At 31.5% G+C, this 115,343-nt stretch carries 93 protein-coding genes (1 of these 93 running past the window's edge); 16 read left to right on the forward strand and 77 right to left on the reverse strand.

The genetic code is table 11. The features are described from left to right. The 3 genes from dnaA to L2Z92_RS00015 all read left to right on the forward strand — a co-directional run bounded on the left by dnaA (position 1) and on the right by L2Z92_RS00015 (position 2,751). Positions 1–1,428 (forward strand): chromosomal replication initiator protein DnaA, encoded by a 1,428-nt coding sequence (dnaA, locus tag L2Z92_RS00005; RefSeq protein WP_236456806.1) that lies wholly within the window; start codon positions 1–3, stop codon positions 1,426–1,428. 1 nt (position 1,429) lies between these two features. Beyond that, on the forward strand, positions 1,430–1,888 hold the full coding sequence (locus tag L2Z92_RS00010) for a low molecular weight protein-tyrosine-phosphatase (protein WP_236456807.1): 459 nt from the start codon (positions 1,430–1,432) through the stop codon (positions 1,886–1,888). A 131-nt stretch (positions 1,889–2,019) separates the two neighbouring features. Further along, positions 2,020–2,751 (forward strand): SAM-dependent methyltransferase, encoded by a 732-nt coding sequence (locus L2Z92_RS00015; protein WP_236456808.1) that lies wholly within the window; start codon positions 2,020–2,022, stop codon positions 2,749–2,751. 4 nt (positions 2,752–2,755) lie between these two features. Here the strand turns inward: L2Z92_RS00015 and L2Z92_RS00020 are convergent, their stop codons facing one another. The 5 genes from L2Z92_RS00020 to dapF all read right to left on the reverse strand — a co-directional run bounded on the left by L2Z92_RS00020 (position 2,756) and on the right by dapF (position 6,769). Then, a complete protein-coding gene (locus L2Z92_RS00020) occupies positions 2,756–3,415 on the reverse strand; it encodes a peptidoglycan-binding protein LysM (RefSeq protein ID WP_236456809.1) in 660 nt (219 codons plus the stop codon). 375 nt (positions 3,416–3,790) lie between these two features. Then, positions 3,791–4,834, reverse strand: coding sequence for an endolytic transglycosylase MltG (gene mltG / locus L2Z92_RS00025; RefSeq protein WP_236456810.1), 1,044 nt, complete (start codon positions 4,832–4,834; stop codon positions 3,791–3,793). Positions 4,835–4,838: 4 nt separating this feature from the next. Continuing rightward, the gene (locus tag L2Z92_RS00030) at positions 4,839–5,372 is read right to left on the reverse strand and encodes a GNAT family N-acetyltransferase (protein WP_236456811.1); all 534 of its coding nucleotides are present in this window, start codon (positions 5,370–5,372) and stop codon (positions 4,839–4,841) included. After that, positions 5,369–5,986, reverse strand: coding sequence for a hypothetical protein (locus L2Z92_RS00035; protein WP_236456812.1), 618 nt, complete (start codon positions 5,984–5,986; stop codon positions 5,369–5,371). Before L2Z92_RS00035 ends, L2Z92_RS00030 begins: the two co-directional genes overlap by 4 nt. A 3-nt stretch (positions 5,987–5,989) precedes the next feature. Then, positions 5,990–6,769, reverse strand: coding sequence for a diaminopimelate epimerase (gene dapF / locus L2Z92_RS00040; protein ID WP_236456813.1), 780 nt, complete (start codon positions 6,767–6,769; stop codon positions 5,990–5,992). Between the two features lie 281 nt (positions 6,770–7,050). On the opposite strand from dapF, the gene L2Z92_RS00045 reads away from it, so the two are divergent. Together L2Z92_RS00045 and L2Z92_RS00050 are read left to right on the forward strand one after the other, a co-directional pair. Beyond that, the gene (locus tag L2Z92_RS00045) at positions 7,051–8,439 is read left to right on the forward strand and encodes a S1C family serine protease (protein ID WP_236456814.1); all 1,389 of its coding nucleotides are present in this window, start codon (positions 7,051–7,053) and stop codon (positions 8,437–8,439) included. Positions 8,440–8,579: 140 nt separating this feature from the next. Further along, the gene (locus L2Z92_RS00050) at positions 8,580–10,028 is read left to right on the forward strand and encodes a glyceraldehyde-3-phosphate dehydrogenase (protein ID WP_236456815.1); all 1,449 of its coding nucleotides are present in this window, start codon (positions 8,580–8,582) and stop codon (positions 10,026–10,028) included. Between the two features lie 332 nt (positions 10,029–10,360). On the opposite strand, the gene L2Z92_RS00055 is transcribed toward L2Z92_RS00050, so the two are convergent. From L2Z92_RS00055 to L2Z92_RS00070, 4 genes are all read right to left on the reverse strand, one after another. Next, the gene (locus L2Z92_RS00055) at positions 10,361–11,026 is read right to left on the reverse strand and encodes a Crp/Fnr family transcriptional regulator (protein ID WP_236456816.1); all 666 of its coding nucleotides are present in this window, start codon (positions 11,024–11,026) and stop codon (positions 10,361–10,363) included. A 1,060-nt stretch (positions 11,027–12,086) separates the two neighbouring features. Next, entirely contained in the window at positions 12,087–14,351 is a 2,265-nt protein-coding gene (locus L2Z92_RS00060; RefSeq protein WP_236456817.1) for an aconitate hydratase, read from the reverse strand. A 124-nt stretch (positions 14,352–14,475) separates the two neighbouring features. Next, positions 14,476–17,253, reverse strand: a complete 2,778-nt coding sequence (locus L2Z92_RS00065) for a bifunctional aconitate hydratase 2/2-methylisocitrate dehydratase (RefSeq protein ID WP_236456818.1) — start codon at positions 17,251–17,253, stop codon at positions 14,476–14,478. A gap of 321 nt (positions 17,254–17,574) precedes the next feature. Next, positions 17,575–18,681 (reverse strand): acyltransferase family protein, encoded by a 1,107-nt coding sequence (locus L2Z92_RS00070; protein ID WP_236456819.1) that lies wholly within the window; start codon positions 18,679–18,681, stop codon positions 17,575–17,577. A gap of 39 nt (positions 18,682–18,720) precedes the next feature. Here L2Z92_RS00070 and L2Z92_RS00075 point away from each other — a divergent pair, with 39 nt between their 5' ends. Beyond that, positions 18,721–19,863, forward strand: coding sequence for a hypothetical protein (locus L2Z92_RS00075; protein ID WP_236456820.1), 1,143 nt, complete (start codon positions 18,721–18,723; stop codon positions 19,861–19,863). A gap of 145 nt (positions 19,864–20,008) precedes the next feature. Here the strand turns inward: L2Z92_RS00075 and L2Z92_RS00080 are convergent, their stop codons facing one another. From L2Z92_RS00080 to L2Z92_RS00140, 13 genes are all read right to left on the reverse strand, one after another. Further along, positions 20,009–20,557 (reverse strand): hypothetical protein, encoded by a 549-nt coding sequence (locus tag L2Z92_RS00080; protein ID WP_236456821.1) that lies wholly within the window; start codon positions 20,555–20,557, stop codon positions 20,009–20,011. Positions 20,558–20,565: 8 nt separating this feature from the next. Beyond that, positions 20,566–21,519, reverse strand: a complete 954-nt coding sequence (locus L2Z92_RS00085) for an AAA family ATPase (RefSeq protein ID WP_236456822.1) — start codon at positions 21,517–21,519, stop codon at positions 20,566–20,568. Positions 21,520–21,747: 228 nt separating this feature from the next. Continuing rightward, positions 21,748–23,100, reverse strand: a complete 1,353-nt coding sequence (locus L2Z92_RS00090; RefSeq protein WP_236456823.1) for a peptidylprolyl isomerase — start codon at positions 23,098–23,100, stop codon at positions 21,748–21,750. After that, positions 23,084–23,932 carry a hypothetical protein gene (locus L2Z92_RS00095; RefSeq protein ID WP_236456824.1) on the reverse strand — a complete coding sequence of 283 codons (849 nt, stop codon included), beginning with the start codon at positions 23,930–23,932 and terminating at the stop codon, positions 23,084–23,086. The genes L2Z92_RS00090 and L2Z92_RS00095 overlap by 17 nt, the downstream gene beginning before the upstream one ends. Continuing rightward, positions 23,932–25,887, reverse strand: coding sequence for a peptidylprolyl isomerase (locus L2Z92_RS00100; protein ID WP_236456825.1), 1,956 nt, complete (start codon positions 25,885–25,887; stop codon positions 23,932–23,934). Before L2Z92_RS00100 ends, L2Z92_RS00095 begins: the two co-directional genes overlap by 1 nt. Before the next feature lie 143 nt (positions 25,888–26,030). Further along, complete coding sequence (locus L2Z92_RS00105) at positions 26,031–27,965, reverse strand: OmpA family protein (RefSeq protein ID WP_319800389.1); 1,935 nt, start codon at positions 27,963–27,965, stop codon at positions 26,031–26,033. A 19-nt stretch (positions 27,966–27,984) separates the two neighbouring features. Continuing rightward, positions 27,985–28,914 carry a PorP/SprF family type IX secretion system membrane protein gene (locus L2Z92_RS00110; protein ID WP_236456827.1) on the reverse strand — a complete coding sequence of 310 codons (930 nt, stop codon included), beginning with the start codon at positions 28,912–28,914 and terminating at the stop codon, positions 27,985–27,987. A 55-nt stretch (positions 28,915–28,969) separates the two neighbouring features. Further along, positions 28,970–38,083, reverse strand: a complete 9,114-nt coding sequence (locus L2Z92_RS00115; protein ID WP_236456828.1) for a T9SS type B sorting domain-containing protein — start codon at positions 38,081–38,083, stop codon at positions 28,970–28,972. A 23-nt stretch (positions 38,084–38,106) separates the two neighbouring features. Beyond that, positions 38,107–38,412 carry a hypothetical protein gene (locus L2Z92_RS00120; protein ID WP_236456829.1) on the reverse strand — a complete coding sequence of 102 codons (306 nt, stop codon included), beginning with the start codon at positions 38,410–38,412 and terminating at the stop codon, positions 38,107–38,109. Positions 38,413–38,886: 474 nt separating this feature from the next. Continuing rightward, the gene (locus tag L2Z92_RS00125; protein WP_236456830.1) at positions 38,887–40,386 is read right to left on the reverse strand and encodes a hybrid sensor histidine kinase/response regulator; all 1,500 of its coding nucleotides are present in this window, start codon (positions 40,384–40,386) and stop codon (positions 38,887–38,889) included. Further along, a complete protein-coding gene (locus L2Z92_RS00130; RefSeq protein ID WP_236456831.1) occupies positions 40,376–40,861 on the reverse strand; it encodes a Rab family GTPase in 486 nt (161 codons plus the stop codon). The genes L2Z92_RS00125 and L2Z92_RS00130 overlap by 11 nt, the downstream gene beginning before the upstream one ends. Next, entirely contained in the window at positions 40,854–41,672 is an 819-nt protein-coding gene (locus L2Z92_RS00135) for a cell envelope biogenesis protein OmpA (RefSeq protein WP_236456832.1), read from the reverse strand. The genes L2Z92_RS00130 and L2Z92_RS00135 overlap by 8 nt, the downstream gene beginning before the upstream one ends. 19 nt (positions 41,673–41,691) lie before the next feature. Then, positions 41,692–42,057, reverse strand: a complete 366-nt coding sequence (locus L2Z92_RS00140) for a fructose 1,6-bisphosphatase (protein ID WP_236456833.1) — start codon at positions 42,055–42,057, stop codon at positions 41,692–41,694. Between the two features lie 238 nt (positions 42,058–42,295). Here L2Z92_RS00140 and L2Z92_RS00145 point away from each other — a divergent pair, with 238 nt between their 5' ends. After that, the gene (locus L2Z92_RS00145; protein WP_236456834.1) at positions 42,296–43,891 is read left to right on the forward strand and encodes a peptide chain release factor 3; all 1,596 of its coding nucleotides are present in this window, start codon (positions 42,296–42,298) and stop codon (positions 43,889–43,891) included. A 206-nt stretch (positions 43,892–44,097) separates the two neighbouring features. On the opposite strand, the gene L2Z92_RS00150 is transcribed toward L2Z92_RS00145, so the two are convergent. The 28 genes from L2Z92_RS00150 to L2Z92_RS00285 all read right to left on the reverse strand — a co-directional run bounded on the left by L2Z92_RS00150 (position 44,098) and on the right by L2Z92_RS00285 (position 70,885). Beyond that, positions 44,098–44,979 carry a bifunctional 5,10-methylenetetrahydrofolate dehydrogenase/5,10-methenyltetrahydrofolate cyclohydrolase gene (locus L2Z92_RS00150; protein WP_236456835.1) on the reverse strand — a complete coding sequence of 294 codons (882 nt, stop codon included), beginning with the start codon at positions 44,977–44,979 and terminating at the stop codon, positions 44,098–44,100. An 80-nt stretch (positions 44,980–45,059) separates the two neighbouring features. Then, positions 45,060–46,397, reverse strand: a complete 1,338-nt coding sequence (gene ffh, locus L2Z92_RS00155) for a signal recognition particle protein (RefSeq protein WP_236456836.1) — start codon at positions 46,395–46,397, stop codon at positions 45,060–45,062. Between the two features lie 112 nt (positions 46,398–46,509). Further along, complete coding sequence (locus L2Z92_RS00160; protein WP_236456837.1) at positions 46,510–46,698, reverse strand: YgaP family membrane protein; 189 nt, start codon at positions 46,696–46,698, stop codon at positions 46,510–46,512. 74 nt (positions 46,699–46,772) lie between these two features. After that, a complete protein-coding gene (locus tag L2Z92_RS00165) occupies positions 46,773–49,967 on the reverse strand; it encodes an efflux RND transporter permease subunit (RefSeq protein WP_236456838.1) in 3,195 nt (1,064 codons plus the stop codon). 74 nt (positions 49,968–50,041) lie between these two features. Beyond that, positions 50,042–51,121, reverse strand: a complete 1,080-nt coding sequence (locus L2Z92_RS00170) for an efflux RND transporter periplasmic adaptor subunit (protein ID WP_236456839.1) — start codon at positions 51,119–51,121, stop codon at positions 50,042–50,044. A 159-nt stretch (positions 51,122–51,280) separates the two neighbouring features. Beyond that, a complete protein-coding gene (locus L2Z92_RS00175) occupies positions 51,281–52,594 on the reverse strand; it encodes a TolC family protein (protein ID WP_236456840.1) in 1,314 nt (437 codons plus the stop codon). An 87-nt stretch (positions 52,595–52,681) separates the two neighbouring features. Beyond that, positions 52,682–53,053, reverse strand: a complete 372-nt coding sequence (locus L2Z92_RS00180) for a hypothetical protein (protein WP_236456841.1) — start codon at positions 53,051–53,053, stop codon at positions 52,682–52,684. A 578-nt stretch (positions 53,054–53,631) separates the two neighbouring features. Continuing rightward, positions 53,632–54,060: a hypothetical protein gene (locus tag L2Z92_RS00185; RefSeq protein WP_236456842.1), complete on the reverse strand. Its 429-nt coding sequence runs from the start codon at positions 54,058–54,060 to the stop codon at positions 53,632–53,634. A gap of 135 nt (positions 54,061–54,195) precedes the next feature. Then, positions 54,196–54,918: a hypothetical protein gene (locus tag L2Z92_RS00190; protein ID WP_236456843.1), complete on the reverse strand. Its 723-nt coding sequence runs from the start codon at positions 54,916–54,918 to the stop codon at positions 54,196–54,198. A gap of 273 nt (positions 54,919–55,191) precedes the next feature. Next, the gene (locus L2Z92_RS00195; protein WP_236456844.1) at positions 55,192–55,749 is read right to left on the reverse strand and encodes a hypothetical protein; all 558 of its coding nucleotides are present in this window, start codon (positions 55,747–55,749) and stop codon (positions 55,192–55,194) included. Positions 55,750–55,906: 157 nt separating this feature from the next. Next, positions 55,907–56,362, reverse strand: a complete 456-nt coding sequence (locus tag L2Z92_RS00200; protein WP_236456845.1) for a hypothetical protein — start codon at positions 56,360–56,362, stop codon at positions 55,907–55,909. A gap of 185 nt (positions 56,363–56,547) precedes the next feature. Further along, the gene (locus L2Z92_RS00205) at positions 56,548–58,134 is read right to left on the reverse strand and encodes a hypothetical protein (RefSeq protein ID WP_236456846.1); all 1,587 of its coding nucleotides are present in this window, start codon (positions 58,132–58,134) and stop codon (positions 56,548–56,550) included. 63 nt (positions 58,135–58,197) lie between these two features. Then, complete coding sequence (locus L2Z92_RS00210) at positions 58,198–58,587, reverse strand: hypothetical protein (RefSeq protein ID WP_236456847.1); 390 nt, start codon at positions 58,585–58,587, stop codon at positions 58,198–58,200. Between the two features lie 153 nt (positions 58,588–58,740). Beyond that, positions 58,741–59,196, reverse strand: coding sequence for a DUF2750 domain-containing protein (locus tag L2Z92_RS00215; RefSeq protein WP_236456848.1), 456 nt, complete (start codon positions 59,194–59,196; stop codon positions 58,741–58,743). 2 nt (positions 59,197–59,198) lie between these two features. After that, positions 59,199–59,690, reverse strand: a complete 492-nt coding sequence (locus L2Z92_RS00220; RefSeq protein WP_236456849.1) for a hypothetical protein — start codon at positions 59,688–59,690, stop codon at positions 59,199–59,201. A gap of 42 nt (positions 59,691–59,732) precedes the next feature. Next, positions 59,733–60,536: a hypothetical protein gene (locus tag L2Z92_RS00225; RefSeq protein ID WP_236456850.1), complete on the reverse strand. Its 804-nt coding sequence runs from the start codon at positions 60,534–60,536 to the stop codon at positions 59,733–59,735. Positions 60,537–60,694: 158 nt separating this feature from the next. Further along, positions 60,695–60,994 carry an immunity 53 family protein gene (locus L2Z92_RS00230; protein ID WP_236456851.1) on the reverse strand — a complete coding sequence of 100 codons (300 nt, stop codon included), beginning with the start codon at positions 60,992–60,994 and terminating at the stop codon, positions 60,695–60,697. A gap of 299 nt (positions 60,995–61,293) precedes the next feature. Continuing rightward, positions 61,294–61,950, reverse strand: a complete 657-nt coding sequence (locus tag L2Z92_RS00235) for a hypothetical protein (RefSeq protein ID WP_236456852.1) — start codon at positions 61,948–61,950, stop codon at positions 61,294–61,296. Positions 61,951–62,121: 171 nt separating this feature from the next. Beyond that, positions 62,122–62,649 carry a DUF4833 domain-containing protein gene (locus L2Z92_RS00240; RefSeq protein ID WP_236456853.1) on the reverse strand — a complete coding sequence of 176 codons (528 nt, stop codon included), beginning with the start codon at positions 62,647–62,649 and terminating at the stop codon, positions 62,122–62,124. Between the two features lie 201 nt (positions 62,650–62,850). Then, a complete protein-coding gene (locus L2Z92_RS00245) occupies positions 62,851–63,387 on the reverse strand; it encodes a DUF1877 family protein (RefSeq protein WP_236456854.1) in 537 nt (178 codons plus the stop codon). Positions 63,388–63,638: 251 nt separating this feature from the next. Next, positions 63,639–64,100: a DUF1569 domain-containing protein gene (locus tag L2Z92_RS00250; protein ID WP_236456855.1), complete on the reverse strand. Its 462-nt coding sequence runs from the start codon at positions 64,098–64,100 to the stop codon at positions 63,639–63,641. Positions 64,101–64,247: 147 nt separating this feature from the next. Continuing rightward, the gene (locus tag L2Z92_RS00255; RefSeq protein WP_265210622.1) at positions 64,248–65,504 is read right to left on the reverse strand and encodes a PAS domain-containing sensor histidine kinase; all 1,257 of its coding nucleotides are present in this window, start codon (positions 65,502–65,504) and stop codon (positions 64,248–64,250) included. A gap of 263 nt (positions 65,505–65,767) precedes the next feature. Further along, on the reverse strand, positions 65,768–66,133 hold the full coding sequence (locus L2Z92_RS00260; protein ID WP_236456857.1) for a hypothetical protein: 366 nt from the start codon (positions 66,131–66,133) through the stop codon (positions 65,768–65,770). Then, positions 66,130–66,762 (reverse strand): hypothetical protein, encoded by a 633-nt coding sequence (locus tag L2Z92_RS00265; protein ID WP_236456858.1) that lies wholly within the window; start codon positions 66,760–66,762, stop codon positions 66,130–66,132. The genes L2Z92_RS00260 and L2Z92_RS00265 overlap by 4 nt, the downstream gene beginning before the upstream one ends. A gap of 91 nt (positions 66,763–66,853) precedes the next feature. Beyond that, entirely contained in the window at positions 66,854–68,434 is a 1,581-nt protein-coding gene (locus tag L2Z92_RS00270; RefSeq protein WP_236456859.1) for an NADP-dependent glyceraldehyde-3-phosphate dehydrogenase, read from the reverse strand. A gap of 434 nt (positions 68,435–68,868) precedes the next feature. Then, entirely contained in the window at positions 68,869–69,645 is a 777-nt protein-coding gene (locus L2Z92_RS00275; RefSeq protein WP_236456860.1) for a hypothetical protein, read from the reverse strand. Between the two features lie 192 nt (positions 69,646–69,837). Then, the gene (locus L2Z92_RS00280; protein WP_236456861.1) at positions 69,838–70,260 is read right to left on the reverse strand and encodes a hypothetical protein; all 423 of its coding nucleotides are present in this window, start codon (positions 70,258–70,260) and stop codon (positions 69,838–69,840) included. A 238-nt stretch (positions 70,261–70,498) separates the two neighbouring features. Beyond that, the gene (locus L2Z92_RS00285) at positions 70,499–70,885 is read right to left on the reverse strand and encodes an Imm51 family immunity protein (RefSeq protein ID WP_236456862.1); all 387 of its coding nucleotides are present in this window, start codon (positions 70,883–70,885) and stop codon (positions 70,499–70,501) included. 215 nt (positions 70,886–71,100) lie between these two features. Here L2Z92_RS00285 and L2Z92_RS00290 point away from each other — a divergent pair, with 215 nt between their 5' ends. Then, positions 71,101–71,595, forward strand: a complete 495-nt coding sequence (locus L2Z92_RS00290; protein ID WP_236456863.1) for a hypothetical protein — start codon at positions 71,101–71,103, stop codon at positions 71,593–71,595. 22 nt (positions 71,596–71,617) lie between these two features. Here the strand turns inward: L2Z92_RS00290 and cydB are convergent, their stop codons facing one another. From cydB to L2Z92_RS00340, 10 genes are all read right to left on the reverse strand, one after another. Beyond that, positions 71,618–72,694, reverse strand: coding sequence for a cytochrome d ubiquinol oxidase subunit II (gene cydB, locus L2Z92_RS00295; protein WP_236456864.1), 1,077 nt, complete (start codon positions 72,692–72,694; stop codon positions 71,618–71,620). 3 nt (positions 72,695–72,697) lie between these two features. Beyond that, complete coding sequence (locus L2Z92_RS00300; protein ID WP_236456865.1) at positions 72,698–74,029, reverse strand: cytochrome ubiquinol oxidase subunit I; 1,332 nt, start codon at positions 74,027–74,029, stop codon at positions 72,698–72,700. 119 nt (positions 74,030–74,148) lie between these two features. Continuing rightward, entirely contained in the window at positions 74,149–74,355 is a 207-nt protein-coding gene (locus L2Z92_RS00305) for a hypothetical protein (protein ID WP_236456866.1), read from the reverse strand. A gap of 54 nt (positions 74,356–74,409) precedes the next feature. After that, positions 74,410–74,601, reverse strand: coding sequence for a DUF6132 family protein (locus L2Z92_RS00310; RefSeq protein WP_236456867.1), 192 nt, complete (start codon positions 74,599–74,601; stop codon positions 74,410–74,412). Further along, the gene (locus tag L2Z92_RS00315; RefSeq protein ID WP_236456868.1) at positions 74,601–75,581 is read right to left on the reverse strand and encodes a c-type heme family protein; all 981 of its coding nucleotides are present in this window, start codon (positions 75,579–75,581) and stop codon (positions 74,601–74,603) included. Before L2Z92_RS00315 ends, L2Z92_RS00310 begins: the two co-directional genes overlap by 1 nt. Before the next feature lie 371 nt (positions 75,582–75,952). Continuing rightward, positions 75,953–77,032 (reverse strand): cell division protein ZipA C-terminal FtsZ-binding domain-containing protein, encoded by a 1,080-nt coding sequence (locus L2Z92_RS00320; protein ID WP_236456869.1) that lies wholly within the window; start codon positions 77,030–77,032, stop codon positions 75,953–75,955. A 744-nt stretch (positions 77,033–77,776) separates the two neighbouring features. Then, entirely contained in the window at positions 77,777–78,265 is a 489-nt protein-coding gene (locus L2Z92_RS00325) for a DUF7000 family protein (RefSeq protein WP_236456870.1), read from the reverse strand. Next, a complete protein-coding gene (locus tag L2Z92_RS00330; protein ID WP_236456871.1) occupies positions 78,262–78,660 on the reverse strand; it encodes a VOC family protein in 399 nt (132 codons plus the stop codon). Before L2Z92_RS00330 ends, L2Z92_RS00325 begins: the two co-directional genes overlap by 4 nt. Positions 78,661–78,857: 197 nt before the next feature. Next, complete coding sequence (locus L2Z92_RS00335; RefSeq protein WP_236456872.1) at positions 78,858–79,640, reverse strand: DUF6090 family protein; 783 nt, start codon at positions 79,638–79,640, stop codon at positions 78,858–78,860. A gap of 83 nt (positions 79,641–79,723) precedes the next feature. Then, positions 79,724–81,262, reverse strand: coding sequence for an IS1182 family transposase (locus L2Z92_RS00340; protein WP_236456873.1), 1,539 nt, complete (start codon positions 81,260–81,262; stop codon positions 79,724–79,726). A gap of 297 nt (positions 81,263–81,559) precedes the next feature. Between L2Z92_RS00340 and L2Z92_RS00345 the strand changes: the two genes are divergently transcribed. Beyond that, the gene (locus L2Z92_RS00345; RefSeq protein WP_236454183.1) at positions 81,560–83,140 is read left to right on the forward strand and encodes an IS1182 family transposase; all 1,581 of its coding nucleotides are present in this window, start codon (positions 81,560–81,562) and stop codon (positions 83,138–83,140) included. A gap of 92 nt (positions 83,141–83,232) precedes the next feature. Here the strand turns inward: L2Z92_RS00345 and L2Z92_RS00350 are convergent, their stop codons facing one another. From L2Z92_RS00350 to argS, 7 genes are all read right to left on the reverse strand, one after another. Further along, positions 83,233–83,769 (reverse strand): hypothetical protein, encoded by a 537-nt coding sequence (locus tag L2Z92_RS00350; protein WP_236456874.1) that lies wholly within the window; start codon positions 83,767–83,769, stop codon positions 83,233–83,235. A gap of 113 nt (positions 83,770–83,882) precedes the next feature. Beyond that, on the reverse strand, positions 83,883–84,782 hold the full coding sequence (xerA, locus tag L2Z92_RS00355; RefSeq protein ID WP_236456875.1) for a site-specific tyrosine recombinase/integron integrase: 900 nt from the start codon (positions 84,780–84,782) through the stop codon (positions 83,883–83,885). A 367-nt stretch (positions 84,783–85,149) separates the two neighbouring features. Next, complete coding sequence (locus L2Z92_RS00360; protein ID WP_236456876.1) at positions 85,150–85,884, reverse strand: hypothetical protein; 735 nt, start codon at positions 85,882–85,884, stop codon at positions 85,150–85,152. A 480-nt stretch (positions 85,885–86,364) separates the two neighbouring features. After that, positions 86,365–87,822, reverse strand: a complete 1,458-nt coding sequence (locus L2Z92_RS00365) for an MBOAT family O-acyltransferase (protein WP_236458889.1) — start codon at positions 87,820–87,822, stop codon at positions 86,365–86,367. Positions 87,823–87,879: 57 nt separating this feature from the next. After that, positions 87,880–89,238 (reverse strand): GDSL-type esterase/lipase family protein, encoded by a 1,359-nt coding sequence (locus L2Z92_RS00370; protein ID WP_236456877.1) that lies wholly within the window; start codon positions 89,236–89,238, stop codon positions 87,880–87,882. 34 nt (positions 89,239–89,272) lie between these two features. Further along, positions 89,273–90,718, reverse strand: coding sequence for an SGNH/GDSL hydrolase family protein (locus tag L2Z92_RS00375; RefSeq protein WP_236456878.1), 1,446 nt, complete (start codon positions 90,716–90,718; stop codon positions 89,273–89,275). 17 nt (positions 90,719–90,735) lie between these two features. Beyond that, positions 90,736–92,523 (reverse strand): arginine--tRNA ligase, encoded by a 1,788-nt coding sequence (argS, locus tag L2Z92_RS00380; RefSeq protein WP_236456879.1) that lies wholly within the window; start codon positions 92,521–92,523, stop codon positions 90,736–90,738. A gap of 184 nt (positions 92,524–92,707) precedes the next feature. Here argS and L2Z92_RS00385 point away from each other — a divergent pair, with 184 nt between their 5' ends. Further along, positions 92,708–95,062 (forward strand): TonB-dependent receptor domain-containing protein, encoded by a 2,355-nt coding sequence (locus tag L2Z92_RS00385; RefSeq protein ID WP_236456880.1) that lies wholly within the window; start codon positions 92,708–92,710, stop codon positions 95,060–95,062. Positions 95,063–95,093: 31 nt separating this feature from the next. Here L2Z92_RS00385 and L2Z92_RS00390 read toward each other — a convergent pair whose 3' ends face one another. Both L2Z92_RS00390 and L2Z92_RS00395 read right to left on the reverse strand, forming a co-directional pair. Beyond that, positions 95,094–95,615: a DUF4348 domain-containing protein gene (locus L2Z92_RS00390; protein ID WP_236456881.1), complete on the reverse strand. Its 522-nt coding sequence runs from the start codon at positions 95,613–95,615 to the stop codon at positions 95,094–95,096. A 7-nt stretch (positions 95,616–95,622) separates the two neighbouring features. After that, complete coding sequence (locus L2Z92_RS00395) at positions 95,623–96,630, reverse strand: 3-oxoacyl-ACP synthase III family protein (protein WP_236456882.1); 1,008 nt, start codon at positions 96,628–96,630, stop codon at positions 95,623–95,625. Between the two features lie 186 nt (positions 96,631–96,816). On the opposite strand from L2Z92_RS00395, the gene L2Z92_RS00400 reads away from it, so the two are divergent. After that, the gene (locus L2Z92_RS00400) at positions 96,817–99,228 is read left to right on the forward strand and encodes a S9 family peptidase (protein WP_236456883.1); all 2,412 of its coding nucleotides are present in this window, start codon (positions 96,817–96,819) and stop codon (positions 99,226–99,228) included. Positions 99,229–99,267: 39 nt separating this feature from the next. Here L2Z92_RS00400 and L2Z92_RS00405 read toward each other — a convergent pair whose 3' ends face one another. The 3 genes from L2Z92_RS00405 to L2Z92_RS00415 all read right to left on the reverse strand — a co-directional run bounded on the left by L2Z92_RS00405 (position 99,268) and on the right by L2Z92_RS00415 (position 101,537). Continuing rightward, positions 99,268–100,197, reverse strand: coding sequence for an ABC transporter ATP-binding protein (locus L2Z92_RS00405; protein ID WP_236456884.1), 930 nt, complete (start codon positions 100,195–100,197; stop codon positions 99,268–99,270). Positions 100,198–100,335: 138 nt separating this feature from the next. Next, positions 100,336–101,031, reverse strand: a complete 696-nt coding sequence (locus L2Z92_RS00410; RefSeq protein ID WP_236456885.1) for an OmpA family protein — start codon at positions 101,029–101,031, stop codon at positions 100,336–100,338. 35 nt (positions 101,032–101,066) lie between these two features. Beyond that, complete coding sequence (locus tag L2Z92_RS00415; protein WP_236456886.1) at positions 101,067–101,537, reverse strand: lipocalin family protein; 471 nt, start codon at positions 101,535–101,537, stop codon at positions 101,067–101,069. Positions 101,538–101,717: 180 nt separating this feature from the next. Here L2Z92_RS00415 and htpG point away from each other — a divergent pair, with 180 nt between their 5' ends. The 5 genes from htpG to L2Z92_RS00440 all read left to right on the forward strand — a co-directional run bounded on the left by htpG (position 101,718) and on the right by L2Z92_RS00440 (position 107,556). Continuing rightward, on the forward strand, positions 101,718–103,619 hold the full coding sequence (gene htpG, locus L2Z92_RS00420; RefSeq protein WP_236456887.1) for a molecular chaperone HtpG: 1,902 nt from the start codon (positions 101,718–101,720) through the stop codon (positions 103,617–103,619). Between the two features lie 103 nt (positions 103,620–103,722). Next, positions 103,723–104,172, forward strand: coding sequence for a hypothetical protein (locus L2Z92_RS00425; RefSeq protein WP_236456888.1), 450 nt, complete (start codon positions 103,723–103,725; stop codon positions 104,170–104,172). Positions 104,173–104,330: 158 nt separating this feature from the next. After that, complete coding sequence (locus L2Z92_RS00430) at positions 104,331–105,194, forward strand: M12 family metallopeptidase (protein ID WP_236456889.1); 864 nt, start codon at positions 104,331–104,333, stop codon at positions 105,192–105,194. Positions 105,195–105,382: 188 nt separating this feature from the next. Next, on the forward strand, positions 105,383–106,246 hold the full coding sequence (locus L2Z92_RS00435; protein ID WP_236456890.1) for a M12 family metallopeptidase: 864 nt from the start codon (positions 105,383–105,385) through the stop codon (positions 106,244–106,246). Positions 106,247–106,707: 461 nt separating this feature from the next. Beyond that, entirely contained in the window at positions 106,708–107,556 is an 849-nt protein-coding gene (locus tag L2Z92_RS00440; protein WP_236456891.1) for an MFS transporter, read from the forward strand. A 196-nt stretch (positions 107,557–107,752) separates the two neighbouring features. On the opposite strand, the gene L2Z92_RS00445 is transcribed toward L2Z92_RS00440, so the two are convergent. The 5 genes from L2Z92_RS00445 to L2Z92_RS00465 form a co-directional block, all read right to left on the reverse strand. Continuing rightward, on the reverse strand, positions 107,753–109,516 hold the full coding sequence (locus L2Z92_RS00445; protein WP_236456892.1) for an APC family permease: 1,764 nt from the start codon (positions 109,514–109,516) through the stop codon (positions 107,753–107,755). Between the two features lie 561 nt (positions 109,517–110,077). Beyond that, positions 110,078–110,611, reverse strand: coding sequence for a hypothetical protein (locus tag L2Z92_RS00450; protein ID WP_236456893.1), 534 nt, complete (start codon positions 110,609–110,611; stop codon positions 110,078–110,080). Between the two features lie 145 nt (positions 110,612–110,756). Next, complete coding sequence (locus tag L2Z92_RS00455) at positions 110,757–111,287, reverse strand: hypothetical protein (protein ID WP_236456894.1); 531 nt, start codon at positions 111,285–111,287, stop codon at positions 110,757–110,759. Positions 111,288–111,799: 512 nt separating this feature from the next. Continuing rightward, entirely contained in the window at positions 111,800–113,644 is a 1,845-nt protein-coding gene (locus L2Z92_RS00460) for a PLP-dependent aminotransferase family protein (RefSeq protein ID WP_236456895.1), read from the reverse strand. Between the two features lie 183 nt (positions 113,645–113,827). After that, a protein-coding gene (locus L2Z92_RS00465; protein ID WP_379677309.1) for a TonB-dependent receptor domain-containing protein crosses the window boundary here: on the reverse strand, positions 113,828–115,343 show its 3' portion. The gene runs 602 nt beyond the window's last position; the window shows 1,516 of its 2,118 coding nt (coding positions 603–2,118); the start codon falls outside the window, past its right edge; it ends in the stop codon at positions 113,828–113,830.

Here is a 115,343-nt window from a genome sequence, read left to right on the forward strand (position 1 = left end):
ATGGATAAAACTGCGCAATCGGTATGGAAAAATTGTCTGTTATTTATAAAGGATAACATTCAGGAACAAGCCTACAAAACATGGTTTGAACCGATACAGGCAGTTGACCTAAATGAAAACGCACTTTCTATTCAAGTACCAAGTAAGTTTTTCTACGAATGGCTAGAAGAACATTATGTTAAACTTTTAAAAGTTTCCTTAACAAAAGAACTTGGTCCAAGCGCAAAATTACTTTACAAGATCAGAATGGAAAATGCTTATGGAAATAAACTTCCATTTACTGAGCAAATTCCAAGTAACAATAGACAACCGGTAAAAACGCAAGAAGTTGATGTGCCTATCGTTCAAAAAAATCCAGAATTAAAAAATCCATTCATTATTCCAGGAATAAGAAATATCAATATCGATTCGCAATTAAACTCGAATTATAGTTTTGATAATTTTCTTGAAGGAGATTCTAATCGTTTGGCTAGAAGTGCAGGTTTAGCTGTTGCAAACAAACCCGGTGGAACTTCTTTTAATCCGTTATTAATTTTTGGAGGTGTTGGTCTTGGAAAAACGCATTTAGCACACGCGATTGGAGTAGAAATTAAAGATAAATACCCTGAAAAAACAGTATTGTATATCTCTGCTGAAATTTTTACACAACAATATATTGATTCTGTTAAAAAGAATACAAGAAATGACTTTATTCATTTTTACCAATTAATTGACGTTCTACTTATTGATGACGTTCAATTCTTATCGGGAAAAACTGGAACACAAGATGTATTCTTCCACATATTCAACCATCTACATCAAAATGGAAAACAAGTAATTCTAACTTCCGATAAGGCTCCTGTAGACATGCAAGATATTGAGCAACGCTTACTATCTCGTTTCAAATGGGGATTATCAGCTGAATTACATCAACCGGATTATGAAACACGTATTTCTATCTTAAAAAATATTTTATATAGAGATGGTGTAGAAATACCTGAAGAGATTATTGAATATGTTGCTAAAAACATAAAATCTAATGTTCGTGAACTTGAAGGAGCAATCATTTCATTAATCGCACAATCTTCTTTCAACAAAAGAGAAGTAACAATAGAATTAGCGAAACAGGTAGTAGAAAAATTTGTTAAAAATGTTAAACGCGAAATTTCTATAGACTACATACAAAAAGTGGTTTCAGATTATTTCCAATTAGACCTTGAAACATTACAATCTAAAACTAGAAAAAGACATGTCGTTCAAGCACGTCAATTAGCTATGTTTTTTGCGAAAAAATTCACTAAATCTTCTTTAGCCAATATTGGTAATCAAATTGGAGATAGAGATCATGCTACTGTATTACACGCTTGTAAAACTGTAGATAATTTAGTAACTACAGACAAACAATTTCGTAAGTTTGTAGACGATATCACTAAGAAATTATCATTATAAAATGACAACAAAAATCTTAATGATTTGTTTAGGTAATATTTGTCGTTCTCCTTTAGCCGAGGGCATATTACAAAGCAAACTACCAAAAGATAAATATATTGTAGATTCCGCTGGAACTGGTGGTTGGCATGCTGGAGAGCTACCTGACAAGCGGTCTATTTCTACTGCAAAAAAGCACAATATAGACATTACAAACCAACGTGCAAGACAATTCAAACCTTCCGATTTTGAAAAGTTCGATCATATCTACGCTATGGACATGTCTAATTATAAAAATATTCTGAATTTAGCTCCTAATGAAAGTGTAAAATCTAAAGTAAAAATTATCCTAAACGAACTTTTTCCTGATGAAAACGTAGAAGTTCCAGATCCATATTATGGAGGCCAGGATGGTTTTGAAAATGTTTACGACATGCTAAACAAAGCTTGTGATGTTATTGCAAATAAGTTAACTAATTAATAGTTTCAACAAAGCAACAATTTTAACCGTAACTACAAAAACATCAATTTTATTACTAACAGTAAAAACATTTAGTCCTGCTTCAGTGGGACTTTTTTTTGTACTTTTGCAAAAATCAAAATATCACAACAATGAATACTTCTTTTGGTAAACTCTATTTAATTCCTTGTACATTATCTAATCCTGGAGAAACAACTGTTGCTCCAGAAGATGTTTTACCTCACACAGTGAAAAGAAGTATTGACTTTATTGATCATTTTATTGTTGAAAACGAAAAAACAGCTCGTCGATTCATAAAAAGCATACATCCTGAAAAGAAACAACCCGAATTAATTCTTTCACTTTTAAATAAGCACACAGAAATAGCAGAACATTACGAGTTCATAAAACCCTTATTAGAAGGCAAAAATATTGGATTATTAAGTGAATCTGGTTGTCCTGGAATTGCGGATCCTGGTGCTGTAATTGTAAAAATAGCACATGAAAAAGGAATTCAAGTAGTCCCTTTAGTTGGACCAAGTTCTATTTTATTAGCATTAATGGCTAGTGGAATGAATGGACAGAGCTTTGCTTTCAATGGCTACCTACCTATTGATAATCAGGAGAAAAAGAACGAGCTTAAACATTTTGAACGCTTGTCACTAGAAAGAAATCAATCGCAGTTATTTATAGAAACTCCATATAGAAACAATAAACTTGTTGAAGATTTACTACAAATCCTTCAACCTACTACACTTTTATGTATTGCTTGCGATATTACGCTGCCAACAGAATATATCAAAACAAAAACAATAAAAGAGTGGAAAAAAAACAAGGTCGACTTACATAAGCGACCTTGCATTTTCATTATTCACAAAATGTAAATTTTTAATTCAACTTTACTTTGGCATTTCTATTGGCTGGCACATGAGAAACATCATACCCTCCAAACTTTTTAAGATAACTTTTTAACGAAGTACCAAAACCGTCTTTAAAACCATTTCTCCCATTACTTCTCAAGTATTTCTTAACCGAACCAGCTCCACCAAGATGTGCTGCCGCTAAGATACCTGATTCGGTAATTTTAACCCCATTAATTACTTTACCATTGTATTTTTTGATTTCTTTTCTTAATTCCCACTTGTTTATAGACAACAAAGCTTTGAATGCTTTTTCTTGCCAATCTGCGTTTCTAAGGAATTCTTGAAAATCATACACTCCAACACAACGTAAAGCTGTCTTTCCAAATTGATATTTCCCCATGTATCCATAGGAATTTACCATGTTCAAAATACCTCGTGATTCTTTAAATGCAATAGCTTGTTTAAAGCCTGCAAAAGTTCTTCCTACATAAGGAACAGCATTTCCGATTACTACTGTTTCGTCTTCGATTTCATTTTCATCTTCACTTGGAACATGATAGGAAACTACTTCGTTTTCCGTTAAATAAAACCCTCTTACTTCTTTAGTTTCAATCGAATTGAATCCTGATGAAACCAACACTACTAGGATGGTCAATCCTAAAAAATACGAACCTTTTCTTACCATAAATTACCATTTCTCAGGACCTGTCACTTCTCTGAAATTTGCGAGTGCAAAGATACGTATTTTTTTATAATACTGAAAAACAAGTTGTTAAAGTTTACTTAAAGATAGATTCTTCATTTTTTCACTCCTTGAAACACCTAATATATAGCAAGATAGCAAGACTTAAACAGGAAAAATAAATCGTAAAAAAACAAAACTATAGAGCTGCTTTTTTTCGTTTTTTAGCACAAAAAACATCAAACATAAGACAAAACTGACTAAAACAAAATACTGTTTTTTTAACTAAGATATAACATCAAAAAAAATAAAGCTTCAAAATCATGAGAGTAAACTCACAATTTTGAAGCTTTATTTTTTTTAAATTTTGAAAGAATATCAGCGATTAATTCCTAATTTATTTACCCACTGGCTATATTTTCTTGCATTTGTTTGATGCTGTGCATAATTAGAAGCAAAAGCATGATAACCTGGCTTTTCAGGGTTAGCACAAAAATAGATATAATCGTGCTTCTCTGCATTTAAAACAGCATCTATTGCTGAAATATCTGGCATTGCAATTGGTCCAGGAGGTAATCCTAAATTTATGTATGTATTATAGGGAGAAATAGTTCCTTGTGTATCTTTACTATAAACACGCTTAATTACTTGATCGAAATCACCTGAATTTCGCTTCATTGCATAAATAACTGTTGGATCGGCTTGAAGAGGCATTCCTATTGCCATTCTATTCAAATAAACACCTGCAACTGATGGCCTTTCACTTACTTTTGCTGTTTCTTTATGAACTATAGACGCTAAGACACATACTTCAACGGCTGATAAATTTAAATTAGACGCTTTAGCTTTTCTTTCGTCATTCCAGAATTTTCTATATTCCTTTGCCATTTTATCTGCTACTTTTGTCGCTGAAGTATCCCAATAAAATTCATAAGTATTCGGAATAAACATAGCCAAAACCTCATCTTCAGTAAATTTGTTTTCAGTTAAAAAATCTACATTTGTAAAAGCTTCAATAAAAGCAATACTATCGGGTTCTATTTGAGAAGCTAATCTCTGTGCCAATTTATTAATGGTTTCTTGATTATTAAAGGCTACTTTAATTGGAATATTACTCCTCATTGCTTTAATAATATCATAATTTGACATTCCTTTTTTCAATAGAAATTTCCCTGCTTTTACATTTTGCGCATATTTCCTTTTAACAGCAACAAAATCAAAATCTTCTATACTGTTTAAAAAAGGAGATAGAATTTCTTTCACACCTTCATAGCTGGTATTGGATGGAACAAAAACTAGCACTTCTTTTTCAGAAAACTTAGTATTGGGTAGAAATGCTTTATTATAAACATAATACACAACAATTCCTGCTACTACAATTCCTGCTACTGCTAAAAAAGCAATGATTTTTTTTAGATTCAATGTGTTATTTTTTATTGTTAATTAATTGAAACAAAAACTCATCTTTATAGATTCCATTTACTTTGTTCCATTCTTTCTTTATTCCAATTTCTTTAAAACCAAATTTAGAAAAAAGTTGCATACTATTTTCATTTTCAGCCCCAATATTTGCATATAACTGATGCAATTGTAATTGATGGAAGGCATAATTAATTAACATTCCTAATGCTTCCGTACCAATTCCTTTAGCTCTATTCTCAATTTCCTTAATTAGAATACCCACTCCTGCTCTATTATTTCTTGGATCAAAATCAAATAAATCAATTAAACCAATTGCTTCAGAAGTAGCATTCAAGCAAATTGCTAACCTTAATTGCTTCGCTTCATATATATCTTGATGTGCATTTTCAAGATATTGTCGAATTAGAAATCGACTATATGGTGTTTGCGTATTACTTACTTCCCAAATGGCTTCATCATTTTCGATAGCATGAACAAACTCTAAATCTTCAGGCTCTAATGCTCTTAAATGGATTGTACTCCCTTTTAATGTTATCAATTATATTTCTTTATTTGTTCTTTAATATTAACCATCAAGGTATCATATTTTTTATCCATAAAAACATGATTCTTATCCTTCGGAAATTCATTAGTATTATATTTCATCATCATATTATGAGTAATTTTTAATTTCATAATAGTATGATAATCGTCTAACAATACTGATTTCATATTTAAAAGACTATCCTTGTGTTGTAATGAAGTTATCGATTTTTTAAATTCTTTTTCAAATTTATCAAAATCTTTAGTTACTTCTTTTCTTAAAATAGTATCTTTTATTTGTTTTAAGTAATCATCAACATCATTCCAATACCTAGCATTATTACCCAAATAGTCATTAAAATCTTTTAAACTATCTTTCTTAACTCCACCTATATATAGAAAAACATTTTCTAACTTTTTTAGACTCTCATCTTTTTCTATTGCTTCATTATATAGTTTATCAATAATATTAAAATCATATTTTTTCCCAAAAGATCGTAACGAAATATCCGAATCATTATTTTGTAATACTTGAGGAGTTTCATTTGCTACATTAATCTCTTTTTGTTTTCCTTTAGAGCATGAACAAACAAAAGCGAATAAAAACAGAATACTTATTTTTTTATACATATATTATTTATTGATTCTTCCTTCAAAAACAAATGTTGCTGGTCCTTTTAAAAACACATCTACAAACTGTCCGTTTACTTCTTTAAAACTTACTTCCAAACTCCCACCTTCTACATTTAACTTCACATTATTAGAAGTTGTCTTTCCTGCTTTATACATTGCTATTGCTACAGCAGTTGCTCCTGTACCACAAGAAAAGGTTTCGTCTTCCACTCCTCTCTCATAAGTTCTCAAAGCAAATTCGTCACTCTCAATTTGATTCACAAAATTTATATTGCTTCCAACTTTTCCATACAGATCAGAATAACGAAGTTTTGCACCTTCATTTTTAACATCGAACTGTTTTAAACCTTCTACTAACTGCACATGATGTGGCGATCCTGTATCTAAAAAAGTATACTCATTATGTATTTCTATATCTGACACATTCTTCATTTGTAATGAAACAATACCTTCGTCAATTGTTGCAAAATGATAGCCATCTATGGCTTCAAATTCTGCTCTATTCGTAATTACTCCAAGTTGTTTCGCAAAAGCAACCAAGCACCTTCCACCATTGCCACACATACTGCTCTCATTTCCATCAGCATTATAGTAAACCATTTTAAAATCATATTTTTCATGATTTTCTAATAAAATAAGTCCATCTCCTCCAACACCAAACCTTCTATCGCATAAAAAAGCGACTAATTTGGTATTATTCTTGTCGAAATTGTTTTGACGATTATCAATCATGACAAAATCGTTCCCTGTTCCTTGATATTTATAAAATGTTAGATTCATGTTTTATGCTAAAATTAGAACAAAGGTAAATAAAGATTAGAGTATTTAAAAATATAATAAAGCACACTAATTTTATATCACATTTTTATATTGAATCATCATTTTCTTTTACAGTAAATTGAAGTCATAACTGGTATTATATAAAATTTAGCGTTTCTTCCTACATCTCATTTTATTAATTCCTAACAAGATGTTAAACAATGTTAAGCGAGCGTTAAACTGATTTTTTGTTTCGTTTTTGTATTTAACTTTACATAACAAAAATAAATTATTATATGTCTATGAGAAATTTAGGAAATCTATTTTTAGTATCATTATTAAGCGGTGCCACAACATTAGGTGCATATAAATTTTTTATTGAACCTAAAAATGACACTTCAACAATTGCTGTTGCGCCAAGTTACACAAAGAATGTTAGCCTTAGCGCTGAAAATATCGATTTTACAGCAGCAGCAGAAAGCACAATCCATAGTGTTGTGCATGTAAAAAACATGGCGATGCAACGTGTTTACAGAGATCCGTTTGAGTTCTTCTTTGGAGGTGGTCGTAGCGGAGGTACACAACAACAAATGCAAGTTGGAACTGGTTCGGGTGTAATTATATCGGAAGACGGTTACATTGTTACCAATAATCATGTGATTGATAAAGCAAGTGAACTTGAAGTGACGTTGAACAATAATAAGACTTACAAAGCAAAACTTATAGGTACTGATTCTAAAATGGACATTGCTTTAATTAAAATTGAAAGTGATGAAAAATTACCTTTTATTACATTTGGAGATTCAGAAAATGTAAAAGTGGGCGAATGGGCTTTAGCAGTAGGAAATCCTTATAATCTAACCTCTACTGTAACGGCTGGAATAATTTCGGCAAAAGCAAGAGATTTAAGTAATGAAGGACTACAGTCTTTCATTCAAACTGATGCGGCTGTTAACCCTGGAAATAGTGGTGGTGCATTAGTAAATACGCGTGGTGAATTGATAGGGATAAACACTATGATTTCTTCTCCAACAGGAAGCTATACCGGCTATTCTTTTGCTGTTCCTTCAAACATAACTAGAAAAATAATTGAAGATTTAATGCAATTTGGTAATGTTCAAAGAGGTGTTCTTGGTATTGAAGGTGGTGATTTGAACCCTATGACTTCAAAAGAATACGGAATAGATGCTTCTGAAGGTGTATACATTGGTAAAGTAACTAAGAAATCTGGAGCAGAAAAAGCAGGCATTAAAGAAGGTGATGTTATTATAGCATTAGATAGTAAAAAAATTAAAAGTTTTTCTGAACTTACTTCTTATATTAATACGAAACGCCCAGACGAAGTAGTCAATGTAAAAGTATTACGAGATAATGAAGAAAGAATTTTCCCTGTTAAATTAGTAAAAAAAGAATTATTAATTACCGAATTTAATGGTTTTGAATTTGAAGACATGTCTCCAACAGAGATGAAAAAATTAAATTTAGATTATGGTATAAAAATTAAAACCATTACTAATGAGAATTATCAAGAATATAAAAACGACTTAGAAGGTAGTATTATTTTAAGTGTTGATGGAATAAAAGCAACCGATGCCGAAAAAATATCATCCTATTTAAACAAAAAGAAATCGAGTAAGGCTAGGTATAAAATATTGTTTAAAAACAGACAAGTTCAAGACATTATAATGTAGAAAAAACAAGTAAATTGTTAACCAGTCAACACTGACTGGTTTTTTTATATATAAATGTCACAAAAAATTTCACGAAAACGTTTGAAAACTTTATTTTTGCATAAATATTTTTCAAAACAACACAATTTATATTTTACTTCATGAGTAACAACAACTTATACGAGAAAGAACTTGCTTTTCAAGCAGATAGAAGAAAAGCTTGCGTTGAGCTTATTAAAATTATTAGCGATTTATGGTATGACAAATCGATTGAAATGGTTCTATTTAGAAACCAATTAATCGATAGAAACGTGAGTGACATTATTAATCTACATGAATATGCAGGAGAATTTGTTGCAAAACCAATCAATGTATTCGATTCTGTAGAGATTGCTAACGCTATTAACAGTCTAGATTTACCACCTTCAAAAATTGATATTGGTAAACTTACTTATGAGTATCATTTAGAAGATGACAAATACAACGATGCTAAAGCATTTATAATTGACAAATTAAAAGATGCAAAAGAATATCAAGAGATCAAACCAAAAGATGTAGTATTATATGGTTTTGGGCGTATTGGTCGTTTATTAGCTCGTGAAATGATGAGTAAAATAGGGAAAGGACAACAACTACGTTTGAGAGCTATTGTAACTCGCGATAAAAATGATGCCGTTCTATTAGAAAAAAGAGCTTCTTTATTACGTTATGATTCTGTTCATGGTGATTTTGAAGGTTCTGTTCACGCAGATCCAGAAAACAATGCATTACTTATTAATGGCACAACAGTTCACCTTATTACTGCTAATTCTCCAGAAGAAATAGATTATACAGAATACGGTATTGAAGATGCCTTAATTATTGACAACACTGGTGCTTTCACAACAGAAGAAGCATTAAAACGTCACTTAGTTTCTAAAGGTGCTGCTAAAGTTTTATTAACAGCTCCAGGAAAAGGTGTTCCAAATATTGTTTATGGTGTAAATCATACTGAGTTTAATCCAGATGAAGTAGACATTTATTCTGCTGCTTCATGTACAACTAATGCAATTACACCCATTTTAAATGTAATTGAAGACACTCTTGGCGTAACAAAAGGACATATTGAAACTATTCATGCATACACAAACGATCAAAACTTGGTTGATAATATGCATAAAAAATACAGAAGAGGTCGTTCGGCAGCTTTAAACATGGTAATTACTGAAACTGGTGCTGGAAGTGCAGTTGCTAAAGCATTACCAAGTCTTGCCGGAAAATTAACTTCAAATGCAATTCGTGTTCCTGTTCCGAACGGATCATTAGTGGTTTTAAATTTAGAAATAGACAAAACTACTACCGTTGAAGAATTAAATAATATTGTAAAGAAATATGCTTTAGAAGGTAAACTTGTTGAGCAAATTAAATATTCTTTAAACAATGAGTTAGTATCTTCTGATATTGTTGGAACTCCTGCTCCATCTATCTATGATAGTAATGCTACGATTGTTTCGGCTGACGGAAAAAATATTGTAATGTATGTATGGTATGATAACGAATATGGTTATAGTCACCAAGTTATTCGTTTAGCTAAATACATTTCTAAAGTAAGACGTTTTACTTACTATTAGTCGGTTAGAAAAACATAAAAATCAAAAGCGCACTCTTTTTTAAGAGTGCGCTTTTTGTTTAGCTAATGTTCAGTTAATTTTCCCACAAGAGAAGTTAATCTAAATAATCAAATAGTTTAGTCCAAAACTTTTGCTTAAAATACGATATCAAACGAGCGATAATCATCAAAAAAATATTAATTAACTAAGATTGAAATCCTTTTTACTATTTTTACTTTGCCGTTGTATTATATTAGTGCATAAAAAAATGTCTTAGTAACTGTTTTACAGCTTTTCTAAGACATTTTTTATTTCCTTTTTAATTGTATGTGTTGAAAAAGAAAAGATTCTTTCTATTTATTTTTTAATATAATTTCTTTTCTATCAAATTTTAAATAGCCTTCTTCTTGCAACTCATTTATTAAAATATTTAATGTTGGTCTAGATGTTCCGATTAATGCAGCAATTTCTTTTTGGGTGAAGGGATGACGAATTACAGTGTCTCCAGAAACTGCATTGGTATAACCATAATCTAATGCAAGTTCTTTTAAGTATTCTTTTAAACGTGTTTTTGTATCTTTAAAAAGAAGTAGTTTTAATCTTCTTTCTAATCGTTTCAGTCTAAAACCAATAAACTTATATATTTTTAAACTTAATTCTCTATTTCCTCTAATCAGTTCGAGCATTTCTTCGCTTGCAATGGGGCATATTGAAGTGTTGTTTTCTAAAGCAAGTGCAAATTCGTTTCTTCTTTCTTCTCCTAGTATTGCTTTTTCTCCAAAAATTTCTCCTTTAGATAATATTGCAGATATTACCTCGTCTCCTTCTTCGTTTATATAACCAATCTTGATTTTCCCAGAATTAATTAAGTAAATCTTATCTGCTGCATCTTCTTCTGAATAGATATAATCATTTTTTGAATATTCTTTAAAAGTATGGTTATGTCCTGCGTCTTTAAATTTGTGCGGACACATTATGTTGAAAAGATTTACATCTTCAAAATACCAAATCGAATTCATTTGCAAAATTATTTATTCAAAGTTAATCATATTATAACAATAAAAAAATGTATTAGTTTCCCTAATACATTTTTATCATTTTATTAACTGTTTTGGTTACTTATTCTTTTTATTAGCTTGACGTTTAAAGTTGCTTTGTTGCAGACATTACTACACAACTATTGGTTACATATATCAAGTTTTTTTAACATTATGTTACAATAAGCGACATACAAACCAAGTGTTTTGAATAGGCTAAATTCTTCAATTTACATCAATACATTTAACCAATGGAATTTTAATTATACTAATTTCTACAAAGTTGCTTGAAACTCATTTTGCAACTAAACTTACTATTGCAAAAAGGCAAAAATAACAAAAGAAATTATGAAAAATTTTAAGAATTCAAATGATTTAAATTTTAGTTTTTCTTTTGAAAACCCACTCCCAATTAACCATGTGCATAAAAAAAGAAGAAGAAATATAGATGTTAAAATTCCAATTTCGTAGAGCGAGCCTAATTGTTTACTTGCGCTTATATATTCGCTTCCTGTCCCATAAAGCAAAAGAAATCCGATGATAATTTTAAATGTTCTCAAATTTTTGTTTTAATAAATGTAGACGCTAAATATATGATAAGTAAAACTGAAAACAATTGATTATTTTCAGTTTAGCCGCAAATCTTTTTGTTTTGTTTTAATTTTCACCTCTTATTACTAAATCAAAAAATCTGTAACTTTATAGATAATTATCTTTCGAATTAACACTAATCAACTTATTTGCTGTCATAATTTCAGTAATAGTTTCACCCAAGAAATAGGCATATCTACTTCTTTATTTTATAAAATAAAACTCTGTTGAATTAACTATTTCATAGAAAAACTTAGAAAAAAAAATGTATTAAAACACAAAAAATTTCATTAAAACGGTTTTCAACACGCATCACCTTGAGTGCGAAGCGTATCGGAAAGTTTTATTCCATTTTATTCCGTTTTATAACTTTTTCAAGAGGAATGAAAAATAAAAAACAGCTGTTTTTATTAAAAAAACAGCTGTTTAAAATACTATCCTAATTGATTAATTAAGCTTTTCCAGCTGCAATTAAATTTAATGCAGAACCTGCTTTAAACCATTCAATTTGTCCTTCGTTGTAGGTATGATTTGCCATAATTACATCTTTAGAACCATCTTCATGAACGAATTCTATAGCTAACGGTTTTCCTGGCGCAAATGCTGTTAAATCTAAGAAGTTGATGGTATCATTTTCTTGAATTTTATCATAATCTGCTTCGTTAGCAAACGTTAATCCTAACATTCCTTGTTTTTTAAGGTTTGTTTCATGAATTCGTGCAAAAGATTTTACTAAAACAGCTGTTACACCAAGGAAACGAGGCTCCATTGCAGCATGTTCACGAGAAGATCCTTCTCCGTAATTATGATCTCCAACAACTACAGAAGGAATTCCAGCTGCTTTGTATGCTCTTGCTACAGCAGGAACAGCATCATAACTATTATCTAATTGATTTTTCACTTTGTTTGTTGCTTGGTTGAATGCGTTTACTGCTCCAATCAACATATTATTAGAAATATTATCTAAATGTCCACGGAAACGTAACCATGGTCCTGCCATAGAAATATGATCTGTAGTACATTTACCAAAAGCTTTAATTAATAACTTAGCTCCTGTAATATTTTCACCATTCCAAGGTTTGAAAGGTGCTAATAATTGCAAACGATCTGACGTTTCTGAAACAGATACAATTATTCCTGAACCGTCTTCAGCTGGTGCTTGAAAACCTGCATCTTCTACATCAAAACCTTTGCTTGGTAATTCGTCTCCTTTTGGAGGGTTTAATTTTACTTCTTCACCTTTATCATTTAACAATGTATCTGTTAAAGGATTGAAATCTAATCTTCCTGAAATTGCTAATGCAGCAACCATTTCTGGTGATGTTACGAAAGCATGTGTATTAGGGTTACCATCTGCTCTTTTAGAGAAATTTCTATTGAAAGAGTGAACGATGGTGTTTTTCTCTTCTTTGTCTGCTCCAGCTCTATCCCACTGTCCGATGCATGGTCCACAAGCATTTGTAAACACTTTAGTTCCCATTTTTTCGAAAGTAGCAATGATTCCATCTCTTTCAATAGTGTAACGAATTTGTTCTGAACCAGGATTGATTCCGAATTCTGCTTTTGGAGAAATTCCATGTGCAACTGCTTGTTCAACAATTGAAGCTGCACGAGACATGTCTTCATAAGAAGAGTTAGTACAAGAACCGATTAATCCCCATTCTACTTTTATTGGCCATCCATTTGCAGCTGCTTCTGTTTTCATTTTAGAAACTGGTGTTCCTCTATCTGGTGTAAAAGGTCCGTTGATATGTGGTTCTAATTCTGATAGGTTAATTTCGATTAATTGGTCGAAATATTGTGCTGGATCTGCATATACTGCTTCATCTGCTGTTAAATAATCGGCTACTTTGTCTGCTGCTTTAACTACATCTTGACGATCTGTTGCATTCAAGTAACGACGCATTGAATCATCATATCCAAAAGTTGAAGTTGTTGCTCCAATTTCTGCACCCATGTTACAAATTGTTCCTTTACCCGTACATGACATTGACTCTGCACCTTCTCCGAAGTATTCTACAATTGCTCCTGTTCCACCTTTTACAGTAAGAATATCAGCAACTTTAAGAATAACATCTTTAGGAGCTGTCCATCCGTTTAATTTTCCAGTTAATTTAACACCGATTAGTTTTGGAAACTTCAATTCCCAACCCATTCCAGACATTACATCTACTGCATCTGCACCACCCACACCAATAGCTAGCATACCTAATCCACCTGCGTTTACAGTATGCGAATCGGTACCAATCATCATTCCACCTGGAAATGCATAATTTTCTAAAACAATTTGGTGAATAATTCCAGAACCTGGTTTCCAAAACCCGATTCCGTATTTGTTTGAAACTGATGATAAGAAATCGAAAACTTCACTTGATTGTGATTTTGCACGTGTTAAATCGGCATCAGCACCAACTTTTGCTTGAATTAAGTGATCACAGTGAACTGTTGTTGGAACGGCAACTGTTTTTTTTCCAGCATGCATGAACTGTAATAATGCCATTTGTGCTGTTGCATCTTGACAAGCTACTCTATCTGGTGCAAAATCCACATAATCTTTTCCTCTTGTAAATGCTTGTGAAGGCATTTTCTCCCACAAATGTGAATATAAAATCTTTTCAGACAATGTTAGTGGACGACCAACTAGCTCGCGTGCTTTATCAACACGTTCTGCCATGGTTGCATACACCTTTTCAATCATTTCAATATCAAAAGCCATATTATTTTTGTTTATTATTTTACTATTTATTTTTGAAGATTACAAGGTACGAAAAAATAAGATATCTAAAAAAAGCCTGAGTTAAAATAACTCAGGCTTTTTTTAGATTTAACAGGAAATTAAATTATCCTACTAATTGTTTTTGAGAAGGTTTAAATCTTGTTAAAACAATCCCTTCCACTGCAGCTTCATATTCTTCCATTGTAGGTGTTCTACCTAAAATAGTAGATAAAACCACTACTGGTGTAGATGATAATAAAGATTCTCCTTTTTTCTCGCCAGAATCTTTAACGACTCTTCCCTGAAATAAACGTGTAGAAGTAGCCATTACAGTGTCTCCAGGCGCTGCTTTTTCTTGATTCCCCATACACAAGTTACAGCCAGGACGCTCTAAATACAACATGTTTTCATATTTAGTACGTGCCAAACCTTTTGGTGCATTATCATCAAACTCAAATCCTGAGTATTTTTGTAATACTTCCCAATCGCCTTCTACTTTTAGCTCATCGACAATATTATATGTTGGAGGTGCAACTACTAAAGGAGCTTTAAACTCAACTTTACCATGTTTTGCCTCTATGTTTTTTAACATTTGAGCTAAAATTTTCATATCTCCTTTATGAACCATACATGATCCCACAAATCCTAAGTCTACTTTTTTAGTCCCACCATAGTATGATAAAGGTCTAATAGTATCGTGTGTATAACGTTTAGAAACATCTTCGTTATTTACATCTGGATCTGCAATCATTGGTTCGATTACTTGATCTAAATCAATTAAAACTTCTGCGTAATATTTAGCATTAGCATCTGGTTTTAAAGCTGGTTTTTCTCCCGATTTAATTTCAGCAATACGTTTATTCGCCTTATTTATTAATCCTTGAAGCACTTGATTTGCATTATCCATCCCTTTATTGATCATAATTTGGATTCTAGATTTAGCAATCTCTAATGATTCTATTAAAGTCTCATCTTCTGAAATACAGATAGAAGCTTTTGCTTTCATTTCTGCAGTCCAATCAGTAAATGTAAAGGCTTGATCGGCAGTTAAAGTTCCAATATGTACTTCAATTACTCTACCTTGGAATACGTTTTCACCTCCAAATTGTTTTAACATTTGTTGTTGTGTAGCATGCACTACATCACGGAAATCCATATATCCTTTCATTTCTCCTTTAAAGGTAACTTTTACTGAATCTGGAATTGGCATTGAAGCTTCACCAGTAGCAAGTGCTAAAGCAACTGTTCCTGAATCTGCACCAAAAGCAACCCCTTTGGACATTCTTGTATGTGAATCACCTCCAATAATAATTGCCCAATCATCTATAGTAATATCATTTAATACCTTGTGAATTACATCGGTCATAGCGTGATATTTCCCTTTAGGGTCGCGAGCTGTAATTAAACCAAAGTCGTTCATGAAACTCATTAGTTTAGGAATATTAGCTTTTGACTTATTATCCCAAACTGAAGCGGTATGACATCCTGACTGGTACGCTCCATCAACAATTGGAGAAATAACAGTTGCTGCCATTGATTCTAATTCTTGAGAAGTCATTAAACCTGTAGTATCTTGAGAACCTACAATATTAACTTCAACACGAACATCTGAACCTGTGTGCAATATTTTTCCTGGAGTTGTGCCAACAGCATTTTTATTAAATATTTTTTCAACAGCAGTAAGTCCTTGTCCTTCATGAGAAATCTCTTTCGATGGAGCATATACAAGTGGAGTTTCAATACCTAAAGTCTTAGCTGCAAATGTTTGAATTTTTTTACCAAATACAATAGCGTATGATCCACCTGCTTTTATAAATTCTACTTTTTGCGGAGTCAATGAAGCTGAAATATCCATTAACGCTTCACTTCCTTTGTATAATTTTTTCGATTTTGTATTAATAGTTAAAACGGTACCTGTTTCAACAGAATAGGTTTGCTCTAATACAATTTCACCGTCTTCATTACGAACTACTTTTCCTTCTGCATCTGTTTTCTTAACCCAGTTTTTAAGGTCAACCCCTATTCCTCCTGTTACACCAACAGTTGTTAAGAAAATTGGTGAAATACCATTTGTACCTGCAATAATTGGAGCAATATTAATAAATGGAACATAAGGACTCGCTTGAATACCTGTCCATAATGCCACGTTATTAACACCCGACATTCTTGATGAACCCACTCCCATAGTTCCTTTTTCAGCGATTAACATCACGCGCTTATTAGGATGTTTCTCTTTTAAAGCTAAAAGTTCCTTTTGCATTTCTTTATTATGCTCAAACAAACACTGACCGTGTAATTCACGATCTGATCTTGAATGCGCATCTCCTCCTGGTGACAATAAATCTGTAGAGATATCCCCTATCCCTGCAATATATGTCACTATTTCAATTTCTTCTTCTACATCTGGTAACTTAGTAAAGAATTCAGCTTTAGCATAACTTTCTAAAAGTTCTTTCGCTATTTCATTACCTTTTTTAAATGCCTCTGCTAAACGATTTGTATCGGCATCGTATAAGAAAACTTGTGTTTTAAGAACTTTTGCAGCTTCTTTTGCGATAGCTACATCATTTCCTAAAGCTAAATCTAATAATACTTCAATAGAAGGTCCACCTTTCATATGTGATAATAACTCAAAAGCAAAAGCAGGTGTAATTTCTTCAACAACAGATTCACCTAAAATAATTTCTTTTAAAAATTTAGCTTTAACACCCGCTGCACTTGTTGTACCTGGCACAACATTATAAATAAAGAAATTAAGAGAATCTGCTCTGTTCTCGTTATTTAAATCTTTAATTTGGCTAATTATTTCGCTTAATAATTCAGCTCCATCAATTGGTTTTGGATGAAGTCCTTGACCTTTTCGTTCTTCAATCTCTTGAATGTAATCTTTATAAGTATTCATAATAGAGTTTTTTTTTGACATCAACAAGTGAATTAATAAGACATTTAAAATCTAAAATCTTTCATTTATTCACGGGTTGTTTCTTGATTTTTTTTAAGACGAGCAAATTTACTAAATAGTAACGAGATTTAAAAATTTTTAATAAAAGCATCTATTCTACTCATTATTATTTAAAAAGATTCTATTTTACTGAAAATTATTCATCAAAAACAGCTTTTAACAACTTTTATTAAATTATTCTTAATTTCAGATTTAAATTTTATCAAATTCTCAAATTTGATTACTTTGATTACGATTTTAAAAATATGAATCCTCTAAAACCTACCGATCTCTCCTGTTCATCATTGGTTTTTCGTAGTAGGTATAAAGTAAAAAACTTAAGGTAAAAGTGGTTATTAGATAGGCTACTGTAAAAATATGTAGTTGCATCATCGTATACTTTGTTGTGTCTATCCAAAATTTCATAAGTTGTAAAACAATACAGTAATGAATTAGGTATACAGAATAGGATACTAAGCTGACAAACTCGATTGGTTTTGCGAAAAATTGTTTTGAGGTTTTCCATTGGGATAGTACTGGCAAGAACAAAGCAAATCCTATTGAATTTATTGGCAAATATAGAACGTTCCAAAAAAACGGATTCGAATCGATATAGATTCTAAAATAGCTTACACCTCCAAAAATAAACATTAAAATTAGGGTTCCAAGTAGAAAACAAATACGTTTATTTTTTTTCCAAATGTTTGTATAATTATGATAGATCCAAACCATTGCAACTCCAATTAATACTGCATCTACTCTATAAATGACCACCGATTTTAATGACAAATTCCAATCGGTCATATTGTTGCTTGTAGCTGTGTAACTAAAGTACAACTTAGTAAGAAAGAAAAACAGCATTGATAATCCTATTACAGAAATGAATCGAATGGATTTGTTTTTAACTTTGATGAATAATGACACAAAAAGCAGGAGAGGCAATAACAGATAAGTAAATTCTTCTACAGATAAACTCCATGATTCTGGAAAAAAAGGAAGCATTGTAGTAGAAAAATTTTGAAGAAAGAAAAAATATTTCCATAGTGCTTTCGCTTCGTAACCAATATAATATGCCAACCCAATATTAATTATTAGAACTAAATAATAATTGGGTAGTGTTCTGAACCATCTTCTTTTTAGAAAAACAAAGATTTCTTGTTTTCCAAATGAGGTTGTAAGGTAGCTTCTATATAGAATTCCTCCAATTAAGAAACCACTTAATACAAAAAATATTTCGACACCCCAAAGTCCAAAAACTTCAAAAGCACTTGTAATAATATTCTTTTTATTAGGATAGACCCACAGCACATGCGAAGACAAAACCATCAGTATCGCAACGGCACGCATTAGATCTAATCCAAAAATTCGTTGTTTATTATTAGTATTCATTAGAGAATTGGTTATTTTTGTTTTTTGTATTATTCAACAATGAGAAAATCAAAGATATATAAAATTTTAGGAGTTATTTTTTTAATTGGAGCAATTGGTGGTGGTATTTTCTACTCGCAACTTTCCAAAAGAAAAAAAGCAATTGTAAAAACTACTTTACTACACAAAATTGGCATAGTAGATAGCGAATGGCAAATAGCCAACTCTTCTACCAAGCACAAAATGATGTCGCCTACTTTTTTGGTAGATGGTATTTATAAATCTATGGAAGGCCCTCAATCTTCTCGATACATACAACTGAGTCAAGAAGATAGTTTGTTATGGATTACTGGTTTTGATATTAAAGCAATAGATGCAACGACAAGTGTTCGCTTATCGAATGATTTCATCTGTCACATGAATGTCGATATTAACGATGTTAATTATTACACGCATTGGGATTTAAAGGAGCGAATTGGAAAGCAGTTTCCGCGCTTAACATCACTTTCTAATGGTTTTATTACTTCTAATTTTCCCGATGGCTATGGTGTTCCAATTAAAGGAAATGATTTTTTATATATTACTTCTCAGGTATTAAACCATAATCAAGCTTCAATTTTTAAGAAATTAAAACACGAAGTGACTATTACGCACGAGCCTTATAATGGTAAACAAAGACCATTAATGAGCAAGACTGTTTTTATTCAATTACCCTATAATGCAGAGAACCCGTATAAGAGTCCGCTTTCTCCTGGTAGTAATCAATGCATTCCTGTAGATCCAAAATACCATAGTTATACTGATGCTATGGGACAATCACTTTCTGGACATTGGGTTGTTCCACAAGGCAAAAACACTTACAGGAGTTCTATAAAAAATCAATTGCAGTTAAAAGATAGTTTACGTTTGCATTATTCGGCAATTCATGTGCACCCTTTTGCTACTTCTATTGCTTTGCATGACAAGACTTCTGAAACAACATTATTCAAAAGTGCTATTACGAATTTCAAAAAAAAGATTGGATTACAAAAAGTGACTCCTTTTAGTTCGATTGAAGGTATTTGGTTGTATGCCGATCATGATTATGAATTGGTTTTAGAGGTAGACAATACTTCTGCTACTGACCAAGATATGATGGGAAGTATGTTTTTGTTTTTTTATGATAGTGAGTTGGAAGAGAAAATTAAGCTATCACTTAAATAATAGCTATACTATATTTTTCTATGTTATTTGATTTAAAATTTGAATACCTCACAAATTATCCTCTTTAAATTCCTTTCTCTATAGCTTATTAATAAAAGCCCATCTTCTATTTCTAATAAATAGGAATAAAAATTAGAACTCTAAATCAATTTTCAGGTGTTATATAAGAGATCAACTCTCCTTTGCGTGTAGCACCAATATAACCTAAGCCTTTTTGATAATAAAAATCATACGTAACACCATTACTGTATTCTGCCCTTAATACAAACAAATCTTTATAATTGCAGAATGGTGTTCTTAATTTACCGTTTCTAACAAGCACAATATATCGGACTTTATCTTCAATTCTTTCCCATTTTTCTTTGTTATTCATTTTATCAGAATAACGCAATGATTTCGTTTTACAACAATCTTCATATTGATAAACCTTTCCGTTTTCTTCTCTTAAATAAAGAAGATCAACTTCTCCGTTTTCCCATTCTTGTACAAACTCAACATACTGCTTTTCATTTATTGTTTTTGTTCCGTTAGGAACTTCATAATAAAAGGTATTATACCAATATATTTTCTTTTTAGTGATATCAAGTGGAAAATAACTTCCTTTACTATTTCCTTTACAAAAATCTTGACCTTCTTTTTGTGAAAAAACAAAACCAGAAACTGACAATAAGATCAGTAAAATAATTTTTCTCATATTAAACCCTAAAATAATTTTTTAATTATTTCTTCATCGCTTATACCTTCTGCATCGGCTTTATAGTTTTTCACAATACGATGACGTAAAATCCCTGTTGCAACAGCTTGAACATCTGCTATATCTGGCGAGAATTTACCATTAAGAGCTGCTTGTGTTTTCGCTGCTAAAATCAGGTTTTGCGAGGCTCTAGGTCCTGCTCCCCAATCGATATAGGTTTTAACAAAATCGGTAGCCAATGGATTATCTGGTCTGGTCTTACTTACTAATGTTACTGCATACTCAATTACATTATCGGCTACTGGAATTTTTCGAATTACATTTTGAAAATCGATGATTTCTTGTGCTGTAAATAATGAATTCACAACAGGTTTAAAATCGGAAGTAGTAGCTTTTACAACATCTACTTCTTCTTGAAAACTTGGATATTCTAATTTAATAGCAAACATAAAACGGTCTAACTGTGCTTCTGGTAAAGGATAGGTTCCTTCTTGCTCAATTGGATTTTGTGTTGCTAAAACAAAATAAGGTAGGTCTAATTTATAATTATGTCCAGCAACAGTCACTGTTCTTTCTTGCATTGCTTCTAACAAAGCTGCTTGCGTTTTTGGTGGTGTACGGTTGATTTCATCTGCCAAAATAATGTTTGAAAAAACTGGTCCTTTTATGAATTTAAATTGACGGTTTTCATCTAGAATTTCACTTCCTAATATATCAGATGGCATTAAATCGGGTGTGAACTGAATACGCTTAAAGTTTAAACCTAAAGCTTTTGCTATTGTATTTACCATTAATGTTTTTGCTAATCCCGGAACACCTATTAATAAGGCATGACCACCAGCAAAAACGCTTAATACTATTTGATTTATTACTTCTTCTTGCCCTACAATAACTTTTGCAATTTCTTGTTTTAATGCTTTTTGTTTTTGAACTAGTTGCTGAATTGCTGCTACATCTGACATATATCTCTTTTTATTTTGTTCGGTTTATGTTGTTCTTTGTCTTTTGAAGTTACTAAAGTAAGAAAAAATACTTATAAAAAAGTAATGACAATTACTATTTAGCCCTGACAGAAGTGTTATCCTTTCATTGCTTCATTTTTGCAATGAAAGATAAAAGCGAATGGCAGGAAATACATTAACTGATTTACCTTTACCATTCGCTTCTATAAAATAGTATTAAAAAATAATTTATTTTTTAGTCCAGTTATTTGTGAATTCACAATCTTTATAATCTGTACCTATTTTAATATATGTTTCGTCGATTTTTTCTTCCGTCCATTTAGCGATTGCTTTAATTTGCTTGTCTTTCAAAGCTAATTCTTTAATTTTTAAATAATCTTGTGAAAAATCTGCTTTGTGCTCTTCTGTTCTGTTATTAACAGTCATAATTTTATACACTTTTCCAGTTCTTTCCTCATCTATAAAAGGCACTGTAATTTCTGTATCTTTTAACGTTGAAACTCTTCCGTATAATGAAGGATCCATTTTAGTTAATTCGAAACGTGGCTCTAATGTTCTTGGGTTTAAAAGTACTCCACCATTGTTACGTGTTTCTTTTTCATCTGAAGATGATTTTGCAGCATCTGCAAACGAAATTTCTCCTGTTAGAATTTTTGTTCTAATTCCTTCAATTTTTAGTTTTGCTTCTTTTAATGCTTCTGGTGAAACTTTTGGTGAAATTAAAATGTGTCTTAATTCTACATCTTGACCTTTAATTTTATCTACTTGTATAATATGGTAACCAAATTCTGTTTCAAATGGTTCTGATATTTCTCCTACTGCCAATGAAAAAGCAACTTCCTTAAATTCTTTTACAAATGGTGTTTTTCTATTCATTTTATAGTAACCACCGTTTGAACTTGAACCTGGATCTTCTGAAAACAATACTGCTTTACTAAAGAAACTTGAACCATTAAGTACTTCTTGTTTTAATTCTTTTAACTTCTTAATTACTGCTTGTTTTTCACTTTCAGGAACAACTGGTTTAACAACAATTTGAGCTACTTCTATTTCTGCTCCGAAAGTTGGAATTTCATCTTTAGGAATTGCTTTAAAGAAATTACGCACCTCTTCTGGTGTAATTTGCACATCGTCAACTATCTTTTTTTGCATTTGAGATGTTAACTTGTTGTTTTTAATGATGTCGAAGAAATAAGCACGAAACTCATCTACATTTTTCTTTCTGTAAAAAGTAAGCACTTTATCCATTGAACCAACTTGTTCAACCATGGCATCAATTTGCTCTTCCATGAATCCGTTTACTTCAACATCTGTAACAATAATACTATCTACAACTGCTTGATGAGCATATAATTTATCTTCTAACTGCTTTCCAAATAACTCGCAACGTGAAATTTCTTTAACATCTACTCCTTGTGCTCTTAATTGAATATATTCTAAATCGATATCAGAATCAAGAATAACATAATCTCCTACTACACCAATTACACCGTCTACTTTTTCTTTTGTCGCTTGTGCATTTATTACTGTTGCTGACAATAAAAAGAGTGCTAAAATTGCACTTTTATTTATAAATTTCATATTTTTTATTTTTAATAGCATCATTTGTAATTTCCTTTTCTATTGTATTTATTAATTCTAACTTTCTATTATTAATTATAATTTGCTTAATCGTTGGCTTTAAAAACTGCAATGGTGTTATGCTGTTTCTTGGCAACACTTGCTTTACTTTTACTAACCAAATTGTTGTTGAATCTGAATATTTATAATTTTTCCCATCAGACAAATAATCGTCTTTATTTTCTAAGTTTATAAATGGTAATTTTTCATAAACTTGATTGATATCGACCCAAATGGAATCGTTAAAAGCATAACTTTTAAACTGAATTGCCAGTTGTTCTAATTCTTTTTTATCGTTAGTAGCAAAGGAACTAAACTTTGATTGGATTTTATCGAATTTTGGATTTTCTTTAACTAAATTGATGTATCTTAACTTAACTAATTCAGAAGAATTCTTAAAAAAATCTTTATACTGATCATAATAGTCCTTTATTTGCTCGCTAGAAACAATAGTATCTATTTTACGTATTACTAATTGTTCAATATAGGCTTTAGAGTATAAATCTACTTTGTATTGATTAATTAAGTCATCAAAATCTGCGATTTTATCTTTACTTAAATTTAGTTCGGCTCCTTTAAAAAGTAGCTTTTGTGTCGCCCACCTATCGATATAAGCTTTTACAATTTCTACACTATCTTTTTTAGAGGTTCCTTTTGGTACTAAATTTAAAATATCTTCTTTAAACAAATAATCTCCACCAACTCTCGCAATAGATTCTGGCTCTTTAGGAGTTTTGAAATATTCGCAAGATGTTGTTAAAAGAATTAAAAGGATTATTTGATATAACTTCATTATTTTGATAATTGTCTTTTTACTTTATTAAATACATCTTGGTCTACTTTTACTGAAAATTCTTTTTTCAACTCTGAAACCCAATTATTTTCTAAGTATTGCTGATAATCACTAACCAATTTCCCCTTGCATTCTTCCATCTTTTTTGGTTGCGCTTCTTTAACTTCTTTTACATTAGCTACAAAAAAGTAATTATCTTTTGATACTATATTTGTTACTCCTTTAGATTTTACTTTAAATTCTGGTAACACGTCTGAATCTTCTTCAAAAACTCCTGATTTTTCTATAATGTTAACTTTATCATCGAGGTTTAGTTTTTCTTTAATATATTCTAATGACTTCCCTTTCTTTAAATATTTTCTAGCTTTTTCAATTGTTTTCTCATCTGTTGATGATAATAAATCAACATCCAATCGTTTTTTCCACATGTAATCATTTTTGTGATCATTATAGAATTCCGAAAGTCCAATTGTATCTGTTTTTGCTTTTGTCCAAATTTCTTTATCCATTAAATCAAACAATAATAGACCATCTCTGTATTCGTCCATTACGAATTTAAATTCTGAAAATTCGCTTTCTAAATTATTATCATAATATTCAATTAACTTTTCATCTGACCATTTTTCAAACTGCTCGTCTACTAATTTTGAAATTGGTTCTGTTTTTGCTCCATTTTTTTGTTGAGAAAAAAGAAACTTCATGAAGTCTTCAGCATTGATTATTTGATCATTATTTATTATTGCTATTTGCCCTTTTATCTCATTTCCATCAACAGGAATTGTCCAATTATTTGCATAATACTCTTTCGTTACTGCTTTTTTAATTTTATTCAAAACAGTTTCATCTGCTACAAATGTATACTTTCCTCTAACTTTTTTCGCTAATGAATTAGTAATCAACAAAGATCTTTCGTCTCTTCTTACTTTGTTTTCTAATTCATACTTTACTTCTTCTAAAGTTTGCACTGGGTGTTTTTCAATTAGCTTTACGATATGCCAACCAAATTGAGATTGAAATGGTTCTGAAATTTGATTTTTATCTGTCAAAGAAAAAGAAATGTTTTCAAATTCTGGTGATGTTAATTGACCTGAACCAAAACGTTGCAATAGTCCACCTTTTAATGCGCTTGACTTATCTTCGGAAAACTGATTTGCTAAGCTTTCAAAACTTTCACCTTGCTTAATTTTTTTATAAATATCTTCTATGGTTTGTTTTTCTTTTCCTTCAGCCGCTTCTTTATTTTTTAAAATCATTATATGTGCAACCGTAACTTCTCCTCTATTTTCTCTTTTATCAACAACTTTTAAGATATGATATCCAAATCGTGTTCTGAAAGGTTTAGAAACTTTACCAATTGGAGTATTGAAAGCTGCGTTTTCAAAAGCATAAACCATTCTAAATGCAGAAAAATATCCTAAATCTCCTTTGTTTTCTTTAGCCGAAGGGTCTTCTGAATATTGTGCTGCAATATTGTCGAAGTTTTCTCCTTTATCTACACGTTTTTTTAAATCTAAAATTTTGTTGTAGGCTTTTAATGTGTCTTCAGGTTTTGCCGATTCGTCGACCATGATTAGAATATGTGAAGCTTTTACTTCATTTTTCATTCTATCATAGGCTTCTTCAATCAATGCATTAGTAACCTTAGTATCATTTAAATAATTTTTAGCTAATTGACTTCTATAGGAAGCTAATTCGCTTATATATTTTTGATCATTTTGTAAACCTAACTTATATGCTTTTTCTACCTTTAGTTTATAGCCTAGAAAAAGTTCTAAATATTTGTCTAAATCTTTTTGAGAATCGTCTTTTACTAAGTCTAGATTTTTATTGTAAACTCTTAAAAATTCATCTGTGTAATAAGAATGACTATCAATTGTAAACAACTTCTCCTTGTCTTGTGCAAAGGAAAACAACGAAGCATAAAAACATATTACTACAAATACTAAGTTTTTCATATAATTTTAAATTTTTTATTACCGACCAACAAAAATAACAATTCAAATGTATATTGCAACTATATAGAACGCTATTAACAAAAAATTATTAAGCAAAAAAAAAGCATCAACTGAGTTGATGCTTTTTTTAAATATTAGATCAGTTACATTTCTATAACGATAAATTCACTTCTTCTATTTGCTTGATGCTCTTCTTCGGAACACTCTACTCCATCTGCACATTTGTTAACTAATTTAGATTCTCCATATCCTTTTCCAGTTAATCGTTTTGCTTCAATTCCGTTTTTCACCATCCAAGCTACTGTTGCTTTTGCTCTTCTTTCTGAAAGTTTTTCATTATAATCTGCACTTTGTCTACTGTCTGTATGTGATCGAACATCTACTTTTATAGATGGATTCTCTTTCATCACTTCAACAATTTTTGCTAATTCTAATGCTGCATCTTTACGTATGTTAGATTTATTTAAGTCGAAATAAATAATTTTTATTCCAAATACTTTTGCTAAATCTTTTCCAACGCTTACTTCTTTCATTCGCTTAGTAACTTCTAAAGTCGCTAATGTTTCACCTGAAATTTTATCGGTTGTCACCGATACTTCTGCAGTTTCATACTCTGGAACTTCTGCTCTAACACGATATACTTTATTACAATCTAATCTATCAAAACGATATCTTCCGTCCTTATCTACAAGAATTTGAGAAAGTTGATTCATATCTGCATCGTAAAGACGAATATTTGCTTTTGTTATAATTTCTGAAGTTTCTTCATCGGAAACAAAACCTGTAATAGCTTGCTTACAATCAAATTCTAAAGGAATGTTTTCTTTAAACTTATAAATATCATCAAATCCTAATCCTTCAGGTCTATTTGAAGAAAAGAAACCCATTCTTGATCTTGAATCTATTAAATAAGCAAAATCATCATTTGGTCCATTTACAGGTGAGCCTAGATTTAGCACTCTTGAATAAGTTCCATCTTCATACATTTTTACTGCAAAAATATCTAAACCGCCTAATCCTAATTGACCATCGGATGCGAAATAAAGCACATTATCATTATCTACAAAAGGAAAAGTTTCTCTTGCTTCTGTATTAATCTTTGATCCTAAATTTTCTGGAACACCAAATGACCCGTCTGAATTAATTGCTACCTTATATAAATCTGACTGCCCTTTTGTTCCTGGCATATTAGATGCAAAATATAGAGTTTTATTATCTGGACTTAATGCAGGATGCGCAACACTATACTCGTTACTATTAAAAGGAAGTTCTTCAATATTTTTCCAAGAATCTACTTCTAAAGTTGCTCTATATAGTTTTAATAAAACTGTCTTTTCGCTATCGGTTCTCTTTTTTCCATTATTGAAATTATTCCTTGTAAAATACATCGTTTTTCCATCATTTGAAAAAACAGGTGTAGATTCATTAAACTTAGAGTTTACTTTTCCTGAAAACTCTTCAGGAGCATTTAAATTCCCTTCTGAATCTATTTTTGAAGTGTATAAATTAGTAAAAGATTGATTTGTCCATTTACTTTTAATACTTGAAACACTTCCTGTATCTCTTGCTGATGCGAAAACCAATTGTTCCTTATAGATAGCAGAACCATAATCTGAAAATTCTGAATTAATTTTAGCGTTTTCAATCGTATATCTATTTGATATTTTCTTGATGTCTGCCAAATAATTCTTATTCTCTTTATAAATTGCAGAACGATTATCTGATTTTGTCTTTTCTGAAAACTTTGTCAAATATTCATTTGCTTTCGTGTAATTTTCAACGGTTTTCAAACATTGTGCATAGCGATAATAATACTCTGGTTCTATTTCTTTCCCCAAACTAAATAATTTTTCATACCATTTTCCTGCCTCTTTTAGATTACCATTGAAATAGTAGGAATTTCCTAATTTCTGAAACAAGTCTACAGATTCGTGACCATTTTCTGCTACTTTTTCGTAAATCTTAATTGCGTCTATATATGCTAACGAATTATATTTCTTTTCTGCCGAAGCTAATTTAGCTTTTTGTGCAGATAATGATATAAAACTGAATAAACATATAAATAATAAATATCTCATTTTCATAATACTCGCTTTATTAGAAGAATCTTGGTGATACAACTTTATCATAATTTTTAAATAATTCATATCTCAAAAATATCTCGTGTGATCCTGAATTATAACTTGCTAACTTGGTTGTTTCCATATCATAAGCATACCCTATAAACCAAGAATCTGAGGCTTGAAAACCTACCATTGCACTCATTGCTGCACTCCATCTATACGCTAAACCAACTGTAAACTTCTCATTAAATAATAAATTTGCTGATAAATCTACTTGTAATGGAGAGCCTTGAACTAGTTTTGTTAATACTGCAGGTTTAAACTTAATATTTTCTGAAAAATCAAAAACATGACCTCCAATTAAGTAATAATGCATTCTTTCTACTGCAATAGATTCTGAACTGAATGAAGTGTCATTCTTATCGAAATGTTTAGTTTCTAGAAAGTTTGGCACAGACAACCCTATGTAAGTTTTATCTGAATGAAAATAAATTCCTGCACCAACATTTGGAGAAAATTTATTATCTATATTTTGCCTTCCAAACTCATCGTTTGGATCATAAATATTCAATTTACCAAAATCTACATTTAACAAATTAGCTGTTCCTTTTATCCCGAATGACAATTTAAACGTTTCCGATGTTGGAACCGAATATGAAATATCTACCGAAATTGCGTTCTCATCTGAGGGCCCAATTCTATCATTTATCACTGAAACTCCTAATCCAATTTTTGAATTATTTATTGGAGTATTCAATGACAATGTATTTGTTACTGGAGCTCCATCGAGACCGACCCATTGATTCCTATGTAAACCAAATATACTTAAAACACCACGTGAACCAGCATAAGCAGGATTGATATTAACAGTGTTATACATATATTGAGTGAACTGTGAATCTTGTTGAGAGTACATCGATACTCCCGATAAAATAAAAACTATGATTAATATACCTTTTTTCATTTTTTTTCACTTTTTATAGTTTCTTAAAGGGGACTTTCATCCCCTTTTAAGAATCTTATCTGTTAATATATAAATATCCTGAACGCTCTTTACCTTTTCCTTCATTGTTTGTATACTTAACAACATAGAAGTAAGTTCCTATAGGTAATTCAGATGTTTGACTAACTGTTACTCTTCCTTCTGAAACTCCTTTAAAGTAGTTTCCATTTTGTCCATAACTAGCTGTTTCATATACTAATATTCCCCAACGATTATATATTTCAACTGTATTATTAGGATATAATTCGATATTTCTAATTACAAATACATCATTATCTCCATCACCATTTGGTGTCACTAAGTTGAAAATTTCTAAATCATCATCTGATGGGTTATGATTATTGAATTCTAAGAAATCAGCAATACCATCTCCATCACTATCAAGTGGATCAGTAGGATCATTTCCGTACTCATCACCATTCGTTAATCCATCTCCATCACAATCTGCATCTAAGAATGCTTGAGACTGTAGTAACGTAACATTTGCTGCAATGAAATCACAAAAATCAAGTGGATCTGTTCCATCTATTACTTCTTGACCGTTAGTAACTCCGTCTCCATCACAATCTGCTGCGTTCCAAGCTCCACCTGGGGCAACTGTTTGGCTTGACAATACAAAATCACACGAATCTAATGGATCTGTTCCATCTATCACTTCATCTATATTAACTACTCCGTCTCCATCACAATCCGCTGCATCCCATGCCGTACTTGGTGAAACCGTTACATTTGCTAATACAAAATCACAAAAATCAAGTGGATCTGTTCCGTCTATTACTTCTTGTCCATTAGTAACTCCATCACCATCACAATCTAGTGCATTCCATGCTGCACTTTGTACAACTGTTGCACTTGCTAAGACAAAACTACATGGGTCTTGTCCATCTGTACCGTCTGCTGCTTCATCTGCGTTGGTAACTCCGTCACCATCACAATCTGCCAATGAGGTTACTACTACACTGATACTTGCTGTTATATATGAACAATCGTCTAATGGATCTGTTCCATCTATTACTTCTTGTCCATTAGTAACTCCATCGCCGTCACAGTCAGCTGCGTTCCATGCTCCACTTGGGGCAACGCTTACGCTAGCTAATACAAAACTACATGGGTCTTGTCCATCTGTACCGTCGGTTGCTTCATCTGCGTTGGTAATTCCGTCACCATCACAATCTGCCAATGAGGTTACTACTACACTGATACTTGCTGTTATATATGAACAATCGTCTAATGGATCTGTTACGTCTGTAACTTCTTGTCCGTTAGTAACTCCATCGCCGTCACAGTCGGCTGCGTTCCATGCTCCACTTGGGGCAACACTTGCGCTTGCTAAGACAAAACTACATGGGTCTTGTCCATCTGTACCGTCGGTTGCTTCATCTGCGTTGGTAACTCCATCGCCATCACAATCTGCCAATGAGGTTACTACTACACTGATACTTGCTGTTATATATGAACAATCGTCTAATGGATCTGTTCCATCTATTACTTCTTGTCCGTTAGTAACTCCATCACCGTCACAGTCGGCTGCGTTCCATGCTGCACTTGGGGCAACGCTTGCGCTAGCTAAAACAAAACTACATGGGTCTTGTCCATCTGTACCGTCGGTTGCTTCATCTGCGTTGGTAACTCCATCACCATCACAATCTGCCAATGAGGTTACTACTACACTGATACTTGCTGTTATGTAAGAACAATCGTCTAATGGATCTGTTCCATCTATTACTTCTTGTCCGTTAGTAACTCCATCACCGTCACAGTCGGCTGCGTTCCATGCTCCACTTGGGGCAACACTTGCGCTAGCTAATACAAAACTACATGGGTCTTGTCCATCTGTACCGTCGGTTGCTTCATCTGCGTTGGTAACTCCATCGCCATCACAATCTGCCGTAGAGGTTACTACTACACTGATATTTGCTGTTATGTAAGAACAATCGTCTAATGGATCTGTTCCATCTATTACTTCTTGTCCGTTAGTAACTCCATCGCCGTCACAGTCTGCTGCGTTCCATGCTGCACTTGGGGCAACGCTTGCGCTTGCTAAAACAAAACTACATGGGTCTTGTCCATCTGTACCGTCGGTTGCTTCATCTGCGTTGGTAATTCCGTCACCATCACAATCTGCCAATGAGGTTACTACTACACTGATACTTGCTGTTATATATGAACAATCGTCTAATGGATCTGTTACGTCTGTAACTTCTTGTCCGTTAGTAACTCCATCGCCGTCACAGTCGGCTGCGTTCCATGCTCCACTTGGGGCAACACTTGCGCTTGCTAAGACAAAACTACATGGGTCTTGTCCATCTGTACCGTCGGTTGCTTCATCTGCGTTGGTAACTCCATCGCCATCACAATCTGCCAATGAGGTTACTACTACACTGATACTTGCTGTTATATATGAACAATCGTCTAATGGATCTGTTCCATCTATTACTTCTTGTCCGTTAGTAACTCCATCACCGTCACAGTCGGCTGCGTTCCATGCTGCACTTGGGGCAACGCTTGCGCTTGCTAAAACAAAACTACATGGGTCTTGTCCGTCTGTACCGTCGGTTGCTTCATCTGCGTTGGTAACGCCATCGCCATCACAATCTGCCAATGAGGTTACTACTACACTGATATTTGCTGTTATATAAGAACAATCGTCTAATGGATCTGTTCCATCTGTAACTTCTTGTCCGTTAGTAACTCCATCGCCGTCACAGTCGGCTGCGTTCCATGCTCCACTTGGGGCAACGCTTGCGCTTGCTAAGACAAAACTACATGGGTCTTGTCCATCTGTACCGTCTGTTGCTTCATCTGCGTTGGTAACTCCATCACCATCACAATCTGCCGTAGAGGTTACTACTACACTAATATTTGCTGTTATATAAGAACAATCGTCTAATGGATCTGTTCCATCTGTAACTTCTTGTCCGTTAGTAACTCCATCGCCGTCACAGTCGGCTGCGTTCCATGCTGCACTTGGGGCAACGCTTGCGCTTGCTAAAACAAAACTACATGGGTCTTGTCCGTCTGTACCGTCGGTTGCTTCATCTGCGTTGGTAACGCCATCGCCATCACAATCTGCCGTAGAGGTTACTACTACACTGATATTTGCTGTTATGTAAGAACAATCGTCTAATGGATCTGTTCCATCTGTAACTTCTTGTCCGTTAGTAACTCCATCGCCGTCACAGTCAGCTGCGTTCCATGCTCCACTTGGGGCAACGCTTGCGCTTGCTAAGACAAAACTACATGGGTCTTGTCCGTCTGTACCGTCTGTTGCTTCATCTGCGTTGGTAACGCCATCGCCATCACAATCTGCCGTAGAGGTTACTACTACACTGATATTTGCTGTTATGTAAGAACAATCGTCTAATGGATCTGTTCCATCTGTAACTTCTTGTCCGTTAGTAACTCCATCGCCGTCACAGTCTGCTGCGTTCCATGCTGCACTTGGGGCAACGCTTGCGCTTGCTAAAACAAAACTACATGGGTCTTGTCCATCTGTACCGTCTGTTGCTTCATCTGCGTTGGTAACTCCATCGCCATCACAATCTGCCGTAGAGGTTACTACTACACTGATATTTGCTGTTATGTAAGAACAATCGTCTAATGGATCTGTTCCGTCTGTAACTTCTTGTCCGTTAGTAACTCCATCGCCGTCACAGTCGGCTGCATTCCATGCTGCACTTGGGGCAACGCTTGCGCTTGCTAAGACAAAACTACATGGGTCTTGTCCGTCTGTACCGTCTGTTGCTTCATCTGCGTTGGTAACTCCATCACCATCACAATCTGCCGTAGAGGTTACTACTACACTGATACTTGCTGTTATGTAAGAACAATCGTCTAATGGATCTGTTCCATCTGTAACTTCTTGTCCGTTAGTAACTCCATCGCCGTCACAGTCGGCTGCGTTCCATGCTCCACTTGGGGCAACGCTTGCGCTTGCTAAGACAAAACTACATGGGTCTTGTCCGTCTGTACCGTCGGTTGCTTCATCTGCGTTGGTAACGCCATCGCCATCACAATCTGCCGTAGAGGTTACTACTACACTGATATTTGCTGTTATATATGAACAATCGTCTAATGGATCTGTTCCATCTGTAACTTCTTGTCCGTTAGTAACTCCATCGCCGTCACAGTCTGCTGCGTTCCATGCTGCACTTGGGGCAACGCTTGCGCTTGCTAAGACAAAACTACATGGGTCTTGTCCATCTGTACCGTCTGTTGCTTCATCTGCGTTGGTAACGCCATCACCATCACAATCTGCCGTAGAGGTTACTACTACACTAATATTTGCTGTTATATAAGAACAATCGTCTAATGGATCTGTTCCATCTGTAACTTCTTGTCCGTTAGTAACTCCATCGCCGTCACAGTCGGCTGCGTTCCATGCTGCACTTGGGGCAACGCTTGCGCTTGCTAAAACAAAACTACATGGGTCTTGTCCGTCTGTACCGTCGGTTGCTTCATCTGCGTTGGTAACGCCATCGCCATCACAATCTGCCGTAGAGGTTACTACTACACTGATATTTGCTGTTATGTAAGAACAATCGTCTAATGGATCTGTTCCATCTGTAACTTCTTGTCCGTTAGTAACTCCATCGCCGTCACAGTCAGCTGCGTTCCATGCTCCACTTGGGGCAACGCTTGCGCTTGCTAAGACAAAACTACATGGGTCTTGTCCGTCTGTACCGTCTGTTGCTTCATCTGCGTTGGTAACGCCATCGCCATCACAATCTGCCGTAGAGGTTACTACTACACTGATATTTGCTGTTATATAAGAACAATCGTCTAATGGATCTGTTCCATCTGTAACTTCTTGTCCGTTAGTAACTCCATCGCCGTCACAGTCTGCTGCGTTCCATGCTGCACTTGGGGCAACGCTTGCGCTTGCTAAAACAAAACTACATGGGTCTTGTCCATCTGTACCGTCGGTTGCTTCATCTGCGTTGGTAACTCCATCGCCATCACAATCTGCCGTAGAGGTTACTACTACACTGATATTTGCTGTTATGTAAGAACAATCGTCTAATGGATCTGTGCCGTCTGTAACTTCTTGTCCGTTAGTAACTCCATCGCCGTCACAGTCGGCTGCATTCCATGCTGCACTTGGGGCAACGCTTGCGCTTGCTAAGACAAAACTACATGGGTCTTGTCCGTCTGTACCGTCTGTTGCTTCATCTGCGTTGGTAACGCCATCGCCATCACAATCTGCCGTAGAGGTTACTACTACACTGATACTTGCTGTTATGTAAGAACAATCGTCTAATGGATCTGTTCCATCTGTAACTTCTTGTCCGTTAGTAACTCCATCACCATCACAGTCAGCTGCGTTCCATGCTCCGCTTTGCGCTAATGTTACATTAGCTAAAACATAAGTACATGAATCTAATGGATCGGTTCCGTCTGTAACTTCTTGTCCATTAGTAACTCCATCGCCGTCACAGTCCGCTGCGTTCCATGCTCCACTTGGGGCAACTGTTGCGCTAGCTAATACAAAACTACATGGGTCTTGTCCATCTGTGCCGTCTGTTGCTTCATCTGCGTTGGTAACTCCATCGCCATCACAATCTGCAGTAGAGGTTACTATTACACTGATACTTGCTGTTATATATGAACAATCGTCTAATGAATCTGTTCCGTCTATTACTTCTTGTCCGTTAGTAACTCCATCGCCGTCACAGTCCGCTGCGTTCCATGCTCCGCTTTGCGCTAATGTTACATTAGCTAAAACATAACTACATGAATCTAATGGATCGGTTCCATCTGTAACTTCTTGTCCGTTAGTAACTCCATCTCCATCACAATCTGCTGCGTTCCATGCTGCACTTGGAGCAACGCTTGCGCTAGCTAAAATAAAATTACATGAATTTAATGGATCTGTTCCGTCTGTAACTTCTTGTCCGTTAGTAACTCCATCGCCGTCACAGTCCGCTGCGTTCCATGCTCCACTTGGGGCAACTGTTGCGCTAGCTAATACAAAACTACATGGATCTTGTCCATCTGTGCCGTCTGTTGCTTCATCTGCGTTGGTAACTCCATCGCCATCACAATCTGCAGTAGAGGTTACTACTACACTGATACTTGCTGCTATATAAGAACAATCGTCTAATGGATCTGTTCCATCTGTAACTTCTTGTCCGTTAGTAACTCCATCACCATCACAGTCGGCTGCGTTCCATGCTGCACTTGGTGCTACTGTTGCGCTGGCTAAAACAAAACTACAAGCATTTAATGGATCTGTTCCATCTGTAACTTCATCTGCGTTCGTAACTCCATCACCATCACAATCTCCAGCATTCCAAGCTGCACTTGGCGCTAAAGAGGCACTTGCTAAAACAAAGCTACAATCATCTAATGGATCAGTTCCATCTGTAACTTCATCTCCATCTGTTACTCCATCTCCATCTGAATCAACAGCACGGTTTATAAAAACCTCTACTATTGATGAAACAGCTAAACAAGGTGCTGTTCCGTTTACTGTATATGTATATGTTCCTGATGTATTTGTAGCTGGGTCAAACGTTCCTGCTGAACCACCAGCTAATGCACTTGGTCCTGACCATGTTCCTCCTGTATTAGGAGTTCCGTCTATAATTGAAAATAAATCTGCAGGGCTATCATAAACATAAAAAGAAATAAAATCATCTGTACCAGCTTCTGGTTTAGGTTGTGAAGATATTTGAACTACATCCTCAAACAAACAACCTACTCCATTATCTGCAATAATTCTAAACCAAGTAGTTTGATTGATTGCAAAACTTGGTGATAGGGTTGCATTTTCAAATGAACCCGACCATGGTCCAGTAGCACTATCTGTACTATATGACCATTCATAACCTCCAATTCCACCAACACCAACTCCATTATTCAATGAAATTGAACTATTTGAATTTGAAACAGGGGGATTAAATGGTACTATATATTTAGATGCCGAAAGTGGGTCACATGAATTATCATTTATTGGGACACTAATTGCTCCACTTGTGTAAGTTATATTTTCACCACCTCCATTATCAAAAGTAATAGTTGCACCTGTTAAGCTTCCTACATCTGCTCCAACACAATCATAAATTTGGACTGCCCAACCACCATCTCTTGCATTCATTCCATATAATGGAGACCAATCAATAGTAAAAGTATTAGCTCCATCAAAATATTGATTATAAATACCAGTCAATGGTGCTGGTTGCACACAAAAATTAAATACACCTGCTGCTTGATTTGTAAATCGTAAATTAGTTACATTATCTCCTCCATTACATGTATTTCCTTGATTAGGACCTAACAGAATAGTTGTTAAACCATCTGGAGAAACCATATAAAAACCTAAGTCAGAAACATATGTATGTACCGCATCAAAAGTTACTGTTATCTGAGTTGTAGCACTAATTCTTATTGGTCTAGGAATTGGGTCATAATAGGTGTATGTTGGGTTACTAACTGTACCCGACCCATTCAAAGTAACCGACTCTCCTTCACAAATAGTTTGTGGGGTTCCAGCATCTAAAATTAAATTTGAATTCCAAACCCACGCTCTTCCTTCTTCAACTGTTCCTGCATCATTTCTTACAACCATATATCCACCATCAGTCAAACCTGTTTGAGTTGGAGTTGAATTTAATGCATAATCATCATATGAATTTGTAACGGAATTATATTTATACCAATTATAGGTTGTTCCAACCGCTCCTAATTCAGCAGATAATTCACCCGAACCCGCTGAGAATATAAAAATTGGGTCGTCTGAATTTGCTGAGAAAAAAGGATTTGTATATTGTGTCATTACTTGCCCACAAGAAGTACTTGAAGACATTGGTACTTCTGAACTATTTATTTTGATTACTACAACAGTTGCAAAAGCATTACTACATGGTCCTGTTCCTGTCACATCATATCTAAAAACACTACCACCTAATGGCAAAGCAGCTACATTAACAGTACTCGGAGCTAATAATGCTCCAGTAGCATCAACATCTACCCAAGTACCACCCGCATCTTGAGAACCATCTAATGTTGTAAACAAATTAAAATTTGGATCTCCTGTAAAAACATATCTTGGACTTATAGGCAAACCTGCATTTGCTCCTTTAGTCAGTGTTAAATTTGCGACAGACACCGGAGAAACATTCCCTTCAGTATCTGTAAATGTTATTTCAACTTGTCTTATTACTGCAGTATTCGGTGATACCGCAGTATTTTTGTAGAACAAATCATTTACTGCATTTACAAAAGGTGCATTTAAAGTACCCGAAGTATTTGTAAGTAACAAACTTGTTGTTCCATTGCCTGAAGTTGTTAATCCAGAAAAACCTCCAGACATAGACAAAGATTCTTGTCCAGCATCTTGAGGGTTAATAAGAGTAACTGTCATTGAAGCCATTCCTTTTCCTCCAATATAACTTGCAGAAATACCTGTATTTACAACTTCAAGAAATTCATAACCTGTAGAACAGGCAGGAACATTTATATTTCTTCTTCCTGCACCAGTTGCATTTGTTGGATCCAACAAAATAAACGGCAAAGGGTTTAAATTCATAGAAAAAGGCTCATTGCTCGCAATATCAGCAGCATCAGTAGCATAGTATTCTACACTAAACGTTGTTACCGGAATTGAAGTTGTTGCCTTCCAATATGTTCCTGTTGTTGTGTTTCCAACACCAATAGAACCTATATGTACATTTGCTGACTCATTTCCTTGCAAGAAATGGTTTGCTAAAGGATTGACCAAACTTGCTTTAATAGTTGCACCAGGAGTTGTCGTTCCTAATTTTATGTTTTCCGTTCTCATCAAAGCACTATGTGCTTGTGAACTTAACGTTACATAAACAGGCTCACTAAACGTATAAGTATAAGTGTTCCCCGAAATTCCTGTTGTTGCTCGACCATTATTAAAATTCAAACTGTTTATAACCGAGCCTGGAGCAACGGCATTAACCGCACCTCCTGTAGTTGCTGAACTAGCTTGTGTTATATTAACAGTTACTAACGTTACACCATCGGCAGCTACTGCCGAAAAGCTACTTGTTGTATATCCTACTTCTGGCATAGTACCAGACAAACCTGACCAATCAACTTCTTGCGAAAAGAATTGGAAAGTATAGAAAAACAACAAGAATAATAGTAATTTTTTCTTCATATAAAAAAACTTTTAATTAACTTCTATTTCAAATTTTTCTTTAACCATTTATCATTTAAAGATTTATATTCTTCTTCTGAAAGCTTGGCTTTTAATTTATTGTGAATATTTTCTTTTACTTGATTTTTAGTAGTACTGTCTGAGTTATTATTGTTGTAATAATAAACTAGCAATTGATTTATGTATTCATAAGAAGCTTCATCTAACTTTACTAGATTTTTTATTTCGACTAAATTTTCTTCTACTTTTTTAGTAGAATTAAATTCTTGCGAAACTGCTAGATGCGCAAAAAACATGAATAATAACATTGAGAAAATTTTTTTCTTCATAATTTATTGATTTTTATATTTGATTTTTATATTCTAAACATTATTTCTATTTACCATTACCTTACATATTATTTATTTTAAATATGGAATAAATTCCCTTACAGAGCTTTAATACCAAAACTCTTACATTTAACAAATGTAAACAACTCCAACTAAGTTAGCTTTTTTTTGTGTTAAAAAAAAACAAAATTTAAGTTAATTTAACTTAAATTATAATAAAAACACATGATATGTTAAAACCAACTATTATATTAATAAAAACAGAAACGAAATTACATTTTTGCTATTACTATTTTTATTGAAGCAGTAAAATTAACAAAAACGTAATCAAAAAAAACACGTAAAAATACCTGTTTACTTCAAAGTAAAATACTTCTTACAAAACTACTATTACTACTTTTTTTTGCCCTGTTTTTATTTTACAAAAAACAGAACATCGATTAAAGCAATAAAAAAACCGTTGAAGTGTCGTAATCACATACAATCATACATACTTTGATATAACTCTTCAGAAAGAAAAGGTTTTTTCAAAACAGTTTCAAGATTATATTTTTGAAGCGCAAGTGCATCTTCACTATTTAAACCTGTTGTCATTGGAATAAAACTAATAGCATTCACCAAATCACTGGAATGACTTTTGATTGTTTTTATAATATCAAAAGAAGAAACTTTTGACAAATGTAAGTCTAGCAAAATAAAATCATATTTTTCATTTGCTAACATATTAATAGCTTGATTTCCATCCAAAGCTACATCTATATAAAATCCACCATGATTAATCAACAATTTCATTAATATCAATTTATTAATTTCATTATCATCAACAATCAAAACATTATATATCCGTTTTAAATTTTTCTTTTTAAATTTTGAGACAATACTATTCTTAGTAACCCCTTTCACAAGTTTAAAAGGAAGATACACTTCTACATTTGTTCCTTTATCAATTATAGATTCAAACTTAACATTACCATTCAAACTGTTAACCAAATTTGTAACTATAGAAATCCCAAGACCAACTTCATCATTCGAGTCAAATTTAAGTTGCGCATTTTTTATATTAACAACTTCTTTATCAAATTCAAACCCTTTTCCTGAATCTCTAACAATAAAATTCAATCCAACGTTTAATGACTTCTTGTATACTTGCTGAATCTCTAATTCCACAAAACCTTCATTCGTATATTCAGATGCATTATCTAATAAATTAAATAAAATTTGTAACAATCTATCCGAATCACCAATAACTAAATCTGGCAATTTTGCTGCCTTTATTATTCTAAGTTCAACATTCTTAGACACTAATTTTCTTTGGTAAATCTTCTCAATTCTACTGATTAAATCTTGAAGACTGAATTCTTTTTCCTTTAAATTAAACAAGCCTGTTTCAATTGATGCCAATTCATAAACATCACTTATTAAACGATTTAAGTATTTTGAAGATTCAAAAATAGTTTTACACAATTCTCTTTGTTCATAGGATAAATTGTTTTTATCTAACAAACTCAATAGATTCACTATTGAATGAATTGGCGTTTTTAGATCGTGAGAGATACTAACTAAAAATTCGCTTTGTATATCTATCTTATTAATGAGGTTGAAGTTTTTTAAACTTACTTTATAATTCTCAATCGAAACCTCATTTTTTAACTGCGTTAATGATTGAATATTACAATAATGATCAGTTTTATCAATTAACAGAACAAATGGAAGTTGTTCTTCATTACCAATCGAAAAAACCACATCTACAATTAAATTTCCCTTTTCAATATTTACTGCTTGAAAAAACTCTTCTATACAATTTTCTTCAATCAAACCGCGAAGTGTTTCAAAAAATGGATGAAAATCAAAAATTTCGCTACCAATTTGAATATCTAAAAGAGTGTTTTTAACTTTTTTTACAAGTCCATCTTTTTCAAATTCTATAATTTGAAAATCAACTTCCAGGTATTTATTTAAAATATTATTTATCATTCAAAAATTTTAAACCTAAATCATTAAAAATTAAATCAACATTTTTATTTGTTTTCGCACTTGTAAAATAATCAATTTCAAAATCAATTTTACTTACAAATTCTTCTTCGTCAATCAAGTCTAATTTATTCGCAACTGTAATCAACTTAGCTGTTGGATAATTTGTTTTACAAAATTCTACATCTTGATTTATTGTACTATAAGTATTTTTTCTTGTTGGATCGAAAACATAAATAAATCCTGAAGTCCCAAGTAAATAAGATCTTCTTATTTCCGTTATATCCTCTTTTCCTTCAATATCCCATATTACAAAAGTTAAATTTTTACCTTCAACTTGTATTACTTTTTTAAAAATATGAACACCAATAGTCACTTTATATTCTTCTGAAAATATATTTTCGACAAACCTTCTTATTAAGGAAGACTTTCCTACTCCAAAATGACCAATTAAAACTATTTTTTTTGAACTAATCATTAATTTTAAATACTGTTTCTATTATTTTATTTACTTTTTTTGAATCTTCTAAAAAAAGTTCATTTTTATTTTTTGATAATGCATCAAAAATTAAATCCTCTAATTCGTTTTTAAATTCTCTATTAAAAGCACCTGAAATTACAACTGCAATATAGAATTTAGAAAAATTTTGAAGGTAAATATTATACAATTCATACTGTATAAGCTCTAAGTTTTGTTCTTCTTTTGTAAATGCGTCTTCTACAAAGCTTTTAATTGCAGTTAACATTCCTGCAATCATATCTTTATCTATACTATCTTCTTTCTTAGAAACATTAGATATTAACAAACCCGAACCTTTTTCTATAATAAATACTTGCTCTACTTTAGGTCTTGAAAGCTGGGAAAGTATAATTTTCTCTTCTGGAATTCCTGTGAAAAAAGATTTTATTTTATTTTTCCATCTAGAAAACGAAAATGTTTTTTGCACTTGATTATTAATATTGTCTGAAAGAATCCTTATCTCTTCCTGAATATATTTTTTAATCATTTTACCAATAATAGGAAACAAAGCTTCTACAACTTGATCTTGAGAATCTCTAATCTGAACCTTTAAAGCTTCTGTTATTGCAGGACCTAGTTTACTTGGAATATCGTTAGAAAACGTCGCTATTTTTTTATCAACTATTGGGTTTACCTTCTCCGAAAGTAACTCCTCTTCATTAATAGTTGACTCTAAACCTTCAATTCTTTTGAATATTTGTAACGCAAAATTCTGATCTTCCTTAAGAAGAGCTTCTTTAAGCCTTATTAATTTCTCAGAATCTGTCATGAAAAAATACTTTAATTACTTAACCTTTCATGATTTTTTCTCCCATAGTAACAAGCATGTTTCCTAAAGCTGCTCTGTCCATTTTTCTATGATTCAAATCGTCTACATTTTCATCAACTTTTGCATCTAAATCTGTAATACGAATATTTAAATCGGTTTCTAAATTATCGATTGCAGTATTAAGCTCTTTTTGGGTAATCTCAATTAAACTTTCTAGCTCAAGTTTTCTTTTTTCAATATGTTCTTTGATTAATTGAAATTCTTGATCTATTTCTTGGATATTTTCACCAAAAATAAGGTTTTTTATAGCTTCTAATCGTTGAGAAGACTCATTATTATCTAATGAAGGTTTTAAGCTTTCTTCCGTATCTTCTTTCTTTGACATAATGATTTATAAATAAAAATTTGTTAACAAAAGTATAAAATTAAATTGGCATAGTAAAGCAATGAATAGACTTTAAAATATTTTAATAAAAAAATTCACAATCAATTATACCTCAGAAAAGATACTTATTTTTTATTTTATTTAAAGAATACAGCTACATAAATTTATTAGTATCTTATTTTAGGTTTATCAATATTGAATTCTTTAAAAAACTTATATTTGCAGAAAATATTTTTTGATGGGTTTTAAAGACGAAATAAAAAGAAGAAGGACTTTTGGAATTATATCACATCCTGATGCTGGTAAAACTACTCTAACAGAGAAATTACTTTTATTTGGTGGTGCAATTCAAGAAGCAGGTGCTGTAAAAAGCAATAAAATAAAAAAAGGAGCTACCTCTGATTTTATGGAAATTGAGCGTCAGAGAGGTATTTCTGTAGCTACATCTGTATTGGCCTTTAACTATAGAGATAAAAAAATCAATATATTAGATACTCCTGGTCACAAAGACTTTGCAGAAGATACTTTTAGAACTTTAACGGCTGTTGATAGTGTTATTGTTGTAATTGACGTTGCAAAAGGGGTTGAGGAACAAACTGAGAAATTGGTTGAAGTTTGTAGAATGAGAAACATTCCTATGATTGTTTTCATCAACAAAATGGATAGAGAAGGAAAAGATGCCTTTGATTTATTGGATGAAATTGAACAAAAATTAAAACTTACTGTTTGTCCTTTAAGTTTTCCTATTGGAATGGGCTACGACTTTAAAGGAATTTATAATATTTGGGAGAAAAACATCAACTTATTTAGTGGTGACAGCAGAAAAGACATTGAAGAAACTATTGCTTTTAACGACATTTCAAATCCAGAATTAGATTCAATTATTGGTAATAAACATGCTAATAATTTAAGAGAAGAAATAGAATTAGTTACTGAAATATATCCAGAATTTAATAGAGAAGAGTATTTAAATGGAACTCTTCAACCTGTATTTTTTGGTTCTGCATTGAATAATTTTGGAGTACGAGAATTATTAGATTGCTTTATTGATATTGCTCCAACTCCAAGACCAAAAGAATCTGACACACGTTTGGTAGACCCAAATGAAGATGTGTTTAGTGGGTTTGTGTTTAAAATTCATGCCAATATGGATCCAAAGCACAGAGATAGATTGGCCTTTATTAAGATTGTATCAGGTACTTTTGAAAAAAACAAACCTTATCTACATGTTAGACATGGTAAAAAAGTAAAATTCTCTAGTCCAAATGCCTTTTTCGCTGAAAAAAAAGAAATTGTAGATATTTCTTATGCGGGTGATATTGTTGGGCTTCATGATACTGGAAATTTTAAAATTGGTGATACATTAACCGAAGGTGAAATTATGCAGTTTAAAGGAATTCCTAGTTTCTCTCCAGAGCATTTTAGATACATAAACAATGCAGATCCTTTAAAATCTAAGCAGTTAGAAAAAGGTATTGATCAATTAATGGATGAAGGTGTAGCACAGTTATTTACACTTGAAATGAACGGAAGAAAAGTTATTGGTACAGTTGGCGCACTGCAATATGAAGTAATTCAATATCGTTTAGAGCACGAATATGGCGCTAAATGTATTTATGAAAATTTCCCTGCACACAAAGCATGTTGGGTTAAACCAAAAGATCCAAAGAATGAGGAATTTGCTGAATTTAGAAGAGTAAAACAGAAATTTTTAGGACACGATAAATATGGTCAGTTAATTTTCTTGGCTGATAGTGAATTCTCAATTCAGATGACGCGCCAAAAATACCCAAGTGTCGAATTATTCTTTACATCCGACTACAGAGTAACATAAAAATTAATATAACTGAGCTTCGATACTCTATAAAACGAAAAAACTGCAAAATTTGCAGTTTTTTCGTTTTTAACACATTTTAAACGATTAAAAAACAAAAAACATATTCTTATACCTGTTTTTTATTTTATTTGCTTATCGTTATTTATTTAAAGTCAGTTTTAATCAAGAAAAAATATAATAACACTTTTTTAAATAATTAAAATCTATTTACTCCTTTTTTGCTCTCTTGCCAATAAAGTATTTTTCAATAGCATTGCAATTGTCATTGGTCCTACTCCACCAGGAACAGGAGTTATAAATGATGCTTTTTTAGAAACAAATTCAAAATCTACATCTCCAACTATTTTATATCCTTTTTCAGTAGTTTCATCTGGAACACGTGTAATACCCACATCAATAATTACTGCATCATCTTTAATCATTTCTGCTTTAAGATAATTCGGCACACCCAAAGCTGTAATAATAATATCTGCTTGAGAAGTAATTTGATTGATATTCTTAGTATGACTATGTGTTAAAGTTACCGTTGAGTTACCGGGAAAACCTCTTCTTCCCATCAAAATACTCATTGGTCGACCAACAATATGACTTCTTCCAATAACAACAGTGTGTTTCCCTTTAGTTTCTACATTGTATCTTTCTAACAATTCTAAAATTCCGAAAGGTGTAGCAGGAATAAAAGTTGTCATATCTAATGCCATTTTTCCAAAGTTTTCAGGATGGAAACCATCAACATCTTTACTTGGATCTATTGCCATGATTATTTTTTGAGTATCAATTTGCTCTGGTAAAGGCAATTGAACAATAAACCCATCAATATCATCATTAAGATTTAACTCTTTAATTTTTTTTAGTAATTCTGTTTCAGAAGTAGTACTAGGCATTTTTACTAGAGTCGACTCAAAACCAACTCTTTCACAAGACTTCACTTTACTTCCTACGTAAGTTAAACTTGCTCCGTCATTACCAACAATAATTGCAGCTAAATGAGGTACTTTTTCCCCATTTGCTTTCATTTTTGCAACTTCCGTAGCTATTTCATTCTTAATTTCTTCCGATACTTTTTTACCGTCTAATAAATTCATTTGTGTTGTGTTGTTGTTTAGTATATTTTAACCTTTGAAAATTCGCTATAAAAAAGACGCGATAAATCGCGTCTCTGTTTTTATTTCATTCCCTTCATTCCGCCCATCATCTTCATAAGATTCTTTCCGCCACCACCTTGCATCATTTTCATCATCTTACTCATCTGATCAAATTGCTTCATTAATTGATTGACTTCTTCTACTTTTCTTCCTGCTCCTTTAGCAATTCTAGCTTTACGTTTTACATCTATTAAACTTGGCTTACTTCTTTCTGCAGGTGTCATAGACTGAATGATTGCTTCAATATGTTTGAATGCATCATCTTCAATTTCTACGTCTTTTAATGCTTTTCCAGCACCAGGTATCATTCCGACAAGGTCTTTCATGTTACCCATTTTCTTTATTTGTTGAATTTGCGACAAGAAATCATCGAAACCAAATTCATTTTTAGCAATTTTCTTTTGTAGTTTTCTTGCTTCTTCTTCATCATATTGTTCCTGAGCTCTTTCTACTAAGGAAACAACATCTCCCATTCCCAAGATTCTTTCGGCCATACGTGTAGGATAGAAAACGTCTATTGCGTCCATTTTTTCTCCTGTACCAATAAATTTAATTGGCTTATTTACTACCGATTTAATAGAAATAGCAGCTCCACCACGTGTATCTCCATCTAATTTTGTAAGGATAACTCCGTCAAAATTTAATCTATCATTAAATGCTTTTGCCGTATTTACAGCATCTTGCCCTGTCATTGCATCTACAACAAACAAAGTTTCTTGTGGTTGAATTGCTTTATGAACATTCGCAATTTCGGTCATCATTTCTTCATCAACCGCTAAACGACCCGCTGTATCGACAATTACTACATTGAATCCGTTTGCTTTTGCATGTTTAATTGCATTTTGCGCAATTTCTACAGGATTTTTATTCTCTGGTTCTGAATATACCTCAACACCAATTTGATCTCCTACTACATGCAACTGATTAATAGCCGCTGGACGATAAATATCACAGGCAACTAATAATGGTTTTTTACTTTTCTTTGTTTTAAGATAGTTTGCTAATTTACCAGAGAATGTAGTTTTACCCGATCCTTGAAGACCTGACATTAAAATTACAGAAGGTGTACCTGATAAATTAATTCCTGCTACATCACCACCCATTAATTCGGTTAATTCGTCTTTAACGATTTTAACCATTAATTGTCCTGGCTGTAATGTTGTTAATACGTTTTCCCCTATCGCTTTTTCTTTTACTCTTGTAGTAAATTCTTTAGCTATTTTAAAGTTAACATCGGCATCAAGTAAAGCTCTACGAACTTCTTTTAATGTATCTGCAACATTTACATCGGTAATTTTACCGTGACCTTTTAATATATGGAACGCTTTATCTAACTTATCGCTTAAATTATCGAACATAGTGGTATGTGATTTTAATAAGCCACAAAGATAGTACAAACTGTAAAAGTTTCAAAGCTAGATTATAGTAAAATTACAGAATAAAAAATCCCGAATGAATCGGGATTAAAGTTTACTCTTTTATTTTAAACACCTTTCGAAGTAGGTCTTCCATTAAACACCAATTGGTAAATGACGATTGCAATAAATTTGCACCCACGAATAATGTGAACCACAACCAATTTTGATTGACATACATACCCAACAATACACTTATTATTATAAATATACCTGCTATTCTTTTAATTAATTTATTTATCATTTTTATTTATTTTTAAGGTTTATGTAACCTTTGTCAAAGTTTGAAACTTTGACAAAGGTCTATTTATCTTATTATTATTCTTTCTCCCATTTCTTACGCTCAACGATGTAGTAAATTAATGGCACTACAAGTAAGGTTAAGATGGTAGAAACAATGGCTCCAGCTACTAATGAAATGGCTAATCCTTGGAAAATAGGATCAAATAATATAATGGATGCTCCAATAACTACTGCTCCTGTTGTTAACAAAATGGGGGTTGTTCTTACTGCTCCTGCTTCAATAATCGCTTGTTTTATTTCAATTCCTTCTTTTAATCGGATTTCGATAAAGTCGATTAACAAGACGGAGTTCCTGACCATCACTCCTGCTAAAGCTATCATTCCAATGAAAGAGGTTGCAGTGAAGAACGCATTCAAAAGCCAGTGTCCTAATACAATTCCAATTAAGGATAATGGAATCGCAACCATCATTACTAATGGGGTTTTGAAATTTTGGAACCAACCTACAATCAACATATAAATTACAATAATCACTACTAAGAAAGCAGTTCCTAAATCACGGAATACTTCTAAAGTAATTTGCCATTCTCCATCCCATTTTACAGTAAAATTACTTTCATCAGAAGGCTGGTCAGCATACAATTCGTTTACTGTATAGCCTTTTGGTAAATCCATTTTTTGCAACTTCTCGTTCATTCCTAAAATTGCATACACCGGACTTTCCAAGGCTCCTGCCATATCTGCTAAAACATAGACCACTCTTTTTTGATCTTTACGATAAATGGTATTTTGTAACGTATCTGTTTTTACTTTTACCAAATCACTTACAGCCACTACATTCCCTTGCGAACCTTTAATCTTTAAATTTTGAATGTCTTGCAATGATGTTTTATCAGCATCATCTAATGACAACACAATTCCTACTGGGTCATTTGAACGTTCGTCATACAAATTCGAAACAGGCATTTCTCTTAGCAAATACGTTAGATTACCCACTACTTGTTGGGGAGCAATTCCGTTTAGCATGGCTTTTTCTCTGTCCACTTCTAGTTTGTATTCTACTTGAGGAGCTTCTACCATCCAATCGGCATCTACTACATCGTCTGTGTTTTCTAAAATGGTTTTTACTTGATTGGCTACTTTAATTTGATCTTCATAATTAGGTCCGTACACCTCAGCTACTAATGTTGATAAAACTGGAGGACCTGGTGGCACCTCAACAATTTTTACATTGGCACCATATTTTTTAGCAATTTTTTGAATTTCAGGTCGCACTACTTTTGCTATATCGTGACTTTGTAAATCTCTGTCTTCTTTGTGTAATAAGTTTACTTGAATATCAGCCATATTACTACCTCCACGCATGTCGTAATGACGCACTAAACCGTTGAAAGTGATAGGTGCTGATGCTCCAATATAATTTTGGTAATCCACTACCTCTGGAACCGTTGAAAGATACTGCGCAATTTCTTTTGTTACTGCTGCTGTTCTTTCTAGAGTAGTTCCTTCTGGCATATCTACTACTACTTGGAATTCGTTTTTATTATCAAAAGGTAACATTTTTACTAGTACCGATTTCGTAAAGAACATTGCTACTGAACCTAATAATAAAACGATGGTCACAATGAACATTAAGTTTCGTTTTTTCGAATTGTTCAATAATGGTTCTTCGATTCTTTTGTAGATTCTATAAATTCTTGATGTTTCTAAACCTTCTTCTTCTTTGTGTGCTTGTTCGTCTTTTTCTTGCAATAAATGATAACCCAAATAAGGGGTAACTGTTAAAGCTACAAACAAGGACAACAACATAGCAATAGAAGCACCAATTGGCATCGGACTCATATAAGGCCCCATCATTCCAGATACAAAAGCCATGGGTAAAATAGCTGCAATAACTGTAAATGTTGCTAAGATGGTTGGGTTTCCTACTTCATTAATCGCATAAATAGCTGCTTGTTTGAATGGGAGTCGCTTCATCTTGAAATGGCGGTGCATATTTTCAGCAATAATGATACTATCATCGACTACAATTCCTACTACGAATACTAGTGCAAAAAGCGTAATTCTATTTAGGGTATACCCCAATAAATAATAACTGAATAAAGTCAAAGCGAACGTTAAAGGAACAGAGAAGAATACGACTAATCCACCTCTCCAACCCATAGCCAACATTACCAAAATAGTAACGGCTAAAATTGCCACCCCTAAATGTAGTAACAATTCCCCAACTTTATCTGAAGCGGTTGCTCCATAATTACGAGATACTTCTACATGAACATCGGTTGGAATTAAATTCTTTTTTAAGCCTTCTACTCTTGTTAGAATTTTATCGGCAATTTTCATCGCATCCGCTCCTTTTACTTTGGCTACTGAAATGGTTACTGCTGGATATTCTGATTTGTAATTGGCAAATTTTTCATTGGCTTTGCCATATCCGAAAGACACATAATTCTTTGGTGTTTGTGGTCCGTCTTGAATATTGGCTACTTGTTTTAAATAAACGGGTCTGTTTTGGTTGATACCAATTACTAAATTTTCTACATCTTCAGAAGTAGTTAAAAACTTTCCTGTTGTTACTAAATATTCGGTGTCATTTTGAACGAAACTTCCCGATTGTGCACTTCCATTATTGGCTTGAATCATTTGCATGATGCTCAATGCATCTACTTTGTTTTCGGCCATTTTGTCTTTGTCTAAAACGACTTTCAACTCACGCGTTCTTCCACCTATTTCTTTGGTAATCGCAACATCTTTTACTTTTTCAATTTCTGATGTTACTTCTTCTGCTATTTGACGCAATTGGAAATCGCTGTACTTTTCGCTCCAAAGCGTTAACCCTAACATAGGAACATCATCAATTGAACGGGTTTTTACCATAGGCTGATAGACGCCTTGTGGAAACATGTCTTGGTGTTTTATCAATTCGTCATATAATTTCACATAGGAATCTTCGCTGTTTTCTCCTACATAAAATTGCACTACCATCATGGCTTGACCGTTCATTGCCATACTATGAATGTGCTCTACTCCTTTTATGTTGCCAATTACTTTTTCTAGTGGTTTTATGACTCTGCTTTCCACTTCTTTAGGGCTTGCTCCTGGATAACCTACCATTACGTCGGCCATTGGAACATTAATTTGTGGTTCTTCTTCTCTTGGAATTAAGAACGAACTGTACGATCCAATGATCATCAACGCTACCATTAATAAAATGGTTAGTTTTGAGTTGATGAAGAAATTGGCTATTTTACCTGATATACCTTCTTGCATTTTTTTTAGTTTAAAAGTTTAAGGTTTAAAAGTTTAAAGTTGTTTGCCAACTAAACCTAAAAACTGAACACTGATTACTGAATACTAACTTTAGCTCCGTTGTACAACTTTCCATCTGCTGAAAGAATGTAAGCTTCGTCTGCAGCTAATCCTGAAAGGACTTCTACTTGGTTGCCGTAGGTTTTTCCGATTCTTAACCAACGTAATATGGCTACGTTTCCACTTCCTACTGTATATACTCCTGTCAATTGACCGTTTCTTACTAGTGCACTTTCTGGTACTAAAACAGTAGTTGCATTTGCTGTTGCTTGTGCTTTCTCAATTGGGAATTGTACGTTGACAAACATACCTGATAAGATGGTCTTGTCTGTTTTGTCTAAGTTTATTTTTACCAAATATTGTCCGCCTGTGTTTTTAGCTGATAAACTTACTTCTATCACTTTTCCTGTTACTTCCTTGTTTAAGGATTTGATGTTGATGGTTACTGGCATTCCGTTTTTGATGGATGAAATATCACTTTCTGAAACCATGGCAGTGACTTGCATTTTCCCTGAACCTTCAATACTTACTAAAGGCATTCCTGGATTTGCCATGTCTCCTTCTTTTATGAAAGTATTGGTTACTGTTCCAGTGAAAGGTGCCGTAATGTTAGCATAATTAAACTGTGCTACTACTTCGTTACGCATTTGTTTGGCCGCTTCTAAACCCGCTTTTGCCATTTCGTAACGCGACGTCATATCGTCTAGTTCTTTTTGAGAAGCACTTTGTTGTGCAAACAAATTTGTAAAACGCTCATAATCTTTCTTTGCGTTGTTAAAAGCAGCTGTTGCTTGTGTTATAGAAGCATCCACTTGTGCTTTTTTCGCTTGTAAATCGGTGTTGTTGATAGTAACTAATTGTTGGCCTTCTTTTACGTTTTGTCCGACTTTTACATTGACTTTGGTTACATAGCCCATCATTCTAGTGCTTAAATTAGCACTGTTTTCGGATTCTATTTTTCCACTTGCTGACACATACGGACTGGTGTCGTTTGTACTTTTACCAGAAACTTTTACCACAATAGCTGGTGTGTTGTCTACTGCTTCTTTTTTATCACTTCCGCATGATGTTAGGGTAAGTGTTATTGCTATAATTAGGGTTGTTATCTTTTTCATTTTATAATTGTTGTATGTTATGAGTTGTGGGTTGTGTTTTCTATTGATTTCTTTATGTTTGTATTGTGTTTTTTAATGGCACGCTGATGAAGCAGATTTTTTCGGATTTTATTTCTTTGCTTTCTTCTTCCCGCTTCCATCTTCTATCTTCCGTCTTCCTTACTGGGTTAAAAACTGCAAATATTCTTTGGTGAAATTGTATTCGAAAACGGCTTGCAGGTGTTCTAATTCCTTTTGGGCTACTTGGGTTTCTGCCGTTAGTAAATCGCTGGTTTTTTCTAGTCCTTGTTCGAATCTGTTTTGACGAATTCTGAAGGCTTCTTGACTTTGTTCGAACGCTAGTTTAGATAGATTCACTTTATTTTCTGCGTCTTTTAATTGTCGGTTGGTTTTATTGACTTCTAACTGACTTTGCTTTTTGTATTGTTCGGTTTCAATAGTGGCTTTGTTGTATTCGGCTTTTGCTTTTTGGGTTTTCCCAATGTTTTTGTAGCCATCGAAAATATCCCATGATAGTTGTGCTCCTATTAGATAGCCTTTGGCATTCGTACCTAAAAATTTACTATCGTATAATTGGTAATTCCCAAAAGCGTTTAATCTTGGCAGGAAACCATATTTAGACGATTGGAACATTTTTTTATAGGCTTCTGATGATTTTTCCATGGCTTGAATGTCTTTTCTTGACGTATTCAAACTCGTATTAATCTCTTCCAAAGTGATTTCGTTTGCCAATTCCTCTGTGGGTTGATAGGTCTTTCCATTCGTATCTTCGTTCAACAGAAACGCTAAATAATCGGAAGCATTTTGCACGTTACTTTTAGCATATTGCAATTGGTTTGTAATTTCGTTTACACGTACTTGCACGTTTAACAAATCGGTTTTTTGAAGCATGCCGTTTTTAAAGTAGTTATTTACCATCTTAAGGTTGCTTTGTGCGGTTTCGTTTGCTTTTTCTAAAACCGTAACTGCTTTGTAAGCCAATTGCAATTGCATATAGGCTTTTGAGGTTTCTAGTACCAAATATTCTTTGGTTCTTTCGGTTTGCAATTGAAACGCATCCATTTTAGCTTTAGCGGCTTGTCTTCCTAATACCCCATCGATATTTAGTAACGGTTGTTTGACTTCAATTACTGTGGCAAAATTTTGTATTCTATCAGGATTGTTTAACAAAGCTGGATTGAAATCGGCTTGTGTAAGGATTTCTTGATTTAATTTGGAACCAAAAGCCATTAAAGGATTTGTGGTGACGATTCCTGTATATGACACATTCACATTTGGCATAAAAATCGCATTCGACTGACGATAATCGGCTTTTGCAGCTTGAAAAGAGGCTTCTGCTGCTTTGATTTGCAGGTTCTTTTCTGTGGCTTTTTGTACGACTTCCGCTTTGGATATGGGAAGTGTTTCTTGACTGTAGGTTACTACTGTGAGTAGTACGATGGCAAGTGTGTATATTCTTTTTATTTTCTTCATTGTTTTTTATTCTTATTTACAAGAACAAAAGTACAATGGGAAATATGGGGTTTTGGTAACTCGTGTTACATAGGGTTGTAACAAAGGTTACATAGGAAAATCGATTAGGTCTGCATGTGTTAGAAATATATTTCCGTGTATTCTTTTTTCTTCCGTGTGTTCTTTTTTTCTTCCGTGTGCTACAAATGAGTAACTCTCGCTTATAAATGAGTTTCCGTGTATTACTTTTAAGTTTCCGTGTATTAAAACAGAACAACTCTCGGTTACAATTGATTTTCCGTGTATTGCATTTAAGTTTCCGTGTATTGAAATAGAACAACTCTCGGTTATAATTGAATTTCCGTAGGATGAAAGTAAGCTTCTACCGCTTACAAATGAGCTTCCGTAGGGTAGTAAGTAACTAAAAATTGGAGACTGTCCAAAAAACTGTGTAAAGTTACATTTCGTACTCCATTTCATTTCGTAAAAAACACTTCAACTGACGCTCTTTTTAGTGGCACGCTGATGAAGCAGATTTTTACAGATTTTATTTCTTTTGTAAGTGGAGCGAGTTACAGAGGAAATTGTTGGTTAGAAAATTAATCAAGCGTAAAGATAATTTGATTGAGTTTAAACCAAACTTAAAACATATTAAACATAACTTAATGCATATTAAACCACACTTAATTACTATTAAGCAAAACTTGATGCATATTAAACATAACTTAATACACATTAAACTGCACTTAATTACTATTAAGCAAAACTTGATTAGTAGTTCTCCGCAATTGATTAGTAGTTCACTAAATCAAGTTAGCAGTAAACAAATTAAGAAAGTGTAAAAATTACTTTGAAGTCAGGAGACTTCGAAGAGCGTGGAGTTCTCAATACATTTCTTACTCCATTTCATTTCGTAAAAAACACTTCAACTTACGCTCTTTTTAATGGCACGCTGATGAAGCAGATTTTTACAGATTTTATTTCTTTTGTAAGTGGAGTGATATTTAACATTGCTTTGAAGTTAGGGGGAAAGTATAAAAATTACTTTGAAGAGCTATTTATCTCTTTTCCATCAGAATAATAGTTCCTCCATCTGCCATCCATTTATGGAAATAACTATAATTTTTATCAGCGTAAATAGTTCCACCTCTTATCTCGTCAGTACTATCAAAATGGAATGTCTTTACATCTACAAGATCCTTTAATTCAGTACTACTATCAATACCATTTTCTGTACGGACAAAACATCTATCACAAAACACATCATTTATCCAGACATAATATGTGTTTTCTACATCTTCATTATTTAAAGATTTTAGGTAAAGATTTCTATTAGCATCTGAATATAAATCATCTCTAATTAACGTATAATCACTATGTCCGATGTCAATTAAGTCTGTTATTTTAGCTTTAATTTGATGTTCTTTTTTCTTATCTATGCAAGCTACTATTAAAAAGAGTACTATAAAAAATAGATATCTATTCATGTTAAATTGTTTTACAATTGCTTCGAAGAGTGAGTTTAATATATTGATCGATAGCTTCATATCCATCTTGATAAGTGAAGTATCCTTTCCATATTTGTATATTATTTGTTATTTGCATTTAACTAAAGTTGTTTTCTAGTTTCCAATGATTCCTAATTCGTCATTAACATCATTTCGTTGAGAAAGCTTAGTTGGATTGATACTCCATTCTTCTGCTATTTTCATAACGAGTTCTTCGTCGGCATAAACTAAATCTTCTTGTTCCCAATAACTATCTGATGCTGCTTCTTTAGATAGTGAATTGAATAAATTTAATCCTTTTTCAGCCTTTGTTGGTTCCCCAAATACTTTATTATTTTCTCCGATTTCTCCTAAATAGGAATAAATCCTAACGGTTTTTCCTTTTACCGATTTCATCCAATGATGATACTCTACTACTCTATGTGTTCCAAAAGATTGTGCTTCACCAAACTCTAAGCTTAATTGATTTAGTTTAATTTCTAATTCGTTTACATCTTTTAAACTTCCTCCATTTTTCATGAATCGCATACCCACAACTAAAGTCCATTGTCCAACTTGTGGCGTTATGAAAACTCCCTCATTGTAAGCTATTTCAATTCCGCTTTTCCAATTGGCTTGTTGTGTATTTTTAAGATCTAAAATTTCTATTATTCTTTTTTTGTCATTTGTTTTAACAGCTATCCAAACCGTTTTATAACCAAAATCAATAGGAGTATCTTTTTCAGTTAAAATCAATTTTGGCTCTTTTTTAAATTGTGCTGTAACATTATTTCTTTTGGCAATCCAAATAGACAAAAATATAAAAGCAACGATTGCTATGATTAGTAATATTTTCATTAGTAGTAATTTTAATTAATTAACATGTTAGTAATTATCTTAATCACTTCACACAAATCTAAACTTTTGCATGTAAACAGGCAATAGGTATTTAAAAGCTTCTCGATACATTTTTTATAAAATTGCTGTTCGTGTTTTATAAAAAATACTAGAAGTAGCGGTGTGCTGGTTACAAAAGTCTATTTCTATCCAACTTTATCACTTTGATTCTATAGAACATTACGAAGTTTTTGTATAAGTATGAGGTCTTTTTATAAAAGAACAAAAACTAATTTATAAAAACCATTTTTCAATTTCACTATCAATTTTTATAGTTACATATTCTTGTTCGAAATCACCTTGTTCGAACAGCAATCTGTATTCAGCCATTTTACAACTAAGATTCTTTATTTTTTTTATCTTCCCATTACTAATTTCTAATTCCAAAACTTCTTTATAAATAGCTGAGTTCCTAAATTTTGTATTTAAATCGTTTAAAAAGCCATCACCAATCAAGATATATCCTGAATAAGGAACTTCTAAATTCAATTTCTTGTATTCTTTATAAGTAGTTTTTGATTCAATATCTGTTTTTGAAGATATAGCTGGTGGAATTCCATTTATGAACTTAATAGGATCATTCATACTTGTATTTACATACAAATCTTTTAAAATAAGTCTTGAATTAGTATTAACTTCATAAATTGCAACATAACCTCTCATACAACGAGAACTTATATATAAAGGAATAATCCCAAAATCTTCTGGCTTTATCAAATCTTCATTAGTAGATTTAATAAGTTCAAATTCTCTTCCATTTAAAATGACTTTATTAGATACTTGTGATGACACTTCTTTTTCTTTAAATTTATTATCCTATCACAAATCTAAACTTTTGCATATAAACAGGCAATAGGTGTTAAATAGCTTCTCGATACATTTTTTATAAAATTGCTGTTCGCTTTTTATAAAAAATACTAGAAGTAGCGGAAATGATAAATACCTATTGTTAAATTACGGACTCATCAGTTTTGAGCTTTTTTATTATTTCATCTAGTTCCTCTATGTACGGTTCGTCTATTTCCTTATTCGTATTGTTTAATTTTATCGCTTCAGCAATAATGGTTTCTAAACTTAAATCCAAAGATTTTAAAACATCTGTCCAAAAAAATTTCCTCTCTAATGCTGAATGACAAGGTCCGTCTACATTATTTTTTAATCTTTCTGGATCGATAATTAACAAATCATCATACTCTATTCCTACTGCTTTTGCCTGTTGTTCTAGTTTATCTCTTTCTTCCCAGTTATCAAACCAATGTTCGCCATAATCATTGTCTAAAGTAAAAAAACGCCCAATCCAAACTACTTCGTTCCATTCGTTTAAACCAAGTAAGTTTGCAATCCTTTTATATTCTGGGTGGACAATAAAACAATCTAATTCAGGGATAAACTTAAAAATTTTCATATAATGGCTTACACATTTTGTTTACTAATAATCACAAATCTAAACTTTTGCATGTAAACAGGCAATAGGTATTTAATAGCTGTTTTTTACAAAAGGTTATCGATACAAACAAGTAATTTCAATTGTTCTAATTTATATTTTTTTGATGTAATTCTATAGCTACAATTATTTACTATTAATCATTATTACAATTTATCCCTATAAATCACTAATCCTAAATAATAATAATTTGTCTTTTTATTTACGGCTTTGCTTAATTCTACTATTAACCCATTTGATGTTTTCCACGTTATGGTTGGATACTTTTTTTTATTTTTTATTGTTGGTAGCCCTAATTCTTGACTTATAATTGCTTCTAATATTTCATATTTACTTTCAAAAGTTTCTGCTGCTATTTTATCCACTTCAAGTGCAGAAGAATTTGTTTCTTCCCAATTTAATGAAACAACCCTAATTAAATCTGATTCTTTTGAGCCATAGTACATTATTTCATTGGAAATTATCGAGTCTTCTCTAATTAAATAAGACCTGTTTTGATCAATTGTAAAATTATTTGGATTCCATTTATCATCTATTCCAATCAAATGAGCGGGAGTTATATCAAAAGTCTTCCAAGTTTGTTCTTTGTCATCAATTGAACTTAAGGTTAAATTCTCAAAGTCCGATAAAAATATTTTTAAACGATTCTTAAATATTTCGTTAGCCTTTTCCGCACCCATAGCTTTAGGTTTCAATTCTGCTTCGTTTACAAAATAGGTAGTCAAGATTTTAGTGTCAACTATTTCCATCAAACCAAAAATATTGTATTTGTCTGTTTCAAATTTCAATAATTCATTCTTGCTATTTAAGTTTCTACATCGATATGAAAAATGCATATTATAAAAACTCACGTTTGGAATAATTTTTTCAATTGGTTCTATTTTGTTATTTTTTATTCTTGCAACATATGCAGAAGAATCAGATTCATAGATATGCAACAATTCATTATTAACAACAAATGAACTTACAATATAAGGTTTGTATGAATAATCAAAATGATTAACATCTTTATCTTTATAAATGATTTCAAAGCCAACGGGTTCGCTATACCAAGTGTACTTTTTTTTAGAATTTTCAATATTTTCATACCTAACATCAATATCACATTTACTTAACGCTATAGGATTTTCAATTTTTAAAACTTCATATGCATTAGACAGATAGTAAGTTGTACCCATTTTATTTATTAATGGTGTGGTTCTTTCGAGTACATATTCATTTTGTGTTTTCTTATCTTTAAACCATGTTTTACCACCCCATTCTCCAAAATCTAAAGAGTAAACATAAAAATATTCGTCTTCAAATATTAAATCATCTGTTTCATTAACTTCATTCCAAGAATATTTTTTTGAATCAAAATGATAGCTCTTATTATCCATATAGGGCTTTAAAATAATACTGTCATTTTTTACATAAAAATCTAGATAAGTTGCATTTATTTCTTTTGGACAATCAATTACTTTATGTACTTGTCCATTTGACAAAATACATAACCATCGTTTTCCATGACCTCCGTATTTTAAAACTCGTTGTTTAAAAAGAACGTAATACTTATCTTGAAATTTAAGAGCGTGTGTCATTTCCCCTCTTATGTTTACCTGAATCGTATCCTGTTGAAGAGTGAATTCACTATTTTTATTTATACTGCTTGTTTCTTTTGGACTTGTAGCATGGTTACAAGAAAAAATTGTAAAATTTAGGATAATAAGTAATAAACTGCTATTTCTTAACATACTTTTTTTTGGGTAGGATTAATATAGGTTTGACACTAAAGGTTTGGCTAGAGCTTTCATCTCTCAATTTAATTCGTCAAACGGATTTTTTTCGACTCTTCTCATTTTACTATAATCATCTTGATTTCCATTTTCAACTTTTACAAATAAAGAGTCCTTAGTTTTATTCAGCTGATATTCATAGTTGAGTTCGTCCTTCAGTATTGTGTCCTTCAATCGCACATTTTTAAGGTAAATCTTTTTATCATCTATGCTCCATCTTGAATTTGTGTGCATTCCTCCACCTAAATACTCTGTTATTACTGAATCTTTATAAAAAATTAATACCACTTTGGTATGTTGGGTTTCATATGATTCCCAAATTCCAATTAAATTGTTTTTCCGTTCATTTGTTTCGCAGGCAATCAGCGTTATGAATCCAATTGTATATATGAAGATGTTTGTGAGTTTCATTTAATTCTTGTTAACTTATTTATATCCCTGATAACAGTGATTACTTTTTTATTTCCTTCTTGCAAATCGAAGTGACGGTTTGCTGGTTAGTTGTGTTTGTTTTATTTATTTTTTTTAAAAGAGTGATTTAGCTAATTTAATGACGAGAGATCTTTATTCTAAGATTGCTTTCACTTGCTTTTCTAAGTCAGTACTGTTTTTAAAATTTTTAAAATTCAACTCTTTTTTATTTGCTTTTAACTCTGTTACTAATTGCAGAATTAGAGCTAAGGGCTCTGCTTCAAATCCGAACATGTTTTGATCAAATTCAGTTCCAATTATTAGTCCGTCATGATCCATTCCAATACACCAGTTTTCTATAAACTCTACAAGTTGAATTTCGGTGATTTTGTATTTTGACCATTCCTCTTTAATACAGGATATTGCTAAAGCCTTTTCTGCCCAAAAACAAATAATCCCTACTGCTTCCTCTTCATCGTTTACAAAATTAACTGAAGTTGAAGTTGCGAATCCTTCCTTATCTCGAAGTGCGTAAACAATCCCTGACTTACAAACGTTTTTTATGAATCTTTCGTGTCTTTTCTCTATTAAAATTGAGTGTTGTAGCATTATTATTTATAATTATAAAAGGTTTTAGGAACTGATTTTATTTTTTCTAATTGCATAACTTGAGTCATTCTTTCAAAATCTTTCATTACTTGTTCCACTTCAGGTAAATCGTTAACTACTTTAATTTTATACAACTTACTCATCGTAAATGTACTTAGATACAATTTTTCTTTCTTATATTTCTTAGCAAATTTTAAATTATATAAGAAACCATAACTTTCATTTTGCAATCTATTTTTAAATTCTAAAATCACTTCAAATGTTATCTTATTATTTATTATCTGAAAACTACAGTGATATATAAAGTGGTCTACTGTTTTAGAAAACCATTTGTCTAAATTTTTATTTTTTGAACCTGATAATTTGAAACCAAGATCTTCTAATCTATTAAACAAAGTAACATTTTCAAAATCCTTTTTTATTTTCTTGAATTTAAAATGTTCATATAGTATTGAACCTATTAAGATCAAAATCATTAAAACAAAAAATAACATACTCATAAATTATTTACTTATTTATTTGGTGGATTATAACAATCATTTCTTCAATTTACTTATTTCTTGTTCAACAAATAATTGTTTAAAATCTTCTACTTTTAGTTTTTTTACGTAATCCACATTTTTCTTTTTAATACCAAAAAACAAACCAGAAGATTCAGTTTCAAAATACAATATACTGTCTAGTTCAATTTTTGTTTTGTTGTTTTCAAGTTCCGAAATTCTTGTAGAAAGAAATATTCTAGACTTATTTTCGGGTAGTTCAATTACAACTTCATAATATGGATCATTACTATTTTGATAATACCTAAACATTTTTTTTAATACAGTATCTTTTGGCATTTCAACTTGAGCTTCATAATCTGATTTTAAATTTATTTCTCCTGATTTACTGGGTAGTGATGTTGCAATAAAAGCAAAACAGCAAACTCCTATAATAATTGATTGTGGGATAAAACTCAATTTTTCAATTCCAGTTATTCTTTGTTTTCTGTAGTGATAGGAAAAAGGTAAAATTACTAAAGCAATTACATCTGAATAATCTACTACTCTATTAATTCCAATTCCAAATTCGTTAAAAGAGTCAATAATAAATTGAGAGTAAGTGCTTTTCCAAAACACAAACAAAATACCCGTCATTATGTAAATCAGTTTGTTTTTGTTTTTAAAAAAAAGACTTACAAAAAAAGGAAAAGCAAAAAGTCCGACAAAGTCAGATAGTTTTCCTGTTATATAATTATGAAAATAATATTTTAAGTATAAGTCATTCAATAATAATAAAACAACAGTAATCAAAAATAGTCTGCTATAAATTAGATTTTTTGGTTCAGAATAATTCATCATTATTGGGCAATTATCGAAGTGTTTTTATACTACTTTATTCTCACAAATCTAGAGCTTTACTTGTAAACTGGCAATAGGCATTTAGAGCTTCTCGATACATTTTTTATAAAATTACTATTCGCATTTTATAAAAAACACTCGAAGTGACGGTGTGCTGGTTACTCATTCTCGATTTTCTCTATCATTTCTTTGAATAAACCTAGTAAAAAAGTCAGTTTAGTTGCATCACCTACTGCATAAAATTTTTGATTCTCAATTTTTATACCATACCAATCTTGTTTTGATTTTTCATTGAGTATCCATTTTAAGTCTAGAAAAGCTACTGAAGTTTTTGAAATATCAATTTCAATTTCCCAACCTGGATTATCCAAAGTGATTATTTGGATGCCTTGACCTTGTTCCCATTCTCCATCGCAACTTGATTTGAACCACTGCTGTATCCAGTCTAAAATTTCCATTTGTATTGTGTTATTAAATTTGATTTTTGATTATTAAGGTTATTCTACTTCATAAAAAAAGCAAAACTAGCTTATTTCTAAACTAGTTTTGTTTTTATTTGCTATTTTATACAAAATCTACGTTACTTGTATTGAAAAGTGCATCAAATTCAGTTCTTTTTAATAAAATCAGTAGCATAGTAAAATTCAAGTTTTCCTTTTATTTTACATGCTTCTATTTTACCGTTTTCATTTAATTCGCTCTCACAAATCTAAACTTTTACTTGTAAACACCTAATAAGATACAAATAATTGTGTTTTTAATAAGAAACGGACATAAAGCTTGCTCCAAGTTCAAAATTATCTATAAATGATTTTTTAAATTCTTGCTTCATTAAGGCAACCTCTTCTTTCATGTCGGAATCCAAATAATCATAATCTACACATGAAAAAGCATAATTAAAGTCTTCTTTAAGCGCAAAATTACTGGTGTTTTCATTGCAGAATTTATTCCAAAATTTGTCATTCATACCCTTTTGATGCTCTCCCACTCTTTTGAAATAGAATCCTTCTTTTTTTTCTGTAGTATAGTATTTAAGAATAAACCAATCACTATGACAATCATCAAAACACTTCTTTAAATTTTGATATCCTTTCTTTTTCTCAAAATCTTTTAATTCTCTTTCGAGTTGCTCTTCGTTTTCTCGAATTAATAATACTCTATCTTGTGACTGAAAATGTTCTTTTACTTTTTTAAAATGTTCTCTTCCTTTAACTATTATAATACTTTCAACTTCAGTTGGAACATCAACCTCTTGTATGTAGTTACTGAAATGATCAAAATCTACATTAAAGGTGTCAAATTTTTCTTTGATTTCTGCACCTGTTTGAGCATAAATACCTTCACCAATATAGAATAAGTGATGCTCTTGTGCCTTTTCTAAAATTGCTTTATAATGTGTGATATCTAATCCCATTGTGATTTTAAATTAGCTGTAACAAATCTAAACTTTTACTTGCAAACGAACAATAGGTGTTAAATAGCTACTCGATACATTTTTTATAAAATTGCTGTTCGCATTTTATAAAAAACACTCGAAGTGACGGTGTGCGGTTTAGGGATCGCGAGAAATCATGTTCCAAGAGAATTAATCAATGTACACTTTCTCTATTATAGCTTTTCCAGTATGAAAGTCTTTCCCATAAAAAAGCACGTATTCAGCATTGGTGTTAATTCCGAAATAGCCTTCTTTCAATTGTACAAACATTTTGTCTAAATACATTTTGTGTCTGTTTACTGTGACATAGATTCTTGCTCCTGTGTTTGCAGTGTATTTAAGATAGAAGTCTATTTTACCCGAAGCTGCCAATCGGAATTTAAAAAGATTGTGTTGCGATTCTTGTAGAACCATTCCGTAGGCTAGTTTTTTTTGTGTGTTAGTTAATGGTTTTTTCATACCATTGTCGGCATAAGCTATTTGGTATTCGTTAATAGGCTGGTTGGAATCTATTACACCTCCTTTTATATTGGCATCGTATACATAGGTATTGTGATTGTTACTATGTTGGATGTAAAACAATCGGGTTGCTGTTTTTTCGGGTTCGGGATAGTTGCTTTGTGCAAAACCAGAGTAGAGTATTAAAAAAGTATAAAAAAAGGTAAAGATAATTTTCATTATGATTGCTGTTTTTTTGAAGCTTGCTTTGTTTTTCAGGTTATACAAACTTTTTTCTAAGATAACACATTTTTTAGAATATGTTAAATGTGATGGTGTAATACCATTTATCACTTGAATTTACTGTAATAAAACGCCCTGTTTTCCTCGCTATTTCAATATAAAATAAAAACGTAACGATGCTATACTTTGATTTTCTCTTTAACCTGAACAAATTAGTAAATAATTTTTTTCTTTATTTGACTGCATTATTATTTTTTTCAACTCTAAAAAATCTCCTATCAAATGATTTAGATTATTTGATTCTCCTTCGTTATTTACATTTGTCCATTCATTTGGATAAATATCGTTTTCATTTAGTTCAGTTGCATTATATTTTTCTTTTATTTCTAATTCGCTAATTTTAGATAAAATTTTGTTGATTTCAGATACCTCTTCAATATTCAAATATGGAAAATAATTTCCACTTTCCATAAAATCCATCATTTCTTCAAAATCTGCATTTTCAAAATCAAAATCGCCTAAAAATTCTTTTGGATTAAATATTTTATTAAGCACTTCTTTAGTTTCATCAGATTTATTTTTCTTTAACACATATTCAATTGCCATAAATGAATTTTGAAAAGTATAACTACTTTTTGCTCTATTATAAAGTTTAATTTCTTTTCGGTTTTCATTTTTTTTTAACTCCTCAAAAAATTCTTTAGAAATATTAAAGATTGTTGTAAATTGACTCATTATTTTCAGTTTTTTAAAATAGCAATTAACTTTGTGTTTGTACAAGTTTTTAAGTGTAAGCTGGTAATAAGGGTTTTCAATATTATTTATATATAGTTTTCGATACATTTTACAAAAAACCAACCGACAAAGTACAAATTACACTAAATTATACTAATTTAAGATTTTGTTTTTCTCACCTCTTTAAAAATTAATTTCTGCACTTTTTATAAAAACAAATAGTCTTTTTAGTTAAAGTGTATCGGTATTGTTTATGTATTGGGTTTTACAATATCGTTTATTATTTTCAAATGATGATTGGTGTGAATTTCTAAAAATTTTATGGCTTTGTTTACTTTTATGTTTCCAAAATAGGGATGATCGAAGTATTTGTTTGCATCTATAGTTTCTAAACTTTTAATTTTTGATATGGTATTTTGTAGATGCTCTTTTAGTGTTTGTGCATTATACTCTTTTGGAGTTACTGCTTTTGGTGCTCTTGCTTTTCCGCGAGGTATTTTTTTAAAGGTAAAAACAATTATTTTCGACAACTTGAAACTTGATTTATAGGCTATTGGATTGGATTTTTCTATTTCTTGAATTATCAGATTAATCGTTAATAGAATATGTTCAATTTGCCAACCAACGGTAGATTTTGACACTTCTTCATTAACCTCGTTATGTTTTACTATTTTTGTTTCTAGTTCTTCTAATTGTTTGTTTAATGTCTTCATTTTTTTATGCTATTTCTTTTCTATTTTTGCAATAATTGCTTGTGTGTTTATAGCGCTAACAAACCTACGCTTTTAGCTAAAACTTAGCAACTGTCTTTCTTATACAATACTTTTATTGCATTATTAGAGGTTGTTTTGCTCCTTTTTTTATGCTGTATTACCTAATGGCAATGTAAACTTAAAATCGCTACCCTTTCCTTCTTTGCTTTCTACCCAAATTGTACCCCTATTTTTTTCTACAAATTCTTTACACAGAACTAATCCTAAACCAGAACCGTTTTCGTTTGCTGTACCTATTGTAGTAGTGTTTGAAGCTATCTTAAACAGCTCTTTGCATTTTTCTTCATTCATTCCAATTCCATTATCAGAAATAGTAATTTCAACATGTTGGTCTTTTAGAGTTGCTAAGACTCGAATATTACCCCCTAATTCTGTAAACTTGATTGCATTAGAAATAAGGTTTCGCAATACTGTTTTTAACATATTTACATCTGCATAAACTTCAATTTCATCTGATAGCGAATAATCTAAAGTAATATTTTTAGCTTTTGTTAATGATTTTTTAAGTGTTATTATTTCTAGAATAACAGCAGAAAAAAGGACTTTTTCGGGGTTGAAACGAAGTTGTCCTGTTTGCGATTTTGCCCAATTTAAGAGATTATCAAGTAAAATAAGTGTGTTTTTTGCGGCAACATTAATAATGCTACAAAATTTTTCTTTTTCTTCGGGCTCTAAGTCGGCACTATTTAGTGTTAATAATTCTGAAAAACCAATAATACTATTGAAAGGACTTCTTAAATCGTGCGCTATGATTGAAAAAAGTTTGTCTTTTGTGGTATTGAGTTCTTTTAATTGCTTTTCACTTTCTTTCAGGGAGTTTTCCGATTTTTTACGTTCTGTAATGTCATGAATTACGCCTACAAGATACTTTTTTCCGTCAGCATCAATGAATCGAGTTTTTCTTGTAGATATTGTTCGAGTTTCACCACCACGTATAGTAAGTGCCTCTTCATTTATATTTTCTATTCCGTCTTCTAGTACTTGTTTATCAATTTTTAAAAAACTTTCCTGCTCTTCTGGTGATACTTCCTCTGCAAGTGTTTTTCCAATTATCTCGTCTCTATGAAGATTGAAAATTTCGGTAAAAGCATCATTAACGATAAGTAATCTGCTTTGGTCATCTTTTACGAATACTGGATCTCCAATATTGTTGAGGATACTATTATAATAATACTCTCGTTCTTCTTTTTTCTCCATAGAAGAATGTAATCTTAAAATTTCATTTTGCTTTTCGAGTTCAACAATTTGATTTTTTAATGCCTCGTAGGTTAATGAGTCATTTGTCATTGGTACGTTTTTTTTATCAGTGGGATTACTTATAATGATTGCGTATATGAAAAACATTCGTTCATTACTTTCACTAATTTAGTAATTATTTTTCTGATAATTACACGTAATAGCAAAAAAGCGATTTTGATATCATTTACACTCAATTAAGTTATCTACAATTAGAAAACTTAATTTCAATAAATTATAGATTATGAATTAATTACTTTAATTGTATTTTTTAATCAATTAATCTTGTTTAATCCCTTGTAATTTATAAGCATTTTTAAAATAAAAAATTACACTACTCATTTTTAAAAGGCGGTCAATAACTATTTCATTTAAAACCCTGCTTTAATTTTTTGATTATCATCTACTATTTCTTGATCTAAAAATATTTTAGAATGATTTGGATTTTTTGAAGAATAAATAACTTTATAAAATTTGCCAATACATTCTTCTTCTTTAAAGCCATATAGACTTTCGCTATCTTTCACTTGTTTTCCATCGACTATAAACACATAATCATAATTACGCGATCTTCGACCAGTATGAAAATCATATAAATAAGCAACAGAAACAACTTTATTAGCTTCCATATCGGCATCATATTCTTTTTTATTTGCTTCACTTTCGCGATACATCCACACAAAAAGAGCGATGAGAAATAGTAAGCCCAAACTTTGTTTTATATCTTCTCTTTTCATTGTTCAAATAAATTTTGATTCGGATTTAAATAATAGTCATAAACTAAACCATTGATTAATACTAATTCTCCAAATTCTAAACTGATTTCTTCTAATAAATCTCTATACTTAAAATAATAATCTTTGTCATATCCTAATTTTTGATGTAGTTCGAAATAAACGGTATTTACTTCAATTCTGTGATTAAAATTTTGAATCCTATTTTCATTATTTAAATCTAAATAAAAATCAATCATTATATTTTTAAGTTTATCCAAGTACTCTTCATTTATTGCATTACTAAACTTATAACATTGCCAATCTTTAACCTCTTCTCTTCTTATGTCATTATCTACAAGTTCTCTTAAATTTCTTCTATAATAATCTCCTTTTTCAATCAAATTTGAAAAAAAATATGATTCATCACTTCCATAAATCACAATATTGAGATCCTTTATAACTTCAATTGCTTGACTTATTTTATAAAATTTATGTCTTTTAATTACTTCTAATTTTTCATTTACTTCTATCTCCGGAATGAAATTATTTAAGCCATAATAAAAAACTAAATCATCAAAATAGGTAACTTCTACATTTGCTTTTGTGCTTATTACTAATTCTTTCTTTATTGTACCTAATGAGATTTTCATGTGCTTAATTTATGAATCAATTCTAAAAAAACAAAACTAGCTTATTTCTAAACTAGTTGTGTTTTATTTAAACTTATTTCAAGTTAATGAATTACAAAATATAATCCGTATTAATAAAATTACTTTTTTTACTGTCCAATAACTCTTGTAAGATGGCATTGTTGTAGTCGTTGTCTTTTGAAGCTACAAAGGTTCTTATCGAGAATGAACGCAGAGCATCATGAATACTTAATGTACCTACTGCTGAATCTTTTCTTCCTGTGAATGGGAAAACATCTGGTCCTCGTTGGCATGAACTATTTAAGTTGACTCTACATACTAAATTGACTAAAACATCAATTAATGGTGCCACTGTATTTATGTCTTTTCCAAAAAGACTTACTTGTTGTCCATAATCAGATGCTGCCATGTCGTCTAGTGGTTCTTGTATGTCTTTAAAAATCATAATAGGCACAACTGGTCCAAATTGTTCTTCATGATAGACTCTCATTTTTTTATTAATTGGAAATAAAACGGCTGGAAAAATATAGTTCTCGCTTCTTTCTCCACCTTTTTGATTGATAACCGAAGCTCCATTGGCTTTAGCATCATCAATTAATTCTTGTATATAATTGGGTTTGTCGGGTTCTGGTAAAGGTGTCAAGAATACATTATCTTCCCAAGGATTTCCAAATTTCAAAGCATCTACTTTTGCTGTGAATTTTTTATTGAATTCGTCTGCAATAGATTCGTGTACATAGATAATTTTCAATGCAGTACATCGTTGTCCGTTAAAAGACAATGAACCTGAAATACATTCTGAGACCGCTAAATCTATATTGGCATCGGGTAAAATTATCGCTGGATTTTTAGCTTCTAAACCTAATATTAATCGCAACTTGTTTTTATTAGGGTGTAAATCTTGCAAAGCTATTGCCGATTTACTGTTTCCAATTAAGGATAAAACAGTTACTAATCCCGATTTCATGATTGGTGCTGCTACTTCTCGTCCTCTTCCATAAAGAACATTAATTACTCCTTTAGGAAAGGCACTTTGAAATGCTTTTAATAATGGAGATAATAATAAGACTCCAAATTTCGCTGGTTTAAACAAGACTGTGTTTCCCATTATTAATGCTGGAATCAACAAAGAGAATGTTTCGTTTAACGGATAATTATAAGGTCCTAAACACAATACAATACCTAACGGACTTCGCTTTATCATGGCATTGATTCCTTGCACTTTGGTAAAACGTGCTCCTTCATGGTTTAGTTCTTTATAATCTTTTATCGTGTCGTAAATATATTCTACCGTTCTATCGAATTCTTTTTCACTGTCTGGAAGTGTTTTGCCTATTTCCCACATTAATAGTTTAACTACTTCGTTTCTTGTTTCTTTCATTTGCGAAACAAAACTTTCCATGCATTTAATACGATCTTGTACTTTCATAGTAGGCCAATCTCCTTGACCGTTTTTAAAAGCGCTGTCAGACGATGCTAATGCTTCTAACGCTTCTTTTTCTCCCATGCTAGGAATAGAACCTAAAAGCGTTGGTGCATAGGTTGGTGTACTAGAAATACTTGAAACAACGTCTGTTGTTTCTCCTTGCCAAATTTTTAGTTCACCATCTTGTAGGTATTCTTTTTGATGTAAGGGTTCGTTTATTTTTATATTTTCTGGAATTGTGCTCATAAATAATGTTGTTTTATTTTGAATATTGGCTTGTATAAAATTCCCACTTTTTAATCTAATAAACAACTCATTATAAAAGTTTTAAGGGTATAGTAGTAAATGTAGTGTTTTGGTTTTAATACCGTATTTTTTCAAACGTTTTCGTAGAGAATATGATTTTTTTTTGTTTCGAAAAGGAGTAAAAATAGAATTACAATGTCTCTACATTTCATTTTTTAGAGAGAAATTATTAGTAGAAATGTATCCTTTTTATCTAAATTTCGAATAGGATTAAAAGAATGCCTCTATTTTAGGGTTTATATATACTTGTAATCATTTTACCACAGATTAAAAAGATTATGAAGTTTTTTAATCTGTGGTAAAATGATTATAAAAAATCTACGGAAATCAGTGTAATCCGTGATTTAAAAATTGAATCTATTATTTAGGTTTTATTAATCCCCAGAATTGACGAAATGATTAAATATTTTCACAATTCTATCTGCATTTTCAACATCTTTAAAAGTAATACAATCAAAAGCATGATCTAACTTATTGTCTTTTGTTCCTTCAATTACTAGTGGTCGAGAATGTAAAACTGCAATTAATCTTTCATTTTTAAAAACTAGTCCAATTCTCATCATTGGTGACGGATCGACAATCCAGTTTTCATAATTATAATAAATTGTCATTCCGTCAAATTGGTCGTCTTTTTGAAGTTTAAAATTGGATATTATTTTTTTGAAGTTAGCTAAATCTCTATTGTCTTTGTTTTCTTCAAAGTGACTCATTAGAGCATTTTCTATAATGGTATTGGGTTTTATATTTTCTTTCTGTATATAGCCAACTAACCCCATCATTAATTCAACTTCTTTTGTTGTTTTTCCAACAACTTGCTTGTCAACTAAAATTTTAACTCCTTTTTTTAGTACACCATCTTCAAAGTCCGATTCTGGATTTGTTGGTAAAATACCTATAACGTTCCATCCGTTTTCTTCATGGACTGTTTCTATCAAGACATTATCATTTAGTGTAAAAATAACCTCTCCATCGATAGTATCTCTAACGCTTACAGGGCCTTCAACTCTTTCCCCAAGAATAGGTTCTTCGTCTATGGTTTGTTCTGTATTCACCAATTGTTCTTCTTTTTCTGAGTCTCCTTCTTTTTCCTTTTTATCTGACAAACAAGACATAAGGCTAAAAACAGCCAAAATTATAATGATTTTTTTCATTTCAAGTGATTATTGAGACATTCAGAAATTGTACTGAATAGTCATTTACTACAAATATAGACAGTTATCTTCATTTCTTAAAAAAAAAAGAGGCTATCTAAAATTAAGACAGCCTCTGATTGTTTTTTTATGTGTAGTATTCTAAACTATTTAATTAAAGCTTCATTCGTGTTTTTAAAAAATTAAACTACCTTATTCCTTTACAAAGACTAAATCAGGACCGTCTACATAAGATTGCTTAAGAATCATTTTTTGATTTATTTTCTCATAAATCCATTTAGAATCATTTATCTTAACCAATGGAATTTGATTATTGTCGTCAAATGTTAAATGATCTAATCCAAAATTGTATAAATATATACCATTTGAATATCCAACATTTGAACCACCTGTCCCAGTTACTAATAAAGTTCCATTTTGTTGAAAACTATACACTATATTTTGATTGGAATAATCAATAATCCCATCTGAGGAGGCACCACCTTCTAAACCATAAAATCTAGCTTCTTCAAGTTTCCAATCTCCTTGTACTGAATTAACATTCAATAAATCATTATCGTTAGAACAAGCTGAGGTAAAAATAATCAGTACTACTAAAAACAAAAAATTTCTCATGTTGTTTGTTTGTTATTGCTTTATTTATAGACACAAATTTCATTCATTGGTTGCGTTAATGAAGAAAAAAATAAACAAATAGTTAAACTATCTTATATTTTCCCTCTATTTTCTATTATGTACTATCTATTTAATATCTCTATTTAGAAGACAAGTACAAAACTTAATGTTTATGGTAATCTCACACATTTATTTTCTATTTTGATTATAATACTATAACATTTTTTCACACTCTATTTCATAGCTCTAAATTTATAAATAAAGTTATATTATCCAGTAAGCTTATATAATTTTCTAAATTATCGCCCCATAAAACGCAAGTTTCCGACTCTGAATCGCCTTTAATATTTTTTTCTAAAGTTGGGTTTCTTTCTCTAATAAATTTTCTTATGAATAATTCCCACCCATATCCATCTAATTCAATTCCATTCTTGTGAAGTAATGTGTTTACTTTTCCAAGTTTTTCCCAACTACCAAACTCAAGTTGGTATGAAATTTTATCCTCTCCTTTATCGTTTATTTCTAAAGCACTTAAAAATATAGGGCTTAATTTATCGTTTTCCCAAATTCCGTTCTCTACTACTATTTGATCAATATTGGCAAGGATTATATTTTTACTATTCATTTATTAAGTTTATAGTTGTTATATGTTTAATTATCTTACCAAATCTACAATAAAAAAAAGCTAATTAATTGGATATCTTAGTCTATAAACATCGTTTTAAAACCTTGAAAAAGCACAAAAAATACTGATTTACAACATAATGTATGTTAAAAACCACAAAAAAATCAATACATTTTAAGAAAAATACTTACTTTTAATTTCTTAAAATTCATAAAATGAAAAAAGTAACATTTCTTTTTGTATTCGCTTTTATAAGCTGTACTACTTTCGCACAAAACAATACTAAACTTCTTGATTCAATCAATAATTTGTTTACCCAACACAAAGTCATTTCAGACAAGATAACTCTATTAAATCATATCGAAATAAAAAATGATAGCATAGAAATTAGACTAACATCTAATACTCAAAATATAAACAAAAACGGACAAAATGAGTTTAAAATAACCTTTAGTTGTCTTGCTTCTGATATTCTTGAAATAACTAATGGAAGTGCTCCAGCAGGAAATAAAGTTATATATATGAAAGCAAATGGAGACAAAATAAAATCTTGTTTTTATAAAAACGATGAAATTATAAAAGAACATTCTTTTAATAACAAACAAAATATAGTCCTTAATAAAATGTCGGAAACAGAAATTGAATCCATTAAAAATTTACTTGTCTCCTTAATTAACAATAAAGGAGGAAATGTTAAAACAAATCCATAAGGTTTAATTCTTTTATATTTTCCTAATGTTCTCCATAACCAACATCGTCCATTTTGCCTTTAAAGACTTTATATTGAATTACAAAATAGACAATTACTAATACTATTGCAATACTAAACCAATATACACCAACGGAAAGTCCGTAATCATCTGCTGCGGCATTATAAAGTGTCAATGATGGGTTTACATTATTCGTAGAACGTAATAAGTTAGGAAACATCGAAGCAACAGTAGAGGCTAATCCACCCACTAGAAACAAAGTTGAAAATAAAAATCCGTGTCCATCTTTTTTAAAAGTTTTTACTTTGAATAAGCCCAATAGTCCAATTAACATAATTATTGGTAAGACCCAAAGGAATGGATATTTAATAAAATTATGAAACGGATGTGGTTCTATACTATGCCAAACGAATAAAGATACGATGACTAATGCTAAAAGCGCAAAGTTGAGTTTAAAAATAACATCTTTCAATTTGGTATTAATGTTGGCTTTTGTTTTAAAAATAATCCAGTTGGCTCCATGTATAGTTAGCGCCACGACACTTATAATCCCTAATAGTAAGGTAAACCAATCGATAATTCCTAAATGATTGGCTTGCGGACTAAACGTAGGATTCCATAAAGGCAAAAAGAAATAATGTGCTTCTACCGTTGAAACTCCGTTTTCAACCATTCCTAAATTGACTCCTCTCACTACATTTCCTAAAGCAACTCCGAAAAACAAGGCTAATAATAAACTAGCTATCCCAAAGGCTTTGTCCCAAATTACTTCCCACATTGGGTGATGAATTTGCCCTCTTAGTTCTAATCCTATTGCTCTAAAGATAAGCAACCATAAAATCATGATTAATGGCAAATAGAATCCACTAAAAGAAGATGCATACAAAGTAGGAAATGCGAAAAACAATAATCCTCCTGTAGCAATAAGCCATACCTCGTTAGCATCCCAAAAAGGACCAATTGCATTCGTTATTGCTTTTTTATCTTTTTCTGTTTTACCAAAAAACAAGTGTACAATTCCTGCTCCAAAATCGTAACCATCTAATACAATATAAGTGGCTAACATAATAATTAAAACGATATACCAAAAAAATTCCATAGTTTAATGCGTTTGTGGTTGTGGTCCTTTACGAATAATTTTACCTACTAATAACAGGAATAATAGTCCTAACAAAAGATATAAGCCAATAAAACCAAGTAGCGTAAATAATGTATTCCCAGAAGAAACTGTAGGTGATGCTCCTTCTGATGTGCGTAACAAATTATACACCAGCCAAGGTTGTCTTCCTAACTCCGCAGTATACCAACCTGTCGTATTGGCAATATATGGAAAAGGTATCATAAAGACTAAAGCCCACAAAACCCATTGTGTAGTGTAGAGTTTTTTACGAATTAATTGAAATACTGCAAATGCCATTAATCCGATAAATATAGTTCCTAATCCGACCATAATATGATAGGCATAATACAACCCTGAAATATTTGTTGGATGTACTTCTTCTGGATACTCTTCTAAACCTTTCACTTCTTGTTCCCAATTACCATAGGTTAGGAAACTTAGAATATTAGGCACCGCAATTTTATTGTCGAGTTTTTTATTTTTAACATCGGGTTGCCCGATTAAAACGATTTCTGACCCTCCCTCTTCGGTATGAAAAATCCCTTCCATTGCCGCAAAAGTAACTGGTTGATATTTAACTACGTTTTTAGCTAATAAGTCTCCCGTTGGCATTGCTACTATTAACGAAGCTATGAATCCGAAAACAACTCCCGTTTTAACAAATAGTTTTCCAAACGCTACATTCTTTTTATTTAAAATATAGAACGCTCCAATTCCTGCTACTACAAAGGAGCTAGTCACTAAGGAAGCGGCTTGATTATGTAGATAGGAAGGCCAAAGCCAAGGATTAGTGAACAAGGCACTGAAATTGTTTAGTACAAATTTTCCATTGGCTAAAATTTCATAGCCTACAGGATTTTGCATCCAAGAATGTGTAGCAATAATTAGAAAACCACTTGCCCAAGAGCCTAAGAAAACTAAAAAACCTGTGAGAAAGTGCATTTTTTGCCCGAGTAGTTTTTCGCCAAACAAGAACAAACCTAAAAAAGACGATTCTAAGAAAAAGGAAAACATGCCTTCCATGGCTAAAGTTTGACCAATAATACCTCCTGTTAATTCTGAGAATTTTGCCCAATTGGTTCCGAACTGGAATTCCATTGGAATCCCGGTAACGACTCCCATTGCAAAATTGAGTGCAAAAATGCGCATCCAGAATTTAGCCGCATCATTATAGTGTTCTAATTGTGTTTTGATAAATTTCCACTTAAAATAGACTATCATTAAAGATAATCCCATGGTTAATTGTGGAAATAAGTAATGAAACGTGATAGTAAATGCAAATTGCATTCTATCGTAGAATAACATTTCTTCCATTGTAGTTGTATTTCTACAAATTTACGGAACAATGACTAGAATGTAGGTAACATTCGTTACCTATTTTTCAAAAAAAATCCATCAAATTTTGATGGATTTTTTTTATTATAAAATAATTATTAGTCTTCTTTTTTTGCTTCTGCTTTCGCTTTTTTAGAACAACATGATCCTTTCGCTTCTGTTCCACAAGATTTTTTTTCTTCTTTAGAACATTCTGCTTTTTTCTCTGTTTTTGCTTTTTCTTTTTTAGATGCCTTTTTCTCTTGAGCACTCACTCCTACAGAAAACAACAATGACAACGCAACGATTGATACAATTTTCTTCATAATAATTTTATATTAAAGTGTCTATTTTTTATTGTTTCTCAAATATACAGAAATTTATTTAGTTTTTTTTACAAAAATATTAAATAGTAAACCACCCATTAATCCTCCATACAAAGTACTATTTATCGGTTTTGAAGTAATAGCGCATGTTCCAGAAAGGCAACCTACAAAATAATAGTATAAATATCCTGCAATTAGTCCTACTATTATTCCAATTCCTGTGATGATGTATCCTTTTTTTGTCATTATTTTTTATTATCAAAAGTTATGCTCCAGATTCCTCTTACTTCATTTTCTCCGTAACCAATTGCTAAATCTTTTGGATATAATTTTAAGGTTTTAACTCTAATTTCTGCTTTAATGTTTTCTGATTTTCCGTGGCATTCCAAACACATTGTATTGGTTGGAATAGGATAATAAAATTGTATTTTCTCTCCTTTATCAATTACAACGGGTTTTGGTTCTATTTTAGCTGCTAAGTCTTTTTTAAATTGTTCTATATAAACCAATTCTTCTGTATTTGCTTTGTTGTTTGGGTTTCTATTTTTGTCTGACACTCGTTTTATAATTGCATTATATTTAACCGACATACTATCTGTTAAAGGCATTGCTTGAATATTACAAAAGACTAAAGCTTCTAATGTTCCCTTCTTTTGAATGGCTCCCATTAAGTTTTGACCTAATATTTTTTTTGTTGCAAGTGCATACTCTAATCCTATTTCATCATAAGATTTTTGTTTTTCAACTACAATGACTTTTTTCCCTGTTTGTGTCCAATCATCGTTTCCGTGTCCTTGCCAATGTTCTTTGAACCAAGTAGGCTCTTCGATTTGGTAATCAAACATAAAATCAGCAATTTTAGCCACTGTATTTTCAGGAAAAGCTTGTTTAGGCATTACCCCAAATTTTTTAACAGCACCATGCATTTTAGCAATTTCATTTGTTGGGTTTTCTACAAAATTTGAAATGGCTTTTACAAAATCTTTTTTCGAATTATAATCCATCAAATATCTAGACTTTACAGCAATCATTGGTGGAGCAATTCTACCTTCATTTTCTTTGGTACTTGGACTATGGCATAGATAACAATGCGTTTCCATTAAATCTTTTGCTTCCTGAGGACTATATGCTTCGCTTAATGAAGTTATTTCTTCATATGGAACATTCTTTTTTTGACAGCTTATAAAGAACAATAAAGCAAACAGACCTATACTATATTTATTCATAATATAATTGATTTAATAACTATTTAAACAAAGTTATGATTGTTTAAATGACTTATTAGTAACTCAAGTTACATTAAAATAAATAGTTTACGCTTTAAACTATCTAAAAAAATTTCGATAACTCCATAAGGGTGGATGTGAAATCGGTTTACTTTACTTCACTTCATTTAATTTTTTGTAGGTGTTCAGCGACACGAGCTAAAGGCGAACAGACGAAGTATTCTAATTCATTACTTCGTCTGTTCGCTTTGCTCGAGTGTTAGCTCTTGGAGCCCTACACCCTAAGGAGTGATGATGAATGCCTATAAAAAACAATAAGAACTAATGAATAAACCTTAGTTGTTGTGTGCTGTAGATCTTTTATTGTTTCATTAAAACATTATAAGTGCTTTATCAGAACCTGCTTGTAGACCTTTCTGTTCCATTCGTTTGAGAAACTCTAATAATTCTTGTTTTTCCTTTTCTTCATTAAATGGCTTCATATTTTGATCAAGGATTTGTCCACCCAATCGATTTTGGCAATATTTAACAGAGTTCAACATAATATCAAAAATATTTTTAGGGTCTGCACTCCTTGGTATTGAAAATCCAAAAACTAAGTTTTGTGGGTTCATATTCCCATCCTTTATTTCTTCGGGGAAAAAATAACCTGGCTCAGTCGTTGTCCAAACACTGAAATGTTGGTCATGTCCATAATCTTTGTCGTTTCTCCAATGAAACAAATCTCCATCTCCCCATTTCAAGCCTACACTTTGTAAGGCATCCCACATTTCTAATCCTTTGAATTGTTTGTCAGCTTGCAAAACTATAATAGCGTCAAGATTGAATTCCTGATTTAATTGTACAAGTTTTTTTGCTTTAGAAATAGCTGATTCAATTGTTTCAGTTTGCTCAATTCTTAATTTAGTTGGATACTTTTTAATTCTCTTTTCTAATTCATCAATATAACGTTTTAGTTTTTGTGTTTCATATTTGGGGTTTTCTTCATTAAATACATCTTTGATGTCTACTGCAATTTGAAGTTTACTGAAAACATAGGGACTTTCACCTGCATTTGCATAAGCCCATCCATTTTCATCTTTTGAAAAACCATAAATAGTTGATGAGTATTTACTTCTCCAATCATAGTCAAACATCTTATTGAAATCTTCTTTCTTAAACAAAGCACCATCTGTTGAAATTAAATTGATTACCCACTCTCTTTCAGGGTCTGCCTTGTATTCTATATCCTCTATTTCCCTAACTATGTCAGGAAATGAAAGTTTATTAGTATCCAAAATATAAGAGGCATCTTCTGAGGGATTTTCGAGGTTTAAATTCTTAACTCTGTCATTACTTTGTGATTGTGTCGAAATAAAATAATTATCCAACGCTGATTTTGGCTTCTGTCTGAAAATAAAGTAGGCAGTAACGGATAATGCCAACAATCCTAAAATAATGTATATCGTCATTCTATTCATTTCTTGTAAGATGTCAAATTGTATAGTACACAACGTTCTGGTACTACAGCGGGTTTGGGACTAAATTAATCCCTATTTTCGGATTTGCCAAATCTTTCAAACACAAAACAACTTCAAATTAAGCCTAAAAACCCAAATCCAGCAAAACCGCTGTTATCGGCCGTTTAGGCTTAATTCCAAGTTCCTATTAATTTCAAATTCCTCTTTTTTTAAGCAAAGATAAACGTCAACTAAAATTCGGATGGTTTCACTCAAAATTATTTGGTTCAAATATCTTTAACAGAAATTTACATTATAATATTTGACGTCAAAATTGTAACTATTGAACTTAGAGCAGTGCATAAAACGAATAAAAAACAGTCGATTTTTCTAAAATTTTTAAAGCGTGTTATAAAAGCGATGATCATTGTTATAATTATTGATATAGCAAAATAAAGCAGGATTTCTAATCCTCCACCGAGAGCACTTGGAGTATTTTTGGTTTAACTATGTACATCCCAAACAAGATAATTAATTAATAAAACAAATATTATCATAAAGGTTCTTAGCAAACTCATTTATCTCGTGTTAGTTAATGGCCGCCAACAATTTACATATGGTTTGTGGCGGTTTCGAAGCACTTACCTGTCCCCGCGAAGCCAAATTTTGCTGCAAAGCAAAAACCTTACTGACAAACGTTCTCCCGCCATAAGCTATATGCATCGTTGTGCGTAGGCTTTTATGTTTTATCTTCCATCAATTTAGTGTTCTTATATAATTCAATATTTCATCCGAGGACTTAATCATTTGAACTTCTATTCTTTCGGCTAATTTGTCCAAATCGTTAAAGTCGGGATTTTCAACCAAAGTCGTTTCAAGAATTGCATATTCAGGCATTTCATCTTTGTCCTTATTCCACTTTGTGTTTTTGGATAACTTCCAATATTTTTCTTGAATCGGTTTTGTGTTTCCAAGCAACCAAACATCAAATCTCATTTCCAAATGATTCAATACAAGTCCAAATTTTAGTTTTTTAGTTTTCAAAAAATCATTGGAATAATAGAAATACGTATAGTCCATATATCCGTGAAGAACTCCTGCAAATGAGTATTGGTCAGATAGTGTTTTGATAAATTCCGTTCTTAATTTCATAACGAATTTCACAAGTTCATTGTAGGCAATTAATATATCTCCTTTTTTAAGTTGGTCTTGATAAGCAGAAACATATTTATTCAAATTTTTCATTTGTCCGTTTTAATTGGAGTACAAATTTCAATTAGAAATCCATTATTGTCTCTCACATATCCTACTTTCTGTCCCCAAGGCTTTTCTGTCAAAGGTTCAAATTCGGTCGCACCCATTTCAACAGCTTTTTTAAAATCCAATTCAATATTTTCAGTCACAAATACCAATTCCACCCCAAATGGTTTTTCAGTTCTGTTAGTTGGAATAAACCCGTTTTTGAAGTTAGATTTTCCTAATTCAATTGAAGCGAAGGCAATTGTTGTTTCTCCTGAAATCAATTCTCCGTAATCATTTTGAGGTGTAATGAACTTTCGGCTAAATCCAAACGCTTTTTCATAGAATTCGATTGTCTCGGTTACGCTGTAAACGTAGAGTATTGTATATCCGTATTTCATTTTCGTTTCATTTTTTAGCTTACGCACAACGGTTGGTGTATGAAAAGTAGCGCTGAAAATAAGCGATAACTATTCGGATGAAACACAAGCCAAATTTTTAAATTTTACTAATTATTTTGTTTTTGGGAATTTGTCTAATTTATAAATTTGGCGACTTCCTTAAAATGCCCGAACCACTTTGTTAGCAATGACTCGCGCTATTTTTTATATACGTTGTTGGCAATAGTTTTTGGGTATTCATTCTCAATTATTTTCATAATATTTTCAATATTCGTTATTGAAATTTGATAATAATTTATCTTATAAATTCTGAACCATAAAATTTCCGATATTAGAAATCTAAATTCTTCATCTTCCCTCAATTTTTCTGGATTAAGAGGAATATATCCTATTATTTGTTTTATTCCGTTTCCAAAATTTCGTGGATAACTGATTTTCAAAGAATCCCCTAAATATAAATCATATTTAATGTTCGGATTTCTATTCACTCTGAAATTCTTTATAAAAAAAGGACTTACATATTCGGATATATCAGGATGTATATTATTTCCTTTAGATATTCTTGGTAGATAATTGTTATAAACTAAAGTAATTAAATTTCGCAGCGAGTCATTTTTGATTGTACTCATATCATTGCTTTTTAAATTCTCAAAAGCAGATGTGTTTGGAAAAATATATTCATCTTTGGTGGTCCAATAAAAATCCATCATTAAAGAATCACTATTGATTTCATTATCTAAAAACTTTTGAATCTTTAATTGACTTTTAAATGAATTTTTATGAATCTCAATGTCATTTTTCAAATCGATTAAATTGTCGTTTAACTCAAAATATATTTGAGAAATGATTTCTTTTTCAGTTTTTCTTTTTTCAACCTCTTTTCCCCAATTACTCAAATAAAATGCAATCAAAATACCAATAACAATTATGATAATTTCAATCAAATATTTATAAAAATGTTTTCTTCGTAGTTTTTTCATTTTAAATTATTGCCAACGTCAGTTTGTCTAAAAACCTTCGTTTATTTTACTTTGTGTTATAAATTGAAGTAAAAATAGCGGATTTAAGCTACACAAAAAAACTTTTTTGGATGTAATATTTCGTCATTACAAAAATTAAAATTAGCTAATAAAGCCTTAAAAAAGCTTTTTATAGTTGAAAAAAGTAAGTACAGTACTTTTAGATACTGTTTTAACATATTTGTGTCAATCAAGTTGAATATTCTTCGCAAATTATAGGCTGTAAAAATGAGACCTACATCAGCTGATGCGTGTTTAATGGTTTTCTTAGTCATAATATAATAAAAATCCCATTGTCGCTTTATAACTCCATAAGGATGTTCTACGACGGCTTGTCTTCTTCGATATACTTCATAGTTATTTTCTATTCGTACTTTGTTTTGGTATATTAAGTCGGCATGTTGGGAACGTTCATGGAGTCTTCCTTTTTTATTTTTGGTGCATTTATGGAAAAGTGTACAAGTCAAGCAAGCATTGGTCTTATAATGCTTCATTTGAGTGATTGATTTGCCATTTTTTTTGCTGTACCAATTTCCGTTTGTACTTAAGATTTCATTGGCAGGACAAGTATAGGTATCATCTTCTTTATTGTATTTAAAATGTTCGACATCAAAAGCAATATTTGGAGCATGAGAGGCTACTCCTGGAATGGCAACTAGTACATCAACACCCAGTCTATTAGCATAATCAAACTCACTACCTGTGTGATATCCTTTATCATAAATGGCCATGAAGTTGTTGTGTCCTAAAATGGTTTTAGTTCGTCGTAGCATGCCTCCCATAGCTTTAGAGTCGTTTTCATTAGTTACCTTAAAATCGATTGGAATATTATGCAATGCATCTACTACGGTTTGCACGTTATAGGCTACTTCAGAGATGTTGTTACGAGTCATTATTTGTCGACTATCAGGATCAGAAGTAGAGATTTGGGTTACTCCTGTAGTATTGATTGTGTTTTGATATTCAATATACTTTTGTTTTTGAATAGTGTGTTTTTTTATTTTCTTTACTATCAGGTCTTTCTCAATAGCATCTCCATCTTCTTTGGCTAGAGCAGAATTGTATTCTTCTAGTCGTGCATCAATGTAGGCAATATGACGTTCAATTTTCGCAGGATTAAAGTTGTTTTTCTTGGAATTTTGAGCTCTTAGTTTTGTGCTATCACCAGCCACAAGGCTTCCTCCTATTAGCTCAAAATGAGCTGCCATTTTTACGGTGGCACGAAATACGCGAGCAATAGCTTTTGGGTTGTTTTTTCTAAAGTTAGCTATAGTATTGTGGTCTGGAACAAGCCTTTTTAAGAGCCACATCAATTCAATATTGCGAGTGCATTCTTTCTCTAAAGTTCTAGAAGAACGTATGCGATTTAGGTAGCCGTAAATGAATAGTTTTAATAAATCAGAAGGGTGATAAGCAGGCCTTCCATTTTCGATGAAATCAACTTTAAATCCAAATTCAGCAAGAGAAAGGCTATCTACAAAAAGATCGATAAACCTGATTTGATTGTCTTGTTCAATAGCTTCATCTATCGATAATGCAAAAAGTGGAAGTTGATTTCTGTTGGTTCCAGTGATGAATTTCATACTTAAATTTACATAAAATCAACTAAACATCCAAGTAATTTAAAAGACTTTAATGCAAAAAATAAGGATGCATAAAAAAGAAGTTTTTAGACAGTTTGACGTTCTGTGGCTTGCTCTCAGTGGCGTTGAATCAACACCAAGCCATTACAAATATAACAAAACATTCCATTCAGCAGCGGATTTTCCGTAGGAAAATCCGGAAGTAGCCATTGAAGCAAACCGCTGTGCTTGTTGCACAACTCCACAAATATAACAATTAGGAAACATTAGAAAGAGTCATTTTTTGTAAATTTAAGTATGCAAGGAAGAAAAGAACTTACACCAAAAATGCTCTATCAAGTATATTTAACGGACTTGATTCCGGAGCATAATTTCTACAGATTATTAGATCAATCCATAGACTTTCAGTTTCTATATAAATCCACTAAGAAGTATTATGGACAAGAAGGACAAGAGAGTATTGATCCAGTTGTCTTCTTTAAAATATGCTTAGTTGGTTATTTAAACAATATTAATTCCGATAGAAAACTCATAGAATATTGTTCCAACTGTTTAGATGTACGCTTGTTTATTCGTTATGATATTGATGAAGTTTTGCCTTGGCATAGTACTATAAGTAGAACCAGACAATTGTATGGAGAAGAGGTATTCATGGAGTTGTTCAAAAAAGTATTGTCCCTGTGTGTAACCAAAGGCATGGTTAGAGGTAAGCGACAAGCAGTTGATAGCGCTTTTATTAAAGCAAATGCATCTATGGATAGTCTAATTGAAAAAGAAGTTTTAGATGATGCGGAATATTATGCAGAAGAGCTTAATGAGAATAGTGAATATAAAGTAAGCCAAACCCGCAAGGATCTAGTAGAAGAACACCACAACTGGAAAAAAGAAGCTTACAAAAACATGCCAAAAGGTAGTCAGAAAGGAGATAAAACAGACGAAAACGGCAATTTAATTAGACCTAAATATGTATCGAATCACACGCATTACTCACCAACAGATCCAGATGCTAGAGTGAGTGTAAAACCAGGTAAAGCCAGACAATTAAACTATTTTGGTCAACTCGCAGTAGATGATGCTTATCATGTCATTACAGGAGCATGTTCTGATTTTGCAGATAAACGCGATAGCCAGTGTTTGGAACAAATTGTGGAACTTACTAAAGAAAATTTACAAGAAAATGAGATAGCACTAGGAGAAATTTTAGCTGATGGTGGTTACAGTAGTGGAGAAGCTTTAAAATACTTAGATGATAAGAATATCGAGGCATGGATGCCTAATTTTGGACAATACAAACCAGAACGAGAAGGTTTTGTTTATGATAAAGAAAATGACAAATATACTTGCAGTCAAGGTATCGATTTACCTTATCGTAAAACCTCAAGCTCTAGAAAAGGAGACGAATTTAAAGTCTATCGAAGCAGTAGAAAAGAGTGTAAAAACTGTCCATTAAAAGTAACCTGTTTAGGTAAGTCACATGAGAAAACTTTGCGAGACACCATTTACAAACCTTTGTATGACAAGATGCATCAAAAACTTACTCAAAATGCTAAATATGCCAAACGAATGGTAAAAGTGAGGAGTAAAACGGTAGAACCTGTATTAGGCACGTTGATTAACTTTCTGAATATGAAGAAAATTAACTCACGGGGTATAAAACAAGCGAACAAGCATGTACTTATGGCATCGATGACCTATAATTTAAAGAAATACATGAAGTTTGTGGTTAAAAAGCCAAAAGTGGTTGTTCAAGTTTTATCAGTAAAACAAGGGAAAATACACTCTTTTCTAAAAACACAATTTTATGAGTTAAAAATAACTTTTTTAAGCCTATCAATTTTTGTAAAATTGTACTTAAGTCAAAAAATAAACCTCGTTTAAATCACTTTAAATGAGGTTACTATTTTTAGTTATTTAGAAAATTCAGCTTTTTGAAGAGGTTGTGCAACAGCTACTGCTGTTGTAACTAGTTTTTATTCAGTCATTTCTTCTACATTATAAACTTTCTTGTCAAATGATAAAAAACTAATTCTTTCTAGTTTCCCTTGTTTGTTATATTCAAATCTTTTATAACAAAAATCATAATATGAAGCGTTTTTTCCAGTAATAATAAATTCAGGAAAAATTTTACCGTCAATTTCTGACAGTTTTAATTTATAGTCATTTGTCACCCAATTATCAGTGATAAAATGTCCGATTTCGTATTCTTTTCGATTTTTATAATATAATTCAAAAAATCTGTGACCATAATCATTAACAATTCCTTTTCGGCTTTTTCCTTTCTCAAAGATTGTATTCCCACTATTTTGGTTAATAACTTTGAAATCTGATATTTTTAAATTTTCATCAACTTCAACTTCAAATGTATTAAAGTCAAAAATTCTTGAAGAAATTTGAGTTGTAAGACAATATTTGTCTTTCACTTTTTCAGCGTAATATTTAAAACTGCAGAAACATAAAATTCCGATTATTAGAACAGTAATTATAATCAGATTTTTTTTCTTTCTCATTACGTTTTCAAATTAGTTACAACTCGTTTATATGCTCAGTTTTTTGCAAATTAGTTGAGCATAGCTACCCATTTTTGTATAGATTGGCTCAATTATCATTGCGTTTTATTTTTCTACAAATCATCAAAAGGACTTTTAATCTGCTGTAAGTTTTTTGTGCTTACATGCGTGTAAATTTCAGTTGTTTTACTACTATTATGTCCAAGTAACTCTTGTATGTATCGTAAATCTGTTCCACTTTCTAATAAGTGAGTAGCAAAACTGTGTCTAAGCCAGTGCAATGTTACAGGTTTATTTATAGATGCTAATTTAATACTTTTTTTTAATACTTCTTCTAAACTTCTAGCAGAATAAAGTGTGCTTTTTTCTTGCCCTTCAAAAAGATACATTTTTGGAGAATATGCTTTATAGTAGCTTCTTAACAATTCCAATATCTTTGGTGATAATGGCGTAATCCTATCCTTTTTCCCTTTAGATTGCCTTACAATAACTTTATTTCTTTTGGAATCTATATCGATTGGTTTTAAATGCAATAATTCACTTCTTCTTAAACCACAGCTATAAATAAGGGAAGGCATAGCTTTGTGCTTCAAGTTTTTCGGTGCTTCTAAAATGGATTTTATTTCTTCTTTACTCAAAACATTGGGCAATATTTTTTCTCTTTTCGGACGATGAATTTTCTCTATAACTAATACTTCATTGCGAATGGTTTTGAAATACAGTTTGATGGCATTCACAATCTGATTTTGATAAGAAGAAGAAAGCTTGTTTTTTAAAATATAAGCAGTATTGTACAAAATAACATCGTCATTAGTGATTTCAAAAACAGATTTCTGATTGAAAAATGTTAAAAAAGATTGTAGCGCTTCGCTGTAGGTCTTTATAGTATTCTCGCTATAGCGTTTAGATTGCAACCAATGTTTAAATTGTTCTAACTGCTGTATTCCTTCCATTGAAGGAAGAGGTGGCGAAGAAATTTTGAAACGAATTCTATTGTCAATCGTATCAGGCAAGTGCTAATATTTTTTAGAAACACTCCATCTCGCTCCATCAAAAGTTTTGATACGAGCAATTAAACGTAGGTCTTTGTCAAAAAAAAACAGCAATACGAGGTATTCCTCTGTGGGTAACTAATTTGGCTTTCCAATTCATTTTGTGTGGCTTATATACTTTCAAAAATACTATTTTTTCTTTTACACCAAAACAAAACCAGAATAACCACATCCATATCAATACAAACAATTTTGCAAACACAAACTTATTTGTAAATATAAAAAACAATGAATTATTAAAAATGGGTTATTAACAAAAAAGTTGAAAAAGTAAACTTTGCGTAAACCAAAATTATGAGACCACAACCTACAACAGACAACCCACAACCTACAACAAACCACACCCCACAACCTCCATAACCCCATTTGCCATAGGATACAAACTCCCATTCACTTCCTGAAAAAAACGCCCAATCGCCACAACCACACAAGAATGACCCTCAGGTAACGTGGGCACATTCAAAGTAACATCACCTGTAAAATGACCATTAAGCATTATTTTTTCACTTTCAAAATAAGAAAATTGCGCACTAGTATCCAACATTACAAATCGTAAGACCAATTCAAAATGAGTAGCAGGAGTATCAACAAACAAAGAAGCACCCAAACAATTAGGAACATGCAAACCAATTGCAAAATCAAAAGAAAAAGAATGACGCAAAGTATTCTCAAACGTAGCACCTTGAGTAAGCACAAAACCCTGAAGCAACCCACGTCCTTCATCAGTAGTCAAACCCAAAGCAAAATTTCGTTGCCCTCTTGCAGAAAAAGGATCCAAAGCTTTCACCTGTGCAAATAAACGCACCAAACGCTGATGCAGTTTTCCATCCTTTAAAAACAATAAATAAGGCTGCAACATTTCCTTAAAAAAAGCAACATCATGCATACACCTTTTAAATTCAGAACCATTCTCCCTAACACGCACCATAGACGCTTTCGTTTTAATAGCTTCACCATTAAAACCACCACCAGCTGCCCGCACCACTTGCTTACCATCTAAAAAGTAAAAAGTCAATCCCTGTATAGTACCAGACAAGCGTACTATTCCTTTCCCTTTTGCCATAAAAAACCATTTAAAACCCTAATATACAAAAAATAAACAATAAGAATATAATAAAATTATACTCAAGTTATAGTAAGATTATAGTAACTTTATAGTAAGGTTATAGTAACCTTATAATAACTATAACTAAAAAAAACAGTACAAAAACCTTTAGTTGGCATCATAACAACACAGAACACAAACGAAGTAATTTCCAATAAACACACCTGAACCCAAAATACGCAATAGACTTTGTTATGAGAGAAATAGAAGCAAAATAGTTGAGAAATACGGAAGTTTTACCCCACAAATGGAGCTAAAGCTACATTGAGGACGTAAAACTGATACCCTTTGTGATTTGAATTTACTGTAAAAGAAAATGATGATTTTTTTCTTGATATAAAATAGAAAATCAAAACATAGCATCGCTACGCCTTTATTTTGTATCGAAGTAGCGAGAAAAAAAGGGCGTTTTATTCCTGTAAATTCAGATAATTTGCATTAAAACTGAAAATAAATAAAAGGCTGTGCTCCTTCTGAAGCCATGACTAGTACTAACCAAAAAACAAACCCTAAAACAATAGCTTGCAACCAAAATGGTAGTTTACCAAATAGTTTTTCATTAAAATTTGTTATTCGTTCTGGCAGAAAATGCCATACAAAACCAAAAGCTAAAACAAGAAATACATTACTATATCCTTGAATGATTGTCAGCCATTGCTCTAAGTTAACATTCAATTTGCTTATGTTTTCTGTAATTTGAAAAGCAGTATCGAAATCTTTTGCTCTAAAAAACAGCCAACAAAAAACTACAAAATGGAACGTTAATAGTATTTGTATTGTTTTTACAAAGTAGTTTTTAGGAAGTTTTATAAATTGACCAAAGAAGCGTTCTACAGCTAAAGCCAAACCATGAAGTACACCCCAAAAAACGAATTTCCAATTTGCTCCATGCCATAAACCTCCTAAAAGCATGGTCATGAATAGGTTAAAATAGGTTCTAAAATTCCCTTTTCTATTTCCTCCTAATGAAATATAAAGGTAATCTCTCAACCAAGAAGACAACGAAATATGCCATCTTCTCCAAAACTCTGTAACCGAAGCCGATTTATAAGGTGTTCTAAAGTTAGGTGGCAATGTGAATCCCATTAGTAAAGCCAAACCAATTGCCATGTCTGAATATCCAGAAAAATCGCAATAAATTTGAATAGCATAACCATAGGAAGCCATTAAGTTTTCAAAAGCGGTATAGCTGTTTGGAGTATCAAAAACACGATCAACAAAGTTTGAAGATATATAATCTGAAACTACTGTTTTTTTAATTAAACCTCCAATAATTAAGAAAAGTGCTTTATTAAAGTCTTCTTTAGCTAGATTTAATTTTTGATAAATCTGAGGAATAAAATCACTTGCTCTAACAATAGGTCCAGCGACGAGTTGCGGAAAGAATGAAACGAAAAACAAGAAATCTACAAAGCTCTTTGTAGGCGCTAAATCTTTTCGATACACGTCTATCGTATAACTTAATGTCTGAAAGGTATAAAATGAAATTCCTACAGGTAAAATAATATCTGATAATGAGATATTACTTCCTGAAAATGTATTAAAGTTACTGATAAAGAAGTTAGTATATTTAAAATAGACTAACATTCCTAGGTTTATCAATAAACTTAGAATTAAATAAAATTTTCTATAAAACTGTTTTGTTTCCGTATGAATCAAATACGACAAACTATAATCAACAACCGATGAAAAAATCAGTAACCAAAAATAGATTCCGCTACACTTATAATAGAAAAATAAAGAAAAAAGAACCACGTAGGTAATTCTAAAATAGTGTGTTTTTTTAGTAAGAATATAAATAAAATAGAAAACAGTGAAGAAACCAAGAAACAAACCGCTATTAAAAAGCAATGGTTTATTGGGATCAAAAACGAACCAACTTTGTATCGTTTCCATGCTCAATTCTCCAACAATATTCTGAATAAAAGACAATAAAACAACTAATGACTTCACTTATTTAACGGCTTTAAATTGTTCATAACTTACTGTTAATGCGTCAAAAAATAATTGACCTTGTAATTCATATCCCGATTTAGAATAATGCACTTTGTCTTTTGCCATTAATCCTTTTTTATAATTTTCGTTTACACTAAATAGCCCTCCTAAAGCTTGAAACATATCCCAAACGGCAACATTATTTTCTATTGCTGTTTCTAATATTTTTTTAGTATAATCTGCTACAATTGTATTTGGATATCTTCTTTTAAAGAAAGATGGTGGTGGTGTTGTTATTATTATTTCTACTGATGGGTTTTCTTTTCGAATATGTTGCAACATTTCTGTTAATTGCTCAAAATATTCTTCAGTTGGTTTTTTATCAAAACTTTCATTCGTTCCTAAAGAAATTACTACTAAACTACTTTCTAATGCTTTTAACTGTTTAAAAAACATTGGAAACTTATTATAATCACTCGCTTTTGCTCCGTTTACTCCTATAGCGCTATATGTAATTCCAGGATTGTTTTTTTCTAAAATAAGTCCATTTAAAGCAAAAGTATCTAGTTGCTCATTTGGCACTAAATAGATTGTATTAATAAGCTCTTGGCTGTAATAATTTTGAGATGCTATATCTTTTTGAAGCGTTAGCGGTATAAATTCTGTTCTACTAATTTGTTTAGCCTCCATTTCATTGGTAGGTATTCTTAATGTTTTACCTGCATGAATCGTATTCGAACGTAAATTATTTGCTTTTTTTATAGCAGTGACACCAACATTATATTTATCTGCAATAATTGATAACGACTCACCCGATTTTATCTTATGGTTTATATTTTTAGGTACAGATGATTCGATTACTATTTCTTTTGAAGCAGTCGCTAAATCAAAAACTGGATTATTGTTTGGCGTTACTAATTTAACGGAATGAAAAGCGAAATTTTTATCACGAACACCTATTTGAATGGCAAAATCTTTGCTTTTAGTATAAAGTGCAATACCACTTAATCCAACTGGTTGTGTTGTATCTGGGTAGATATTCCTATAACTTTCAAAAGAAGCATTGGACGTATATTTAATGAAATAATTTCCATTAGTTTTTGCTAAATTATATGGAAATGTAAATCCTAATCCGCTATTGCCATATTTTTCTTGTAACAAACTACGTATTTTTCCAGTAAATAAATCGGCTTGTATATGCGAATCTCCAATATGAACTACGCGAAGCTTACAATCTTTTTTTTCTTCAAGTTGCTGTAATTTTTCATAGAATTTAACAATTGCTTCTGCATTTATAATTCTATTCGAATTATCCATTAAAGAATCTATTACAACTCCTTCTTCAAAATCTATTGAATCGTCGACTTGTGCGCTCAAAAATTGGCATGAAATAAATATTAAAAATAAAATTTTATTGCGCATGGATACTGACATCGTGTTTGTGAATACTATCTTTTTTTAGAACTGGTTTCTTTTTTGCTTTCATTTTTTTGTATTTCGCATAACCTTCATCTAATTGTGTATATAAAAGTTTTGCTACTTCTTTTGCTCCTCTAAAATTGAAATGCGTGTAATCTTTATTTGCTTTTGCTGGCAATTCTTCAACCCATTTCACCATACTTCCATCACCACCCATTAATGTATATAAATTCACAAAACCAGCTTCGGATGCAATGGCATATTTTTTTTGTGCAGTGGACAAAGGAACTACAGCAGAATCTGTTTTCATTTCTAAGTCGTATTTTGTTGATTTATCTGCTGTTGAAACGACCAATATTGTGACACCTGGAAAGCAATCTTTTAGATGGTCTGTTACAATTTTCATCCTCTTTTCATACCATGAATAATTGAGTGAACCATAGTTTAAAACATTTGTTCCGTAATGCAACACAATTAAATCATAACCTAATTGTTTCTGAAATTCTGTCATCATTCCTCTATTAAACATAGATAATGGCAAACCTGAATTTCCTCTACTTGAAAAATTATCAACATGTACGCCTTGTCCGTCATCAAAATTAAAACCATAAAAAGGAATACTATCTGCCTTTTTAAAATACAGTTTTAAAGAAGGCAAACTAGCTTCCGTAAATCGTAAAGTATTCAGTTTATTCGAAGGGTTTAACTTCTTTCTAATAGTATCTTCATTAACTATATAATATACTTCTCCATCTTCATTATCTGAACTTCCGTAGAACAAAGTAGGTCTATTTAAAACCGTTGCGAATTTTGTATTATTAGCTTTATAGCTAACCCAAGGGTTATTGATTGTATCGTTGGCATAAAAAACATGTCCATTAACTCCAAAAGGATTAACTGGTTTCTTTACTTTCAAATAGGATTGCATCTTCCAATTATTTGAAAACTGATGTACTAAAGAACTTCTTGAGCTTGCTGATTCCGATGTAATATTAACAAATCCAACTCCTTTACCTCCAAATTTCTCTTGAAAATGGGTCCTAAAATCTTTCACTATCAAGTCTCCATCTGTCATCGAATCTCCAAAATAGGCAATACGTACGTTACCTTTCTTTTCGTTTTCTAATTGGAAAAGTTTTTCATAGAATGGAATTAGATATTGAAATCCTTTATATTCTACAAACTTCTCGACAGGATAAACAACACCATCTGTTGGCTTAAATATAACTTTTTCTTGCTTTGCAACATCCTTTTCAACAACAACAGAGTCACGCGCTTCTGCAACTGCTTCAAGCAAAAGACTGTCTATAATAACATTTTTTGTAATCTTTTTTTGTGAAAATATTTTTTTTGGTAATATTTCTTTAAACAAGAAAAAAGCTGCTATAGCAATTACCAAAGCAAAAAAGGTCCTGAAAAAATAAGACGTTGATTTCAATTTATTATTGTATAAAATTACATTCTTTCTGGAACCTGAATTCCTAATAATTGGAAAGCATTTTTAATTGTATTTCCAACTGTATTAGACAATTGTACTCTAAAAGCTTTCTTTTCCATATCTTGTTCAGGCAAAATTGGAACATTTTGATAGAATGAATTAAATTCTTTCACCAAGTCGTAAGTATAATTAGCAATCAATGCTGGACTATGATTATTAGCCGCATTTTGGATTATTTCTGGAAACAACTGTACTTGCTTGATTAGTTCTTTTTCTTTTTCATGTATTTCTACCGAATTCGTTACAATAGTATTTTTATAATCGAAATTAGATTTTCTTAAAATAGATTGAATACGCGCATAGGTATACTGAATAAATGGCCCTGTATTTCCATTAAAATCTACTGATTCTTCTGGGTTGAACATCATTTGCTTTTTAGGATCTACTTTTAGCATATAATACTTTAACGCACCAAGTCCGATAATCTTATATAATGCTGCTTTTTCATCGTCACTATAACCGTCTAATTTCCCAAGTTCTTCCGAAATATTTTTCGCTGTTACAGTCATTTCTTCCATTAAATCATCAGCATCAACAACAGTTCCTTCACGCGATTTCATTCTTCCAGAAGGTAATTCTACCATTCCATAACTTAAATGATAAAGGTGTTCAGCCCAATCGAATCCTAATTTTTTCAATATTAAGAACAATACTTTAAAATGATAATCTTGTTCGTTACCCACAGTATAAACCATTCCTCCAACATCTGGATAATCTTTCACACGTTGAATCGCTGTTCCAATATCTTGTGTCATATATACCGACGTTCCATCGGCACGCAGCACAATCTTTCTATCTAAACCATCTGCTGTTAAATCAATCCAAACCGAACCATCTGGGTCTTTTTCGAAAACACCTTTTTCTAATCCTATTTGAACTACTTCTTTTCCTAATAAATACGTATTACTTTCATAATAGTTTGGAATATCAAAACGAACACCTAGATTCTTATACGTTTGTTCGAAACCGTCATATACCCATTGGTTCATTGTTTTCCACAAAGCAACAACTTCATCATCGCCAGCTTCCCATTTACGTAGCATATCTTGTGCTTCTAAAATTGAAGGAGCTAATTTCTTCGCTTCGTCTTCCGTTTTTCCTTGCGCAATTAACTCGCTTATCTCTTTTTTATAATTCTTATCAAATTCTACATAAAAGTTTCCTACTAATTTATCGCCTTTTAAACCTGTAGATTCTGGAGTTTTTCCTTCTCCAAATTTCTGCCAAGCCAACATCGACTTACAAATATGAATACCTCTATCGTTTATGATTTGAGTTTTATATACTTTTTTACCTGAAGCTTTAATAATTTCTCCTACAGAATAGCCCAATAAATTATTACGAATATGCCCTAAATGTAAAGGTTTGTTGGTGTTTGGTGAAGAATATTCTACCATTACCGACTTTTCATTTTCTGTTGGCACAACAAAACCAAAAATATCATCCCCTTTAATTGTATTAAAAAAAGAAACATAATATTCATCGGAAATTACAATATTTAAAAAACCACCTACTACATTAAACTTCGCAACTTCTACTACATTTTCAACAAGATAATTTCCAATCTTGGTTCCTATCTCTACTGGGTTGCCTTTTAATGCTTTTACCAAAGGAAAAACAACCATAGTAATATCACCTTCAAAATCTTTCCTAGTCGCTTGAAATTCAATTTTTTCAATAGTTAAATCGAATACGGATTGAACGGCTTTCTGGATCTGTGTTGTTAGTGTTTCTTGTAATGTCATTTTTCTTTGATTTTTAAAGGTGCAAAGGTAATAATTTAGATTTTAGAAATAGAATTTAGATTTCAGAATTTATAGGTTGTAAAAATGTTAAAAAAAACACAAAAAACCAAACCCTTGTAACAAAAACACAAATTGAATGTCTTGTAATAAATCATCAATCAATCAACGTTAAACAGTTTTTAAAATGAAATTAAAATTAGTACTTATACTTTTTTTGAGCAATGTTATTAGTTTATTTGCTCAAAACTCTGGATCAATATCTGGAAAAGTAGTCGACAAAAAAACGAATGAACCACTTCCCTATGTAACTATTGTTGTTAAAGAAAGTGAAAACATTATTACAGGAGGTATTACTTCTGAATCGGGAGAGTTTAATATTGAGAAGCTTATACCCAAAAAATACACTATTGAAATTCAATTTATTGGATACAAAACTATCGTTAAAGACATTGACTTAACTAATGATAAAAAAATAAATATTGGCACTATTTCTATTGAAGAAGATGTTGCTCAACTTGAAGGTGTAGAATTAGTTAAAGAACGTTCTATAATGGAACAAAAAATTGACAGAAAGGTAATCAATGTAGGTAAAGATTTAATAAGCGCTGGTGCTTCCGCTGGAGAAATCATGAATAATATCCCTTCTGTGTCTGTTGATCCACAAACCAATCAAATTAGTTTACGAGGCAATTCTAATGTACGAATTTTAATTGATGGAAAACCTACAAACATTTCTCCTGAACAATTATTAAAACAAATTCCTTCTGCATCAATCAAACAAATTGAGTTGATTACTAATCCTTCTGCAAAGTACAATCCTGAAGGAATGAGTGGAATTATCAATATTGTATTACACAAAAATGCAAATGATGGTTTTAACGGATCTGTGAACTCTGGAATTACATTTGGAAAAACACCTAAAGTCAATACGGCTATAGACTTAAATTATAAAACTGGAAAAGTAAACATCTATGGGAATTATGGTTTTAATCATGGAAAAAATGCAAATGATGGTTTTATAAATAGTTTTGAATTAAACAACCATAATCGTCAAGATTTCAAATTCAACAATAAAAACACTTCCCATTTATTCAAAGTAGGAATGGATTATTTTATTAACGACGCCAATACTTTATCTTTTTACACTACTCAAAACCTTTTTAATGGAGATGGAACAGGAAGAACATATGTAGATTACGTTAATCCTAGTACAGCTGACATTTTACAATTATTCAATTCTGACACAGAAAGCAATTCACAAGCTTATAATTTAGATTACAAGCATAACTTCAAGAAAGAAGGAGAAAATATTGAATTAGAATTAAATTTCAACAAAAACGATAGTCCCGAAAGAACAACTTTTAATTTCCCTTTTATATCAAACTACTCTTTAAACACAGTAGATAACACAAATGACAATTTTATTATTAATCTAGATTACGTGAATCCTATAAGTGAATCTACAAAACTAGAAACAGGTTTAGAGACACGAATTGAAAACACTTCCAATTTATTAGCTATTGACAATAATTATGACTCAAGCTTTAATTATGAAAGACGCATTTATTCTGCATATGCTACTTATGGAAAGCAATGGAAAAAATGGAGTGCTCAAGTTGGAACTAGAATTGAAAAATTTGAAGCTGAAGCTAGTTTTAAAAAAATTGGAGAAAGTAACACTTCCTTTTCAGACGATTTTGTAACGCTTTATCCATCTGGTTTTGTAAGCTATGAACCAAACGATAATAACTCGTTCAATTTCAGCATTGCAAGACGAGTAGACAGAGCTAGTATTCAACAATTAAATCCCATTAGAGAATGGTCTACTCCAACAATCGACTCTAAAGGTAATCCAGATTTAGATCCACAATTTACTAATTCGTTTGAATTAAATTACACAAGAAGAACAAAAATAGGTTCAATTACATCTGGTTTATTTTACAGAAAAATATATGATGAAATTAACCGATATATCTACGAAAGTCCAACCGACCCAAACAAAAACATCTTAACGTATGACAACTTCAAAGACAATGATGCTTTTGGTCTAGAAATATCGGGTAATCTAAATTTCACAAAATGGTGGAGCGCTAATTTTGGTGTAGATGCTTATTTTAGAAAACTAAGAGGTATTGTTGCTACAGATGCAGTTGAAGTAAATACTACTATTTTTAATACGCGATTAAACAATAGCTTTAAAGCAACAAAAGATTTACGTTTTCAGCTTTTTGGAATGTATAGAGGAGAAGATCTTAATTTACAATTTTTAAGAAAACCTATGTGGAGAGCTGACATAGGTGCTAGTTATACCGTTTTAAAAGGAAAAGGTACTGTAAGTGCTCGTTTTAGTGATATGTTTAAGGCTATGAAGTTTAGTTTTGAAGGAAATCTTCCTTACAAACAAGTTGGAGCATTTCGTTGGGAAAGCCAAACCGTTTATTTAGGCTTTAATTATCGTTTTGGTGGCGGAAAAAACAAAGCCCTACAGCGTAAAGAAAGAGATAAAAATGAAACCAAAAATAATGGTGGAATTTTATAATAAAAAGAGCGATTCAATTGAATCGCTCTTTTTATGTTGACCTATCTATCCATGTCTTCAATTTCCAAATTCCATGTTCTTTTTTAAAGTAGTAATCAATCATTATTCCGTTTCCAATACCTCTATTTTCAACGATTGCTTCATTATCATTAATTACAAAATTTTGTTTATAATCTAAATATTCAGCGGGTTGCATAAAATTCAAAAAAGAATAGTCTTCTTTTTTAATTTCTAATTCAACTAATTCAAAATCTCCATTCGTATCTAAATGTTGAATGACTAATGGAAAATTGACTCTTTCTACTTGAAACAAATGATTCTTACTAAATTTTTCTAGGAAACCTAAAAAATCTTCTTCTATTCTTTCAGCTTCTACAACTTGTTTAGTATCTACTAATTCAATAGTATCTTTCTTTACTTCAATTACCTCTATTACTTCTTTTTGACTATCATTCTTGCAGCTCATTGAAAAAAAACAAAGAATGCAACTTACTCCAAAAAGAAACTGCTTTATCAAATTTGACAAAACAGTTCGGTTTTTACTTTTTATCATATTTTAATTACCAACGAATAATAACACTTCCCCAAGTGAATCCACTTCCAAATGCAGCTAAAACGACTAAGTCGCCTTCTTTAATTTTTCCTTGTTCCCAAGCTTCTGTTAAAGCAATAGGAATAGAAGCAGCAGTTGTGTTTCCATATTTTTGAATATTATTATATACTTGGTCGTCTGTTAGCTTAAATTTCTGCTGAATGAATTGAGAGATTCTTAAATTCGCTTGGTGTGGCACTAGCATATTAATATCTGATACTTGTAAATTATTGGCTTGTAAGCCTTCATTTATAACTTCACTAAAACGAACTACTGCATTTTTAAACACAAATTGTCCATTCATATATGGATAATAACTTTCATCTTCTGGATCGTTATCTGCAATAATATCGGTTACCCATCTTTTCCCCATTCCTGGAGCAATTAATGATAACTCTTCAGCATGTTGTCCTTCGGAATGCAAATGCGTTGATAAAATCCCTTTTGTTGTGTCTTCTTCTCTACTTAAAATTGCTGCTCCAGCTCCATCTCCAAAAATTACAGAAACGCCACGACCACGCGTAGACATATCTAAACCAGTTGAATGTAGTTCTGAACCAATAACTAAAATATTTTTATACATTCCCGTTTTAATATACTGATCGGCTACTGAAATGGCATATACAAATCCTGAACATTGATTACGAACATCTAAGGCTCCAACAGTTTTCAATCCTAAATCACGTTGTACTAAAACTCCAGGACCAGGAAAATAATAATCGGGACTTAGGGTAGCAAAAACAACAAAATCGATATCGGATTTATCAATCTTTGCTCTTTCAATTGCTATTTCAGCAGCTTTAACACCCATTGACGTTGTAGTATCTTCACCTCTAACGACATGTCTTCTTTCTTTTATTCCTGTACGTTCCTGAATCCATTCATCATTTGTATCCATTACTTTTGATAAATCATCATTTGTTACAATGTTTTCCGGAACATAATATCCTAATCCTGTTATTTTCGAATGATACATTTTACTATATTTATATTTTAAGGTCGGCAAATTTAGTAAATTCTCATTTTATACCTATTGCAAAACACTTAATTTTCATTACTCTCAAAACTAAACATTTTTAGCATACATTTTAACAAAATATACAGAAATTAACATTTTTAAATCGATATTTTTGGTAGCAAAATTTTTTAACAAACACCATCAATGAAAAAAATATTCATTTGTTTAGGTATACTTCTATTGAATATGCACTTAAACGCACAAGAAAATTTAGGGTATCAAAAACCACCTAAAGAAATTTTAGACTTAGCCGATTACGAAAGAGCTCCAAGTGTTTCTATGGACACGAAAAAAGAGTACATGCTCTTAAGCTACAGAAACACTTATAAAAATCTTGATGACTTAAATCAAGAAGAAATGCGTCTGGGCGGACTTCGCATTAATCCCATTACTAATATTTCAAGTACTATTACTTATTTGAATAATTTAAAAATTAGAAAAATTAAAGAAACCGAAGAAGCACAAGTGAGTGGTTTACCAAAAAATCCAAAAATCGCGAATCTTTCTTGGTCTCCAGATGAAAAGCATATTTCATTTACACACACTACAAGTAAAGGTTTAGAATTATGGATTTTAGATGTAGCAAATGCGAGTGCTAAAAAAATAACGGAAGACAATTTAAATGGAAACATGGGAAATCCTACAAGTTGGTTTAAAGATAGTCAGACGTTATTAATTAGAACACTTCCTAGTAACAGACCTACATTAATAGATGCGAAAAAAGACATTCCAACAGGTCCAACTGTTTCAGAAAGCGAAGGCAAAGTATCTCAAAACAGAACGTATCAAGACTTATTAAAAAACAAAACAGATGAAGCTAATTTCGAATCGTTAGTTACATCTGAACTATATACTGTTAATTTGTCTGGTACGAAAAAACTTTTCAAATCAGCTGCTTTATATTCAAATGAGTCTTTTTCTCCTGATGGAAATTATATCATGATTACAACTATTGAAAAACCATTTTCATACATTGTTCCATTGAATCGTTTCCCTCAAACCACTATTATATATGATGCAACTGGAAAAACTATTAAAACCGTTAATGAAGTTCCTTTAAACGAGATTATGCCAAAAGGTTTTATGTCTGCAAGAAAAGGAAAAAGAAATATGTCTTGGAGAAGAGATACTCCTGCAACTTTATATTTTGTAGAAGCTTTAGATGAAGGAGATCCAGCTAATGAAGTTGATTTTAGAGATGAAGTTTTCCTTTGGGAGGCTCCTTTTACAAAATATCCTACATCATTAGTAAAAACAAAACAACGTTTTGCAGGTATTCAATGGGGAAATGAAACCACAGCAATTCTAAGCGATTATTGGTACGATACTCGAAATAGTAAAACCTATTTTATTAACCCTTCTATTGAAGGTGCTACTCCGCAATTAATTTGGGATAGAAACTACCAAGATAAATATAGCGATCCTGGAAATTTTGAAACAAAGAAAAACGATTTTGGAAGTTATGTTTTAGCCATTGAAAAAGACAAAATGTATCTATTGGGTGATGGTTTTACTAAAGATGGTCAGTTTCCTTTTATAGATGAATTTAGTTTAAAGACATTAAAAACAAAACGTCTATATGAATCTAAATTAACAGATAAAAAAGAGGATTTACTTTCTATTGAAGATTTAAAAAAAGGAGATGTTTTAATTCGTCTTCAATCTAAAAATGAGTACCCTAATTATTATTTTAGAAACTTAAAAAATAAAAAAATCACTCCAATTACTGCCTTTAAAAATCCTTTTGAAAGCTTGAATAATGTTTATAAAGAAGTGATTACCTATAAAAGAAATGATGGAGTAACATTGTCTGGAACTTTATACCTTCCTGCTGATTATGACAAAACTAAAAAAGACAAAAAGCTTCCTTTATTAATTTGGGCATATCCAGAAGAATTTAAAGACAAAAATAGTGCTGGACAAACAACTCAAAACCCTAATGAATTTACATTTCCTTATTATGGTTCGTTTGTATATTGGGTAACGAGAGGTTATGCTGTATTAGATGATGCATCTTTCCCTATTATTGGAGAAGGTACAACAGAACCAAATGATACTTTTATTCCTCAATTGGTTGCCAATGCAAAAGCAGCTATAGATGCTGTAGACAACTTAGGCTATATTAACAGAAGTAAAGTAGCCGTTGGAGGTCATTCATATGGCGCTTTTATGACTGCTAATTTATTAACACACTCTAACTTATTTGCCTGTGGAATTGCAAGAAGTGGTGCTTACAATAGAACTTTAACACCTTTCGGTTTCCAAAGTGAGCAAAGAAATTATTGGGATGTTCCTGAAATATACAACACTATGTCTCCTTTTATGAATGCTTCAAAAATGAAAACACCATTACTTTTGGTTCATGGTGAAGCAGACAATAATCCTGGAACATTTACACTGCAAACAGAGCGTTATTTTCAAGCTTTAAAAGGCTTAGGAGCTCCTGTTAGAATGGTACTTCTTCCAAAAGAAAGCCATGGTTATGTGGCCGAAGAGAACATTCTACATTTATTATGGGAACAAGATCAATTCTTAGAAAAACATTTAAAGAATTAATTCCAGATAAATCTGTATAAAAAAATAGACTTGTATATTTTACAAGTCTATTTTTATTTGAAGTCCAACAATACGTTGTACTGGAATATCATATCTACTTTCAAAAAACACAATTTGATTATTAAAAATTGCTTCAACTAAATAATTATTACCTCTAAAATAGGTTTCTTTCACTACTACTTCAAAAGTTGAATTTTCAGAAACTTCCAATTGATGCGGATACACATAAAGCACATTATCTTCCCATTTAATTTCATTTACTTCTCCAAACAATGAAGCAACATAAAAAGAACCTGGATAAGAATATATTTCTCTAGTTTCTCCTACATCTATAATTGTTCCGTTTCGTAACACCAAAACCTCATCACTAAATGACAATATATCATTAGCATCGTGGGTTGCTACAATACATGTTATTTCTTTTTCTTTTAAATATTTGAATATTTTTCGTCGTAAACTGTTTTTTAAAAAATTATCGATATGACTAAAAGGCTCGTCTAACAACAACAACTCTGGTTCTAAAGCCAAAACTTTAGCTAAAGCAACACGTTGCATTTGCCCACCACTCAAATATTTCACTTTCTCATTCGCAAAATCTGTCATTTCGACAACTTCTAACAATTCTATTATACGTTCTTGTTTCTCTTCTGGATAAAAGTTAGACAAATATTTCCCTACATTTTCAGCTACGGTAATAAAAGGCATCAAATCAAAATCTTGAGCTAAATACTTCATGAAAGGCATTCCTGGAACCAAATGATGTTTAGGACCTAAAACTTGCTGATCATTCCAAAAGATCTCACCTTCGTCCAAATCATACAACCCATAAATTATTTTTAAAAGGGTACTTTTCCCACAACCACTTTCCCCTATTAAGGCTAAATTAGTCCCTTTTTCCAACTTAAAATTAATATCTTTTAAGGTTGACTTATCTTTATATGAAAAATTACTATTGGAAACTGTAAGCATTTTTTTGATTTAAATTTAAACAAATTTACAAAACAATTGAATCTCTATTTACAAGCGACAATATAAATAATCTATTCTAAAAACAATAAAAAAAGACTGCTTTTGTAAGCAGTCTTTTTCTCTATAATATATTATCGATTATTTTCCTGCTTCTTTTTGAGCGTCTTGAATCATTTTTTCATTTGCAACAATTGCAAATTCTACACGCCTGTTTTTACTTCTTCCTGCTTCCGTTTCATTATCTGCAATTGGTTCTACTTCACCCATTCCAACAGTAACAAAACGAGCATTAACCAATCCTTTACTTGCTAAATATGTTTTTACAGCAGCCGCTCTCTGATTTGATAAGTTTAAATTATATTCATCTGCTCCTTTACTATCCGTATATCCGTATATTTTAATATTTGTATCTGGATACTCTTTAAACACAGGAACTAATTTATCTAAATTCTGTTTTGCTTTTGCTGTTAAAGATGCCTTATTAAAATCGAAATTCACTGAGTTCTCTCCTAAAACTAACTTTATACCTTCTCCAACTCTTTCAACTTCTGCTCCTGGTAATGCCTCTCTAATTTCTCTTGCTTGTTTGTCCATTTTATTACCGATAACTCCACCAGCAACACCACCAACAACACCACCAATAACAGCCCCTAATGCTCCGTTACCTCCTTTACCTAAATTATTTCCTAAGATACCACCAATAAGTGCTCCTCCAACAGCACCAATTGCTGCTCCTCTTTGCGTTTTGTTCGAGTTCTTTACTGCTTTACAACTATTTAATGTGATTCCTAATAAAAAAGAAACCAGTACTATTTTTACAATTGAATTTTTCATGATTGAATTATTTTTGTTGTTATTTTAAATCGTTATTATCTTCTATTGAATTGATATACAACTTTTGTGCTTTTTCCTTCAACATTTACATAATCTACCAGTTGAAAAGAGTTTTCTGTTATATTATCAATATTCAGAACATAACCTGCGTCCATCTTCTTCGCTTTCACTCCTTCTAAGAACTTAACTACAAATTTTTCTTCCTTATTTATATACCAAGTAATTGGCGTGTTATAACCACTACATTTCTCTTTAGTCAATCTCATTTCTCCTTTATTATTATTCGAAACAAAACTCCATTCACTCCCAACAAAACATTTAGAATCTTCAATATTAAAAGAAGTAACTTTAATAAATTGAGAACCTGGATAATTTACAGAAGCTATAACCCAATCTCCTTTTATAGCAACTTCTTTTTTCATGTCTAACTTTGTCCCTGTAACAGACTGAGATTTGCAAGCAATAATTAAAACTAATGCTACAAACAACAAAACAATTTTCTTCATAATTATGTGTTTTTATACTGCAAAGTTAATTGATATTTAATTCATTTTGTTTCATAAAAAAACGAAAATTTTATATAATTTAAAGAATAACAAAAAAACGTCAATTTGTCAGTTTTCAAACATTGGTACTTCTTTTGAACTAAGGTTTTAAAATGTTTAATCTTAAAATAGTTATATAATATGTCAAGTGGAAAAATTAATGTATCAGTAGAAAACATCTTCCCTTTAATTAAAAAGTTTTTATATAGTGATCACGAAATTTTCCTTCGTGAATTAATTTCTAATGCAACCGATGCTACCTTAAAATTAAAACACTTAACCAGCATTGGTGAAGCAAATGTAGCTTATGGAGATCCAAAGATTGAAGTTAAAATAGACAAAGAAAACAAGAAGATTCACATTATTGATCAAGGTCTAGGAATGACATCTGAAGAGGTGGAAAAATACATCAATCAAATTGCTTTTTCTGGTGCTGAAGAATTTTTAGAAAAATACAAAGACTCTGCCAAAGATTCAGGTGTAATTGGTCATTTCGGATTAGGTTTCTACTCTGCATTCATGGTAGCTTCTAAAGTAGAACTTATTACAAAATCTTTCAAAGACGAACCAGCTGCACATTGGACGTGTGATGGTAGTCCAGAATTCACATTAGTTCCTCACGACAAAACAGATCGTGGAACAGAGATAATCCTTCATATTGCTGAAGACTCTTTAGACTTTTTAGAAGAGAGTAAAATCAATGGTTTATTATCTAAATATAATAAATTCATGCCTATTCCAATTAAATTTGGAACACGCAAAGAAAAAATTGAACAGAAAAAAGGAGAGTTTGTAGAAAGCGAAAACAAAGATGACGTTTTTACAGAAGTTGAAGTAGACAACATCATTAATAATCCTAATCCAGCTTGGACAAAACAACCGTCCGAATTAAAAGATGAGGATTATAAGAGTTTCTATAGAGAATTGTATCCTATGCAGTTTGAAGAACCGTTATTCAACATTCATTTAAATGTAGATTACCCTTTCAACCTGACAGGTATTTTATATTTTCCAAAATTAGGAGCCGATTTACAAATTCAAAAAGACAAAATTCAATTATATCAAAATCAGGTATATGTAACAGATAATGTAGAAGGAATCGTTCCTGAATTCTTAACAATGCTTAAAGGTGTTATTGATTCTCCAGACATTCCTCTAAATGTATCTCGTTCTTACTTACAAGCTGATGGAAATGTTAAGAAAATTGCTAACTATATTACACGTAAAGTTTCTGACAAATTAAAATCTTTATTCAACGAAAGTCGTGAAGAGTTTGAAAAGAAATGGAATGACATTAAGATTGTTTTAGAGTATGGAATGCTTTCTGAAGATAAATTCTATGAAAAAGCTGGAGATTTCATGTTGTATCCAACAACTGATGGAAAATTCTTTACGCTTGCGGAATTAAAAGAAACATTAGCAGCTAATCAAACTGATAAAGACGGTAAATTGGTTATTCTTTATGCTTCAAACAAAGATGCGCAACACAGTTATATAGACATTGCTAAAGAAAGAGGTTATGAAGTTCTTTTATTAGATTCTCCAATTGTATCGCATTTAATTCAAAAATTAGAAGCAGACAACGAAAACGTAACTTTTGCACGTGTTGATGCCGATCATTTAGACAAATTAATTACAAAAGAAGAAACACAAATTTCTAAACTTTCTGATGAAGAAAAAGAGAAATTAAAAGTTGTTTTAGAAACAATTGTTCCAAAAGAAACATATACTGTTCAATTGGAAGCAATGGATAGCAAACTAACACCGTTCATGATTACACAACCAGAGTTCATGAGAAGAATGAAAGAAATGAGCCAATCTGGTGGTGGTGGAATGTTCGGAATGGGTAATATGCCGGAAATGTATAACTTAGTCGTTAATACAAATTCTGATTTAGCTACTTCAATTTTAAGTACAGAAAACGAAGACACTAAAAAAGCTTTAATCAAACAAGCCCTAGATTTAGCGAAATTATCTCAAGGTTTACTAAAAGGAGAAGATTTAACTTCTTTTGTGAAACGTAGTTTTGAAACGCTTCGCTAAGAAGAAAGAAAATAGAAAAAAGAGAATAGGCATAAACCTGCAAGTGAAAATTTGCAGGTTTTTTTTATATTTTTGAATTTTAAACTTGAAAAAAAAACTAAGAATGTTAAATATATTTAAAACTATCACTACAAAATTAGGAGGTATTGATACTTCGGAATCAAACCATATCGACACATATACTGAAGAAAAAATAAACACTACAGAAGGAACAAAAATTGCAAGTTCTAAAAATAATGGTGGAATTTGGATTAGTTTTCAAGAATTAGCAGGCTATGAGTATATGAACATTACTGTTATTGGTGCTAATAATATGAAAAATTTTAATGGTTGTATTTTAAACTTCATGAATAATGAAACAATCTCATTACAACTAAATTCGGATACACGAGAAATTGAGTCTAATTTTTCTAATGTTTCCAATCGATGGATTACTGATATTTCATTTGATATTACCAATAGTAACATCGATGTGATTAAGAACAATACCGCATCTTACATCAAATTAGAATACAAAAAAAAGTTTGAAATTTTCGACATTTTAAAACCTTAAACAGAGAAGGCTTTTTAATGCATTTAATGCAAAAAACTGACTGAAAAAATTTAAAAAATATACAATAATTCAAAATTTAACAAAAAAGGTAAATTTAATGTAAAGAAATTGTAAAATATAATTATAAGTTTGTAAGCAACAAACAATTAACTATAATTATGAAAAAAATCAATTTCGGAAAATTTGCTTTAGTAGCAGTTTTCACTTTAGGGCTAACTTCGTGTGAAAAAAACGAAGAAAACAATGATTCATCACAAGAACTAAGTACGCTTACTGATGAAATTTACAACACAAAAACAACAGGGGATTTAATTAACGCTGTTTATCAAGGAAACACTATTCAACTTCTAGAAATAGAAAACGGTAAATATTTGTTTGATGGTGATGTTGTATTAGAAAGAAGCGACTTTTTACTTCCAGGAGAAGTAGCAACCGACAAAGGCGTATACGGTGGAGGAACGTGGCCAAACCGAACAGTAAGATGGAAATATGCAAGTGGAGTCTCTCAAAGTTTAAAAGACAAATGGGTTTCCGCAACTAACACTTGGAGAAGTCAACTTGGATTTACTTTTATACAAACTTCAAGCAATTCTGGAGATTATATTTTAGTGCAACAAAACAGTAACGGTTCTGCATATAGCACTAGTATTGGAAGAAGAGGTGGACAACAAGTCATTAGCATGGATCCAAGATATTTTAGCACAGGAAGTATGATTCATGAAATTGGACATGCTGTCGGATTAATCCATGAACAAAAAAGAAGAGACAGAGACTCTTATATTAACGTAAATTATTCAAACATTAGACCGAATTGGAGATCACAATATGACAAATGTTCGGGTTGTACATCAAATGGAACTTTCGATTTTAATTCGATTATGTTATATGGTGCAAGAGCAAGTAGTTCTGTAGTATACAACACAAGTATTCCTGCCATGACTAAAAAGAATGGTTCAACTTGGAATGCGCAACGTTCTTATTTGTCATCTGGAGACAAGGCAGCAATAAATGCTAAATATTAAATAACGTAGAAACACATCTATATTAACCGCTTAAATTAATTTTTAAGCGGTTTTTTTATGATTCAATCCTAGTCTAATTTCTTCAAAAAAATAACCTGTAAAAATTTAACAAAATACGCTATTTTAATGTAACTAAATTGTTAAATATAATTATATGTTTGTAATAATCAAACATAGAACTATATTTTATGAAAAAAATCAATTTTGGAAAATTCGCACTTTTAGCGATTTTCGCTTTAGGCTTTGCTTCGTGTGAAAGTAACGAAGAAAACAATGATTCATCACAAGAACAAAGTTCTATTACAGATGAAATCTACAATGCTAAATCTACTGGAGATTTAATTGACGCGGTCTATCAAGGAAAAATTGTGCAACTTCTAGAAATTGAAAACAACAAATACCTATATGATGGAGATGTTGTATTAGAAAGAAATGACTTTTTACTTCCTGATGAAGTAGCAACAAACAAAGGGGTTTATGATGGTGGCACATGGCCTAACCGAACTGTTCGATGGAAATTCGCTAGTGGTGTATCTCAAAGTTTAAAAGACAAATGGGCTTCTGCAACAAACACTTGGAAAAACGAATTAGGCTTTACCTTTACTCAAATTACTACCACTTCTGGAGACTACATTTTAGTACAACAAAACAGCGATGGTTCTGCTTACAGCACAAGCATTGGAAGAAAAGGTGGACAACAAATTATTAGCGTTGATCCAAATTCGTTTAGTACAGGAAATGTTATACACGAAATTGGTCATGCAGTTGGTTTAATTCACGAACAAAAAAGACCCGATAGAGACACTTATATTACTGTAAATTATTCTAACATTAGACCGAATTGGAGATCACAATATGACAAATGTTCGGGCTGTACATCAAATGGAACTTTCGATTTTAATTCGATTATGTTATATGGTGCAAGAGCAAGTAGTTCTGTAGTATACAACACAAGTATTCCTGCCATGACTAAAAAGAATGGTTCAACTTGGAATGCGCAACGTTCTTATTTGTCATCTGGAGACAAAGCGGCTATAAATGCTAAATATTAAAAAAAACAGAAACACAGATAATTGAAGAACCGTTTGACTAAATTAGTCAAACGGTTTTTTTTATTTAGCTTTACAAAGTATTAATACAATAGCAATGAAAGTAAGACAAAACGCTACCTATACTAAAAACTCATTTCTCTATAGCTTTTCTTTATTTTTTTGACAGAGCGGCCTTTTACGGCTTTAGAGCTATAATTGTTCTACACTTATTAGAAAATCTCACTTTAGACTTAACACGTGGAAAAATATCTGAATACTTAGGTGTTTTTTCGATAGCACTTCTATTCTCCAAATTTATTGGTGCATGTATTGGTGATTTAGCAATTGGAAATAGGAAAGCTACTATAGTTGGTGCATTCCTTCAAGCAAGTGGTGTCTTATTTTTCTGGAATGATTCTTTATACTCAATACTAATTGGTGCTATTTTAATATTAACTGGTGGTGGTTTATATTCCGCAAATTTGACAGCCAGTTTTGGTAAAGAATACGCCAACAAACTATCCAAAATAGACAGTGCTTTTACTTTTTTATATATCCTTACAAATCTAGGAGCATTTACAGGCATATTAACCCTTAGCTATATATCAGAAATAAATTTTAAATATGCTTTAGCCCTAACTTCAATACTCTTTTTTTTAACTGGTTTTCTTTCGCTAGTTACTTCCGATAGAAAAACATCTGATTTTAAAAACAATACTTTTCAACTAGCAAAAAACACATTAATCATTATTGTCTCTTCAATACTAATGGGTGCTTTTTGGTTTATATATGAATTAAATCAAGTTAATTTTCAAACTGAAATACAACATTTAATAGATAGAGACATCTCCAACTTCATAAACCCTTACAGCTACAGTTCTGTTATTCTTGTTGCTCTCTGTATTGTATTAATTTTCTTGTGGCATTTTGTCTATGTAAGACAAATCATAAAAATAGCATTAGGTTTTATTCTAACAGCAATAGGTATCGGTCTGTGTTTTTACTTGCCAGAAATAGCTAATGAAAGTAAAATATACTTAATACTTATCAACTTCATACTCGTTAGTTTAGGCGAGGCATTAATAGCTCCGACGGTAAATGCTTTAATAACAAAATATACCAATCCTAACTATTTAGCTATAGTGTTTAGTATTATTTACCTTCCTTCCTATTTTATTTCAAAAGCATATGAATACCTGAGCAACAACTCAACTATACCAAAAGACATCGATTTGAAAATTGGTTTTACGAGTGCTGTGATAATTACACTCCTTTTATGTATTTCCATCATAAATATTTTCATTAAAAAAAGAAAAAATGAGCAATTATAAAGCTTTCGAAAAGTGGCAGAAGTTGAGTCTTTATTTTAAAAGTTTACTATTTCAAACAATCTAAAAATACTGTCAGTTCCAATTATTCAGAAAATAATTTAAAAAACGCTTAGATAGTTACCATACTTATCTTAATCAATAAAAAAATCTCAAGTGCAAACTTGAGATTTTTAATAGGTAAATTACTTATACAAAATTAAATAATTAATCGTACGCCTCCCAATTGTTCAATTTTATATGGAAATTTTTCTGTAGGTGAACCAATAAACATAAAGTTGACAGGTATATTCCATTTTACTGAAAGCTCTTGAATTAACTTTGGAGTAAACGTTCCTTCTAAAATGATTAGTTCGATATCGATTTCTGGATATTCTCTATCTAAGAAATCAATTTCTTGTTCTAAGTTTGGCGGTCCTAATTTTCCTTTTTCCAAAACAGTAACAATCTTAATTTTTTTAGTATGCTCATTACGCTCAATATAGAGCATTACCTTGTTTAAGGTAGCAATATTATCACCTTTAGTAAAGAACACAAATTCTTGTTGGTTTATCTTATTTAAAATTTGTTTTATTTTCCTATCAATAACTACAGAAAACTTTCGAATAGGATCAAAAAAAGCATCTAATATTTTTAAAACTACTTTTAATAATATCGTTCGATTTAGCATTACCGCAATAAATAGAATTGTAGGCACAAAATAATAAGAGAAAACTTCTAAATTACTTGGTAAATCTGGTTTTGGTGGCATAACAACATTACCAATCAAAGCAACTATAACTGCAAAAATAGCTATAATAACAGCAATCCATGATGCTTTTTCAGGTCTTGGCAAACTATTTCTTTTTATTTTTAATAAAATATTTCCAATACCAAACAAAGCCATTACTGATAAAAATGAGATCGTATAAACACCCGCTAATAAACGCACGTCTCCATTTGTAATCAATAATACGGAAACAGAAAGTAGCAAAAACATGATTACGATTCTATAAGAACTCCCTTTTTTGTTTTTCTTCAAGAAAAATGGAGGTAAAATTCTGTCCAAAGTCATCCGTTCTAATAAACCTGTAACACCTACAAAGCTCGTTAAAACAGCACCGCTTAACACTAAAAAGGCATCGATAGCAATTAATGACGCAATCCAATACCCACCAACATGTTCACCCATTTGAATTAATAACGTGTTTTGATAGGCTTCACTTTGCAGAACTGGAATAGCAAATAAAGCCAATGCAAAAACAGCCATTAAAGGATTAACAATACTTACAATGTACCACATGTTGCGTAAAGTCTTTGGAAAAACACCACTTTCTTGTTCTTCAACAAAATTAGCAGAACTTTCAAAACCAGAAACACCCAACATTGAAGCGGCAAAACCTAAAAAAATAGCCGATGATATACTTCCTCCAGTGGTAGGGAAATGCCAATTTTCAAAAAAAGTCCCAACACCATTAAGAAGTAAAAAATAAATAATGAACACACTCAAAACAACTAATGAAACTAAATGAAAAACAAAAATTCCAATAGCTACTTTCGCTGATTCGGTTATTCCAATTATTGCTAATAAAGCAAAAACACATAAAAGTGCAATCGTTACTGGAATTACTGGTAAAACAGGAATCAAATGATGCAAATAATGTATTCCTTCATTGGCAGAAATAACAGCAGTTGCCATATAGGATAATAAAGTTAAAGTAGCAGCTAAGGAAGCCGTTCCTTTACTTGTTGTATTTAAAAGTGCATTATACGCACCTCCATTTAAAGGTAATGCACCAACCACTTCACCATATATTTTTCGAAAAAGAAATAATACGAGAGAAACAATTAGTAACGTTATCCAAGCATATTGTCCTGCAAAAGCAATAGCTAAAGCTGAAACATATAATACAGAAGAACTAATATCATTACCACAAATAGCAGTTGATGCTAATTGATTTAATTTTTTATGAGGAGCATTCATTTATTTATTTTTATTTTTAATGCACATCAAATTTACTGATTTTTAAATGAATAAGTATAAAAAACAGTAGTATATATATTCGACGACGATAAAAAAATCGAACCAAAAAAACACCCGATTTAATCCACTTTCTATTAATTAGTGTTCGTATGATTAAGTCTTCAAAAATCACTATTAAAAACAGTAAATCAATCCGTTAGAAGCCTACAAAACAAGTCTGTTTTGGTTATTTCATGCCTACTTATGAGCTTCGGACAGCTGAAAATGGTCTACGGACAACTGAAAATGGTCTTCTGAACGCTTCATAATAGCTTCTAACAACTACACACATACTTCTAAATCTTGAAAATTGTTTGCGGAAAATGGAATAATACCTTCTAAGTCCGTTTTTAAGTCTTCTGACAGCTAAAAAAGCACTTTTGACTTATTCTTGAGTATTTTTGTTATGAAAATGGCACTAAGAAACTAGATTATTCAAAACTCTCATTTACTGTAGATTCAATTAAATCAAATTTTCGATTATTTAAAACTACGCTATTAGATACCTGCAATGGTACTTTGTTATTTATTTATTAACGCTCTAAGTTTATCATCTTCTTCAACACTAAACTCTTTTGTTCTCGTACATCTATTAGTCCAATATCCTTTATTATTTTCAGGTTTTAGATTCGCTTTATCAAAAACAGGATAAAAATAACATTGATTAGACAAATAAACTTGATATTCTTTCCCAATTTCAAAACCTAGATAACCACAAGATGCAGAAAGTCGGCTAGTATAGACCGTAATATTTTTTGAAAGTTTTTTCCCTTTATAAGCATAAAGTATCTGCATTTCTATTTTAATAACCCAATCTTTTTCCAAATATTCCAATCTGTCTTTATCCGAATCATACTTAGATGTTATCTTTTTTAATCCGTTTTTATTCAAAGTACTTGAAAAAGTTACAAACTCTTTTTTAATTACTTTAGCATGAACTATTACATCTGTTAACAAATAATCTTCTTTAATATCATCAGTCCTATCACATTTACATGCGAAAACGAAATGATTACTTAGAACAAATAGAAACAGTAAAAAAGCAATTTTCTTCATTTTGAAACCTTTAATTAAGCGACTCTTTTTAACAAATACTGAATAACCTTATACAATGACATCTTCTTTCTCAAATTTTGAAGATTTAAACAAAAAGAAAGCAACCTCTAAGTTTATAAAAATTTCAAGTTTACTAAAACATTTATCATAAAATTCCCATTTCCTTCTTAATAAAGTAAAAATTAATTTTACTTTTAATTTTTTCATTAGCCCTTTTATTAGTCATTTCTAATTTATAAATAATCAAATCTTCTTGTTGCCAAATTTTATTTATTAATTCAAACTTTTCTATTCTGTTAACGAATCCATTGCGGTAATTAATTTCATATTTTTCCTTACTCTCTATTTTTTCTTCAACATAAACATACTCGATTTCACTAATATTCCCTATAGAATCATAAGTTATAAAACTCTCTACTGTTGATTCCTCTTCCTTGTTAAAAGCTAAAGAATAGGCTAAACCATATTTATTATATTTCTTTTTAATTATATCTACACGAGGCTCATTCATATAAATAGAATCGTGGCGTATACTAGTTTCAATAATAGTATCATTCGATTTAGAAAAAATAATTCTTTCATTATCTATTTCATTAGTATGCCTAAATATTTCATACAGTTCATTATTTCTATAACTATAAGTTATAACTCGTAAGGTATCTAATCCATTTGTCATTATATCAGATTTAACATTTCCTTTAGGGTCATAAAAGTACCTTATAGATGTTCCATCATGGCAATAGACATTATCTAGCCGACCTCTTTTGTATGAATAATTATAACTATTTAAAAAATATTGTTCTTTATAATGCGTCCTCTTCAAAATCTTTGAATGTTTATACTCTAATCTTGAAACAAACCTTACTTGTATTGTGTCATCATTTTTATATTTTCCAAAAACTATGTGTTCTATATTATCTCCATTTTTATTAAAAGTAAATTGCTGCTTTAGTTTTTTCTCACATGAATCATCAAGACAATCATATTGATTAAAAACAATAGTCTTTTGAGAAAAGAAACATCCAAAAGAGAAAAAAAAACAAAACCGTAAATATATTTCTCATTCTAATTTTAATATTATGTTGAATTTTTGAATAAATGAAATTAAAAACAAACAACTACTGAGTAATTAATAATAGAACTTAGGCTAGTAGTAAAAATTTAGGAGGCTTTCACCTCCTAATATATTTAAATAGCTGCTACAAAATCTAAAAACACCTTTTTGTGACGCTCTAAATCCATATTTGCAGAAAGTGCGACACGAGCAATATAATCTTTATCTCCTTCTTTTGTAGTTCCTTGTGTAGAAGTAGCAGGAATTGTCCAGTAACATCCTTTCAACTGTCCGTAACTCACGCAATATTTACTTTCATTTGGAATTTCAGTAATCATTAGGTTGATTAACTTAAGATTTAATGCTCTTTTATAGGTTTCTCTTTCTTCGTCTGTATTTCCTTTTGTTGGAAGATCTAACGAAAAAACGGAAGGTGTAAATCCTTCTTCTGCCAATGCTTCTGAAACAAAATTGATTTTTGCCGTTGGTAATACTTCATGAATAAAGTTCACAAACTCACGTGTGTTTTTATAAGCATCAATAATTCTTTGATTCATTGATGGTAATTGTTTTGCTAATATTTCATATTGAAGAATAGTCGCTTCATTATCGCAAAGTAGTAGATGCTTTTCAATTTTTTCCATCAAAGCTTCTGTTTTTTTATTTCCGACACAGTAACCAGCAGTACATTGCCCACCACTTGGAAATTTAGATCCGCTTGCAAATGAAATAGTTCTAACGGTTGAAAGTATATCTTCTTCGCCTAAAAAGTGTACATTAGGACAAAATGTTTGATCTAAAATAAAAACAGGATCAATTGCTATTTCTCCTTTTGCTGTTTTACGTTCTTGACTTAAAACATTTTTTAATTGTATCAAATCTGGCACTTCAACTCTTGGATTGGTTGGAATTTCAGCTATGATGTAAGGAATTGCATCTTCTTTAGCAATTTTAGCCAAAACTACATCAATGCTTTTCACCATATCATTACCACCATCTACTGGTAAGTCTACCACTTCTACATTCTCTAAACAAGCAGCTACACGTCTTGCTTGGTCGTTTGTTCCACCATAACAGTTGGGAGGAACAACAAACTTAATTGCTTTTCCTTTATGATTTTCTTGTGCATGGTGAATTAACCCCATCATAATTGCATATTGAATTGACAGCCCACTAGATCCAACTAATGCCTTTGTTGGCGCATTAGTAATGGTTTCAATTGAATGTAGCACTTCCTTTTTGTTAACTGCTACATTGTTTTTATTCGGCTCAATAAAAGTGGCATCAACTAGTAAGTTTAAAGCAGTGAGACAATTTGCAGGTGTCATTGCAATGGTTTCTCTTCTTCGTACATGTTGAATTTCTGAAACATAACTTTCGTTTTGTTCTCCATTTACTAACAAAACACTTCCAAATTGAGGATGAATAGTGATAAAAAAGTCAATCATTGCATTAAAACTTACTGCAGAGATATCTTCTTGTTCTGAAACAAAAACAGTACTACCATTAAATTTCTCTACATCATCAGCTTTTTCAACTTTCTTTAATTCGAACTTATAACCATAAACCAATTTTAACACCTCAGCATCAAAACAATCAGACAATTGACCTGTATAAACGATTTGTGTATTCTTATTTTCGAATAGATTTTTTCTTAAAATTGCCAAAATAGGAATCGTTTTAGATGAAAAACTGATTACATTTTCTGGTTTTATATGAAGTAGGTTCGCAATTCCCCATTCTAGTACACAAGATAAAGGATGACCTAATCGAATATAATCATAAGCAGTAGGTAATTCACTTAATGCAGATGTACTGGAGTTATTGTTTTTAAACAAATTATCAAACGCTTCTACGAATTGAGTTTTCGCTAATTTTTCATCATAAATATCTAGTCGATGTGTTGTTATACTTAACCAGTCATTTGGTCTATTTTCTAATACATCTTTAATATATTTTAACACTTTATTGTCTTCCATTATTTTCTCCTTTAGATAGACCGCAAGATACATTAATTAGATTTATTTTAAAAGCGTTACAAGACGTTTTGTGGGATTATAACAACTGCTGAATGTATATCATTAGTTTACTATTCGTTCAGATTTAATATCATAATTGATAAATAGAAATCTCATTTTAAATTATATTCAAAACACAAAAAACTAATTCAAAACAGGATCACTTTCCTCTTTTTTATTCTTATTCAACATGTTTGGATCTTCTTTGGCAAGTTTATTCTTGGTTGGAATTTTATAGTTCAAAGTAAAGCCAAACCTTCTTGTGTCTGATTTGCTTTGAAGTAACAAATCTGTTCCCGATGAACCAAATCCTTGTTTATTTGTATTCAATATATCATCAAAATTAATAGAAATGGACAATTTATCATTTAAGAATTTCTTAGAAAGTGTAACATCTAGACTATGACTAAATGATTCTTCTGCTACAAAATAATAGTAATTCCCTTTTGTTGTGCTATAATTATAATTCGTAATAAATTTAATATCTTTTGGTAATACTATTTGAGACATTAGATTAAAAATCCAAAACCCTTTTGTGTCTAAATCTGGTATTTGATGAATTTGATAACCTGCATATGCATATAGAAAGTTTATTTTATCTGGATTAAAATCAAACTTCATTGTTTCTTTTAGTCCTTTTGTAAACAACATATAAGGTATTGGTAAACCAACATTAAAGTTATGTATTTTTAGTTCAGGAACATTTATAGATGTATTAGAAACCACATTACTATTTTCTAACACTCTATTTATTACTTGATTTTTAGCACTACTAATACTATAGCCAATAAAAGCATAATCGAAGGCACTAATTTTCATTCCGAAGTTATCAAAAATAGTAGGTTGCAATTGTGGATTTCCTGAATAGTTAACATTAGGATTTTGATAATTGGTATTATTCGGATTCAATGACGATGTACTTGGTAAATTTATTTTCTTATTGTAATTTACATTGAAATAAATTTGTGGAGCAAAATTATATTGAACACTTGCATTTGGAAAAAAACGGAATTGATTGAAAGGTGTTAAATCGTTCGTATCTGTTTTTCCTTTTATAGAATAATCTTCAGCTCTTCCTCCAAGAATGAAATCGAAACTCTTATAGGAAGATTGGAATTCTAAATAGGTTGCTGCTGTTCTTCTCGTATAATCTAAGTTTGTAGTACCGTCTTGTTTTGTTTCAAACGATAAGTTATCATACAAAGTACCTACACTAATTTTCCCTTCATCTAGAATTTTTATTTCTTCTGAGTAATCGGCTTTAAAATTAAAATAATCTTGCACCGATGAATTATCTAATACATTCACATTCATGAATCTAGAATCTAAATTAAAATCGTTATTATTTCTAATAAAATTAAACTTAAAATCTAACTTCTTGTCGATTGCATCAAATCGTTTCTGATAGGTTGCTACTGCATCTTGACGAATGTTTTTGTTCTTACTAAAATCGTTCGTTTGAAAACCTAAACCAGAACCCAACACATAGGAATCATTATTATTGTAATTCACATCATAATTAAACAATAATCTATCTCTTTTAAAATCGATTGTCATTGCCGATTTTGCAAAAGTACTTCTACCAATTCTGTCTGCTTCTGTATCTGATAAAATAGTATTTGTATTATTTACTCTATTGGTAACAGTAGACCATAGCGCG

This window comes from Flavobacterium jumunjinense (assembly GCF_021650975.2).
Lineage (GTDB): Bacteria > Bacteroidota > Bacteroidia > Flavobacteriales > Flavobacteriaceae > Flavobacterium > Flavobacterium jumunjinense.

What these genes read in the sequence shown, in the direction of transcription:
- L2Z92_RS00275 (WP_236456860.1), bottom strand. Translation starts at nt 69,645, where the DNA reads ATGAAAAAAATCATTATAATTTTGGCTGTTTTTAGCCTTATGTCTTGT.
- L2Z92_RS00330 (WP_236456871.1), bottom strand. Translation starts at nt 78,660, where the DNA reads ATGAAATACGGATATACAATACTCTACGTTTACAGCGTAACCGAGACA.
- L2Z92_RS00190 (WP_236456843.1), bottom strand. Translation starts at nt 54,918, where the DNA reads ATGAAAATATTACTAATCATAGCAATCGTTGCTTTTATATTTTTGTCT.
- L2Z92_RS00165 (WP_236456838.1), bottom strand. Translation starts at nt 49,967, where the DNA reads ATGCAAGAAGGTATATCAGGTAAAATAGCCAATTTCTTCATCAACTCA.
- L2Z92_RS00105 (WP_319800389.1), bottom strand. Translation starts at nt 27,965, where the DNA reads ATGAGATATTTATTATTTATATGTTTATTCAGTTTTATATCATTATCT.
- L2Z92_RS00110 (WP_236456827.1), bottom strand. Translation starts at nt 28,914, where the DNA reads ATGAAAAAAGGTATATTAATCATAGTTTTTATTTTATCGGGAGTATCG.
- L2Z92_RS00015 (WP_236456808.1), top strand. Translation starts at nt 2,020, where the DNA reads ATGAATACTTCTTTTGGTAAACTCTATTTAATTCCTTGTACATTATCT.
- L2Z92_RS00360 (WP_236456876.1), bottom strand. Translation starts at nt 85,884, where the DNA reads ATGGCAAAAGGGAAAGGAATAGTACGCTTGTCTGGTACTATACAGGGA.
- L2Z92_RS00385 (WP_236456880.1), top strand. Translation starts at nt 92,708, where the DNA reads ATGAAATTAAAATTAGTACTTATACTTTTTTTGAGCAATGTTATTAGT.
- L2Z92_RS00060 (WP_236456817.1), bottom strand. Translation starts at nt 14,351, where the DNA reads ATGGCTTTTGATATTGAAATGATTGAAAAGGTGTATGCAACCATGGCA.
- L2Z92_RS00090 (WP_236456823.1), bottom strand. Translation starts at nt 23,100, where the DNA reads ATGAAATTTATAAATAAAAGTGCAATTTTAGCACTCTTTTTATTGTCA.
- cydB (WP_236456864.1), bottom strand. Translation starts at nt 72,694, where the DNA reads ATGGAATTTTTTTGGTATATCGTTTTAATTATTATGTTAGCCACTTAT.
- L2Z92_RS00150 (WP_236456835.1), bottom strand. Translation starts at nt 44,979, where the DNA reads ATGAATTTATTAGACGGTAAAAAAGTATCGGAAGAAATTAAGAATGAA.
- L2Z92_RS00055 (WP_236456816.1), bottom strand. Translation starts at nt 11,026, where the DNA reads ATGAATTCGATTTGGTATTTTGAAGATGTAAATCTTTTCAACATAATG.
- L2Z92_RS00320 (WP_236456869.1), bottom strand. Translation starts at nt 77,032, where the DNA reads ATGACGATATACATTATTTTAGGATTGTTGGCATTATCCGTTACTGCC.
- L2Z92_RS00070 (WP_236456819.1), bottom strand. Translation starts at nt 18,681, where the DNA reads ATGAATACTAATAATAAACAACGAATTTTTGGATTAGATCTAATGCGT.
- L2Z92_RS00050 (WP_236456815.1), top strand. Translation starts at nt 8,580, where the DNA reads ATGAGTAACAACAACTTATACGAGAAAGAACTTGCTTTTCAAGCAGAT.
- L2Z92_RS00215 (WP_236456848.1), bottom strand. Translation starts at nt 59,196, where the DNA reads ATGCTACAACACTCAATTTTAATAGAGAAAAGACACGAAAGATTCATA.
- L2Z92_RS00205 (WP_236456846.1), bottom strand. Translation starts at nt 58,134, where the DNA reads ATGTTAAGAAATAGCAGTTTATTACTTATTATCCTAAATTTTACAATT.
- L2Z92_RS00305 (WP_236456866.1), bottom strand. Translation starts at nt 74,355, where the DNA reads ATGAAGAAAATTGTATCAATCGTTGCGTTGTCATTGTTGTTTTCTGTA.
- L2Z92_RS00115 (WP_236456828.1), bottom strand. Translation starts at nt 38,083, where the DNA reads ATGAAGAAAAAATTACTATTATTCTTGTTGTTTTTCTATACTTTCCAA.
- L2Z92_RS00450 (WP_236456893.1), bottom strand. Translation starts at nt 110,611, where the DNA reads ATGAAGAAAATTGCTTTTTTACTGTTTCTATTTGTTCTAAGTAATCAT.
- L2Z92_RS00080 (WP_236456821.1), bottom strand. Translation starts at nt 20,557, where the DNA reads ATGAGAAAAATTATTTTACTGATCTTATTGTCAGTTTCTGGTTTTGTT.
- htpG (WP_236456887.1), top strand. Translation starts at nt 101,718, where the DNA reads ATGTCAAGTGGAAAAATTAATGTATCAGTAGAAAACATCTTCCCTTTA.
- L2Z92_RS00300 (WP_236456865.1), bottom strand. Translation starts at nt 74,029, where the DNA reads ATGGAAGAAATGTTATTCTACGATAGAATGCAATTTGCATTTACTATC.
- L2Z92_RS00310 (WP_236456867.1), bottom strand. Translation starts at nt 74,601, where the DNA reads ATGACAAAAAAAGGATACATCATCACAGGAATTGGAATAATAGTAGGA.
- L2Z92_RS00415 (WP_236456886.1), bottom strand. Translation starts at nt 101,537, where the DNA reads ATGAAGAAAATTGTTTTGTTGTTTGTAGCATTAGTTTTAATTATTGCT.
- L2Z92_RS00135 (WP_236456832.1), bottom strand. Translation starts at nt 41,672, where the DNA reads ATGACAGATTCTGAGAAATTAATAAGGCTTAAAGAAGCTCTTCTTAAG.
- L2Z92_RS00350 (WP_236456874.1), bottom strand. Translation starts at nt 83,769, where the DNA reads ATGAGAAAGAAAAAAAATCTGATTATAATTACTGTTCTAATAATCGGA.
- L2Z92_RS00325 (WP_236456870.1), bottom strand. Translation starts at nt 78,265, where the DNA reads ATGAAAAATTTGAATAAATATGTTTCTGCTTATCAAGACCAACTTAAA.
- L2Z92_RS00230 (WP_236456851.1), bottom strand. Translation starts at nt 60,994, where the DNA reads ATGGAAATTTTAGACTGGATACAGCAGTGGTTCAAATCAAGTTGCGAT.
- L2Z92_RS00435 (WP_236456890.1), top strand. Translation starts at nt 105,383, where the DNA reads ATGAAAAAAATCAATTTTGGAAAATTCGCACTTTTAGCGATTTTCGCT.
- L2Z92_RS00290 (WP_236456863.1), top strand. Translation starts at nt 71,101, where the DNA reads ATGAAAAAAGTAACATTTCTTTTTGTATTCGCTTTTATAAGCTGTACT.
- L2Z92_RS00365 (WP_236458889.1), bottom strand. Translation starts at nt 87,822, where the DNA reads ATGGAAACGATACAAAGTTGGTTCGTTTTTGATCCCAATAAACCATTG.
- L2Z92_RS00100 (WP_236456825.1), bottom strand. Translation starts at nt 25,887, where the DNA reads ATGAAAAACTTAGTATTTGTAGTAATATGTTTTTATGCTTCGTTGTTT.
- L2Z92_RS00460 (WP_236456895.1), bottom strand. Translation starts at nt 113,644, where the DNA reads ATGGAAGACAATAAAGTGTTAAAATATATTAAAGATGTATTAGAAAAT.
- dapF (WP_236456813.1), bottom strand. Translation starts at nt 6,769, where the DNA reads ATGAATCTAACATTTTATAAATATCAAGGAACAGGGAACGATTTTGTC.
- L2Z92_RS00185 (WP_236456842.1), bottom strand. Translation starts at nt 54,060, where the DNA reads ATGAATAGATATCTATTTTTTATAGTACTCTTTTTAATAGTAGCTTGC.
- L2Z92_RS00170 (WP_236456839.1), bottom strand. Translation starts at nt 51,121, where the DNA reads ATGAAAAAGATAACAACCCTAATTATAGCAATAACACTTACCCTAACA.
- L2Z92_RS00235 (WP_236456852.1), bottom strand. Translation starts at nt 61,950, where the DNA reads ATGGGATTAGATATCACACATTATAAAGCAATTTTAGAAAAGGCACAA.
- dnaA (WP_236456806.1), top strand. Translation starts at nt 1, where the DNA reads ATGGATAAAACTGCGCAATCGGTATGGAAAAATTGTCTGTTATTTATA.
- L2Z92_RS00345 (WP_236454183.1), top strand. Translation starts at nt 81,560, where the DNA reads ATGCAAGGAAGAAAAGAACTTACACCAAAAATGCTCTATCAAGTATAT.
- L2Z92_RS00340 (WP_236456873.1), bottom strand. Translation starts at nt 81,262, where the DNA reads ATGAAATTCATCACTGGAACCAACAGAAATCAACTTCCACTTTTTGCA.
- L2Z92_RS00200 (WP_236456845.1), bottom strand. Translation starts at nt 56,362, where the DNA reads ATGAAAATTTTTAAGTTTATCCCTGAATTAGATTGTTTTATTGTCCAC.
- L2Z92_RS00335 (WP_236456872.1), bottom strand. Translation starts at nt 79,640, where the DNA reads ATGAAAAAACTACGAAGAAAACATTTTTATAAATATTTGATTGAAATT.
- L2Z92_RS00175 (WP_236456840.1), bottom strand. Translation starts at nt 52,594, where the DNA reads ATGAAGAAAATAAAAAGAATATACACACTTGCCATCGTACTACTCACA.
- L2Z92_RS00035 (WP_236456812.1), bottom strand. Translation starts at nt 5,986, where the DNA reads ATGTATAAAAAAATAAGTATTCTGTTTTTATTCGCTTTTGTTTGTTCA.
- L2Z92_RS00270 (WP_236456859.1), bottom strand. Translation starts at nt 68,434, where the DNA reads ATGAGCACAATTCCAGAAAATATAAAAATAAACGAACCCTTACATCAA.
- L2Z92_RS00045 (WP_236456814.1), top strand. Translation starts at nt 7,051, where the DNA reads ATGAGAAATTTAGGAAATCTATTTTTAGTATCATTATTAAGCGGTGCC.
- L2Z92_RS00285 (WP_236456862.1), bottom strand. Translation starts at nt 70,885, where the DNA reads ATGAATAGTAAAAATATAATCCTTGCCAATATTGATCAAATAGTAGTA.
- L2Z92_RS00020 (WP_236456809.1), bottom strand. Translation starts at nt 3,415, where the DNA reads ATGGTAAGAAAAGGTTCGTATTTTTTAGGATTGACCATCCTAGTAGTG.
- L2Z92_RS00140 (WP_236456833.1), bottom strand. Translation starts at nt 42,057, where the DNA reads ATGTCAAAGAAAGAAGATACGGAAGAAAGCTTAAAACCTTCATTAGAT.
- L2Z92_RS00125 (WP_236456830.1), bottom strand. Translation starts at nt 40,386, where the DNA reads ATGATAAATAATATTTTAAATAAATACCTGGAAGTTGATTTTCAAATT.
- L2Z92_RS00315 (WP_236456868.1), bottom strand. Translation starts at nt 75,581, where the DNA reads ATGAATAAATATAGTATAGGTCTGTTTGCTTTATTGTTCTTTATAAGC.
- L2Z92_RS00400 (WP_236456883.1), top strand. Translation starts at nt 96,817, where the DNA reads ATGAAAAAAATATTCATTTGTTTAGGTATACTTCTATTGAATATGCAC.
- L2Z92_RS00130 (WP_236456831.1), bottom strand. Translation starts at nt 40,861, where the DNA reads ATGATTAGTTCAAAAAAAATAGTTTTAATTGGTCATTTTGGAGTAGGA.
- L2Z92_RS00395 (WP_236456882.1), bottom strand. Translation starts at nt 96,630, where the DNA reads ATGTATCATTCGAAAATAACAGGATTAGGATATTATGTTCCGGAAAAC.
- L2Z92_RS00390 (WP_236456881.1), bottom strand. Translation starts at nt 95,615, where the DNA reads ATGATAAAAAGTAAAAACCGAACTGTTTTGTCAAATTTGATAAAGCAG.
- L2Z92_RS00180 (WP_236456841.1), bottom strand. Translation starts at nt 53,053, where the DNA reads ATGAAATGGAGTACGAAATGTAACTTTACACAGTTTTTTGGACAGTCT.
- L2Z92_RS00220 (WP_236456849.1), bottom strand. Translation starts at nt 59,690, where the DNA reads ATGTTATTTTTTGTTTTAATGATTTTGATCTTAATAGGTTCAATACTA.
- L2Z92_RS00240 (WP_236456853.1), bottom strand. Translation starts at nt 62,649, where the DNA reads ATGAAAATTATCTTTACCTTTTTTTATACTTTTTTAATACTCTACTCT.
- L2Z92_RS00445 (WP_236456892.1), bottom strand. Translation starts at nt 109,516, where the DNA reads ATGAATGCTCCTCATAAAAAATTAAATCAATTAGCATCAACTGCTATT.
- L2Z92_RS00120 (WP_236456829.1), bottom strand. Translation starts at nt 38,412, where the DNA reads ATGAAGAAAAAAATTTTCTCAATGTTATTATTCATGTTTTTTGCGCAT.
- L2Z92_RS00280 (WP_236456861.1), bottom strand. Translation starts at nt 70,260, where the DNA reads ATGAGAAATTTTTTGTTTTTAGTAGTACTGATTATTTTTACCTCAGCT.
- ffh (WP_236456836.1), bottom strand. Translation starts at nt 46,397, where the DNA reads ATGTTCGATAATTTAAGCGATAAGTTAGATAAAGCGTTCCATATATTA.
- L2Z92_RS00145 (WP_236456834.1), top strand. Translation starts at nt 42,296, where the DNA reads ATGGGTTTTAAAGACGAAATAAAAAGAAGAAGGACTTTTGGAATTATA.
- L2Z92_RS00095 (WP_236456824.1), bottom strand. Translation starts at nt 23,932, where the DNA reads ATGAAGTTATATCAAATAATCCTTTTAATTCTTTTAACAACATCTTGC.
- L2Z92_RS00455 (WP_236456894.1), bottom strand. Translation starts at nt 111,287, where the DNA reads ATGACAAATGGATTAGATACCTTACGAGTTATAACTTATAGTTATAGA.
- L2Z92_RS00260 (WP_236456857.1), bottom strand. Translation starts at nt 66,133, where the DNA reads ATGAAAAGAGAAGATATAAAACAAAGTTTGGGCTTACTATTTCTCATC.
- L2Z92_RS00010 (WP_236456807.1), top strand. Translation starts at nt 1,430, where the DNA reads ATGACAACAAAAATCTTAATGATTTGTTTAGGTAATATTTGTCGTTCT.
- L2Z92_RS00245 (WP_236456854.1), bottom strand. Translation starts at nt 63,387, where the DNA reads ATGAGTCAATTTACAACAATCTTTAATATTTCTAAAGAATTTTTTGAG.
- L2Z92_RS00255 (WP_265210622.1), bottom strand. Translation starts at nt 65,504, where the DNA reads ATGTTTTTCATATACGCAATCATTATAAGTAATCCCACTGATAAAAAA.
- argS (WP_236456879.1), bottom strand. Translation starts at nt 92,523, where the DNA reads ATGACATTACAAGAAACACTAACAACACAGATCCAGAAAGCCGTTCAA.
- L2Z92_RS00075 (WP_236456820.1), top strand. Translation starts at nt 18,721, where the DNA reads ATGAGAAAATCAAAGATATATAAAATTTTAGGAGTTATTTTTTTAATT.
- L2Z92_RS00410 (WP_236456885.1), bottom strand. Translation starts at nt 101,031, where the DNA reads ATGAAAAATTCAATTGTAAAAATAGTACTGGTTTCTTTTTTATTAGGA.
- L2Z92_RS00065 (WP_236456818.1), bottom strand. Translation starts at nt 17,253, where the DNA reads ATGAATACTTATAAAGATTACATTCAAGAGATTGAAGAACGAAAAGGT.
- L2Z92_RS00425 (WP_236456888.1), top strand. Translation starts at nt 103,723, where the DNA reads ATGTTAAATATATTTAAAACTATCACTACAAAATTAGGAGGTATTGAT.
- L2Z92_RS00085 (WP_236456822.1), bottom strand. Translation starts at nt 21,519, where the DNA reads ATGTCAGATGTAGCAGCAATTCAGCAACTAGTTCAAAAACAAAAAGCA.
- L2Z92_RS00405 (WP_236456884.1), bottom strand. Translation starts at nt 100,197, where the DNA reads ATGCTTACAGTTTCCAATAGTAATTTTTCATATAAAGATAAGTCAACC.
- L2Z92_RS00210 (WP_236456847.1), bottom strand. Translation starts at nt 58,587, where the DNA reads ATGAAACTCACAAACATCTTCATATATACAATTGGATTCATAACGCTG.
- L2Z92_RS00265 (WP_236456858.1), bottom strand. Translation starts at nt 66,762, where the DNA reads ATGAAAATCTCATTAGGTACAATAAAGAAAGAATTAGTAATAAGCACA.
- L2Z92_RS00225 (WP_236456850.1), bottom strand. Translation starts at nt 60,536, where the DNA reads ATGATGAATTATTCTGAACCAAAAAATCTAATTTATAGCAGACTATTT.
- L2Z92_RS00160 (WP_236456837.1), bottom strand. Translation starts at nt 46,698, where the DNA reads ATGATAAATAAATTAATTAAAAGAATAGCAGGTATATTTATAATAATA.
- L2Z92_RS00250 (WP_236456855.1), bottom strand. Translation starts at nt 64,100, where the DNA reads ATGAAGACATTAAACAAACAATTAGAAGAACTAGAAACAAAAATAGTA.
- L2Z92_RS00430 (WP_236456889.1), top strand. Translation starts at nt 104,331, where the DNA reads ATGAAAAAAATCAATTTCGGAAAATTTGCTTTAGTAGCAGTTTTCACT.